93 protein-coding genes, 1 tRNA gene and 8 pseudogenes (2 of these 102 running past the window's edge) are annotated in these 115,343 nt (G+C 72.0%); 53 read left to right on the forward strand and 49 right to left on the reverse strand.

The window, feature by feature from the left end; genetic code table 11:
* Together opcA and pgl are read left to right on the forward strand one after the other, a co-directional pair.
* On the forward strand, positions 1–687 hold the 3' portion of the coding sequence (gene opcA, locus E6W39_RS13655) for a glucose-6-phosphate dehydrogenase assembly protein OpcA (protein WP_141633785.1). It extends 390 nt beyond the left edge of the window; 687 of the gene's 1,077 nt are visible here — the last part of the coding sequence; its start codon lies beyond the left edge, outside the window; it ends in the stop codon at positions 685–687.
* Positions 684–1,469 carry a 6-phosphogluconolactonase gene (gene pgl / locus E6W39_RS13660; protein WP_141633786.1) on the forward strand — a complete coding sequence of 262 codons (786 nt, stop codon included), beginning with the start codon at positions 684–686 and terminating at the stop codon, positions 1,467–1,469. Before opcA ends, pgl begins: the two co-directional genes overlap by 4 nt.
* A gap of 64 nt (positions 1,470–1,533) precedes the next feature.
* On the opposite strand, the gene E6W39_RS13665 is transcribed toward pgl, so the two are convergent.
* From E6W39_RS13665 to uvrA, 11 genes are all read right to left on the reverse strand, one after another.
* Positions 1,534–1,869, reverse strand: coding sequence for an RNA polymerase-binding protein RbpA (locus tag E6W39_RS13665; RefSeq protein ID WP_035841977.1), 336 nt, complete (start codon positions 1,867–1,869; stop codon positions 1,534–1,536).
* Between the two features lie 142 nt (positions 1,870–2,011).
* Positions 2,012–2,248, reverse strand: a complete 237-nt coding sequence (gene secG / locus E6W39_RS13670) for a preprotein translocase subunit SecG (RefSeq protein WP_101382628.1) — start codon at positions 2,246–2,248, stop codon at positions 2,012–2,014.
* Between the two features lie 105 nt (positions 2,249–2,353).
* The gene (gene tpiA, locus E6W39_RS41540) at positions 2,354–3,139 is read right to left on the reverse strand and encodes a triose-phosphate isomerase (protein WP_141633787.1); all 786 of its coding nucleotides are present in this window, start codon (positions 3,137–3,139) and stop codon (positions 2,354–2,356) included.
* 6 nt (positions 3,140–3,145) lie between these two features.
* Entirely contained in the window at positions 3,146–4,351 is a 1,206-nt protein-coding gene (locus tag E6W39_RS41545) for a phosphoglycerate kinase (protein WP_141633788.1), read from the reverse strand.
* A gap of 166 nt (positions 4,352–4,517) precedes the next feature.
* Positions 4,518–5,522 (reverse strand): type I glyceraldehyde-3-phosphate dehydrogenase, encoded by a 1,005-nt coding sequence (gap, locus tag E6W39_RS13685; RefSeq protein WP_141633789.1) that lies wholly within the window; start codon positions 5,520–5,522, stop codon positions 4,518–4,520.
* Positions 5,523–5,754: 232 nt separating this feature from the next.
* On the reverse strand, positions 5,755–6,735 hold the full coding sequence (whiA, locus tag E6W39_RS13690) for a DNA-binding protein WhiA (RefSeq protein WP_141633790.1): 981 nt from the start codon (positions 6,733–6,735) through the stop codon (positions 5,755–5,757).
* Positions 6,726–7,793: a gluconeogenesis factor YvcK family protein gene (locus tag E6W39_RS13695; protein ID WP_141633791.1), complete on the reverse strand. Its 1,068-nt coding sequence runs from the start codon at positions 7,791–7,793 to the stop codon at positions 6,726–6,728. The genes whiA and E6W39_RS13695 overlap by 10 nt, the downstream gene beginning before the upstream one ends.
* A gap of 44 nt (positions 7,794–7,837) precedes the next feature.
* A complete protein-coding gene (gene rapZ, locus E6W39_RS13700; RefSeq protein WP_228718139.1) occupies positions 7,838–8,752 on the reverse strand; it encodes an RNase adapter RapZ in 915 nt (304 codons plus the stop codon).
* Positions 8,749–10,776: an excinuclease ABC subunit UvrC gene (gene uvrC / locus E6W39_RS13705; protein ID WP_141633792.1), complete on the reverse strand. Its 2,028-nt coding sequence runs from the start codon at positions 10,774–10,776 to the stop codon at positions 8,749–8,751. The genes rapZ and uvrC overlap by 4 nt, the downstream gene beginning before the upstream one ends.
* Before the next feature lie 45 nt (positions 10,777–10,821).
* Complete coding sequence (locus tag E6W39_RS13710) at positions 10,822–11,265, reverse strand: Rieske (2Fe-2S) protein (RefSeq protein WP_141637723.1); 444 nt, start codon at positions 11,263–11,265, stop codon at positions 10,822–10,824.
* Between the two features lie 103 nt (positions 11,266–11,368).
* Entirely contained in the window at positions 11,369–14,275 is a 2,907-nt protein-coding gene (gene uvrA / locus E6W39_RS13715; protein ID WP_141633793.1) for an excinuclease ABC subunit UvrA, read from the reverse strand.
* A 247-nt stretch (positions 14,276–14,522) separates the two neighbouring features.
* Between uvrA and E6W39_RS13720 the strand changes: the two genes are divergently transcribed.
* Both E6W39_RS13720 and E6W39_RS13725 read left to right on the forward strand, forming a co-directional pair.
* Positions 14,523–15,278: a maleylpyruvate isomerase N-terminal domain-containing protein gene (locus E6W39_RS13720; protein ID WP_141633794.1), complete on the forward strand. Its 756-nt coding sequence runs from the start codon at positions 14,523–14,525 to the stop codon at positions 15,276–15,278.
* Between the two features lie 43 nt (positions 15,279–15,321).
* On the forward strand, positions 15,322–15,975 hold the full coding sequence (locus tag E6W39_RS13725) for an MBL fold metallo-hydrolase (protein ID WP_141633795.1): 654 nt from the start codon (positions 15,322–15,324) through the stop codon (positions 15,973–15,975).
* 6 nt (positions 15,976–15,981) lie between these two features.
* Here E6W39_RS13725 and E6W39_RS13730 read toward each other — a convergent pair whose 3' ends face one another.
* From E6W39_RS13730 to zapE, 4 genes and pseudogenes are all read right to left on the reverse strand, one after another.
* Positions 15,982–16,887: a TerC family protein gene (locus E6W39_RS13730; RefSeq protein ID WP_141633796.1), complete on the reverse strand. Its 906-nt coding sequence runs from the start codon at positions 16,885–16,887 to the stop codon at positions 15,982–15,984.
* Positions 16,888–17,091: 204 nt separating this feature from the next.
* On the reverse strand, positions 17,092–17,673 hold the full coding sequence (locus E6W39_RS13735) for a TerD family protein (RefSeq protein WP_141633797.1): 582 nt from the start codon (positions 17,671–17,673) through the stop codon (positions 17,092–17,094).
* Between the two features lie 70 nt (positions 17,674–17,743).
* Positions 17,744–19,836: pseudogene (uvrB, locus tag E6W39_RS13740) on the reverse strand (excinuclease ABC subunit UvrB).
* A 37-nt stretch (positions 19,837–19,873) separates the two neighbouring features.
* Positions 19,874–20,823, reverse strand: a pseudogene (gene zapE, locus E6W39_RS13745) (cell division protein ZapE).
* Positions 20,824–20,968: 145 nt separating this feature from the next.
* Between zapE and E6W39_RS13750 the strand changes: the two are divergent.
* The 7 genes from E6W39_RS13750 (at position 20,969) to E6W39_RS13780 (ending at position 26,677) form a co-directional block, all read left to right on the forward strand.
* Entirely contained in the window at positions 20,969–21,748 is a 780-nt protein-coding gene (locus E6W39_RS13750) for a pyrimidine reductase family protein (RefSeq protein ID WP_141633798.1), read from the forward strand.
* A gap of 122 nt (positions 21,749–21,870) precedes the next feature.
* Positions 21,871–22,329: an indole-3-glycerol phosphate synthase gene (locus E6W39_RS13755; RefSeq protein ID WP_141633799.1), complete on the forward strand. Its 459-nt coding sequence runs from the start codon at positions 21,871–21,873 to the stop codon at positions 22,327–22,329.
* Positions 22,330–22,443: 114 nt separating this feature from the next.
* A complete protein-coding gene (gene murC / locus E6W39_RS13760) occupies positions 22,444–23,832 on the forward strand; it encodes a UDP-N-acetylmuramate--L-alanine ligase (RefSeq protein ID WP_141633800.1) in 1,389 nt (462 codons plus the stop codon).
* On the forward strand, positions 23,829–24,233 hold the full coding sequence (msrB, locus tag E6W39_RS13765; RefSeq protein WP_141633801.1) for a peptide-methionine (R)-S-oxide reductase MsrB: 405 nt from the start codon (positions 23,829–23,831) through the stop codon (positions 24,231–24,233). The genes murC and msrB overlap by 4 nt, the downstream gene beginning before the upstream one ends.
* Positions 24,234–24,351: 118 nt before the next feature.
* A complete protein-coding gene (locus tag E6W39_RS13770) occupies positions 24,352–25,236 on the forward strand; it encodes a hypothetical protein (RefSeq protein ID WP_141633802.1) in 885 nt (294 codons plus the stop codon).
* An 86-nt stretch (positions 25,237–25,322) separates the two neighbouring features.
* Positions 25,323–25,826, forward strand: coding sequence for a SigE family RNA polymerase sigma factor (locus E6W39_RS13775; RefSeq protein WP_141633803.1), 504 nt, complete (start codon positions 25,323–25,325; stop codon positions 25,824–25,826).
* Between the two features lie 77 nt (positions 25,827–25,903).
* Positions 25,904–26,677, forward strand: coding sequence for a TIGR04222 domain-containing membrane protein (locus E6W39_RS13780; RefSeq protein WP_141633804.1), 774 nt, complete (start codon positions 25,904–25,906; stop codon positions 26,675–26,677).
* Between the two features lie 71 nt (positions 26,678–26,748).
* Here the strand turns inward: E6W39_RS13780 and hemQ are convergent, their stop codons facing one another.
* From hemQ to hemE, 3 genes and pseudogenes are all read right to left on the reverse strand, one after another.
* Positions 26,749–27,459, reverse strand: a complete 711-nt coding sequence (gene hemQ, locus E6W39_RS13785) for a hydrogen peroxide-dependent heme synthase (RefSeq protein ID WP_141633805.1) — start codon at positions 27,457–27,459, stop codon at positions 26,749–26,751.
* Positions 27,452–28,911: pseudogene (gene hemG, locus E6W39_RS13790) on the reverse strand (protoporphyrinogen oxidase). The gene hemQ and the pseudogene hemG overlap by 8 nt, the downstream one beginning before the upstream one ends.
* Positions 28,912–28,946: 35 nt before the next feature.
* On the reverse strand, positions 28,947–30,023 hold the full coding sequence (gene hemE, locus E6W39_RS13795; RefSeq protein WP_141633806.1) for a uroporphyrinogen decarboxylase: 1,077 nt from the start codon (positions 30,021–30,023) through the stop codon (positions 28,947–28,949).
* Positions 30,024–30,146: 123 nt separating this feature from the next.
* Here hemE and E6W39_RS13800 point away from each other — a divergent pair, with 123 nt between their 5' ends.
* The 6 genes and pseudogenes from E6W39_RS13800 to E6W39_RS13825 all read left to right on the forward strand — a co-directional run bounded on the left by E6W39_RS13800 (position 30,147) and on the right by E6W39_RS13825 (position 37,330).
* Positions 30,147–30,821 (forward strand): DUF3000 domain-containing protein, encoded by a 675-nt coding sequence (locus tag E6W39_RS13800; protein WP_141633807.1) that lies wholly within the window; start codon positions 30,147–30,149, stop codon positions 30,819–30,821.
* A gap of 303 nt (positions 30,822–31,124) precedes the next feature.
* Positions 31,125–31,841 carry a response regulator transcription factor gene (locus E6W39_RS13805; RefSeq protein ID WP_101382558.1) on the forward strand — a complete coding sequence of 239 codons (717 nt, stop codon included), beginning with the start codon at positions 31,125–31,127 and terminating at the stop codon, positions 31,839–31,841.
* A gap of 159 nt (positions 31,842–32,000) precedes the next feature.
* Positions 32,001–33,196: pseudogene (locus E6W39_RS13810) on the forward strand (ribonuclease D).
* Positions 33,197–33,365: 169 nt separating this feature from the next.
* On the forward strand, positions 33,366–34,583 hold the full coding sequence (locus E6W39_RS13815; RefSeq protein ID WP_141633808.1) for a thiolase family protein: 1,218 nt from the start codon (positions 33,366–33,368) through the stop codon (positions 34,581–34,583).
* A 2-nt stretch (positions 34,584–34,585) separates the two neighbouring features.
* Positions 34,586–36,715 carry a 3-hydroxyacyl-CoA dehydrogenase NAD-binding domain-containing protein gene (locus E6W39_RS13820; protein WP_141633809.1) on the forward strand — a complete coding sequence of 710 codons (2,130 nt, stop codon included), beginning with the start codon at positions 34,586–34,588 and terminating at the stop codon, positions 36,713–36,715.
* Between the two features lie 168 nt (positions 36,716–36,883).
* Positions 36,884–37,330, forward strand: a complete 447-nt coding sequence (locus tag E6W39_RS13825; RefSeq protein ID WP_101382554.1) for an SPW repeat protein — start codon at positions 36,884–36,886, stop codon at positions 37,328–37,330.
* Positions 37,331–37,419: 89 nt separating this feature from the next.
* Here E6W39_RS13825 and dxs read toward each other — a convergent pair whose 3' ends face one another.
* From dxs to E6W39_RS13850, 5 genes are all read right to left on the reverse strand, one after another.
* Positions 37,420–39,336, reverse strand: a complete 1,917-nt coding sequence (dxs, locus tag E6W39_RS13830) for a 1-deoxy-D-xylulose-5-phosphate synthase (RefSeq protein WP_141633810.1) — start codon at positions 39,334–39,336, stop codon at positions 37,420–37,422.
* Positions 39,337–39,527: 191 nt separating this feature from the next.
* A complete protein-coding gene (locus E6W39_RS13835) occupies positions 39,528–40,673 on the reverse strand; it encodes a sugar ABC transporter permease (protein WP_323809024.1) in 1,146 nt (381 codons plus the stop codon).
* Between the two features lie 129 nt (positions 40,674–40,802).
* Positions 40,803–41,627, reverse strand: a complete 825-nt coding sequence (locus E6W39_RS13840; protein ID WP_141633812.1) for an ATP-binding cassette domain-containing protein — start codon at positions 41,625–41,627, stop codon at positions 40,803–40,805.
* Positions 41,628–41,764: 137 nt separating this feature from the next.
* Positions 41,765–42,856 carry a sugar ABC transporter substrate-binding protein gene (locus E6W39_RS13845; protein ID WP_181799259.1) on the reverse strand — a complete coding sequence of 364 codons (1,092 nt, stop codon included), beginning with the start codon at positions 42,854–42,856 and terminating at the stop codon, positions 41,765–41,767.
* A gap of 201 nt (positions 42,857–43,057) precedes the next feature.
* The gene (locus E6W39_RS13850) at positions 43,058–44,254 is read right to left on the reverse strand and encodes an ROK family transcriptional regulator (protein ID WP_141637725.1); all 1,197 of its coding nucleotides are present in this window, start codon (positions 44,252–44,254) and stop codon (positions 43,058–43,060) included.
* Positions 44,255–44,552: 298 nt separating this feature from the next.
* Between E6W39_RS13850 and E6W39_RS42960 the strand changes: the two genes are divergently transcribed.
* Entirely contained in the window at positions 44,553–46,247 is a 1,695-nt protein-coding gene (locus E6W39_RS42960) for an outer membrane protein assembly factor BamB family protein (RefSeq protein ID WP_141633813.1), read from the forward strand.
* Between the two features lie 132 nt (positions 46,248–46,379).
* The gene (pepN, locus tag E6W39_RS13860; RefSeq protein ID WP_141633814.1) at positions 46,380–48,959 is read left to right on the forward strand and encodes an aminopeptidase N; all 2,580 of its coding nucleotides are present in this window, start codon (positions 46,380–46,382) and stop codon (positions 48,957–48,959) included.
* 121 nt (positions 48,960–49,080) lie between these two features.
* On the opposite strand, the gene E6W39_RS13865 is transcribed toward pepN, so the two are convergent.
* Complete coding sequence (locus E6W39_RS13865; RefSeq protein WP_323809025.1) at positions 49,081–50,145, reverse strand: sensor histidine kinase; 1,065 nt, start codon at positions 50,143–50,145, stop codon at positions 49,081–49,083.
* Positions 50,146–50,365: 220 nt separating this feature from the next.
* Here E6W39_RS13865 and E6W39_RS43505 point away from each other — a divergent pair, with 220 nt between their 5' ends.
* Positions 50,366–50,578 (forward strand): hypothetical protein, encoded by a 213-nt coding sequence (locus E6W39_RS43505; protein ID WP_323809026.1) that lies wholly within the window; start codon positions 50,366–50,368, stop codon positions 50,576–50,578.
* A gap of 71 nt (positions 50,579–50,649) precedes the next feature.
* Here the strand turns inward: E6W39_RS43505 and E6W39_RS13875 are convergent, their stop codons facing one another.
* The gene (locus E6W39_RS13875) at positions 50,650–51,336 is read right to left on the reverse strand and encodes a response regulator transcription factor (protein WP_323809028.1); all 687 of its coding nucleotides are present in this window, start codon (positions 51,334–51,336) and stop codon (positions 50,650–50,652) included.
* Between the two features lie 159 nt (positions 51,337–51,495).
* On the opposite strand from E6W39_RS13875, the gene E6W39_RS13880 reads away from it, so the two are divergent.
* From E6W39_RS13880 to E6W39_RS13890, 4 genes are all read left to right on the forward strand, one after another.
* On the forward strand, positions 51,496–52,740 hold the full coding sequence (locus tag E6W39_RS13880) for a ferric reductase-like transmembrane domain-containing protein (RefSeq protein ID WP_323809029.1): 1,245 nt from the start codon (positions 51,496–51,498) through the stop codon (positions 52,738–52,740).
* Between the two features lie 8 nt (positions 52,741–52,748).
* Positions 52,749–52,877, forward strand: a complete 129-nt coding sequence (locus E6W39_RS43510) for a hypothetical protein (protein ID WP_323809030.1) — start codon at positions 52,749–52,751, stop codon at positions 52,875–52,877.
* A gap of 36 nt (positions 52,878–52,913) precedes the next feature.
* The gene (locus E6W39_RS13885; RefSeq protein WP_141633816.1) at positions 52,914–53,393 is read left to right on the forward strand and encodes an FMN-binding protein; all 480 of its coding nucleotides are present in this window, start codon (positions 52,914–52,916) and stop codon (positions 53,391–53,393) included.
* Between the two features lie 79 nt (positions 53,394–53,472).
* Positions 53,473–54,222, forward strand: coding sequence for an FAD:protein FMN transferase (locus E6W39_RS13890; RefSeq protein ID WP_228718140.1), 750 nt, complete (start codon positions 53,473–53,475; stop codon positions 54,220–54,222).
* A gap of 32 nt (positions 54,223–54,254) precedes the next feature.
* Here the strand turns inward: E6W39_RS13890 and E6W39_RS13895 are convergent, their stop codons facing one another.
* From E6W39_RS13895 to E6W39_RS13905, 3 genes are read right to left on the reverse strand one after another with little or no spacing between them, the layout of a single operon-like run.
* Positions 54,255–55,262, reverse strand: coding sequence for a hypothetical protein (locus tag E6W39_RS13895; protein ID WP_228718141.1), 1,008 nt, complete (start codon positions 55,260–55,262; stop codon positions 54,255–54,257).
* Positions 55,263–55,277: 15 nt separating this feature from the next.
* Complete coding sequence (locus E6W39_RS13900) at positions 55,278–56,291, reverse strand: LGFP repeat-containing protein (RefSeq protein ID WP_141633817.1); 1,014 nt, start codon at positions 56,289–56,291, stop codon at positions 55,278–55,280.
* Between the two features lie 44 nt (positions 56,292–56,335).
* Complete coding sequence (locus tag E6W39_RS13905) at positions 56,336–57,574, reverse strand: DUF4185 domain-containing protein (RefSeq protein WP_141633818.1); 1,239 nt, start codon at positions 57,572–57,574, stop codon at positions 56,336–56,338.
* A gap of 287 nt (positions 57,575–57,861) precedes the next feature.
* On the opposite strand from E6W39_RS13905, the gene E6W39_RS41555 reads away from it, so the two are divergent.
* The gene (locus E6W39_RS41555) at positions 57,862–58,899 is read left to right on the forward strand and encodes a helix-turn-helix domain-containing protein (RefSeq protein ID WP_228718142.1); all 1,038 of its coding nucleotides are present in this window, start codon (positions 57,862–57,864) and stop codon (positions 58,897–58,899) included.
* A gap of 94 nt (positions 58,900–58,993) precedes the next feature.
* A pseudogene (locus E6W39_RS13915) lies at positions 58,994–59,721 on the forward strand (VIT1/CCC1 transporter family protein).
* Here the strand turns inward: E6W39_RS13915 and E6W39_RS13920 are convergent.
* The 3 genes and pseudogenes from E6W39_RS13920 to malQ all read right to left on the reverse strand — a co-directional run bounded on the left by E6W39_RS13920 (position 59,682) and on the right by malQ (position 62,639).
* A complete protein-coding gene (locus E6W39_RS13920) occupies positions 59,682–60,191 on the reverse strand; it encodes a GNAT family N-acetyltransferase (RefSeq protein WP_141633819.1) in 510 nt (169 codons plus the stop codon). The pseudogene E6W39_RS13915 and the gene E6W39_RS13920 sit on opposite strands and share 40 nt — an antisense overlap.
* Before the next feature lie 82 nt (positions 60,192–60,273).
* Positions 60,274–60,516 carry a hypothetical protein gene (locus tag E6W39_RS13925; RefSeq protein WP_141633820.1) on the reverse strand — a complete coding sequence of 81 codons (243 nt, stop codon included), beginning with the start codon at positions 60,514–60,516 and terminating at the stop codon, positions 60,274–60,276.
* A 21-nt stretch (positions 60,517–60,537) separates the two neighbouring features.
* Positions 60,538–62,639: pseudogene (gene malQ / locus E6W39_RS13930) on the reverse strand (4-alpha-glucanotransferase).
* A gap of 407 nt (positions 62,640–63,046) precedes the next feature.
* On the opposite strand from malQ, the gene E6W39_RS13935 reads away from it, so the two are divergent.
* Positions 63,047–63,550 carry a hypothetical protein gene (locus E6W39_RS13935; protein ID WP_141633821.1) on the forward strand — a complete coding sequence of 168 codons (504 nt, stop codon included), beginning with the start codon at positions 63,047–63,049 and terminating at the stop codon, positions 63,548–63,550.
* Entirely contained in the window at positions 63,529–67,188 is a 3,660-nt protein-coding gene (locus E6W39_RS13940) for a beta-N-acetylglucosaminidase domain-containing protein (RefSeq protein WP_141633822.1), read from the forward strand. The genes E6W39_RS13935 and E6W39_RS13940 overlap by 22 nt, the downstream gene beginning before the upstream one ends.
* Before the next feature lie 104 nt (positions 67,189–67,292).
* On the opposite strand, the gene E6W39_RS13945 is transcribed toward E6W39_RS13940, so the two are convergent.
* Positions 67,293–67,907, reverse strand: coding sequence for an HNH endonuclease (locus tag E6W39_RS13945; RefSeq protein ID WP_101382528.1), 615 nt, complete (start codon positions 67,905–67,907; stop codon positions 67,293–67,295).
* Positions 67,908–68,155: 248 nt separating this feature from the next.
* On the opposite strand from E6W39_RS13945, the gene E6W39_RS13950 reads away from it, so the two are divergent.
* From E6W39_RS13950 to E6W39_RS13970, 5 genes and pseudogenes are all read left to right on the forward strand, one after another.
* Entirely contained in the window at positions 68,156–69,196 is a 1,041-nt protein-coding gene (locus E6W39_RS13950) for a mechanosensitive ion channel family protein (protein WP_228718143.1), read from the forward strand.
* A gap of 145 nt (positions 69,197–69,341) precedes the next feature.
* Positions 69,342–70,535, forward strand: coding sequence for an ROK family transcriptional regulator (locus E6W39_RS13955; protein WP_228718144.1), 1,194 nt, complete (start codon positions 69,342–69,344; stop codon positions 70,533–70,535).
* A gap of 54 nt (positions 70,536–70,589) precedes the next feature.
* Positions 70,590–71,870: a 6-phospho-beta-glucosidase gene (locus tag E6W39_RS13960; protein ID WP_141637729.1), complete on the forward strand. Its 1,281-nt coding sequence runs from the start codon at positions 70,590–70,592 to the stop codon at positions 71,868–71,870.
* Between the two features lie 9 nt (positions 71,871–71,879).
* Positions 71,880–72,907: pseudogene (locus tag E6W39_RS13965) on the forward strand (N-acetylglucosamine kinase).
* Between the two features lie 219 nt (positions 72,908–73,126).
* Positions 73,127–73,522, forward strand: coding sequence for a nuclear transport factor 2 family protein (locus E6W39_RS13970; RefSeq protein WP_141633824.1), 396 nt, complete (start codon positions 73,127–73,129; stop codon positions 73,520–73,522).
* Positions 73,523–73,529: 7 nt separating this feature from the next.
* Here E6W39_RS13970 and E6W39_RS13975 read toward each other — a convergent pair whose 3' ends face one another.
* Positions 73,530–74,777 carry an MFS transporter gene (locus tag E6W39_RS13975; RefSeq protein WP_141633825.1) on the reverse strand — a complete coding sequence of 416 codons (1,248 nt, stop codon included), beginning with the start codon at positions 74,775–74,777 and terminating at the stop codon, positions 73,530–73,532.
* Positions 74,778–74,884: 107 nt separating this feature from the next.
* Here E6W39_RS13975 and E6W39_RS13980 point away from each other — a divergent pair, with 107 nt between their 5' ends.
* Together E6W39_RS13980 and E6W39_RS39340 are read left to right on the forward strand one after the other, a co-directional pair.
* Complete coding sequence (locus E6W39_RS13980; protein WP_141633826.1) at positions 74,885–75,403, forward strand: hypothetical protein; 519 nt, start codon at positions 74,885–74,887, stop codon at positions 75,401–75,403.
* Positions 75,404–75,522: 119 nt separating this feature from the next.
* A complete protein-coding gene (locus E6W39_RS39340) occupies positions 75,523–75,678 on the forward strand; it encodes a hypothetical protein (RefSeq protein ID WP_181799260.1) in 156 nt (51 codons plus the stop codon).
* Between the two features lies 1 nt (position 75,679).
* Here E6W39_RS39340 and E6W39_RS13985 read toward each other — a convergent pair whose 3' ends face one another.
* The gene (locus E6W39_RS13985) at positions 75,680–76,417 is read right to left on the reverse strand and encodes a DedA family protein (protein WP_141633827.1); all 738 of its coding nucleotides are present in this window, start codon (positions 76,415–76,417) and stop codon (positions 75,680–75,682) included.
* A gap of 183 nt (positions 76,418–76,600) precedes the next feature.
* On the opposite strand from E6W39_RS13985, the gene E6W39_RS13990 reads away from it, so the two are divergent.
* Positions 76,601–77,386, forward strand: a complete 786-nt coding sequence (locus E6W39_RS13990) for a ZIP family metal transporter (RefSeq protein ID WP_101382521.1) — start codon at positions 76,601–76,603, stop codon at positions 77,384–77,386.
* A gap of 40 nt (positions 77,387–77,426) precedes the next feature.
* On the opposite strand, the gene E6W39_RS13995 is transcribed toward E6W39_RS13990, so the two are convergent.
* The gene (locus tag E6W39_RS13995) at positions 77,427–78,008 is read right to left on the reverse strand and encodes a nucleosidase (RefSeq protein WP_181799261.1); all 582 of its coding nucleotides are present in this window, start codon (positions 78,006–78,008) and stop codon (positions 77,427–77,429) included.
* 46 nt (positions 78,009–78,054) lie between these two features.
* Positions 78,055–79,086, reverse strand: a complete 1,032-nt coding sequence (locus E6W39_RS14000) for a cytochrome c oxidase assembly protein (protein WP_181799262.1) — start codon at positions 79,084–79,086, stop codon at positions 78,055–78,057.
* Between the two features lie 227 nt (positions 79,087–79,313).
* On the opposite strand from E6W39_RS14000, the gene E6W39_RS14005 reads away from it, so the two are divergent.
* From E6W39_RS14005 to E6W39_RS14065, 13 genes and pseudogenes are all read left to right on the forward strand, one after another.
* A complete protein-coding gene (locus E6W39_RS14005; protein ID WP_228718145.1) occupies positions 79,314–80,642 on the forward strand; it encodes a hypothetical protein in 1,329 nt (442 codons plus the stop codon).
* 29 nt (positions 80,643–80,671) lie between these two features.
* Positions 80,672–81,586 carry a glutamate ABC transporter substrate-binding protein gene (locus tag E6W39_RS14010; RefSeq protein ID WP_181799263.1) on the forward strand — a complete coding sequence of 305 codons (915 nt, stop codon included), beginning with the start codon at positions 80,672–80,674 and terminating at the stop codon, positions 81,584–81,586.
* Positions 81,587–81,609: 23 nt separating this feature from the next.
* A complete protein-coding gene (locus E6W39_RS14015; protein WP_181799264.1) occupies positions 81,610–82,956 on the forward strand; it encodes a hypothetical protein in 1,347 nt (448 codons plus the stop codon).
* Between the two features lie 5 nt (positions 82,957–82,961).
* Positions 82,962–85,469, forward strand: coding sequence for a serine/threonine-protein kinase (locus E6W39_RS14020; RefSeq protein ID WP_141633831.1), 2,508 nt, complete (start codon positions 82,962–82,964; stop codon positions 85,467–85,469).
* 2 nt (positions 85,470–85,471) lie between these two features.
* Positions 85,472–86,602, forward strand: a complete 1,131-nt coding sequence (locus E6W39_RS14025; protein ID WP_141637732.1) for a PP2C family serine/threonine-protein phosphatase — start codon at positions 85,472–85,474, stop codon at positions 86,600–86,602.
* 82 nt (positions 86,603–86,684) lie between these two features.
* On the forward strand, positions 86,685–88,049 hold the full coding sequence (locus tag E6W39_RS14030) for a vWA domain-containing protein (RefSeq protein WP_141633832.1): 1,365 nt from the start codon (positions 86,685–86,687) through the stop codon (positions 88,047–88,049).
* A gap of 205 nt (positions 88,050–88,254) precedes the next feature.
* Positions 88,255–89,382 (forward strand): FHA domain-containing protein, encoded by a 1,128-nt coding sequence (locus tag E6W39_RS14035; protein ID WP_141633833.1) that lies wholly within the window; start codon positions 88,255–88,257, stop codon positions 89,380–89,382.
* A 103-nt stretch (positions 89,383–89,485) separates the two neighbouring features.
* Positions 89,486–89,886 (forward strand): annotated as a pseudogene (locus E6W39_RS14040) (globin).
* Between the two features lie 218 nt (positions 89,887–90,104).
* Entirely contained in the window at positions 90,105–93,458 is a 3,354-nt protein-coding gene (locus tag E6W39_RS14045) for an FtsX-like permease family protein (protein ID WP_141633834.1), read from the forward strand.
* Positions 93,455–95,350: a hypothetical protein gene (locus E6W39_RS14050; RefSeq protein ID WP_141633835.1), complete on the forward strand. Its 1,896-nt coding sequence runs from the start codon at positions 93,455–93,457 to the stop codon at positions 95,348–95,350. Before E6W39_RS14045 ends, E6W39_RS14050 begins: the two co-directional genes overlap by 4 nt.
* Positions 95,296–96,165: a hypothetical protein gene (locus tag E6W39_RS14055; RefSeq protein WP_141633836.1), complete on the forward strand. Its 870-nt coding sequence runs from the start codon at positions 95,296–95,298 to the stop codon at positions 96,163–96,165. The genes E6W39_RS14050 and E6W39_RS14055 overlap by 55 nt, the downstream gene beginning before the upstream one ends.
* Before the next feature lie 2 nt (positions 96,166–96,167).
* On the forward strand, positions 96,168–96,665 hold the full coding sequence (locus E6W39_RS14060) for an FtsX-like permease family protein (protein ID WP_181799265.1): 498 nt from the start codon (positions 96,168–96,170) through the stop codon (positions 96,663–96,665).
* 140 nt (positions 96,666–96,805) lie between these two features.
* Positions 96,806–97,744, forward strand: coding sequence for an ABC transporter ATP-binding protein (locus E6W39_RS14065; protein WP_141637733.1), 939 nt, complete (start codon positions 96,806–96,808; stop codon positions 97,742–97,744).
* Between the two features lie 87 nt (positions 97,745–97,831).
* Here the strand turns inward: E6W39_RS14065 and E6W39_RS14070 are convergent, their stop codons facing one another.
* From E6W39_RS14070 to ssb, 4 genes are all read right to left on the reverse strand, one after another.
* A complete protein-coding gene (locus E6W39_RS14070) occupies positions 97,832–98,584 on the reverse strand; it encodes a hypothetical protein (RefSeq protein ID WP_141633838.1) in 753 nt (250 codons plus the stop codon).
* A complete protein-coding gene (locus E6W39_RS14075; protein WP_141633839.1) occupies positions 98,581–99,099 on the reverse strand; it encodes an acyl-CoA thioesterase in 519 nt (172 codons plus the stop codon). The genes E6W39_RS14070 and E6W39_RS14075 overlap by 4 nt, the downstream gene beginning before the upstream one ends.
* A gap of 118 nt (positions 99,100–99,217) precedes the next feature.
* Positions 99,218–100,882: an energy-dependent translational throttle protein EttA gene (gene ettA, locus E6W39_RS14080; RefSeq protein ID WP_141633840.1), complete on the reverse strand. Its 1,665-nt coding sequence runs from the start codon at positions 100,880–100,882 to the stop codon at positions 99,218–99,220.
* A 797-nt stretch (positions 100,883–101,679) separates the two neighbouring features.
* Positions 101,680–102,624 (reverse strand): single-stranded DNA-binding protein, encoded by a 945-nt coding sequence (ssb, locus tag E6W39_RS40415; RefSeq protein WP_228718147.1) that lies wholly within the window; start codon positions 102,622–102,624, stop codon positions 101,680–101,682.
* A gap of 613 nt (positions 102,625–103,237) precedes the next feature.
* Here ssb and E6W39_RS14090 point away from each other — a divergent pair.
* Positions 103,238–103,310 (forward strand) — tRNA-Arg (locus tag E6W39_RS14090).
* Here E6W39_RS14090 and E6W39_RS41560 read toward each other — a convergent pair.
* From E6W39_RS41560 to E6W39_RS14110, 4 genes are all read right to left on the reverse strand, one after another.
* Positions 103,272–105,233, reverse strand: coding sequence for a recombinase family protein (locus E6W39_RS41560; protein WP_323809150.1), 1,962 nt, complete (start codon positions 105,231–105,233; stop codon positions 103,272–103,274). The two genes, E6W39_RS14090 and E6W39_RS41560, sit on opposite strands and share 39 nt — an antisense overlap.
* 312 nt (positions 105,234–105,545) lie before the next feature.
* On the reverse strand, positions 105,546–106,535 hold the full coding sequence (locus E6W39_RS14100; protein ID WP_141633841.1) for a TRM11 family SAM-dependent methyltransferase: 990 nt from the start codon (positions 106,533–106,535) through the stop codon (positions 105,546–105,548).
* Between the two features lie 76 nt (positions 106,536–106,611).
* Positions 106,612–107,343, reverse strand: a complete 732-nt coding sequence (locus E6W39_RS14105; RefSeq protein WP_141633842.1) for a class I SAM-dependent methyltransferase — start codon at positions 107,341–107,343, stop codon at positions 106,612–106,614.
* 486 nt (positions 107,344–107,829) lie between these two features.
* A complete protein-coding gene (locus E6W39_RS14110) occupies positions 107,830–108,549 on the reverse strand; it encodes a hypothetical protein (RefSeq protein WP_141633843.1) in 720 nt (239 codons plus the stop codon).
* Positions 108,550–108,913: 364 nt separating this feature from the next.
* On the opposite strand from E6W39_RS14110, the gene E6W39_RS14115 reads away from it, so the two are divergent.
* Complete coding sequence (locus tag E6W39_RS14115; protein WP_141633844.1) at positions 108,914–109,978, forward strand: hypothetical protein; 1,065 nt, start codon at positions 108,914–108,916, stop codon at positions 109,976–109,978.
* A 340-nt stretch (positions 109,979–110,318) separates the two neighbouring features.
* Positions 110,319–111,332, forward strand: coding sequence for a phosphotransferase (locus E6W39_RS14120; protein ID WP_141633845.1), 1,014 nt, complete (start codon positions 110,319–110,321; stop codon positions 111,330–111,332).
* Here the strand turns inward: E6W39_RS14120 and E6W39_RS14125 are convergent.
* The 5 genes from E6W39_RS14125 to E6W39_RS14145 are packed head-to-tail and all read right to left on the reverse strand — an operon-like array spanning position 111,322 to position 114,817.
* Positions 111,322–112,413 (reverse strand): zinc-binding dehydrogenase, encoded by a 1,092-nt coding sequence (locus E6W39_RS14125; RefSeq protein WP_141633846.1) that lies wholly within the window; start codon positions 112,411–112,413, stop codon positions 111,322–111,324. The genes E6W39_RS14120 and E6W39_RS14125 overlap by 11 nt on opposite strands.
* 45 nt (positions 112,414–112,458) lie before the next feature.
* Positions 112,459–112,731: a hypothetical protein gene (locus tag E6W39_RS14130; protein WP_141633847.1), complete on the reverse strand. Its 273-nt coding sequence runs from the start codon at positions 112,729–112,731 to the stop codon at positions 112,459–112,461.
* Positions 112,725–113,687, reverse strand: coding sequence for a DegT/DnrJ/EryC1/StrS family aminotransferase (locus E6W39_RS14135; protein WP_181799267.1), 963 nt, complete (start codon positions 113,685–113,687; stop codon positions 112,725–112,727). The genes E6W39_RS14130 and E6W39_RS14135 overlap by 7 nt, the downstream gene beginning before the upstream one ends.
* On the reverse strand, positions 113,680–114,081 hold the full coding sequence (locus E6W39_RS14140; RefSeq protein WP_181799268.1) for a cupin domain-containing protein: 402 nt from the start codon (positions 114,079–114,081) through the stop codon (positions 113,680–113,682). The genes E6W39_RS14135 and E6W39_RS14140 overlap by 8 nt, the downstream gene beginning before the upstream one ends.
* Positions 114,082–114,106: 25 nt before the next feature.
* Positions 114,107–114,817 carry a phosphotransferase family protein gene (locus E6W39_RS14145; protein WP_141633850.1) on the reverse strand — a complete coding sequence of 237 codons (711 nt, stop codon included), beginning with the start codon at positions 114,815–114,817 and terminating at the stop codon, positions 114,107–114,109.
* Between E6W39_RS14145 and E6W39_RS14150 the strand changes: the two genes are divergently transcribed.
* On the forward strand, positions 114,775–115,343 hold the 5' portion of the coding sequence (locus E6W39_RS14150; protein WP_141633851.1) for a ricin-type beta-trefoil lectin domain protein. It continues 430 nt past the right edge of the window; the window shows 569 of its 999 coding nt (coding positions 1–569); the start codon lies at positions 114,775–114,777; its stop codon lies beyond the right edge, outside the window. The two genes, E6W39_RS14145 and E6W39_RS14150, sit on opposite strands and share 43 nt — an antisense overlap.

Genomic DNA, 115,343 nt, shown 5'->3' on the forward strand with positions numbered 1-115,343 from the left:
GCGCCGCTGAACCCCGCGCAGGACCCGCTGGGTGCGCTCGCCCAGCGCCGGATCACCGACGCGGTCACCGCCGAGTCGCCGGTCGGCCAGCTGGCGGTGCGCGCCGACAGCTACACCCCGGGCGACACCGACCTCGCCTGGACCAGGATCACCGGCTGGCGCTCGATGCTGGCCGCCGCCCTGGACCAGAAGCCGGTCCGGATCTCCGGCGCGGTGGTCGAGGGCGAGTCCTACAACCCCAGCGTCGAGCTGCTCGGCCTCTGGCTGCACGACCGGCTGCGGGTGCCGGTGCAGCGGATCGTCACCGACGGTCCGGGCATCACCGCGGTGCGCCTGCGCACCAAGGACGGCGACATCGTGCTGGACCGGCCGGACGGGCTGATGGGCACCCTGTCCATCCCCGGCTCGCCCGACCGGATGGTGGCGCTGAAGCGGCGCGACACCGCCGAGCTGATCGCCGAGGAGCTGCGCCGACTGGACGAGGACGCCATCTACGCGGCGGCCGTGCGGACCAGCGTGGACAAGCTCGCCGACGAGGAGGCGGGGGTCGAGGCCGCCGTGGCCAAGCCGGTCGCCGAGGTGGTCGACCAGGCTGCCGAGGAGGCGGCCGCGGACATCGCCGAGGCCACCGAGCCGGCGAAGCCGGCGGCCAAGAAGTCCGCCGCCAAGAAGCGGACCGGCGCATGACCGGGGTGCCGCAGCTGGTGGTGCACCGCGACAAGGAGCTGATGGCCCAGGCGGCCGCCGCGCGACTGATCACCAGGATCGTCGACGCGCAGGCCGCCCGGGGCACCGCCTCCGTGGTGCTCACCGGCGGGCGCAACGGCAATGCGCTGCTGGCCGCGATCGCCGAGTCCCCCGCCCGGGACGCGGTGGACTGGTCGCGGCTGGACCTGTGGTGGGGCGACGAGCGCTTCGTGCCCGCCGCCGACCCGGAGCGCAACGCCGTGCAGGCCGGCGATGAACTGCTGGCCAAGGTCCCGCTGGACCCGGCGCGGGTGCACTTCATGCCCGCCTCGGACGGCGTGGCCGGCGCCGATGTGGAGGCCGCCGCCGAGCGGTACGCCGAGGAGCTGGCGGCCGCCGCCGGCCCCGAGGACCACGCCGGGGTGCCCGCCTTCGACGTGCTGCTGCTCGGCGTCGGCCCGGACACCCATGTCGCCTCGCTCTTCCCCGAGCACCCGGCCGTGCGGGAGACCGCGCGCACCGTGGTCGGGGTGCGCGGGGCGCCCAAGCCGCCGCCGACCCGGATCTCGCTCACCCTGCCGGCCATCCGGGCGGCCCGCGAGGTCTGGCTGCTGGCGGCCGGCGAGGACAAGGCGGACGCGGTGGCGATGGCGCTGACCAGCCCGGGCGAGCTGCAGGCCCCGGCCTCCGGGGCGTACGGCACGGTCCGCACGCTCTGGCTGCTGGACAGGGCGGCGGCCGCCAAGCTGCCGCCGGCGCTCTACCCTCCGGCCTCGGCCTGACAGCACAACAGGAGAGGGGCGGTGCGCACCAGCGCACCGCCCCTCGAACGTCTGTGACTACCGCTCAGATCTCGCCACGCAGCTTGGCCAGCGCCTCGGCCAGGATCGCCTCGCCGTCCGCGTCCGTGCGACGCTCCCGGACGTAGGCCAGGTGCGTCTTGTACGGCTCGTTGCGCGAGGGCGCCGGCGGGTTGTGCTCGTCCTGCCCGGCCGGGAACCCGCAGCGCGGGCAGTCCCAGGTGTCCGGGATGACGGCCTCGGCGGCGAAGCTGGGGCGCGTCTCGTGCTTGTTGGCGCACCAGAAGGAGATCCGGTTGCGGGGAGCGGACTCGCCGCGCTCCGCCTCACCCATCGGGCCGGCCCCGACCCTGCTGCCTCGAATGGCGTTGCCACTTGCCACGATCTGACTCCCTGCATGCCCTTGACTGCCTGGAGGCGCCCAGGCACTGCCGACCGACCGCCCGCTGCGGACGGTGACAAGTTGTCCTAGTGTACGGAGCGGATAAGGATCTGTCCGCACCGCCTTCGGAACTGAGTCCGGATCAGCTCTTGACCTTGATCAGCAGACCCAGTACGACGATGCAGGCGAACCAAGCAAGGCCGATGATGATCGTGATGCGGTCGAGGTTCCGCTCGGCCACCGCCGAACCGCCACCCGTCGAGAGCGCGCCGCCGCCGAACATGTCGGACAGGCCGCCGCCCTTCCCCTTGTGCAGCAGCACCAGGACGACCAGCAGCGCGCTGAAGACGATCAGGGCAATCGAGAACCCGAGAACCACGGCGGGACCAACTCTCTCGTTCAAGGCTCATTCGGCTGAGACCAACCAGGGCCGGACCCCATGGGAAAGGAGGTCCGGCCCAAAGACTACGTTGCTGCGAGGGCGTTAGCCTACCGCCTGCTCGCGGTAACGCACGATCTTGACGAACTCGCCCGTGTCCAGCGAGGCGCCGCCGATCAGACCGCCGTCGATGTCGGGCTTGGCCATCAGCCCGGCCACGTTGCCGGCCTTCATCGAGCCGCCGTACAGCACCCGGACCTTTTCGGCCAGTTCGGCGTCGTACAGCTCGGCCAGCCGGACCCGGATCGCGGCGCAGACCTCCTGCGCGTCCTCGGGGGTGGCCACCTCGCCGGTGCCGATCGCCCAGACCGGCTCGTAGGCCACCACGATGGTCTCGGCCTGCGCGGCCGGCACCTCCGCCAGGCCGCCGTCCAGCTGCGCCAGGGTGTACTCGACGTGGGTGCCGGCCTTGCGGATCTCCAGCGGCTCGCCGATGCAGAGGATCGGGGTGATCCCGTTGCGGTAGGCGGCCTTGACCTTGGCGTTGACCAGCTCGTCGGTCTCGCCGTGGTACTCCCGGCGCTCCGAGTGGCCGATCACCGCGTAGCTGCACTTCAGCTTGGCCAGCATCGGGCCGGAGACCTCGCCGGTGTAGGCCCCGCCGTCGTGCGCCGAGATGTCCTGCGAGCCGTACTTGATCTTCAGCTTGTCGCCGTCCACCAGAGTCTGCACCGAGCGCAGATCGGTGAACGGGGTCAGCACCGCGACCTCGACGGCGGCGTAGTCCTTGTCGGCCAGCGCGAAGGCCAGCTTCTGGGTGTGCTGGATGGCCTCGAGGTGGTTGAGGTTCATCTTCCAGTTGCCCGCCATCAGCGGGAGACGCTCAGTCATGTGCTCTCAGGCCTCCAGGGCGGCGATACCGGGGAGGGTCTTGCCCTCCAGGTACTCGAGGCTCGCGCCGCCGCCGGTCGAAATGTGTCCGAACTTGTTCTCGTCGAAGCCGAGGGTGCGCACGGCCGCCGCCGAGTCGCCGCCGCCGACCACGGTGAAGGCTTCAGAGTCCAGCAGGGCCTGGGCCACCGCGCGGGTGCCGTCGGCGAACTGCGGGTGCTCGAAGACGCCCATCGGGCCGTTCCAGAAGACCGTCCTGGCGTCGGCCAGCTTCTCGGCGAATAGCGCGGCGGTCTTCGGGCCGATGTCCAGGCCGAGCTTGCCGGCCGGGATCGCGTCGACGTCGACGACCTCGAAGTCCTCGACGGGGGCGCCGGTCTTGAGGTCCGGGAAGCCGCCGGCGACCGCGGTGTCCACCGGAATGATGAACTCCACCCCGCTGGCCTTCGCCCGCTCCAGGTACTCCAGCGCGACCGGGATCTGGTCCTCCTGCAGCAGCGAAGCACCCACCTCGTGGCCCAGGGCCTTGAGGAAGGTGAACATCATGCCGCCGCCGATCAGGATCCGGTCGGCCTTGCCCAGCAGGTTGTCGATCACACCGACCTTGTCGGAGACCTTGGAACCGCCGAGCACCACGGCGTACGGACGCTGCACGTCCTCGGTCAGCCGCTTGAGGACGCCCAGCTCCTTCTCGATCAGCAGGCCGGCCGCGTGCGGCAGCCGGGCCGGCAGGTCGTAGACCGAGGCGTGCTTGCGGTGCACCGCGCCGAAGCCGTCGCCCACGTAGAGCTCGGCCAGCTCGGCCAGCTGGTCGGCGAAGGCGCCGCGCTCGGCGTCGTCCTTGCTGGTCTCCCCCGCGTTGAAGCGCAGGTTCTCCAGCAGCGTGACCTCGCCGTCGCCGAGGGCGGCGACGGTGGCCTTCGCGCTGTCACCCACGGTGTCGGTCGCGAACGCGACCGGCTTGCCGAGGAGCTCGCCCAGGCGCACGGCCACCGGCGCCAGCGAGAACTGCGGGTCCGGCGCGCCCTTGGGGCGGCCGAGGTGGGAGGCGACGACCACCCGGGCGCCGCGCTCCAGCAGCGCGGTGATGGTCGGCGCGACGGCACGGATCCGGCCGTCGTCGGTGATCGTGGTGCCGTTCAGCGGCACATTGAGGTCGGCGCGGACGAACACCCGCTTGCCGGACACGTCGAGGTCGTCGATGGTCTTCACGGTCTTCGATCTCCTGGGGAAGGGGTGGCGCTGCACAGGCGGCGCAGCACCGAGCCGCACCGCCGGAGCGGGCGGAACAGCGGTGAGGGTGGGCAGGGACCGGGCCCGGAGGCGGCAGGTGCCGCCGTCCGGGCCCGGTCCGTTCACATCACATGCTCCCGCAGGGTCAGAGCTGCTCACCCACCAGGGTGGTCAGGTTGACCAGGCGGTTCGAGTAGCCCCACTCGTTGTCGTACCAGCCGAACACCTTGACCTGGTTGCCCTGAACCATGGTCAGCAGGGAGTCGAAGATGGTGGAGAACGGCGAGTTCACGATGTCGGAGGAGACGATCGGGTCCTCGGTGTACTGCAGGATGCCCTTGAGGCTGCCCTCGGAGGCCTTCTGGAAGGCCGCGTTGACCTCCTCGACGGTCACGTCCCGCTCCAGGGTGACCACCAGGTCGGTGATCGAACCGGTCGGCACCGGAACGCGCAGCGAGGTGCCGTCCAGCTTGCCCTTCAGCTCCGGCAGCACCAGCGCGGTGGCCTTGGCGGCACCGGTGGAGGTCGGAATGATGTTGAGGGCGGCGGCCCGGGCGCGGCGCAGGTCCTTGTGCGGGAAGTCCAGCGTGACCTGGTCGTTGGTGTAGGCGTGCACCGTGGTCATCAGACCCTTGACGATGCCGAAGCTCTCGTTCAGCACCTTGGCCAGCGGCGCCACGCAGTTGGTGGTGCAGGAGGCGTTGGAGATGACGTTGTGCTTGGCAGGGTCGTACTTGTCGTCGTTGACACCCATGACGATGGTGACGTCTTCGTCGGTCGCCGGGGCGGAGATGATGACCTTCTTGGCGCCGGCAGCGAGGTGCTTCTTCGCCGCCTCTGCCTTGGTGAAGATACCGGTCGACTCGATCACGATGTCCACGCCCAGCTCGCCCCAGGGGAGGTTCGCGGGGTCGCGCTCGGCCAGCACCTTGAAGGTGTGGCCGTCGACGGTGATGGAGTCGGCGGTGTGGGTGACCTCCCCATTGAGGGTACCCAGGATGGAGTCGTACTTGAGCAGGTGAGCCAGGGTCTTGGTGTCGGTCAGATCGTTGACACCGATGATCTCGATGTCCGCGCCCTGAGCCTTGACCGCGCGGAAGAAGTTGCGACCGATGCGGCCGAAACCGTTGATGCCTACCCGGATCGTCACTTACCGATCTCCTTTAGGTACGCCGGATTGACCCGACGGGGGGTTTGAAATGGGTTGTCCCCGACCACCCATGACCCTACCCCCCTGACGCCGCACAGGCACATCCCCTGTGGCCTACGCCATGTCGTGGCGTACTTGCGGCCAATCTTCGATGTGACGTAAAGGGCCCGGCGTGACGCACCGGGGTTTGCGGTGCGTCGCGCCGGGCCCATGGCCGCGCGGTCGGGCGGGCTCAGCTGAGCGCCATCTCCTCGGTGAGGCTCGCCTCCGTGCCGGGCAGGCCGAGCTCCATCGCCCGCTTGTCGGCCATCGCCAGCAGTCGGCGGATCCGACCGGCCACCGCGTCCTTGGTCAGCGGCGGGTCGGCGAGCGCGCCCAGCTCCTCCAGCGAGGCCTGCTTGTGCTGCATCCGCAGCTGGCCGGCCGCGGCCAGGTGCTCGGGCACCTCCTCGCCGAGGATCTCCAGGGCCCTGGACACCCGGGCGCCGGCCGCCACCGCGGCCCGGGCCGAGCGGCGCAGGTTGGCGTCGTCGAAGTTGGCCAGCCGGTTGGCGGTGGCCCGCACCTCGCGGCGCAGCCGGCGCTCCTCCCAGGCCAGCACCGACTCGTGGGCACCGAGCCGGGTGAGCAGCGCGCCGATCGCGTCGCCGTCCCGGATCACCACCCGGTCGGCGCCGCGCACCTCGCGGGCTTTGGCCGGAATGCCCAGCCGGCGGGCCGCGCCGACCAGGGCGAGCGCGGCCTCGGAGCCGGGGCAGGTGATCTCCAGCGAGGAGGACCGGCCCGGCTCGGTGAGCGAGCCGTGGGCCAGGAAGGCGCCGCGCCAGGCCGCCTCGGCGTCGCAGGTGGCGCCGGAGACCACCGCCGGGGGCAGCCCCCGGATCGGGCGGCCGCGCCCGTCCACCAGCCCGGTCTGCCGGGCCAGCAACTCACCGTCCTTGATCACCCGGACCACGTACCGGCTGCCGCGCCGCAGACCGCTGGGAGCCATCACCACCAGTTCGGAGGCGTGACCGAAGATCTCCAGCAGGTCCTTGCGCAGCCGTCGCGCCGCAATGCCGGTGTCCAGCTCCGCCTCGATCACGATCCGACCGCTCACAATGTGCAGTCCGCCCGCGAATCGCAGGATCGCCGACACCTCAGCCTTGCGACAGCAGGCCCGGGTGACGGGGAGCCGGCTGATTTCGTCCTTCACCGCTGCCGTCATCGCCATGGGCCGATCCTTCCATGTGTCCGGAAAATCCGGTCGTACGCGGCAGCCAGAAGCTCCGGGTCGTGTCGCGGGCTGCCGTCCTTGGCTGCCACCGTGTCCAGCACCAGGGCCGCGCCCATCCGCTCGGCCGCCCGGTGCAGGCCGGTCAGGTCGGCCACGCCGAAGGCGCCGCCGGTGACCGCGCGCTCGTCCACCAGGATCGCATCCACGTCGAGGTCCGGGGCGTGGTCGGCGATCACGTCCAGGTGGCGCTGCGGGGTGAAGCCCTCGGTCTCGCCGGGCTGCGGGGCCAGGTTGAGGCAGAGCAGCCGCCGGGCCTTGGTCTCCACCAGGGCCTTGGCCAGCTCGGGCACCAGCAGGTGCGGCAGCACGCTGGTGAACCAGGAGCCGGGCCCGAGCACCACCCAGTCCGCCTCCAGCACCGCGGCCACCGCCTCGGGCACCGCCGGCGGCTCCTTGGGCAGCAGCCGCACCGACTGCACGGTGCCCGGGGTGATCGCCACGCTGGCCTGGCCGCGCACGGCGGAGACCACGGCCGGGTGCGCCGGGTCGTGGCCGCGCACCTGGGCCTCGATGTCCAGCGGGACCGCCGACATCGGCAGCACCCGACCCTGCACGTTGAGCAGCCGGCCGACCCACTCCAGCGCCGCCACCGGGTCGCCGAGCTTCTCCCACAGCGCCACGATCAGCAGGTTGCCGACCGCGTGGCCGCCCAGCTCGCCGGTGCCGGTGAAGCGCTGCTGGATCACCTCGGACCAGGTGCGGCCCCAGTCGTCGTCGCCGCAGAGCGCCGCCAGGGCCTTGCGCAGGTCGCCGGGCGGCAGCACGCCCAGCTCGGTGCGGAGCCGGCCGCTGGAGCCGCCGTCGTCGGCGACGGTGACCACGGCGGTCAGGTCGGAGGTGAGGCGGCGCAGCGCGGAGAGCGACGCGGACAGGCCCTGTCCGCCGCCGAGGGCCGTGATCCGCGGCGCGGTGCCAGCTCGGGAGCCTCGTGACGGGGAGCCCCGCTCGGCGGCCTTGTGCTGGTGCTGCTGCCGCCCTGGCGAGTATCCCGTCACACCTACCCCACGATCCTGTCCTTCGGCGGGCTCTCGGCCCGCCGCTACTCCCGTCCCATGTCGCGGTGCACCAGTACCGTCTCCACGCCGTCCGCGATCAGACGCTTCGTCAATCGCTCCGACATCGCGACGCTGCGATGCTTGCCACCGGTGCAGCCTACGGCAAGCGTCATGTACCGCTTACCCTCGCGACGGTAACCCTCGGTGACAATCCGCAGGAGCTCGGCGTAGCCGTCGAGGAACTCCTTGGCACCGGGCTGCTGGAACACGTACTCGGCCACCTCGGTGTCGGTGCCGGTGCGGGGCCGCAGCTCGGGCACCCAGTGCGGGTTCGGCAGGAAGCGGCAGTCGACCACCAGGTCGGCGTCGACCGGCAGGCCGTACTTGAAGCCGAAACTCATCACGGTGCAGCGCAGTTCGGGCTCGTCGTGGTCGGCGAACTGGGCGTCCAGCTTGGCCCGCAGCTGGTGCACGTTGAGGTCGGTGGTGTCGATCACCAGGTCGGCCTCGCCGCGCAGTTCGCGCAGCAGGTCGCGCTCCTGCGCGATGCCGTCGACGATCCGGCCGTCGCCCTGCAGCGGGTGCGGCCGGCGCACGCTCTCGAAGCGGCGCACCAGCGCCTCGTCGCTCGACTCCAGGTAGACCACCCGCAGCCGGATCCCGCGCTTCTCCAGGTCCTCCAGGGAGGCCCGCAGATCGTCGAAGAACTGCCGGCCGCGGACGTCGATCACCACGCCGATCCGGGCCACCGCGCCCTGCGAGCGGGCGCCGAGGTCGACCATGGTGGGAATGAGCGCCGGCGGCAGGTTGTCGACCACGAACCAGCCGAGGTCCTCCAGGCACTTGGCCGCGGTGCTGCGGCCGGCTCCGGACATGCCGGAGATGATCACCAGCTCCGGTGCGGTCTCATCCGCGGCCCCCTGCGGCCGGGTGGTACCCCCGTCATCGGACACTGTCACTTCGGTTCCCCGCTCTCGGTACTCGCCAGGCTCTCGTCGGTCGTGCCCCCGGGCACGGCGTCCTCCATGATCTCGCCCGTGGCGGTGTTCACGGCGAATGCCGCGGGTGTCCGGGAGGACAACGCCGTGACAACAGTTTCGGCGGTCCGGCGCCCGATCCCCGGGACCTCGCAGATCTCCTCGACCGTGGCGGCGCGCAGCTTCTTCAGCGAGCCGAAGTGCTTGAGCAGCGCGGTGCGGCGGGTCTGGCCGAGGCCGGGCACCGCGTCCAGGCCGCCGGTGGTCAGCCGCTTGGTGCGCTTGGAGCGCTGGTAGGAGATGGCGAACCGGTGCGCCTCGTCGCGGACCCGCTGCAGCAGGTAGAGGCCCTCGCTGCTGCGCGGCAGCACCACCGGGTCGTCCTCGCCGGGCAGCCAGACCTCCTCCAGGCGCTTGGCCAGGCCGCACAACGCGACGTCGTCGATACCCAGTTCGTCAAGCGCGCGCTGGGCGGCTGCCACCTGGGGCTGACCGCCGTCGACCACCAGCAGCTGGGGCGGGTAGGCGAAGCGCTTGGGGCGGCCGTCGTCGGTGCGGGGGCCGTCGGTCTCGTCGGAGTCCTCGGGGACGGCCCATTCGCCGGTCTGCTCGCGCTCCTGGAGGTAGCGGCGGAACCGGCGGCTGATCACCTCGTGCATCGAGCGGACGTCGTCCTGGCCCTCGAAGCCCTTGATCTGGAAGCGGCGGTACTCGCCCTTGCGGGCCAGGCCGTCCTCGAAGACCACCATGGAGGCGACCACGTCCTCCCCCTGCAGGTGGGAGATGTCGAAGCACTCGATCCGCAGCGGGACGCTGTCCAACTCCAGTGCGTCGGCGATCTCCTGCAGGGCCCGGCTGCGGGTGGTCAGGTCGGAGGCCCGCTTGGTCTTGTGAAGTGCCAGCGCCTGCTGGGCGTTGCGCTCCACGGTGGCCATCAGGTCCTTCTTGTCGCCGCGTTGCGGCACCCGCAGGTCAACCTGGGCCCCCCGCAGGCCGCTCAGCCACTCCTGCGCCGGCCCGACCGGCTCGGGCAGTGCGGGCACCAGCACCTCGCGCGGCACCGACTCGCTGCCGCTGCCGTAGAGCTGCTGGAGCGCGTGCTCCACCAGCGCGGCGGTGTCCACGTCCTCGACCTTGTCGGTGACCCAGCCGCGCTGGCCGCGCACCCGGCCGCCGCGGACGTGGAAGATCTGCACGGCCGCCTCCAACTCGTCCTCGGCGAGGGCGAGCAGGTCGGCGTCGGTGCCGTCGGCCAGCACCACCGCGTTCTTCTCCATCGCGCGCTTGAGCGCCTCGATGTCGTCGCGCAGCCGGGCCGCCTTCTCGTACTCCAGCTCGGCGGCGGCCTCGCCCATCTGCTCTTCCAGCCGGCGCAGGTAGTTGCCGGTGCGCCCGGCCATGAAGTCGCAGAACTCCTCGGCCAGCTCCCGGTGCTCGGCCGCCGAGACCTTGCCGACGCAGGGCGCGGCGCACTTGCCGATGTAGCCGAGCAGGCAGGGGCGGCCGACCTGCTGGGCGCGCTTGAAGACGCCGTTGGAGCAGGTGCGGACCGGGAAGACCCGCAGCAGCAGGTCGACCGTCTCCCGGATCGCCCAGGCGTGCCCGTACGGACCGAAGTAGCGCACGCCCTTCTTGTGCGCCCCGCGCATCACCTGGACCCGGGGGAACTCCTCGTTGAGGGTGACCGCGAGCTCGGGGTAGCTCTTGTCATCGCGGTACTTGACGTTGAACCGGGGGTCGAACTCCTTGATCCAGGAGTACTCCAGCTGCAGCGCCTCGACCTCGGTGCCGACCACGGTCCACTCCACCGAGGCGGCGGTGGTGACCATGGTGGCGGTGCGCGGGTGCAGGTTGGCCAGGTCCTGGAAGTAGGAGGAGAGCCGCGGGCGCAGGCTCTTGGCCTTGCCGACGTAGATCACCCGGCCGTGCTCGTCCCGGAACCGGTAGACCCCTGGGGAGGTCGGGATCGCGCCGGGTGCCGGGCGGTAGGTGGACGGGTCAGCCATGCGGTTCGGTCCCCCTCATACGTGTCGACAGTCGAAACCCTAGCTCTAGCTGGGAGTGACCGTGAGCTGCCCGTTGTCCACGGTCACCGGGTAGCCGGGCAGCGGCTTGGGCGCCGGGCCGTCGGTCACCGAGCCGTCCGCGATGGCGAAGCGGCTGCCGTGGCACGGGCACTGGATGGTGCCGCTCGCCACCTGGTCGACGACGCAGCCGGCGTGGGTGCAGCGGGCGCTGAACGCCTTGTACTGGCCCGCGGTCGGCTGGGTCACCACGATCCGCTGCTCCCGGAACACCTTGCCGCCGCCGACCGGCACCGCCGAGGCCGGGCCGAGCTGGACCGGGGCGGCGGACTTCTGGCCGGAGGAGGCCGAGTTGTCGGCCGAGCTCGCCGAGCTGGAGCAGCCGGCCACCGCGAGCGCGGAGCCCCCGGCCAGGACCGCGGCCCCGCAGCAGAGCAGGGTGCGGCGGGAGGTGACGGGCGAATCGGGCATGTCGGACACGTGGTGCTCCTGAAGGGGAGGGCCGGGGGAACGGCCGCAGTCTAGCTCCGCTCCCCCAGCCCTCCCGGGCTGCTTGCTACTTCTTGACCGCGGCCTACTTCTTGACCGCGGCACGCTTGCGGGCCGAGCGCGGTGCCGGAACCGGCGCCTCGTCGGTGACCCGGTCGCCCAGGATGTCGCGGAGGAACTTGCCGGTGTGGCTGTCCGTCACCTGGGCGACCTCCTCCGGGGTGCCCTCGGCGACCACGGTGCCGCCGCCGCTGCCGCCCTCGGGGCCCATGTCCACGATCCAGTCGGCGGTCTTGATCACATCGAGGTTGTGCTCGATGACGATCACCGTGTTGCCCTTCTCGACCAGACCGGTGAGCACCTTGATCAGCTTGCTGATGTCCTCGAAGTGCAGGCCGGTGGTCGGCTCGTCCAGCACGTAGACGGTGCGACCGGTGGAGCGCTTCTGCAGCTCGGAGGCGAGCTTGACGCGCTGCGCCTCACCGCCGGAGAGGGTCGGCGCGCTCTGGCCGAGCCGGACGTAGCCCAGGCCGACGTCGGTCAGCGTCCTGAGGTGGCGGGCGATCGCCGGGACCGCCTCGAAGAAGTGCAGCGCCTCCTCGATCGGCATGTCCAGCACCTCGGCGATGGACTTGCCCTTGTAGTGCACCTCCAGGGTCTCCCGGTTGTACCGGGCGCCGTGGCAGACCTCGCAGGGCACGTAGACGTCCGGCAGGAAGTTCATCTCGATCTTGATGGTGCCGTCGCCGGAGCAGTTCTCGCAGCGGCCGCCCTTGACGTTGAACGAGAAGCGGCCCTGCAGGTAGCCGCGCACCTTGGCTTCGGTGGTCTCCGCGAAGAGCTTGCGGACGTGGTCGAAGACGCCGGTGTAGGTGGCCGGGTTGGACCGCGGGGTGCGGCCGATCGGCGACTGGTCGACGTGCACCACCTTGTCCACCAGGTCGGTGCCGGTGACCCGGGTGTGCCGGCCCGGCACGGTGCGGGCGCCGTTGAGCTCGCGGGCCAGGTGGGTGTAGAGGATGTCGTTGACCAGGGTGGACTTGCCCGATCCGGACACCCCGGTGATCGCGGTGAAGGTGCCGAGCGGGAAGCCGACCGAGATGTCCTTCAGGTTGTTCTCGCGGGCGCCGTGCACCGTGATCTGGCGCTTCTTGTCCCGCGGGCGGCGGACCTGCGGCAGCGGGATCGAGCGCTTGCCGGAGAGGTACTGACCGGTCAGCGACTCCTGGTTGTCCAGCAGCTCCTTCAGCGCGCCGGAGTGCACCACCTTGCCGCCGTGCTCACCCGCGCCCGGGCCGATGTCGACCACCCAGTCGGCGGTCTTGATGGTGTCCTCGTCGTGCTCGACCACGATCAGGGTGTTGCCGATGTCGCGCAGCCGCACCAGGGTCTCGATCAGCCGGTGGTTGTCCCGCTGGTGCAGGCCGATCGACGGCTCGTCCAGCACGTAGAGCACGCCGACCAGGCCGGAGCCGATCTGGGTGGCCAGCCGGATCCGCTGCGCCTCGCCACCGGAGAGGGTGCCGGCCGCGCGGTTGAGCGAGAGGTAGTCCAGGCCGACGTCGACCAGGAACCGCAGCCGCTCGTTGACCTCCTTCAGCACCCGCTCGGCGATCTTCTTGTCACGGGCCGTCAGCTTCATCGCGCCGAGGAACTCGGCGCAGTCGCTGATCGACATCGCCGAGACCTCGGCGATCGACTTGCCCTGCACGGTGACCGCGAGCACCACCGGCTTGAGCCGGGTGCCCTCGCAGGTGGGGCAGGGCACCTCGCGCATGTAGCCCTCGAAGCGCTCCCGGCTGCTGTCGGTCTCGGCCTCGCTGTGCCGGCGCTGGACGAACGGGATCGCGCCCTCGAAGCCGGTGACGTAGGAACGCTCGCGCCCGTAGCGGTTGTTGTAGCGGACCTCGACCTTGGCCTTGTGCCCGTAGAGCAGCGCCTTCTTGGCGCGGGCCGGCAGCCCGGCCCAGGGGATGTCGGTGCGGAAGCCCAACTCGGCGGCCAGCGCGCCGATCAGGCGGCCGAAGTACTCCCGCATGTGGCCGCCGGACCAGGGATGGATGGCGCCCTCGTCCAGCGACTTCTCCTCGTCCGGCACCACCAGCTCCGGATCCACCTCCATCCGGCTGCCCAGGCCCGTGCACTCCGGGCAGGCGCCGAACGGCGAGTTGAAGGAGAACGAGCGCGGCTCCAACTCCTCGAAGGAGACGTCGTCGTACGGGCAGTAGAGGTGCTCGGAGTACATCTTCTCGCGCTCCGGGTCCTCGGCGTCGAGGTCCACGAAGTCGAGCACCACCATGCCGCCGGAGAGCTTGAGCGCCGTCTCGACCGAGTCGGTCAGCCGGCGCTTGGCGCTGTCCTTGACGGTGAGGCGGTCGATCACCACCTCGATGGTGTGCTTCTCCTGCTTCTTGAGCTTGGGCGGCTCGACGAGCTGGACGGTCTCGCCGTCCACCCGGGCCCGGGCGTAGCCCTTGGACTGCAGGTCGGCGAAGAGGTCGACGAACTCGCCCTTGCGCTCCCGGACCACCGGGCTGAGCACCTGGAACCGGGTGCCCTCGGCGAGCTTCAGCACCTGGTCCACGATCGCCTGCGGGGACTGCTTGGCGATCGGGCGGCCGCAGTGCGGGCAGTGCGGCTTGCCGACCCGGGCGAAGAGCAGGCGCAGGTAGTCGTACACCTCGGTGATGGTGCCGACGGTGGAGCGCGGGTTGCGGTTGGTGGACTTCTGATCGATCGAGACGGCCGGGGAGAGGCCCTCGATGAAGTCGACGTCGGGCTTGTCCATCTGGCCCAGGAACTGCCGGGCGTAGGAGGACAGCGACTCGACGTAGCGGCGCTGGCCCTCGGCGAAGATCGTGTCGAACGCCAGCGAGGACTTGCCCGAACCGGAGAGACCGGTGAAAACGATCAGCGAGTCCCGGGGCAGGTCGAGCGAGACGTTCTTCAGGTTGTGCTCGCGAGCACCGCGGACGATGAGGCGGTCGGCCACTGGTTCTGGCGCCTTTCTCCGGGTCGGGCAGAACATCGGTCTTATTCAGTGTCGCCGACCAGCATATAGCTCAGGCGTTCGAATACCGGCGCTGTCCAGCCGGGTCCACCCGAATGAGTGAAGCGGATCGCACTGACAATCGAGTCCTGCTCCGGAAAGCCGCTGCTCACCGCCCCGGGCGGCGATAGCCTCGCCGTGCAGAACAACGACCGGACCCCTGTCAAGGCAACGCGGAGGCTCCCACCCCATGACCCAGCAACTCGCCCCGGCCGATCTCGCCGCCGCCACCCTGCGCGACGTCGCCGAGAGCACCGAACGGCTGCTGCGCACCGTCGTCGAGCTGACCCCGGAGGCGGTCGCCGAGCCGTCCGGGCTGCCCGGCTGGACCCGCGGCCATGTGCTGGCCCACATCGCCCGCAACGCCGACTCCCTGGTCAACCTGCTGGAGACCGCCCGCACCGGCGTGGAGATCCCGCAGTACGCCAGCGAGAGCGCCCGCGAGGAGGCCATCCAGCAGGGCGCGCCGCGGCCGCCGGCCGAGCAGCTGGCCGATCTGGAGGCCAGCGCCGAGCGGCTGGCCCAGGCGGCCGCCGCGCTCTCCCCGGAGCACTGGGCGGTGCAGCTGAAGCACCGGCTCGGCTACGTCTTCCCGGCCTACGAGGTGCCCGCCAAGCGCCTCGGCGAGCTGGAGTACCACCACGTCGACCTGCTGGCCGACTACACCCCGGCGCACTGGCCGGCCGGGTTCGCCGTCGACCAGTTCGACTTGCTGGCCCAGAAGTTCTCCGTCCCCGGGCTGCCCGCCGTCGCGCTGATCTGCGACGACATCGAACACCGCGCGGTGATCGGCGACGGGCCGGTCACGCTGACGGCCGAGGGCCCGGTCCGCGCCCTGGCCGCCTGGCTCTCCGGCCGCTCCGACGGCGACGGGCTGCAGGTCCGCGAGGACGGCGGCCCGCTGATCGACCACACGGCGCTGCCCGCACTCCCGCCGATGGGCTGACGCACCATCATGGTGCCTGTCCCTTCACAGTGAGGAGCAACCCTTGAGCTACCACGGAGCCGTGACGGTCGGCGGTCGGCCGGATGTCCGGGAACTCGCCCACCTGATGATCACCAAGGTCGCGGTCGGCCCGTACGACAACAACGCCTATCTGCTGCGCTGCCGGGCCACCGACGAGCAGCTGCTCATCGACGCGGCGGCCGACGCGCCGACCCTGCTGGAGACCGTCGGCGACCGGCTGGCCACGGTCGTCACCACGCACCGCCACCAGGACCACTGGAACGCGCTGGCCGAGGTGGTCGCCGCCACCCGGGCCCGGACCGCGGCCGGCCGGTTCGACGCCGAGGGCATCCCGGTCCACACCGACCTGCTGCTGGCGGACGGCGACACCCTCGAGGTCGGCCGGTGCCGGCTGACCGTGCGCCACTTGGTCGGCCACACGCCCGGCGCGATCGTGCTGATCTACGACGACCCGGAGGGGCACCCGCACGTCTTCACCGGCGACTGCCTCTTCCCGGGCGGGGTCGGCAACACCTGGAACGACCCGGAGGCCTTCGACAGCCTCTACCGGGACGTCACCACCAAGCTGTTCGACGTGCTGCCGGACGAGTCCTGGGTGTACCCGGGGCACGGCAAGGACACCACCCTGGGCGCCGAGCGCCCGCACCTGGCCGAGTGGCGCGAGCGCGGCTGGTGATCCGCCTCAGCCGGTCGCCCGGGAGCGCCGGGAGACCCAGAGGCTGCTCGCCGTGGTCGCCACCAGCACCGCGGCGATGAAGCCCAGCGAGAGCGGGATGCCGATCTGCGGAACGTGCACCCCGCTCTCGTGCAGCGCGTGCAGCACCAGCTTGACGCCGACGAAGCCGAGGATCAGCGCCAGGCCGTAGCCGAGGTGGACCAGCCGGCCCAGCATGCCGCCGAGCAGGAAGTAGAGCTGGCGCAGGCCCATCAGCGCGAAGGCGTTGGCGGTCAGCACGATGTAGGCGCTCTGGGTCAGGCCGAAGATCGCCGGGATCGAGTCCAGCGCGAACAGCAGGTCGGTGGTGCCGATCGCGAGCATCACCACGGCCGACTTGGAGACCGACGGGAACCGCTTGCGGATCGCGACCAGCATCCGGTTCTCGTGGAACTCCTCGTCCTCCGGGCGGCCGGCCCGCGCCTCGGCGAACAGCTTCCAGGCGGTCCACAGCAGGAACGCGCCGAACAGGTAGAAGACCCAGGAGAAGGCGGCGATCAGGGCGGCGCCGAGGGCGATGAAGATCGCCCGCAGCACCAGGGCGATGATCACGCCGACGCTCAGCACCCGGGACTGCTCCCGGGCCGGCACCGCGAACTTCTTCATGATCAGCAGGAAGACGAAGAGGTTGTCGACGCTCAGCGACTTCTCGGTCAGGTAGCCGGCGAAGAACTCCCCGGCCGGCTTGGCCCCGCTGTGCCACCACAGGAACAGGCCGAAGAGCGCCGCCAGCGCGATCCAGACCCCGGTCCAGATCCCGGCCTCCTTCATGGAGACCACGTGCGGTCGGCGGGCGTTGATGATGAAGTCGGCGGCGATCAGAACCACCAGGACGGCCACGGTACTGGCCCACAAGGCGACGGATACGTCCACGAGAGCTGCTCCTCCGGCAATGACGAGTCTGCCGGAGGTCTCCTCCGCCCGCGCGCGCCACGCGGACCGGTGCACCCGGGCGGACCGGTCGACGGCCGCCGTGCTGACGGGAACACCGCAGGGAGTACTCCCCTCCGATTGCCAAGGAGAGTACCAGGAAAGACCAAGAGAAGGTAAAGAGGAGCGGTCAGAGGCCGTGCCGGCTCACAGGAACGGCTCGATGGCCGGCAGCAGGTCCTGGAAGGTGCGGGCCTTGGCCGGGGCGCCGATCGCCTGCATGCCCCAGCCGCCGTTCGGCTCCCGGAACACCTTCGCCATGATCTGGCCGGTGTGCACACCGCCGCCGGTCAGCTCGTAGCGGGCCAGCTCCTGGCCGTTCGCCTCGTCGACCAGTCGGCAGTGCGCGTTCTGCACCTCGGCGAAGGTCTGCCCGGTGTACGAGCTGACGGTGAACACCACCTGGGTGATCTGGGCCGGGATCCGGGTCAGATCCACCACGATCGACTCGTCGTCGCCCCCCGAACCGACCCCGCCGACCAGGTTGTCACCGGTGTGCCGGACCGAGCCGTCCTTGCTCACCAGCTGCTGGAAGAAGACCACGTCCTTCGGGGTGTGCTCGGCGTAGAGCAGCGCCGAGGCATCCAGGTCGATCTGCCTGGTGCGGCTGCCGAACAGCCCCCGCTTGGGCGCCGCCCGCCAGCCCAGGCCCATCCGGACCAGGCTGAGCGTCTCACCGCTCGACTTCCGCAAACTCACTTGCTGACCCTTGGTCAGACTCACCGACACAGTGCGGCCCCCCTCTTCCTTCTCATGCTCCTTTCACCCTAAGCCCGGGCGCCGGGCACCCACCAGGCCGTCAGGCGATGCCCGCCTCCCGCATCTGCCGCAGCTCCTTCTTCAGCTCCTTGACCTCGTCACGCAGCCGGGCGGCCACCTCGAACTGCAGCGAGGCGGCGGCGCCGTGCATCCGCTCCGTCATGTCCTGGATCAGCTGGGCCAGTTCGGCGGCGGGCAGGCTGCTCGGCTCCTTGCGGTCGGCGCCCAGCGCGGGCACCGGGGCCTTCTTCGCCTTGCCGGCGTCCCGGTAGCCGGTGGCCATCAGCTCCTCGGTGTCGATCTCCTCCCGGGCCAGCGTGTCCAGGATGTCGCCGATCTTCTTGCGCAGCGGCTGCGGGTCGATGCCGTGCTTCAGGTTGTAGGCCTGCTGGACCTCGCGGCGGCGGTTGGTCTCCTCGATCGCCTTCTCCATCGAGGGGGTGATCCGGTCGGCGTACATGTGGACCTGGCCGGAGACGTTACGGGCGGCGCGGCCGATGGTCTGGATCAGCGAGGTGCCGGAGCGCAGGAAGCCCTCCTTGTCCGCGTCCAGGATCGCCACCAGGGACACCTCGGGCAGGTCCAGGCCCTCGCGGAGCAGGTTGATGCCGACCAGCACGTCGTACTTGCCGGCCCGCAGCTCGCGCAGCAGCTCCACCCGGCGCAGCGTGTCGATGTCGCTGTGCAGGTAGCGCACCCGGATGTCGAGGCCGAGCAGGTAGTCGGTGAGGTCCTCGGACATCTTCTTGGTGAGCGTGGTGACCAGCACCCGCTCGTCCTTCTCCACCCGGGCCCGGATCTCGTGCACCAGGTCGTCGATCTGGCCCTCGGTCGGCTTGACGATCACCTCGGGGTCGATCAGGCCGGTCGGGCGGATGATCTGCTCCACCTGGCCGTCGCCCCGGGACAGCTCGTACGGGCCGGGGTGGCCGACAGGTAGACGGTCTGGCCGATCCGCTCCAGGAACTCCTCCCACTTCAGCGGGCGGTTGTCCAGCGCGGAGGGCAGCCGGAAGCCGTGGTCCACCAGGGTGCGCTTGCGGGAGGCGTCGCCCTCGTACATCGCGCCGATCTGCGGGACCGTCACATGGGACTCGTCGATCACCAGGAGGAAGTCCTCCGGGAAGTAGTCGAGCAGGGTGTTCGGCGGGGAGCCGGGCTCGCGGCCGTCGAAGTGCATCGAGTAGTTCTCCACGCCGGAGCAGGTGCCGATCTGACGGAGCATCTCGATGTCGTACGTGGTGCGCATCCGCAGCCGCTGGGCCTCCAGCAGCTTGCCCTGCTTCTCCAGCAGGGCGAGCCGCTCGACCAGCTCGGCCTCGATGCCGTTGATCGCCCGCTCCATCCGCTCCGGGCCGGCCACGTAGTGGGAGGCGGGGAAGACGTAGACGGAGTCGTCCTGGCTGATGATCTCGCCGGTGAGCGGGTGCAGCGTGTAGAGCGCCTCGATCTCGTCGCCGAACATCTCGATCCGGACCGCGAGCTCCTCGTAGACCGGGAAGATCTCGATGGTGTCGCCGCGCACCCGGAAGGTGCCCCGGGTGAAGGCCAGGTCGTTGCGGGTGTACTGGATGTCGACGAAGCGGCGCAGCAGCGCGTCCCGGTCGACCTCGTCGCCGACCTTGAGCGAGACCATCCGGTCCACGTACTCCTGCGGGGTACCGAGGCCGTAGATGCACGAGACCGAGGCGACCACCACCACGTCCCGCCGGGTGAGCAGCGAGTTGGTGGCGGAATGCCGCAGCCGCTCGACCTCCTCGTTGATCGAGGAGTCCTTCTCGATGTAGGTGTCGGTCTGCGGGACGTACGCCTCGGGCTGGTAGTAGTCGTAGTACGAGACGAAGTACTCGACCGCGTTGTTGGGGAGCAGCTCGCGGAACTCGTTGGCCAGCTGGGCGGCCAGCGTCTTGTTCGGCGCCATCACCAGGGTGGGCCGCTGGAGCTTCTCGATCATCCACGCCGTGGTGGCCGACTTGCCGGTGCCGGTCGCGCCGAGCAGGACGACGTCCTTCTCACCCGCGCGGATCCGGCGCTCCAACTCGGCGATGGCCGCCGGCTGGTCGCCGTTGGGCTGGTAGGGGCTGACGACCTCGAAGGGCGCCGTGGTCCGCTCAATGCTCGTGATGGGTCGCACGTTCCCACCGTACGACCCACCACTGACAGGACGGGAGCTACTTCGCGGAGTCGCGGGCCAGGGCGACGAGGCGGGAGATGGCGCGGAGGTACTTCTTGCGGTAGCCGCCCTTCAGCATCTCCTCGGAGAAGACCTGGTCGAAAGGGATGCCGGAGGCGGTGATCGGGAGCTCGCGGTCGTACATGCGGTCGGCCAGGACGACCAGGCGCAGGGCGGTGGACTGATCGTCGACCGGGCAGACGCCGCGCAGGAAGACGGCGTGCACGTCGTCGAGCAGGGCGCCGTAGCGGCTGGGGTGGACGGCGGAGAGGTGGGCCAGCAGCGCCGGGAAGTCGTCCAGCGAGGCGCCCGGCACGGTGGCGGCCCGCTCGGTGACCTCGGCGTCCGTGTAGGGCGCCGGGGCGGCGGGCAGGCCGCGGTGGCGGTAGTCCTGGCCGTCGATCCGCACGGTGGTGAAGTGCGCCGAGAGCCCCTGGATCTCGCGCATGAAGTCGGTGGCCGCGAACCGGCCCTCACCGAGCTTCTCGGGCAGCGTGTTGGAGGTGGCGGCCAGCTTGACGCCGGCCTCGACCAGCCGGGAGAGCAGCGTGGAGACCAGCACGGTGTCGCCCGGGTCGTCGAGCTCGAACTCGTCGATGCAGAGCAGCTTGTGGTCCGAGAGGGTCCGCACCGCCTGCTGGAAGCCGAGCGCGCCGACCAGGTTGGTCAGCTCCACGAAGGTGCCGAAGGCCTTCGGGCCGGGCGCGGCGTGCCAGAGCGAGGCCAGCAGGTGGGTCTTGCCGACGCCGTAGCCGCCGTCCAGGTAGACGCCGGCCGGGCCGGTGGGGCGGCGGCCTTGCGGAACCAGCCGCGCTTGGGGGCGGTGGCGGCGTTCAGCCCGGCGGCGAACCCCTCGAGCACCCGGACCGCCTCGAACTGGCTGGGCTGCGCCGGGTCGGGCAGGTAGGAGCCGAAGCTCACGCCCGCGAACCGCGGCGGCGGGACCATCTCGGCGACCAGCCGCTCGGCCGCCACCGAGGGCCTGCGCTCGGCGAGCGCGGCCGGGCCGGCGGTGGTGGTGGTGGCTATGGCATCTGGGTGGGAGGCTGCGGGCACGGTTCCCAAGGGTACTGGCCGTGGAAGACTCGCTGTCATGCGCCAGCTGATCTCTCCGTCACAGTCCCCCGCCCTCGCCGCCGCCCTGGAGGAGGGCGCCCTGACGGCGCTCGCCGAGGTCTACGCGTACCCCGAGCAGGTGAAACGGGGCACGCCCTGGCTGCGGGCCAACATGGTCTCCTCGCTGGACGGCGCGGCCAATCTGGCGGGGCTCTCCGAGGGGCTCTCCAGCGAAGCCGACAAGCGCATCTTCGGAGTGCTGCGGGCACTGTCGGACGTCGTGGTGGTCGGCGCCGAGACGGTGCGGGCCGAGGGCTACCGGCCGGCCCGGGCCCGGGCCGAGTTCCAGGCGGCCCGGACGGCGGCGGGGCAGGGGCCCGCGCCGGCGATCGCGATCGTCAGCCGCTCGCTGCGGCTCGACCTGACCGCCCCGCTGTTCACCGACCCGCTGGTGCCGACCGTGGTGATCACCACCGAGGACGCCCCGGCGGCGGCCCGGGCGGCGGTCGCCGAGGTGGCCGAGCTGGTCACCGCCGGGCGGGGCGAGGTGGACCTGCCCGCCGCGCTCGCCGCGCTGACCGCGCGCGGCTGGACCCGGCAGCTGACCGAGGGCGGCCCGCGGCTGCTGGCGCAGCTGGCGGCGGCCGGTCTGCTGGACGAGCTGTGCCTCTCGCTGGCGCCGCTGCTGGCCGCCGGCGACTCGCCGCGGATCACGCATGGTGCCGCCATGGCGGAGGCGGAGCGGATGCGGTTGGTGTCGCTGATCGAGCAGAAAGGTTTCCTCTTTGCTCGTTACTGCCGCACTGCCGTCAGCTGACGGGCCCTGTGATCACTCCCACGTGGCGCCAGTGCAGTGTGTGCCGCGTGATGAAAGCTTCCTCCGGGCAGTATGAGAGGGGACACCGGACCCCGGGGGCCTGCAACACGGAAGGGATTCTTGTGTTCAAGACCGTACTGATGATCGAAAAGGCGCTCTCCGACGCCGACGTGGAGCTGGTCACCACGCTGCACGGCGAGGAGAGGGTCTCCTTCGTCGTCCTGATGCAGCCCCGAGGCAAGACCGACGAGCTGCTGCGCGCCCTGGACGACGTGGCCCTCGGGCATCTCGACAGGGCGGTGCACGAGCACGACGAGCACGGCGCCGCCGATGTGGTGGTCGAGTCGCTGGAGCACAGCCTGCGCCACCTGCGCGCGGTCGGCGCCGAGGCGGTCGGCCAGGTGGTCGAGGACCACCCGCTGGACGTGCTGCGCGCGGTGGTCGAGCAGACCGGGGCCGACGAGGTGCTGGTGCTCACCGCGCCGCACTTCGTGGAGGAGTTCTTCCACCGCGACTGGGCCTCCCAGGCCCGCCACAAGGTCGGCGTGCCGGTGCTGAAGCTGTTCGCCAGCGAGGCCTGACCGGAGCCGAGCGGCGTTCGCGGTGGTGCAGAATCGTCCTTGCGGGCAGGCCCCCGGTTTCCGGCCGGGGCCCCCTCACGAGGACGATTCGCCACTTCAGTACGGAGCACTCCCTTGAACGACGCCGCCCACGACCTGCACGCCCCGCACTTCATCGGCATCGGCGGCGCCGGCATGTCCGGTCTGGCGAAGATCCTCACGGCTCGCGGGGCCAAGGTCTCCGGCAGTGACGCCAAGGAGTCCGAGACGGTGCTCGCGCTGCGCGCCCTCGGTGCCGCGGTGGCCGTGGGCCACGCCGCCGAGAACGTGCCGGACGGCGCCAGCAGCATCGTGGTCTCCAGCGCGATCCGCCAGGACAACCCGGAGCTGGCCGCCGCCCGCGAGCGCGGCATCCCGGTGGTGCACCGCTCCGACGCGCTGGCCGCCCTGATGGGCGGCCGCCGGGCCCTGGCGGTGGCCGGCACCCACGGCAAGACCACCACCACCAGCATGCTCGCCGTCGCCCTCGACACCCTCGGCCTCGACCCGTCCTACGCGATCGGCGGCGACCTGGACGCGCCCGGCTCCAACGCCCACCACGGCACCGGCGAGATCTTCGTGGCCGAGGCGGACGAGAGCGACCGCAGCTTCCACAAGTACGCGCCCGAGGTGGCGATCATCCTCAACGTGGAGCTGGACCACCACGCCAACTACGCCTCGATGGACGAGATCTACGAGTCCTTCGAGACCTTCGTCGGCCGGATCCAGCCCGGCGGCACCCTGGTGGTCTCCGCCGACCACCCCGGCGCCCGGGAGCTGACCTCCCGCGTGGTCGGCCGCGAGGGGCTGAGCGTGGTGACCGTCGGCGCGGCCGAGGACGCCACCGTGCGGGTGCTGTCGATCGTGCCGCACGGCATGACCAGCCAGGTCACCGTGGAGCTGGAGGGCGCCGAGCTGACCTTCGCCGTCTCGGTCCCCGGCAAGCACTACGCGCACAACGCGGTGGCCGCGCTGGCCGCCGGCATCGCGCTCGGGGTGCCGGCCGAGGAGCTGGCCGAGGCGCTCGGCTCCTACACCGGTGTGCGCCGCCGGCTGCAGCTCAAGGGCGAGGCCGCCGGGGTGCAGGTGATCGACTCCTACGCCCACCACCCCACCGAGATGTCCGCCGACCTGGAGGCGATCCGGGACGCGGCCGCCGGCCGGGTGCTGGTGCTCTTCCAGCCGCACCTGTTCAGCCGCACCCAGCAGCTGGCCGAGGAGATGGGCCAGGCGCTGGCGCTGGCCGACGCCTCGGTGGTGCTCGACATCTACCCGGCCCGGGAGGACCCGATCCCGGGTGTCACCAGCGAGCTGATCATCGACGCCGCCCGCCGGGCCGGCGCCGGCGTGACCGCCGAGCACGAGTTCGGCGCCGCCGCCGCCCGGCTCGCCGGGATGGCAAAGGCGGGCGATCTGGTTCTCACCATGGGAGCCGGGGACGTCACCAACCTCGGCCCGGCGATCCTTGAGGAGCTTGGGCGATGACCTACGAGATCGAGAAGACCGACGCCGAGTGGCGCGAGCAGCTCGACCCGGCGGAGTTCCAGGTGCTGCGCCGTGGCGGCACCGAGCCGGCGTTCCGCGGCGAGTACACCGACACCAAGACCGTCGGGGTGTACGCCTGCCGGGCCTGCGGAGCCGAACTGTTCAGCTCCGAGGCCAAGTTCGAGAGCCACTGCGGCTGGCCGTCCTACTTCGCGCCGCTGGCCGAGGACCGGGTGGAGTACATCGAGGACACCTCGCACGGCATGCGCCGGGTCGAGGTGCGCTGCGCCCGCTGCGGCAGCCACCTGGGCCACGTCTTCGAGGGCGAGGGCTACGCCACCCCGACCGACCAGCGCTACTGCATCAACAGCATCTCGCTGACGCTCCGGCCGCAGGAGTAAAACTCTTCCGAGTGCTGCGACCTGATCGGGTGTCCGACCCGTCCTGATGGTCAGAGCCCCGCCGCGAGCGGGTCCGCATGGCCGGCGTGCGGTTCACACCATCAGAAGGACATCCGAGATGAACGACGAGTTCAGCAGTGCGCTGAGCGAGGAACTCTCCGGGCTCAGCGAACCGCCGATCGGCGACCTGGTCGGGCAGGCCGCCCGCCGGGGCCGCCGGATCCGGCGGTTCCGGGCCGCCGGTGCGACGGTGGCCGTCGCCGCCGTCGCCACCGTTGCCGCGCTGCTCACCGGGTCGCTGGGCGGCCCCGGGCACTCCGACGCGCAGCAGGTCGGCGTGGCGGCGGCGCCGAGCAGCGGTGCTCCGAGCAGCGCCAGGCCGAGCGCCTCCACCACTCCGAGCAATTCCGCACCCCCGACCGCGGCCCCGAGTGCTTCGAGTCCAACGTCGCCCCCGAGCAGCAGCGCGTCGGCGAGCGGCAGCGGCGGCTCGCTGGTCCAGACCACCACGGCCAGTCTGCTGGCGGCCGTCGTGAAGGCCCTGCCTGCCGGGATGACGACGGACCACTACCAGGCCGACCCGCCCCAACCCCCGGTCACCCTCGACCCCAGCGTCTTCCTCTACCTGCACTCGGGCGGCGAGACCGGCCGGATCGGGGTCAGCCCCTTCAAGGCCGACACGGTGCCGGCCTGTCAGGTGCCCGACGGGGAGCACGACGTCACCATCAGGTGCTACACCGACCCGGCCGGTGACCAGGTCCAGGTGCTGACCAACACGGGCAACTGCATCCAGCACAACACGGTCATCGTGTACCGGCGCGACGGCATCGGTGTCGGGATCGACCTGTCCAGCTGCTTCAAGAACAGCCCGGACGGGAGTGCGGCGCTGGTGCTGTCCCAGGACCAGGCCATCGCCCTGGCGACCAACCCCTTGATCGACGTCAAGATGCCCGAGTCCTTCGTGCAGACCGCCAACGCCACGTACCCGAACCTCCCGCAGTAATCCGCACCACCGCCGCGGCCCCCACTCCCGGGGCCGCGGCCTCCGGCATTTCCACTCCACACCAACCGACCCCGGGGGAACCGACGGTGCGCAACGAATCCGACTTCACCGCCTTCGCCGAGGCGAACGTGACCCGACTGCGGCAGATCGCCTATCTGATGTGCCGGGACTGGCACTTGGCGCAGGACCTCACCCAGACCACGCTCACCAAGATGTACGTCCGCTGGAACAAGATCGGCCGCGACCCGAACGCCGACCCGTTCCGGTACGCCCGCAAGGTGCTGCTCACCGCCCTGCTCGACCACCGGCGCCTGCGCAGCAGCACCGAGCTGACCATGGACCAGCTCCCGGAGCAGTCGCACGGCGCCGCCGACCCGTCGGCCACCCGGCTGACCCTGCTGGACGCACTGGCCCGGCTCCCCCGCCGGGACCGGGCGATCGTGCTGCTGCGCTACTGGGAGGACCAGAGCGTGGTGGACACCGCGGAGATCCTCGGGGTGAGCGTCTCGGTGGTGAAGAGCCAGAGCGCCCGGGCGATCGCGGTGCTCCGCAGCCACCTGGGACAGGACGGCCGACTGCTGCTCAGCTAGCGGCCGTTGATCACGATTCGGTATCGCACACCGGCTGACCCTGCCGAATGTCGGGCCGGAGGTCTAGAACAAGGCCCATGTGGTTGCTCTTCCTGGTGCCGGCCTGCGTCGTCGCGGTGGTCTCCTGCCTCCGCCTGGTCCGGGCAGCGGCCACCGCCGACGCCATGACGGACCAGGTCCGCGAGGAGCCGCAGACCGCCTCGATCGGGCTCTACGAGACCGCGTACCTGGCCGGCGGACCGAGCCGGGTCGTGGAGCTCGCCCTGGTGCTGATGAGCGGCCGCGGCCGGCTGCACCTGGCGCACACCGGCTGGACCACGGTGGTCGACCCGGTCGGGCGCAACCGGCTGGAGCGGGCGCTGATCGACGCGATCGGCCCGGAGGGCCAGTGCCGCACCGGCGAGTTGCGGCAGAGCCTGGCGGGCCATCCGGCGGTGGCCGAGATCGGGGTGCGGCTGTCGCTGACCGGGCTGGCCACCCCGGCCGGGGTGCGGGAGAGCACGCTGCTGGCGGTCCGCCAGGTGCGTCAGGCGCTGCTGCTGGCGGTTCTGCTGCTGGCCGCTGCGATGACGTTCAGCTGGCCCGGGCAGCAGAACAGCGCGGCCACCTTCGCCTGGTTCTCGCTGCCGCTGATCCTCACCACCGGCACCCTGCTGATGGCCCGGGTGGACGTGCACCCGTACACCCGGTGGGCGGCGCCGGCCGGGCAGCGGCTGCTGCAGGAGCTGCGGCTGCCCCGGCAGCCCCGGGGCACCGAGCAGGACCCGGAGCGCCTGCTGCTGACCGCGGTGGCGATGGGCGGGGCCGGCGCGGTGCCGGACGCCCGGCTGCGGATGGCGCTGCGCGGCTGACGGGCCCGACGGGCCTCCCCCAGCCTTCGGCCGGGGGGACCCCCATGCCGCCCAGCACCCGGGCGCGGCGGTCAGACCAGGCCGTTCAGCAGCTCGCCGATCGGCTTGCGACGACCGGTGTAGAACGGCACCTCCTCGCGCACGTGCAGCCGGGCCCGGGACGGGCGCAGGTCGCGCATCAGGTCGACGATCCGGTGCAGCTCGTCGGCCTCGAAGGCGAGCAGCCACTCGTAGTCGCCCAGCGCGAAGGCCGGCACCGTGTTGGCCCGCACGTCCGGGTAGCCGCGGGCCATCATGCCGTGCTCGGCCAGCATCGCCCGGCGCTCGTCGTCGGGGAGCAGGTACCACTCGTAGGAGCGGACGAACGGGTAGACGCAGACGTACTCGCGGGGCCGCTCGTCGGCCAGGAAGGCCGGGATGTGCGACTTGTTGAACTCGGCGGGGCGGTGCAGCGCCATGTTGGACCAGACCGGCTCCAGCAGCCGGCCGAGGCCGGTGCGGCGGAACCGGTTGTAGGCCTCCTGCAGGTTGTCGGAGCTCTCCGAGTGCCACCAGATCATCAGGTCGGCGTCGGCCCGCAGGCCGGACACGTCGTAGCTGCCGCGGATGGTGACGTCCTTGGCGGCCAGCTGCTCGAAGAGCTCCTCGACCTCGGTGGCGAGCGCGGTGCGGTCCTCGGGGAGCGCGTCCTTCAGCCGGAAGACCGACCACATGGTGTAGCGGATGACCTGGTTCAGGTCGCGGGCCTTCAGCTTCGGCTGCTGCTCGGTGGTCTCAGTCATGTCCTCTATCGTCCCTTCGGTTCCCGCTGCCCCAGGGCAGGGAAGTCAGTACGTCGTCGGCGGCCCGCCGGGCGCTGCCGACGCAGGCCGGGATGCCCACGCCGTCGAAGGCCGCCCCGGCCAGCGCCAGGCCGCCGAGCCGCTGCGCCCCGGCGCGGATCCGGGCGACCCGCTGCTGGTGGCCGACGGGGTACTGCGGCAGGCCGGCCGGCCAGCGGGTGACCTCGGTGGCGTACGGCACGGCGGTCAGGCCGACCGCCTCCCGCAGGTCGTCGAGGGAGCGCCGGACCAGCTCGTCGTCGTCCAGCCCGAGGGCGGCCTCCTCGCGGTAGCGGCCGAGCGAGGTGCGCAGCAGGAAGGCCTGCGGGGCGGACTCGGCCAGCCAGCCCCACTTCTGGCTGGAGAAGGTGGCGGCCTTGATCTGGCGGCCGTCCACCGGCGGCACCAGGAAGCCGCTGCCGGGCGGCGGTTCGGGCAGGTCGGCGCGGTGGAAGGCCATGGTGACCAGCGCCATGCCGGCGTACTCGACGGCGGCCAGCTCGGCTGCGGCGGCCGGGGCCTCACGGGCCAGCAGCCGGGCGGCGACCGGGGCCGGCACGGCGAGCACCACCGCGTCGCAGGCCTCGCCGTCCACCGACCAGCCGTCGGGGGTGCGGCGCAGCTCGGTCACCGGGGCGTTCAGCCGCAGCTCGACACCGGCCCGCACGCAGGCCTCGGCGACCGCGAGCGGCAGGGTGCCGATCCCGCCGGGCAGGCCTGCGAAGACCGGGCCGCCGGCAGAATGGGGGCCCCCCGGCCGGAGGCTGGGGGACGGTCCAGCAGCTTGTGCACGCCCTCGATCAGCGAGCCGCCGCCCTGGGCGACGGCGAGCAGTTGGGGCACTGCGGCGCGCAGCGAGATCTCCTCGGCGCGGCCCGCGTAGACCCCGCCGAGCAGCGGCTCGACGAGCCGGTCGACCACCTCCTGGCCGAGCCGCTCGGCCACATAGGCGCCGATCGCCACGTCGTCGCCCACCTCGGCGGGCTTCTCGTCGCGCACCCGGTCCAGACCGGCCCCGCTGAGCACCCCGGAGGCGGCCAGCGCGGCCAGATCGCCCGGCACGCCCATCAGTTGACCGCCCGGCAGCGGACGCAGCGCGCCCCGGGTCCAGACCGCGGCCTTGGCGGTGCTGGGGGCCACCAGCCGGTCGCCGAGGCCGACTTCGCGGGCCAGCCCGACCGCCTCCGGACGGCGGGCCAGCATCGACTCGGCGCCGAGGTCGACCCGCACCCCGCCGACCTCGCCGCTGCGCAGCTTGCCGCCCAGCCGGTCGCCCGCCTCGCGCAGCACGACCCGGGCCCGCGGTGGTCCGCCGGCCGCGCCGCCCAGGTAGGCGGCGGCGGCCAGGCCGGCAATCCCGCCGCCGATCACGACGGCCTTGGGCAGTGGTTCAGCCATGAGCGGTTCAGCCATGCTTCGCAGTCTCGCAGAGCTTACGAAGTGCGCCGTCAGCGGGCGCTGGCCTCGTGCACGAAGGCGACCAGGCGGCTGAGCGCGTCCGGGTCCATGCTCGGCAGCACGCCGTGGCCCAGGTTGAAGATGTGGCCGCTGGTGCTCAGCGAGGAGGCCGCGTGCAGCACCTCGCGGGCCTTGGTCTCCACCACCTTGGTGGGGCCGAAGAGCACCGCCGGGTCGAGGTTGCCCTGCAGCGCCTTGTCGGCGCCGACCCGGCTGGAGGCCACGTCCAGCGGCACCCGCCAGTCCACCCCGACCACGTCGGCGCCGGCCTTGCCCATCAGGCCGAGCAGCTCGCCGGTGCCGACACCGAAGTGGATCCGCGGCACGCCGTACTCGGCGACCGACTCGAAGACCTTGGTGCTGGCCGGCATGACGGAGCGCCGGTAGTCGTCGGGCGCCAGCGAGCCGACCCAGGAGTCGAAGAGCTGCACGGCGGAGGCGCCGGCCTCGATCTGCACCTTGAGGAAGGCGGAGGTGATCACCGCGAGCCGGTCCACCAGCTCGGCCCAGAGCTCCGGCTCGCCGTACATCATGGCCTTGGTCCGCTCGTGGTTCTTCGACGGACCGCCCTCGATGAGGTAGCTGGCCAGGGTGAACGGGGCGCCCGCGAAGCCGATCAGCGGGGTGCTGCCGAGCTCGTCGACCAGCAGGCCGACCGCCTCGGTGACGTAGGGGACGTCGTCCGGCTCCAGCGGGCGCAGCCGCTGCAGGTCTGCCCTGGTGCGGATCGGGTCGGCGATCACCGGGCCGATGCCGGCCTTGATGTCGACGTCGATGCCGATCGCCTTGAGCGGCACCACGATGTCGCTGAAGAAGATCGCCGCGTCCACCTTGTGCCGGCGGACCGGCTGCAGGGTGATCTCCTTGACCAGCTCGGGACGCATGCAGGAGTCCAGCATCGGGATACCCTCGCGCACCTTGTGGTACTCGGGCAGCGAGCGGCCGGCCTGCCGCATGAACCAGACCGGGGTGTGCGGCACCGGCTCGTGCCGGCAGGCGCGCAGGAAGGCGGAGTCGTACGCGGCGCTGCGGTGCGCGGCGGGCTGGGCTGCGGTCGTCTCACTCACCCCCTCATCCTCCCACGCGCCATGGACGCCACCGGCCCCGGACGGCCGCAGGAAGATCCTTTTCCACGCCGGCGCTGCGTGCCGGTCCTGGGGAACTGCCGCGCAGGGCCTAGTCTTCAGCTCATGGCATCGGTCGGTGGGAACCCCGCGCAGCACGGCGGAACGAACAAGGAGTCGGCTTCCTCTCCCGCGGCGGAGCCGCCGGCCGACGTCTTCCGCAGTGTTGTCGAGACGCTCACGGCCCTGCCGGTGCGTCCCGAGGTCCAGTTGTCGGCGGCGCCGGCGCCGCGTCGGCTGGCCCCGTTCAGCTGGGCGGTTACCGCCACGGTCGAGGTGGACGGCGAGGAGCTGGCCGACGGGCGGTTCGTGCTGCTGTACGACCCGGCGGGCCAGGAGGCCTGGCACGGCGAGTTCCGGGTGGTCACCATGACCCGGGCCGAGCTGGAGCCGGAGATCGCCGGTGATCCGATGCTGGGCGAGGTCGGCTGGTCCTGGCTGATGGACGCGTTGCAGGCGCACGGCGCCGGGTACGCGGAGCCGGGCGGCACGGTGACCCATGCCGCCTCGCAGTTCTTCGGCGCGCTGTCGGACCGCCCGGACAGCACCGAGATCGAGCTGCGGGCCTCCTGGACGCCGGCCGACGGCCGGTTCGAGCGGCATCTGACGGCCTGGGCGGACCTGCTGTGCGTCTGCGCCGGGCTGCCGCCGACGGTGCCCGCGCCGCTGCCGCAGACCGACACCGCATCACTCGGCGGAGTGGTCCCGATGCCCGCGCGGCGCCGCCCCCGATCACACTGAAGGCTGACGGCCATTCAGGGCCGCCCCAACCCGGGTACCCCCTGCTCACGGGCATGACGGGCCGTCAATCAATCGCCCCGGCCTGACCGTTTCGTGCCGCTTCTGAGCGGTTCTGACCGTTTTCTGGGCATGTCGCATCAATCATCCGCACGATTCGTCCGTATTGTGACTCACTAGATCGTGATCATTCGCTAAAGCCGGGCACGGATGATGCCGAAGCAGTCTGTGACCCTTTAAACACGCGGAACACTCCGACTCCTTCGCCCATCGGGGTTCCGTCCGCCACTCCCCTCAGGAGGCACGGTGTCGGTCCTGCTAGAGCACCCCGCAAACGTGGTCGCCTACCGCCCGACCAAGCCCACCGCGATGGTGGTGATCGCCGACCCCCGGGTCCGCAGCACCGTCACGCGTCATCTGTGGGCACTCGGGGTGCGCGACGTCATCGAGGTTTCGTCGATCGCGGAGGCCCGGCCGCGGGTCTCCACGCCCCGGGACATCTGCGTGGCGGATGTCCACCTGCCCGACGGTTCGGGCCTGACCATCCTCGCGGAGACCCGGGCCGCGGGCTGGCCCAACGGCCTGGCGCTGTCCGCCGCCGACGACATCGGCGCGGTGCGCAGCGCACTGGCCGGGGGCGTCAAGGGCTATGTGGTCACCGGCACCCGTACCAATGTCGCGATGCCGGGCCGCCCCGGGCTGCCGCTGGGCGCGGCCGGTCTGGCGGGGCGGATGCGCCGGCCCGGCATCCCCGGCGCCCCCGGCCACCTGGGCGCGCCCGGTGGTCCCGGTGCCCCGGGGGCGCCCGGTGCGGCGCCGGCCGCCTACCGCGAGCTGTCCGGCCGCGAGGTGGAGGTGCTGCGGCTGGTTGCGGAGGGCCAGTCCAACAAGGCGATCGGTGTCGCGATGGGCCTGTCGGCGCTGACGGTGAAGAGCCACCTGGCCCGGATCGCGCGCAAGCTGGGCACCGGGGACCGGGCCGGCATGGTCGCGGTCGCGCTGCGCACCGGCATCATCCACTGAGCGTCCGCTCGCGGTCCGGAGGAACGTTTCCTCCGGACCGCCATCGGCATTCGAGCAGGTCCGCGCCTGACGATCAGGGTCCCCCAGCGGGGGGCGTCGTACTCTTGGTGGGTGACCGACGCCGCTGAAGCCATCGCCGTAGAGACCGCCCCGGTGCCGCTGCTCGAACCCCGGGAGGGACTGCCACCGGTGGTCGCCGACCAGGCGGGGCTGGCCGAGGTGCTCGCGGCCTTCGCGGCGGGCACCGGTCCGGTCGCGGTCGACGCCGAGCGGGCCTCCGGCTACCGCTACGGCCAGCGTGCCTATCTGATCCAGTTGCGCCGGGCCGGCGCCGGCACCGCGCTGATCGACCCGATCGCCTGCCCCGATCTGAGCGGGCTCGGCGAGGCGCTGGCCGACACCGAGTGGGTGGTGCACGCCGCCACCCAGGACCTGCCCTGCCTGGCCGAGGTCGGCATGCGCCCGTCGCGGCTGTTCGACACCGAGCTGGCCGGCCGGATCGCGGGCTTCCCCCGGGTCGGGCTCGGCCCGATGACCGAGAACGTGCTCGGCTACCGGCTGGCCAAGGAGCACTCCGCGGTGGACTGGTCCACCCGCCCGCTGCCCGAACCCTGGCTGAAGTACGCCGCGCTGGACGTCGAGGTGCTGGTCGACCTGCGCGACGCCCTGGAGGCCGAGCTGACCGGGCAGGGCAAGCTCGACTGGGCGCTGGAGGAGTTCGCGGCGATCGTGGCCGCGCCCCGGCCTGCCCCCGGGTGGACCCCTGGCGCCGCACCTCAGGCCTGCACAAGATCCGCCGCCGCCGGCAGCTGGCCGCGGTGCGCGAGCTGTGGCAGACCCGCGACCGGCTGGCCCAGGAGCGCGACGTCTCCCCCGGCCGGGTGCTCTCGGACGCGGCGATCGTGGCCGCCGCGCTGGCCATGCCGGCCAACCTCGGCGCCCTGCAGGCGGTGGCCGGCTTCGGTCCCCGGGTGCACCGGCGCCAGCTGGAGCAGTGGCTGGCCGCGCTGGACCGGTCCCGGGCGGTCCCGGAGACCGAGCTGCCGCCGGCCGCCGCCCCGCACGAGGGTCCGCCGCCGCCGCGCGCCTGGGCCGAGAAGGACCCGGTGGCCGCCGCCCGGCTGTCCGGCGCCCGGGCCGCGGTGTCCGAGCTGGCCGAGAAGCTGAAGCTGCCGGCCGAGAACCTGATCACTCCGGAGCTGGTGCGCCGGGTCTCCTGGGAGCCGCCGGCCGAGCCGACCGCCCCGGCCGTGGGCGGTGCGCTGCGGGCGCTCGGGGCGCGCGGCTGGCAGGTCGAGCTGGTGGCCCCGGTGGTGGCCCAGGCCTTCGTCAAGGCCGCCGAGAGCCAGGCCTGACCCTGCGCCGGGCCGGCCCGGCGGACGTGGCGGGGGACACAGCCGACTCGGGTGACCCGGCCCTGGGCAAGTTGGTTACCGACCAGTAGCATGGCCGGTGAAGCAGCGCTGCTCGTTTTGCGAGCGCATCTCTGCGCACCATGCCATGTCCCCTGGGAGGAGAGCCCCCGTGCCTCGTACCTCGCGGGACGTCGTCTTCGTCGACGGCGTCCGCACCCCGTTCGGCAAGGCCGGCCCGAAGGGCATCTACCACGAGACCCGCGCCGACGACCTGGTCGTCAAGTGCATCCGGGAGCTCGTGCGCCGCAACCCGGACCTGCCCGTCGAGCGCATCGACGAGGTCGCCGTCGCGGCGACCACGCAGATCGGCGACCAGGGTCTGACCATCGGCCGCACCGCCGCGCTGCTGGCGGGCCTGCCCAAGTCGGTGCCCGGCTACGCCATCGACCGGATGTGCGCCGGCGCCATGACCGCGGTCACCAGCATCGCGGGCGGCATTGCCTTCGGTGCCTACGACATCGCCGTGGCCGGCGGCGTCGAGCACATGGGCCGGCACCCGATGGGCGAGGGCGTGGACCCGAACCCGCGCTTCGTCTCCGAGAAGCTGGTCGACGAGTCCGCCCTGTTCATGGGCATGACCGCCGAGAACCTGCACGACCGCTTCCCGCACATCACCAAGGAGCGCTGCGACGCCTACGCGGTGCGCTCCCAGGAGAAGGCCGCCAAGGCGTACGCCAACGGCGACATCCAGCCCGACCTGGTGCCGATCGCGATCCGCAACACCAACCCCGAGGTCGGCGAGACCGGCTGGGGCCTGGCCACGGTCGACGAGCCGCTGCGCCCGGGCACCACGATGGAGTCGCTGGCGGGCCTGAAGACCCCGTTCCGCCCGCACGGCAACATCACCGCCGGCAACGCGGCCGGCCTGAACGACGGCGCCACCGCCTCGCTGCTGGCCGCCGAGGACGTCGCCCGCGAGCTCGGCCTGCCGGTCAAGATGCGCCTGGTCTCCTACGCCTTCGCCGGCGTGGAGCCCGAGGTGATGGGCATCGGCCCGGTGCCGGCCACCGAGAAGGCGCTGGCCAAGGCCGGTCTGACCATCGAGGACATCGGCGCGTTCGAGATCAACGAGGCCTTCGCCGTGCAGGTGCTGGCCATGCTCGACCACTTCGGCATCGCCGACGACGACGAGCGGGTCAACCCCTTCGGTGGCGCGATCGCCTTCGGCCACCCGCTGGCCTCCTCCGGCGTCCGCCTGATGAACCAGCTGGCCCGCCGCTTCGAGCAGCGCCCGGACGTCCGCTACGGCATCACCTCCATGTGCATCGGTTTCGGCATGGGCGGGACCGTCATCTGGGAGAACCCGCACTTCGAGGGTGGTAAGTGACCATGACGAGCACCACTGAGCTGCTGACCCGCGGCGCCGAGCTGTTCCCCGGCGAGGTCGTCACCACCGCGCACGTGCGTCACCTGGACCTGCCGCTGCAGGCCGGCAAGCTGGCCGTGATCACCCTGGACAACGGCTTCGACCACACCAAGCCGACCACCTTCGGCCCGGGCTCGCTGCTGAAGCTCTCCGCGGCGCTGGACCAGGTCGAGGCGGAGGCCGCCGAGGGCAAGATCGTCGCCGTCGCGATCACCGGCAAGCCGTTCATCTTCGCGGTCGGCGCCGACCTCAAGGGCGTCGAGCTGCTCAAGGAGCACGGCGACGCGCTGGCCATCGGCAAGGGCGGCCACGAGGTCTTCAAGCGGATCGCCGCGCTGCCGGTGCCGAGCTTCGCGTTCTACAACGGTGCCGCGATGGGCGGCGGTGTCGAGGTGGGCCTGCACTGCACCTACCGCACCGTCAGCTCCGGTGTGCCGGCCTTCTCGCTGCCCGAGGTCTTCCTCGGTCTGGTCCCCGGCTGGGGCGGCTGCACCATCCTGCCGAACCTGGTCGGCCCGGCCAACGCGGTCAAGGTCATCATCGAGAACTCGATGGCCCAGAACAAGCAGCTCAAGGGCAAGGAGGTGTTCGAGCTCGGCATCGCGGACGCGATCTTCGAGCCGGCCGACTTCCTGGAGCAGTCGATCCTGTGGGCCGCCAAGGTCCTCAAGGGCGAGGTCGTCGTCGAGCGCCCGGAGATCGACCGGGGCGAGAACTGGGACCAGTGCATCGCCTGGGGCCGGGCCGTCGCCGACGGCAAGGTGCACGGCGCCGCGCCGGCCGCCTACCGCGCGCTGGACATCATGGCCGCGGCCAAGGACGGCGACCTGCAGAAGGGCTTCGACGCCGAGGACCAGGCGCTGGCCGACCTGATCATGGGTGGCGAGCTGCGGGCCGGCATCTACTCGTTCAACCTGGTGCAGCGCCGGGCCAAGAAGCCGTTCGGCGCCCCGGACAAGTCGCTGGCCCGCCCGGTCTCCAAGGTCGGCGTGGTCGGTGCCGGTCTGATGGCCTCCCAGCTGGCGCTGCTCTTCGCCCGCCGCCTCGAGGTGCCGGTGGTCCTCACCGACATCGACCAGGCGCGGATCGACAAGGGCGTCGGCTACGTCCACGGCGAGATCGACAAGCTGCTGGCCAAGGGCCGGGTCAACCAGGACAAGGCCAACAAGCTCAAGGGCCTGGTCAGCGGCCACCTGGACAAGGCGACCGCCTTCGGCGACGCGGACTTCGTGATCGAGGCCGTGTTCGAGGAGATGGGCGTCAAGCAGAACGTCTTCGCCGAGCTGGAGGCCGTGGTCTCGCCGACCGCGATCCTGGCCACCAACACCTCCTCGCTGTCGGTCACCGAGATGGCCTCCAAGCTGCAGCACCCGGAGCGCGTGGTCGGCTTCCACTTCTTCAACCCGGTCGCGATCCTGCCGCTGCTGGAGATCGTCCGGGCCGAGAAGACCGACGACGCCTCGCTGGCCACCGCCTTCGCCGTCGCCAAGAAGCTGAAGAAGACGGCCGTGCTCACCAAGGACGCCCCGGCGTTCGTGGTGAACCGGATCCTGACCCGTTTCATGGGCGAGATCCAGAACATCATCGACGAGGGCACCTCGTTCGAGACCGTCGAGAAGGCCGTGCAGCCGCTCGGCCTGCCGATGTCCCCGATCGCGCTGCTCGAGCTGGTCGGCCCGGCCATCGCGCTGCACGTCTCGGAGACCCTGCACGGTGCCTTCCCGGAGCGCTTCACCGTCTCCGAGAACCTCGCCAAGGTGGTCAAGGCCGGCAAGCGCGGCTTCTACATCTGGCAGGACGGCCGGCAGGTGCTCGACCCCGAGGTGCTGGAGCTGCTCTCCTTCGGCGACAGCGCGCTCACCGAGGAGCAGGTCCGCGAGCGGGCGCTGAACGCGGTCGCCCAGGAGATCGGCCTGATGCTGGACGAGGGCGTGGTCGGTGAGGCGCAGGACATCGACCTGTGCATGATCACCGGCGCCGGCTGGCCCTTCCACCTGGGCGGGATCACCCCGTACCTGGACCGCGAGGGCGTCTCCGAGCGGGTGAACGGCAAGCGCTTCCTGGCCCCGGGCCTGGCCAGCGTGCCGGCCTGAGCCTGACCCGGCTCCGCTAGCGACAGCGGGCGCCTTCCTCCGAACCGGGGGAAGGCGCCCGTTCGCGTCTGCGCTCAGGCCGTCCCGGTATACACCCAAACCGGACAAAGAGCATAATGCCGTTAGGCCAAGCGGTTCAGACTTGCACACTCGAAGGAGGCGAGTCGTATGGCCGACGTCTCACATCGAACCGGTGATATGCGCACCCATCCGGACATCGCGGAGATGCGCGACCGGTACGCACGCATGATGGACGGGCCGTCCGGAGTCGCCGTGGACGGCCTGGTCGTCCTCGCCGGCCTCTACCTGGCGATCTCGCCCTACGTGGTGCACTTCAGTGCCGCCAGCCACGAGCTGGTGGTCACCAACCTGATCCTCGGCATCGGCATCGCCGCTCTCGGGCTCTGCCTCACCCTCGCCCCGGCCCGGATGTTCGGGCTCACCTGGGCGATGTTCGCGACCGGCGTGTTCCTGATCATCTCCCCGTGGGTGGTGACCGTCGGCCACACCGCGACCCGGGGCATCATCTGGAACCAGGTGGTGATCGGGGCCGTCACCTGTCTGCTCGCCCTCACCGCGGGCGGAGTGATGGGCAGCCGGCGCCGCCGAGCCTGATCCCCGTCCAACCCGAAAGGACCTGCCCGGCCGCGAACGGCCGGGCAGGTCCTTCGGTGTGAGGCGGCGTCAGCCGGCGTGAGACGGTGTCAGGCCTCGACGGTCTGGGAGACGTCCAGCCGGGCGACCAGCGCCGTCACCTGACGGGCGATGTCGGGGCCGGTCAGGCCGATCTCGGCGAGGATCTCCTCGCGCTTGGCGTGGTCCAGGAACTCCTGCGGGATGCCGAAGTCGCGCAGCGGCAGGTCCACCTCGGCGTCGCGCAGCGCCTGGGCGACGGTGGCGCCGACCCCGCCGGCCCGCCCGTTGTCCTCGACCGTCACCACCACGCGGTGCTCGGCGGCCAGGCCGGGCAGCGCCGGGTCCACCGGCTTGACCCAGCGCGGGTCGACCACCGTGGCGGTGATCCCCTGGGCGTCCAGCAGCGCGGCGGCCTCCAGGCAGATCGAGGCCAGCGCGCCGACCGAGACGATCAGCACATCGGCCCGCTTCTCACCCTCGACCGGCGACTCGGTCGAGCCGTGCAGCACGTCCATGCCGCCGATCCGGCCGAGCGAGGCCACCGCCGGGCCGACCGCGCCCTTGGAGAAGCGCACCACCGTCGGCGCGTCCTTGACCTCGACGGCCTCGCGCAGCTGCGCCCGCAGCTGCTCGGCGTCACGCGGGGCGGCCAGCCGCAGACCGGGCACCACCTGCAGGATCGACATGTCCCACATGCCGTTGTGCGAGGCGCCGTCGGTGCCGGTGATGCCGGCCCGGTCGAGCACGAAGGTGACGCCCAGCTTGTGCAGGGCGACGTCCATCAGCACCTGGTCGAAGGCCCGGTTGAGGAAGGTCGCATAGACCGCGACCACCGGGTGCAGCCCGGCGGTGGCCAGACCGGCGGCCGAGACCGCGGCGTGCTGCTCGGCGATGCCGACGTCGAAGGTGCGCTTCGGGAAGGCCTTGGCGAACGGCGCCAGGCCCACCGGGTGCAGCATCGCGGCGGTGATCGCCACGATGTCCTTGCGCTCCCGGCCGAGCTCCACCATCTCCTCGCCGAAGACCGAGGTCCAGTCCTTGCCCGAGGTCTTCACCGGCAGGCCGGTGTCCGGGTGGATCACGCCGACCGCGTGGAAGCGGTCCTCCTCGTTGTTGAGCGCCGCGTGGTAGCCGCGACCCTTCTCGGTGATGACGTGCACGATCACCGGGCCGCCGAAGCCGCGGGCCTTGCGCAGCGCCGACTCCAGCGCGCCGATGTCGTGGCCGTCGATCGGGCCGAGGTACTTCAGGCCGAGGTCCTCGAACATGCCCTGCGGGGCGATGAAGTCCTTCAGGCCCTTCTTGGCGCCGTGCAGCGCGCCGGCCAGCCCCTCGCCGATCACCGGAGTGCGCTGCAGCGCCTCCTTGCCCCAGCTGAGGAAGCGCTCGTAGCCCTGGGTGGCGCGCAGCGTGGTGAGGTGGTTGGCCAGGCCGCCGATGGTCGGCGAGTAGGAGCGCTCGTTGTCGTTGACCACGATGACCAGCGGGCGGTCCTGGGCCTCGGCGATGTTGTTGAGCGCTTCCCAGGCCATGCCGCCGGTGAGCGCACCGTCGCCGGTGACCGCGACCACCGGGCAGTCCTTGTGGCCGAGCAGCTGGTTGGCCTTGGCGATGCCGTCGGCGTAGCCCAGCACGGTGGAGGCGTGCGAGTTCTCGATCACGTCGTGCTCGGACTCGACCCGGGACGGGTAGCCGGACAGGCCGCCCTTCATCTTCAGCCGGCTGAAGTCCTGACGGCCCGTCAGCAGCTTGTGGACGTAACTCTGGTGGCCGGTGTCGAAGAGGATCCGCTCGCGCGGCGAGTCGAAGACCCGGTGCAGCGCGATGGTGAGCTCCACCACTCCGAGGTTGGGGCCCAGGTGCCCGCCGGTCTTGGAGACCTCCTCGATCAGGAAGGTGCGGATCTCCTCGGCGAGGGCAGCCAGCTGCCCCGGGGTGAGCCGGTCGAGATCGCGCGGCCCCCGAATGCGGGTCAGCAAGGACACCCGTTCCTCCTTCTGTCGGTGTGGGTGCGAGCGGGCTCTCGGCCCGCTCGACTGGTCGAGTCTAATGTCCGCCGGTGCGGCGCCTCGCGCCGGGAGCATGTCTGCGGGGCGTGCAAAAGCCCGGAACGCGCCCCCGCACGCCAGCGCTGATCGGCTGGCGTGCGGCAGGCGCGTCCCGGGCGCGCGGCAGGTCAGCCGCGCCCGGAGGTCTTCTGGGTGCGGCGCGAGACCGAGTCCAGGACCACCGCGGCCAGCAGCACCGCGCCGGTGATCATGTACTGGATCGACTGGCTGGTGTTCTGCATGTCCAGGCCGACCATGATGGCCTCGATCACCAGCGTGCCCAGCAGCGCCGACCAGGCGTTGCCGCGACCGCCGAACAGGCTGGTGCCGCCGATGACGGCCGCCGCGATGGCGTCCATCAGGACGTTGCCGCCGCCCAGCAGCTTGTCGGCGGAGCCCTGCTGCGAGGCGAGGAACAGACCGCCGACCGCGGCCAGACCGGCCGAGATCATGTAGACCGTGATCCGCACCCGGGACACGCTGATGCCGGCCCGGCGGGCCGCCTCGATGCCGCCGCCGACCGCGAACACCTGGCGGCCGTAGCGGGTGCGGCGCAGCACGAAGTCCGAGCCGATCACCACGGCGAGCAGGACCACCAGCGCCAGCGGCAGGCCGCGGTCCTGGTTGAACATGTAGGCCACCCCGAAGGCGAGCACGGCCAGCGCGGCGGCGCGCACCGCGATCTCGGTGACCGAGCGGGCCGGCAGCCCGGCCTGGCGGCGGTTCTTCGCCCCCAGCAGCGCGGCGATCAGGTAGCCGGCCACACCGACCGCGGCCACGCCGTAGGCGACGGCCACATCGTTGAAGAAGTAGTTGTCCAGCTTGGCGATCACGCCGTCCGGAATGTTGTTGAGGGTGCCCTTCGAGCCCATCACCTCGCCCTGCAGACCGTTCCAGGCGAGGAAGCCGGCCAGCGTGACCACGAAGGCCGGCACGCCCAGCTTGGCGAAGAAGAAGCCGTGCAGCGCGCCGATGACCAGCGCGCAGCCGACGGCGAGCAGCATGGCCAGCCACTCGTTGAGGCCGTGCTGGACGGCGGCCACCGCGGCGATCGCCGCCGAGGCGCCGGCCAGCGAGCCGAGCGACAGGTCGATCTCGCCGAGCAGCAGCACGAAGACGATGCCGACGGCTATCAGACCGGGACCGGCGAGGTAGAGGGCGATGTTGGAGAGGTTTCCGGCGGTGAGGAACCTGCTGTTCAGCGACTGGAAGATGATCGCGATCAGGATCAGCCCGAGCACCACCGGCAGCGAGCCGAGGTCACCGCTGCGCACCTTGCGCTGGAACTCGCCGAGGTAGCCGCTCAGGCCCTGCTCGCGGACCAGCAGCCGGGGGTCGACGGCCGGCGCGGCGGGGAGGACTGCGTGGTCATCTGGGTTGCCTTCTGGGGGTGGCGGGGTTGCTCACTTGGCGGCCTCCGACTCGGTCGCGTGCGCACTGTGCTGGTCGGTCGCGTGCGCGACGCGGGCCTGACGGCGGGTCACCGCGTTGTCGGTGGCGCCGGTGATGGCCGAGATGATGGTTTCGTGGCTGGTGTCCGCGATCTTGAAGACACCGTTGTTGCGGCCCAGCCGCAGCACCGCGACCTGGTCGGCGACGGCGCGCACGTCGGCCATGTTGTGGCTGATCAGGATCACCCCGAGGCCGCGGTCCCGGAGCCGCTCGACCAGGTCGAGCACCTGGGCGGTCTGCTCCACGCCGAGCGCGGCGGTGGGCTCGTCCAGGATGACGATCTTGGGGTCGCCGATCAGCGCGCGGGCGATGGCGACCACCTGGCGCTGGCCGCCGGAGAGCGCCGCGACCGGGATCCGCACGCTGGGGATCCGGATGGAGAGCGTGTCGAGCAGCTCCTTGGCCTTCTTCTCCATGGCCACCTCGTCCAGCCGGCCGCCGCGCAGCAGCTCGCGGCCGAGGAAGAGGTTGGCGACCACGTCGAGGTTGTCGCAGAGCGCGAGGTCCTGGTAGACGGTCGCGACGCCGAGTGCGGTGGCGTCCTGAGGGCGGGCCAGGGTGACCTTGCGGCCCTCCCACTCGATGCTGCCCTCGTCGATCGTGTACACCCCCGCGATCGTCTTGACCAGGGTGGACTTGCCGGCGCCGTTGTCGCCGACCAGGGCGACCACCTGTCCGGCGTGTACTTCGAGGTCGACGCCGGTGAGGACCTGCACGGCGCCGAACCGCTTGGAGACGTTGTGCAGGGCGAGGACGGGTGTGTCGGACTGAACCATTCGTGGCTCCTTCGGGGTCGTCAAAAGGGGCGCACGTGGCTCTGCTGGGAGGCCGGGTACGCCGGAGTGGCGCGCGGGGCGCCGGCCGGACCACTGCTCGGGCTCCGGCCGGCTCCCGCCGGGTGAAGGGGCTTCGGTTACTGGAGGTGGGCGTCCTGGCAGGCCTGCGCGTACTGCGCGGTGCAGATGTCCGAGACCTTGTAGAGGCCGTCGGCGATCACGGTGTCCTTGATGTTGTCCTTGGTCACCACGACCGGGGTGAGCAGCAGGGAGGGGACGTTGGTGCCGTCGCTGGCGGTGGTGGCGGTGGCGACGCTGGTGACGTCCACGTTGTGCAGCAGGTTGACCGCGATGGTGGCGGCGCCCTCGGCCTCCGGCTTGTAGGCCTTGTAGATGGTGTAGGCCTGGTCACCGGTGAGGATGCGCTGGATGGCGTCGGAGGCCGCGTCCTGGCCGCCGACCGGCACGCTGATGCCCTGGGCCTTGAGCGCGGTGATGATGGCGGCGGCCATGCCGTCGTTGGCGGAGTAGACGGCCTGGAAGCCGGTCTTGCCCAGCGAGGTGATCGCGGCGCCCATCTTCTGGCTGGCCACGGTGGGCTTCCACTCGCCGGACTGCTCGTAGACGATCTTGCCCACGGCGCCGTCCAGCACCTTGTGGGCGCCCGCCTTGAACTGACCGGCGTTCGGGTCGTTGTCGTCGCCGTTGATCATGACGACGTTGGCGGACTTGGCGTTGGCACCCAGCGCCTTCACCAGCGCCTGGCCCTGGAGCTCGCCGACCTTCTCGTTGTCGAAGGAGATGTAGGCGGAGACCGGGCCGGCGGCGAGCCGGTCGTAGGCGATGACCTTGACGCCCTTCTTCTGCGCGTCGGTGACCCAGGAGGCGGTGCCCGTGGCGTTCACCGGGTCGAGCATGATCACCTTGACGCCCTGCGAGACCAGGGTGTCGAACTGCTGCTTCTGGGTCGTGGCATCGCCGTTGGCGTTGTTGTACTTGACCGTGCAGTCAGCGCACAGCGACTTGACCTTGGCCTCGATGAGCGGCTTGTCGAACGACTCGTAGCGGACCGACGAGGAGTTCTCGGGGAGGAGCAGCCCGATGGTCTTGTTGTCTCCCGAGCTCGCGGAGTTGGAGCTGCTGCCACCGGCCTTGCCACAGGCGGCCATGGTGAGAGCCATCGAAACCGCGGCGGTACCGATGACGACGCGACGCATCATTGCGTTCATGTTGGGGGAGCCTCCCTGACGGAGCCGCAACGTTGCGGCGAGGTGGGAAGGAGTCAACCCCCCACCTTGCCGCGTCGTCAACATATGAACCCAGTCCTCCAGGGATCCAAATGTTTTCGTTACCTTCCTGAAGGCTAAGCCGAGACCAAACTGCCCGACCCTGTCCCGTTTTCGTCCCCCTTGCGAGGGACTGGCAACGCGTCAGGCACGCGCCGCCGCGGCCGGCGAGGCATGCCCGATTGCCCCGGTTTCGCCCATCTCGCTCATCACCAGGGCGAGGGCGCCGAGCACCTCCGCACGACCGCCCAAGGTACCGGGGACGATCGAGAGCTGACGCGCCGCCGAGGGGATCGCATAGCGCGCCACCGAGTCCCTGATCGGAGAAAGTACCAGCTCACCGGCCTCGGCGAGGTCACCGCCGAGGATCACCCGACGGGGATTCAGCAGATTGCACAGGGTCGCCACACCGGTGCCGATCTGCCGCCCGGCGTCCGCGATCACCCGCCGGCAGCCCAGGTCGCCCTGCTGCGCCAGCCGGACCACCTCGGACAACGTCAACTCGCGCTGGTGACTAGCGTTCAAAAGGTTGAGCAGATAGCGGGATCCGACGAAGGTCTCCAGGCAGCCGCGGTTGCCGCAGCGGCAGACCGGCCCGGACTCGTCCAGCGTGATGTGGCCGATCTCGCCGGCGGTGCCGCCCGGCCCCCGGTAGATCTGCCCGTTGATGACCAGGCCGGAGCCCACCCCGCTGGCCACCTTGATGTAGGCCAGGTCGGCCAGCCCGCGCCCGGCCCCCCAGACCAGCTCGCCCAGCGCACCCAGGTTGGCGTCGTTGTCGACGTGCACCGGCATGCCGAGGCGCTGGGACAGCTCCCGGCCCGGCGCGATCCCGGTCCACCCCGGCAGGATCGCGGTGGAGCCGAGCGCCCCGGTCTCCACGTCGATCGGCCCGGGCACCCCGAGGCCCACCCCGATCACCTTGTCCGGCCGGAACCCGGCCTGCTCCAGCAGCCGCTCCACCAGCGCCTCGGCCCGGGCGAAGCCCTGCTCGGCGGAGACGTCCACGTTCATCGGCTCGCTCTCCTCGGCGAGCACCCGGTGCGCCAGGTTGCCGACCGCCACCCGCAGGTGGGAGTGGCCGAAGTCGACGCCGACCACGATCCCGGCGTCCCCGCTCAGCGAGACGCTGCGGGCCCGCCGCCCGCCCGAGGAGGTGTCGGCCACCACCACCGTGCCGCTCTCCTTGAGCTCGCGCACGATGTTGGAGACCGTCGCCGCGGAGAGTCCGGTGGTGCGGGCGATCTCTGCCTGGGTCAGCGAGCCGGCCATCCGGACCGCGCGCAGCACGCGCTCGAGGTTGGCGCGGTGCAGCGAGGACTGCGAACCCGGCGTGTCCATGGACATGAATTACCCTCCTCAGGGCCCGGGAACCCGACCGTTCCCGCCCCACGCCGCGCCGTTGCGGCGGAGCTCGCGTTGACCAGAAGTTCACCTTCAACTTGTGAACTCTATGCCGAGAGCGGTGGTGCGCGCGCTCCCGCCCGGCCCGGCCGCCCCGAGCACAGGCTCGGGCCCTTCGGCAGCCGCCGAATGGTCCACCTCTACGATGTCCCTTATTCCCACCCGCCTCCTCAGCCTCCAGCGCCGCATCGGCCTGGACCAGGCGGACCACTCACGATCGATGACGGGGACTCATATGGCAGGCGATCAGCCGGACCAGAAGACCCAGCTTGACGGAGCGTCGGTGCCGGCGCCGGGCCAGCCGGCCGGCCCCAGCGCCGCGGACGTCAGCTACCAGCCGACCGAGCTGGCCTTCCCAGCGCAGCCGCCTGCCGGTGCCGCACCCGCGGCACCCGCCACACCGCCCCCGCCCGCCGGCGCCCCGGCCGGCCCGTACGACCCGCAGGCCGGCGGCTACGGCTACCCGCAGGCCGCCCAGCCCTACCCGACCCCGGCGCCGGCGCCGCAGGCCGGCTACCCCGGCTACGCCCAGCCCCAGCCCGGCTTCCAGCAGGCCGCCACTCCGCCCCCCGGCTACGCCTACCCCGGCGCACCGGGCGCCCCCACCCCCACCAAGCAGCGCAACCCGGTGATGGTGTTCGGCGGGATCGCCGGCAGCGTGCTGGCGGTCGGCATCGTGATCGGGCTGATCGTGCTGTTCAGCGGCCCCAGCCCCAAGCACAACACCACCGGCGCCCCGCTCGGCACCACCAGCGGCCCCAGCGGCGCTTCGGTCCCCTCCGGCCAGCTGGCCGACCTGTGGACCGCGCCCAAGCCCGACGGCAGCGACAACCGGATGATCGGCTTCTGGGTCACCGACAAGACGGTGGTCCGCGGTGACGCCAGCGCGCTGACCGCCTACAACCTCAGCGACGGCAAGGTCGCCTGGACGCTGCCCGCGCCCAGCGGCACCAAGGCGTTCTGCAGCATGTCCAAGGACATCAACAAGGCCGGCCTCGGCGCCGTCAGCTTCAACCTGGGCGACGACGACTGCGCGGCGATCGGCGCCGTCGACGCCACCAGCGGCACCCTGAAGTTCAAGGCCGGCAGCCCGCTGCCGGACCAGAAGAGCTTCGACACCGCGGTCACCATCACCGACAACGCCATCGGCGCGGCCAGCAGCGGCGTGCTGGGCGGCTTCAGCCTGACCGACGGCCACCAGCTGTGGAAGTACTCCGGCCGTGGCCAGTACTGCAACGGGACCGCGGACGCGGCCGGCGGTCTGATCGTGCTCAGCGACTACTGCGCGGACGGCTCGCCCAAGCAGCTGCTCCAGGTGCTGAACGCGGACACCGGCAAGGTCAACACCACCGTCCCGCTGCCCAACGAGAACGACCGGCTGTCCCAGATCGTCCAGACCAAGGGCATGCTGGTGGTGCAGATCAGCGCCGACTCCGACGGCGACTACCTGTTCGCCATCGACTCCAACGGCAACCAGCTGCCCAAGATCCCGCTGAAGGTGACCGGCGAGGACAAGATGCGGCCGTCCGCGGCCTCGTCGGCGGTGGCGCACAACCTCGTGCTCGGCAACACCTTCTACATCGAGGTCGACAAGAACAGCAAGACCGCGATCCGGGCCATCGACCTGACCACCGGCAAGACCAAGTGGACCTCGGACGGCGGCGCCCAGCAGGGCCTGCGCCTGGTCGACAAGGGATCGGTCGACTCGCCCGCCGTGATCGCCATGAACGGCTACGACCAGGGCGCCCAGGTCGGTTCGCTGGCCGCCGCCGACGGCTCGTTCAAGTCCAGCGCGACCTTCGCCCAGAAGGACACCCTCACCATGACCTTCCAGGACTCCGATGTCCTGCAGGCCGATGACGGCCGGGTGCTGGTCCTCGACGGGCTGCCGATCGAGCACAGCGCCATCATGTACGGCTCCAAGAGCTGACCGTTCCTCATCCGGTGGGTGCACGCTGCTGCGTGCACCCACCGTCGTTTCCGCAGGCGGTGGCACGACTGCTGGCGGAACGGGCGGGCGTGGGAGGATGCGCCCAACAAGCCTGACGAAGGAGTCCTGCGAGTGCCTGGCACCAACTTGACCCGTGAGGAGGCCCGCACCCGGGCCGCGCTCCTGCACGTGGACGCGTACGACATCGAGCTCGACCTGAGTTCGGCCCGCGACCTGGAGACCTTCCGCTCCACCACCACCGTCCGGTTCACCGCCACCGAGCCCGGCGCCGCCACCTTCATCGACCTGGTCGCGCCGACCGTGCACGAGATCGTGCTGAACGGCCGCCAGGTGGACGTCTCGGCCTTCGCCGACAGCCGGATCGCGCTGACCGACCTGGCCGCCGAGAACGAACTGCGGGTGGTCGCCGACTGCGCCTACACCAACACCGGTGAGGGCCTGCACCGGTTCACCGACCCGGTGGACGGCGAGACCTACCTCTACAGCCAGTTCGAAGTGCCGGACGCCCGCCGGGTGTTCGCCTCCTTCGAGCAGCCGAACCTGAAGGCCGCCTTCACCTTCACCGTGCACGCGCCGCGCGGCTGGGTGGTGGTCTCCAACTCGCCCACTCCGGAGCCCGTCGGCGACGGCGAGTCGCAGACCTGGTCGTTCGCCCCCACCGGGCGGATCTCCTCCTACATCACCGCGATCATCGCCGGCCCGTACACCGGTGTCTTCGACTCCTACACGGACGGGGACCAGGTGGTGCCGCTCGGCATCTACTGCCGCCCGTCGCTCAAGGAGTACCTGGACGCCGAGGCGGTCTTCGACGTCACCCGGCAGGGATTCCGGTACTTCCAGGAGAAGTTCGACGTCCCGTACCCGTTCGAGAAGTACGACCAGCTCTTCGTCCCGGAGTTCAACGCCGGTGCGATGGAGAACGCCGGTGCCGTCACCTTCCGCGACCAGTACGTGTTCCGCTCCAAGGTGACCGACGCCTCCTACGAGATGCGGGCCACCACCATCCTGCACGAGCTGGCCCACATGTGGTTCGGCAACCTGGTCACCATGGAGTGGTGGAACGACCTCTGGCTCAACGAGTCCTTCGCCACCTACGCGGAGATCGTCTCCCTGGTCGAGCCGGCCGGCACCAAGTGGCCGAACGGCTGGACCACCTTCGCCAACCAGATGAAGACCTGGGCCTACCGGCAGGACCAACTGCCGTCCACCCACCCGATCATGGCCGAGATCAACGACCTCGAAGACGTCATGGTCAACTTCGACGGCATCACCTACGCCAAGGGCGCTTCGGTGCTCAAGCAGCTGGTGGCGTACGTCGGCCAGGACGCCTTCTTCAAGGGCGTGCAGGCCTACTTCAAGCGGCACGCCTGGGGCAACACCACGCTCGCCGACCTGCTCGGCGCGCTGGAGGAGACCAGCGGACGCGACCTCAAGGCCTGGTCCACCGCCTGGCTGGAGACCGCCGGGATCAACGTGCTGCGCCCCGAGATCGAGGTCGACGCCGACGGCGTGATCACCTCCTTCGCGGTCCGCCAGGAGGCCCCCGCGCTGCCCGAGGGCGCCCGCGGCTCGGCCGCCCTGCGCCCGCACCGGATCGCCATCGGCAGCTACGAGTTGACCGACGGCGCACTGGTGCGCACCGACCGGATCGAGCTCGACGTGGACGGCGAGCTGACCTCGGTGCCGGAGCTGGTCGGCCGCCCGCGCCCCGCCGTGGTGCTGCTCAACGACGACGACCTGAGCTACGCCAAGCTGCGCCTGGACCCGGTCTCGCTGACCGCCGTCACCGCGCACCTGGGCGACTTCACCGAGTCGCTGCCGCGCGCGCTGGTCTGGTCCGCCGCCTGGGACATGACCCGGGACGGCGAACTGGCCACCCGCGACTACCTGGAGCTCGCGGTGGCCGGCCTCCCCAAGGAGACCGACATCGGCGTGGTGCAGTCGGTGCACCGCCAGGTCAAGCTGGCCCTGGAGGTCTACGCCGACCCGGCCTGGCGGGAGAGCGGACTGGCCCGCTGGGCGGCCGTCGCCGAGGAGCGGCTGCGGGCCGCCGAGGCGGGCAGCGACCACCAGCTCGCCTGGGCCAAGGCGCTCGCCGCGGTGGCCCGTTCGCCGGAGCAGCTGGACCTGCTGGCCGGACTGCTGGACGGCACCGCGGAGTTGGCGGGCCTGGCGGTCGACACCGACCTGCGCTGGGACCTGCTCACCCGCCTGGTCGCCACCGGCCGGGCCGGTGACGCCGCGATCGACGCCGAGCTGGCCCGCGACAACACCGCGGCCGGCCAGGAGAAGGCCGCCACCTGCCGGGCCGCCCGGCCCACCGCCGAGGCCAAGGCGGAGGCCTGGGCGTCGGTGGTCGACTCGGACACCCTGACCAACTACGTGCAGGACGCGGTGATCAGCGGCTTCAACGTGGCCGACCAGCGCGAGCTGCTGACCCCGTACGTGGCCAAGTACTTCGAGTCGCTGGCGTCGGTCTGGGAGACCCGCAGCCACGAGATCGCCCAGCAGATCATCATCGGCCTGTACCCGACCCTGCAGATCAGCCAGGCCACCCTGGACGCCACCGACGCCTGGCTCGCCGGCGCCGACCCGGCCCCGGCGCTGGCCCGCCTGGTCGTCGAGTCCCGCTCGGGCGTCGAGCGGGCGCTGAAGGCCCAGGCCGCCGACGCGGCGGCGGCGAACCGCTGACACCCCCGGGGCCCCGGGTACCTCAAGTGCCCGGGGCCTCGGCGCACCCGGGCAGGGTCAGCTCGAAGACCGCACCCGGGCCCGTCGTCGAACCGCTGACACCCCCGGGGCCCCGGGTACCTCAAGTGCCCGGGGCCCCGGCGCACCCGGGCAGGGTCAGCTCGAAGACCGCACCCGGGCCCGTCGTCGGCGCCAGCGCGAGCTCGCCGCCGTGGGCACGGGCGATGGCGCGGGCGATGGCGAGGCCGAGGCCGGTGCCGCCGGTGCTGCGGGCGCGGGAGTGGTCGGCGCGGGCGAAGCGTTCGAAGAGCTGGGGGCGCAAGGTCTCGGGGATGCCGGGACCGTCGTCGCCGACGGTGAGTTGACGGTCCGCCAGGCACAGGGTGACGGTGCTGCCGGGCGGGGTGTGGCGGTGGGCGTTGCTCAGCAGGTTGGCCACCACCTGGCGCAGGCGGTCCTCGTCGCCGTCGGTCAGCACCGGCTCGGCGGGCAGCTCCAGGCGCCAGTTGTGCTCGGGGGCGGCGGCGCGGGCGTCCGCGATGCAGTCCAGGGCCAGGCGGGTCAGGTCGACCTCGGCACGGGCCAGCGGGCGCCCGGCGTCGAGGCGGGCCAGCAGCAGCAGGTCGTCGACGATGGTGCCCATCCGGCGGGACTCCGCCTCGATCCGCTCCAGCGCGTGCCGCACCGGCGGCGCGATCTCGGGGTGGCGCAGCGCCAGTTCGGCGTGGCCGCGCACGGTGGCGACGGGGGTGCGCAGCTCGTGGCCGGCGTCGGCGGCGAAGGCGCGCAGCCGGTCCTCGACGGTGTGCCGCTGGGCGAGGGCGTCCTCGACGTGGCCCAGCATCCGGTTGAGGGCCAGGCCCACCCGGCCGGTCTCGGTGCGCGGGTCGGCCGCCTCGTCGGGCACCCGCTCCTCGATCTCCACCTCGCCGCGGGCCAGCGGCAGCGCGCTGACCCGGGTGGCGGTGGCGGCGATCCGGTCCAGCGGGCGCAGCGCGAGCCGCAGCCAACCCGTCCCGGCGAGCCCGGCCACCAGCACCGCCGAGCCGAAGACGACCACCTCGACCATCATCACCTGGTGCATGGTGTCCTCGACCGGCCGCATCGGCAGGCCGGTGACCAGCACATCGCCGTCCTGCCCGGCGACCGCCCGGACCCGGTACTCCCCCGGTCCGCTCAGCTGCACCGTGCGGGCCGGGCCGCCGACCGGGAGGTCGGCCAGCGCTCGCCGGTCGGCGGTGTCGAGCGTGACGGTGTCGTCGGTGTCGGCGGGGTGGTGCCGGCGGCCACCGCGGTGTCGTCGGCGTCGCCGTCCACCACCCGGCGGCGGTCACGGTGCCGTTCAGCAGCCGGGCGCCGAGGGTGCCGGGGGCCTGCGCCCGGGTGTCGCTGCGCCCGGTGCCGGCGTGCTCCAGGCTGGCGGCGTAGCGGCCGCCGGTGTCGGCGAGCTGCTGGTCCAGGCGGTCCAGCAGGCCGGTGTGCAGGGCGCTGGTGACCGCCACCCCGACCCCGGCGAAGATCAGCAGCAGCAGCGCCAGCAGGCCGGTGATCAGCCGGGCCCGCAGCGATCGGCCGCGCAGCGTCAGCGGGAGCCGCTTCAGCAAGAGCCGCCTCAGTGAGAGCCGTTTCAGCGGGAGGAGCTTCAGCGAGAGGAGCTTCAGCGAGAGCCGCCTCAGTGAGAACGCCCGCCTCACGCGGCCGCTTTGAGCAGGTAGCCGGCGCCGCGGACGGTGTGGATCATCGGGGCCCGCCCGGCGTCGATCTTCTTGCGCAGGTAGCTGATGTAGAGCTCCACCACATGGGCCTGGCCGCCGAAGTCGTAGGACCAGACGGCGTCCAGCAGCTGCGCCTTGCTCAGCACCTGGCGCGGGTGCCGCATCAGATGGGCGAGCAGCGCGAACTCGGTGGGGCTCAGGTCGATCGGCTGCCCGCCCCTGCTCACCTCGCGGGCGGACTCCACCAGCACCAGGTCGCCCAGCACCAGGGCGTCGGACGGCGTAGCGGCGGCCGGCTCGGCCCGGCGCAGCAGGCTGCGCAACCGGACCACCACCTCGGCCAGGCTGAACGGCTTGGTCACGTAGTCGTCGCCGCCGGCAGCGATGCCGGCGATCCGGTCCTCCACAGCGTCCCGGGCGGTCAGGAACAGCACCCGGGTCTCGGGGCGCTCGGCGTGGATCTGCTCCAGCACGGCCAGCCCGTCCAGGTCGGGCAGCATCATGTCGAGCACCACGGCGTCCGGCGCCCAGCTCCGGGCCGCCGACACAGCCTCCGCGCCGGTGGCCGCGCCGACGGCCTGCCAGCCCTCGTAGCGCAGCGCCCCGCAGAGCACCTCGACAAGATCGGGTTCGTCGTCGACGACCAGGATGCGGCGGGTCATGACAGCCATTCTGCCCGGCCGGGATGAGAAAGCGCTGAGATCCCCTGGCCCCCTGAACCGCTCTGAGCTGGGAAAACGCACCCGGACGAGACCGGACTCATAGGGAACTGAGAGGTGCGGATGGCAGGCTGGCGGTTCGGTGAGCAAGGAGGACGGATCGTGAGCACAGCCACGCAGCACCGGGGCCGCCGGGCGGCGCCCACCCCGGTGCGGCCGCCCGAGCTGGCCAAGGCCGCGCTGCCGACCCTGGTGCCGCTCCTGATCGCCGCCGGTGCGCTCGCCGTGCTGGCGCTGTGGTGGCGGGACACCTCCGCGGTGCGCGGCGCCGACGAGTGGCTGACCGGCGCCTCCCGGATCGCCGGGCTGCTGGCCGGCTACGGCGCACCGGTGCTGCTCCTGCTGATGGCCCGGATCCCGCTGCTGGAGCGCGAGGTGGGCGCCGACCGGCTGGCCCGCTGGCACGCGATCGGCGGCCGGTACGTGGTGAGCCTGGTCCTGGTGCACCTGGTGACCGTGATCTGGGGCTACGCCCTCACCGCGCACCGCGGCGTGGTGAGCGAGACCGGGCAGCTGGTCTTCCACTACCCCGACATGCTCAAGGCGACCCTGGGCACCCTGCTGATGCTGGGCACCGGCGTGGTCTCGGCCCGGGCGGCCCGCCGCCGGCTCAGCTACGAGACCTGGTACTACCTGCACCTGGCCACCTACCTGGCGATCGCGCTGGCCTTCGCCCACCAGCTGGCCAACGGCGCGGACCTGATCGAGGGCCCCGGGCTGCTCGCCTGGTGGGCGCTCTACCTGGGCTCCTTCGCGATCCTGGGCTGGTTCCGGCTGCTGCTGCCGTTCCTGCGGGACCGGCGGCACCGGCTGCGGGTCGCCGAGGTGCGGCCGGAGGCGGACGGGGTGGTCTCGGTCTTCCTGACCGGCCGCAGGCTGGAGGCGCTGCGCTGCGAACCGGGGCAGTTCTTCCGGCTGCAGTTCATGGCCCCGGGGCTGCGCTGGGCGGCCAACCCGTACTCGCTGTCCGCGCCGCCGCACCCGCGCTTCCTGCGGTTCACCGTGAAGGACCTGGGCGGGCACAGCGCGGCCGTGGCCGGGCTCCAGCCCGGGGTGCGGGTGCGCGCCGAGGGCCCGTACGGGGCGTTCACCGCGCGCCGCCGGGTGGCGCCCGGGCGGCGGGTGCTGCTGATCGCGGCCGGTGTCGGGATCACGCCGATCCGGACGCTCTTCGAGACGCTGCCGGCCGATCCGGGCCAGCTGACCCTGCTGTACCGGGCGCGCCGGGCCGAGGACGTGCTCTTCCGGGACGAGCTGGAACGGGTGGCCGCACGCCGCCGGGCCCGACTCGAACTGCTGCTCGGCGACCGGCGCCGGGTGGGCGACCCCTCACCGCCGACTCGCTGACCCGCCTGGTGCCGGGGCTGCGGGGGCACGAGGTGTTCCTCTGCGGCCCGCCCGAGATGATGGCCACCACCGTGCGCGAACTGCGGGCGGCGGGGGTGCCGCAGCACCTGATCCACCACGAGTCCTTTGAATTCTGACCGTCCGAATCGTCTGAACGGAAGGGGCGTCGGCCGATGCGCCGAATGATCGTCACCAGCGCGGCCACGGCGGCCGGGATCGTGCTGCTGCTCTCGCTCAAGCCGCACGGCAGCGCCTCGGCGCAGGCGCTGCCGGTGATCTCCTCGGACACCGGGTCGCCCTCAGCCCCGGCCTCGTCGGCCCCGAGCGGGAGTGGAACGTCGGCCGGGTCGACGTCCGGATCCGGCGGAACCGCCACCCGCACCATCACCGGCAGCGCGGTCGATACCCGGTACGGCCCGGTCCAGGTGCGGGTCACCCTCGCCGGCAGCAAGCTCACCAAGGTGGACGTACTGCAGTACCCGTCGGAGAGCAACCGCGACGAGGAGATCAACAGCTTCGCGCTCCCCCAGCTCAACCAGGAGGCGATCGCGGCCGGCAACGCCAACATCGACTCGGTCTCCGGCGCCACCTACACCAGCGACGGCTACACCCGCTCGCTGCAGAGCGCCCTCGACCAGGCGGGTCTCCACTGATGCGGCGCCGCGCCGAGCGGGTGATGGGTGTGCACATCCCTCTCGCAGTCCCGCGTACCGACGGTCAGGACGTGCACTGATGCTGCGCCATGCCAAGGAGGTGATGGGTACGGTCGTCTCGTTCGCGGTCGCGAACGCCGACGACCTCGCGCTGCTGGCCGCGCCGATCGCCGAACTGCACCGGCTGGACCGGCTGTTCTCCACCTACCGCCCGGACAGCGACATCAGCCGGCTGGACCGCGGCGAGCTGACGGTGGACCAGTGCGACCCGCTGGTGGCCGAGGTGCTGGCGCACTGCCGGGAGGTCGCCGCAGAGAGCAACGGCTGGTTCACCTACCGACCGGGCGGGAGGCTGGACCCGTCCGGCTGGGTCAAGGGCTGGGCCGTGGAACGCGCTTCAACCCTCCTCACCTCGGCCGGCTTCCCCGACCACACGGTGACCGGCGGCGGCGACGTCCAAGCCCGTGGCCACTCAACCCCCGGCCGACCCTGGCGAGTCGGCGTCGCCGACCCCCAACACTCCGACCAGCTGGTCGCGATACTCAGCGCCGACCACGACTTCGCCGTCGCCACCTCCGGCACCACCGAACGCGGGGCCCACATCCTCGACCCCCACACCGGCCGCCCCGCCTCGGGCCTGCTCTCCCTCACCGTGATCGGCCCCACTCTGGCCCGCACCGACGCCTACGCCACCGCCGGCTTCGCCATGGGCCCGCGCCGCGCCCTCCCCTGGCTCACCTCGCTGCCGGGCTACGAGGCCCTCGCCGTCCTCCCCAACGGCACCCGCCTCGGCACCCCGGGCCTGGCCCGCTACCTCGCCCCGGCGTAGCCCGACACGTCGCCGCGCCGGTGCGAGAAGCCCTAGTTGGTGGTGATCCAGGTGCCCTGGGTGGGGTTCCAGTGGATGGTGGCGTTCTGGAAGTGCTGGGCCTTGCCGCCGTTCTCGTCGACTTCGTCGGTGGTGGGGTAGCCGAGGGCGGCTTCGCGTCCGTTGGCGGCGAAGGCGTCATAGATGGCGTCATGGACTTCGTGGGTGCCGGTGGCCGCCGACCAGAGGAACAGCCCGTGTTCGAAGAACTGGTACCGCCCGCGTGTCCCGTTGGGTGCCTGGGCGGCGTCAGCCTCGTCCGTGGTGGGGAAGCCCCAGTGGCGTTCGGCGTCGGTCGCCCAGAAGGTCCTGAGGATGTCGCCGTAGACCGGGTGGGCCTCGTCGGGATGCCACAGGATGATCCCGTTCTGGAACTGCTGGAACCGCCCACCCAACGAGGAGTCGCGTTCCCCGGTGATCGGTGACCCGAGCACGCTGCCGGCCCCGCCCATCGCCGCGTACTTCGCGCCGATCGTCCCGTACGGGATCAGGTCGTCGAGCTGGTTGTACCGGCGGGGCGAGAAACCGCGCAGTCCGTTGGTCCAGGTGTCCTCCTCGGCCACGTAGCCGTAGTCGATCTCCTCGCGGACCACCGGCTCGGTGTGTGCGCCGTCCGCCCAGCGGACGAACAGCGCCACGTGGTCGGTGCCGCCGGAGTCGCGCAGCAGGGCGTCGCCGGGCTGCAGGTCGCCGGCGGCGATGTCGGTGGTGACGTTCCACAGGTCCCAAGTGGTCAGCCCGGAGCTGAGGTTCCAGGCCATCGAGACGAAACCCGAGCAGTCCGGGCGGTAGCAGCCGTACTGGTTCGAGTAGCAGCCGGTGTTGCTGTACGGCACCTGGGAGTCGATCCAGGACTGCGAGCGGTCCAGCACCTCGCCCCGGCCGATCGAGCCGTCGGGGGTGGAGGCACTGGCGGGCCCGGCCAGGCCGAGGCCGGCCGCGACGGCGGCCATCAGCAGTGCCGCCACGCGCCGAGCCGGGCGGCTGATGAGCGGTGACATCGTTCTTTCTCCCCGTCAGTTGGTGGTGATCCAGGTGCCCTGGGTGGGGTTCCAGTGGATGGTGGCGTTCTGGAAGTGCTGGGCCTTGCCGCCGTTGTCGTCGACTTCGTCGGTGGTGGGGTAGCCGAGGGCGGCTTCGCGTCCGTTGGCGGCGAAGGCGTCATAGATGGCGTCATGGACCTCGTGGGTACCGGTGGCCGCCGACCAGAGGAACAGCCCGTGTTCGAAGAACTGGTACCGCCCGCGCGTCCCGTTGGGTGCCTGGGCAGCGTCAGCCTCGTCCGTGGTGGGGAAGCCCCAGTGGCGTTCGGCGTCGGTCGCCCAGAAGGTCCTGAGGATGTCGCCGTAGACCGGGTGGGCCTCGTCGGGATGCCACAGGATGATCCCGTTCTGGAACTGCTGGAACCGCCCGCCCAACGAGGAGTCCTCCTCGGCGCGCACCGGCGGGCCGAGCACGCTGTTCGCGCCGCCCATCGCCGCGTACTTGTCGCCGATCGTCCCGTACGGCTGGAACGCCTCGTCGCGCTGGGCCCGGGCTATGGACTCCGCCTGGTCGTAGCAGTCGGGGCAGGCCGAACGCTGGACGGCCTGGGCGAGTTGGCCGGCCGTGCTGTCCGGGATGGTCGGCTCCATCTGCAGCGCGACCTGGAAGAACTTGCTCGCGGCGTAGTCCACGTCGAGCAGTTGGTCGGGCGTGCCCCAGCCCTGGGAGGGGCGCTGTTGGAACACTCCGAGCGAGTCCCGGTCGCCGCAGGCCAGGTCGTTCATGTGGGACTCGACCCAGCCGGTCTCGAAGCCGGCCAGCATCACCTTGTCGTCCGCGTTCATCCGCTGGCCGACCTCGTAGACCTTGCGGGTCACGGCGATGTCGCGGTCCGGCGGGATGTAGCAGCCCGCGTCGGCCGCGGAGCGCAGGTTCAGCGGGCCCGGGATGGGCGGCTGCGCGGTCTGCGCGTGGGCCGGGGCGGCCAGGGTGGCCAGCACGGCGGCGGACAGCAGGGTGGCGAGCCGTGCGGTGGTGCGGCGCATGCGCCGTCTCCTTCGGGAAGATGCGGAGGGCAACTGGCGAACCGTCACGGGTTGATGCCGTCGTACTGGAGCACCCGGTACGGCGACTGGCCCTGCGTCCCGTTCCACTGCGAGACGACCAGCGTCAGCGAGTTGGCGCCCGCGCTGCCCGGGTGGATGTAGCCGCCGTAGAGGTAGGGGAGCTGCGGCTTGCCCCAGTGGCTCGGCGGGAAGGAGCTGTTGCCCGCGATCTGCACCTTGGGCGCGGTCCAGACGGCGTCCGGGCGGGGTGCGGTCCGGGTGCAGATCGAGTAGTCGGCCACGTCGAAGTAGCTCATGCAGTACGTGCCGTTGATCCGCTTGACCGAGAACTCGCCGATGTTGTTGCCGGAGAGGATGACCGACGGCCCGACGTCCTGGGTCCACTGCCAGGAGCCGTTGAGGTAGGCCCAGTTCTGCTGGGCGCCGAAGTTGCCGGCCCGGAAGTCGTCGGGCTGGATCCGGAAGAGCTGGATCGCGCCGCCGTCGGCAGTGTTGTGGTGGGTGCCGTTCCAGCGCTTGGAGAAGATGTAGAGCCAGCCGTCCGGGTCGATGCCGGCGAAGGACCACATGCCGTACATGGACTGGTTGGTGCCCTGGCGGTCGCCGGGCCAGTGGTAGGCGTAGTCCTGCCAGGTCACGCCGTAGTCGTCGGAGTAGGCCACCCCGGACATCAGCGAGCCGTCGTACCCGGCGGGCGGGCCCCAGGTGAATACCGAGGTGTACTGGATGTAGGTGCGGCCGCCGAACTCGATGCAGTCGTTGGGGATCCGGCTGAACTCCCAGCCGTAGCCGTTGTCCGTCTGGTGGTTGTAGTTGAACAACTGGTTGGCCTGGCCTCCGGTGGGCATCGCCCAGCTGAAGGAGATCGGCGAGCCGCCGGTGTTGTCGAAGGTCGCCTGGGCGAGCATCACCGGCGAGCCGAGGTACGTGCCCTGCTGGGCCGCATTGGCCCAGGAATCGCCGAAGACGTAGCCCCAGCTGTTGTCGTGCTCGCGGTAGTACGGGATGCCGAGGTCCCCGGAGCCCAGACCCTGCGCGCTCGCGGAGTCGCCGGGGGTGTCGCAGAGCGGGGTGCCGGTCTGGAGCATCGGCGTGACGGCGTTCGGAGTGGCGGCGCCCCTGACGGCGCTCCTGCCCGCAGCCGCGGCGGCGGAGCCGGCGGTGGCGACGACCAGGCCCGCGCCCAGGGTCAGGCCGGCGCCGGCCCGGAGGACCGCACGGCGGGTGGGCTCGGGGCGGTCGGCCTGGGAAGGATTGGACATCGAGGGAGCCTCCTGAGGGTGGTGGTGCGTCCGGCCGGTGGGACCAGCTGACGGTGTGTGAACTACCGCACAGGGCGGATCCGGTGGATCGCACGGTCGCGGCACCCCGGAACGGGTTGGATGCTTGTCATGACACATGCGGAGCGGGGGTGCCGGGCCTCATCAAACCGGGCCCGGGGCACCCCGTCACGGGCCGCTGAGCTGCTCGGACAAACGCCGGACAAAGCCCGGACAAGGGTTGGTGAGGGCTGGGTGCGGTGCCCCGTACCAACCGGGAGGAGAAGCAGGTGGGACGGCAGGAACAGCCACTCGACGCCGACGGCGGCCCGCTGGCGCTCTTCGCGCTCGAGCTGAGGGAGCTGCGCCGCCAGGCCGGCAGCCCGCCGTACCGTCGGCTCGCTGCCAGCACCAACTACTCCGCCTCCACGCTCGCCGAGGCGGCGGCCGGGCGGCGGCTGCCGAGCGACGCGGTGCTGGCCGCGTTCGTGACGGCGTGTGGTGGGGACCCGGTGGGGTGGGAGCGGCGGCGGGTGGAGACGCACCGGTTGATCACGGAACCGCCGGCGGCTAAGGAGGAAGGTGGGGGTGCGTCAGCTGAGCCACCGGCCGATCAGGTCCCTGGGCCTCGCGATCGGGAGGGTGGGGGTGCGTCAGCTGAGCCGCCGGCCGATCAGGTCCCTGGGCCTCGCGATCCCGGCGGTCCTGGCAGCCGAGCGGCGATCCTGCCCCGCGTGCTCGGCTCGCTGGCCGCCGCGGTGCTCGTGCTGGTCTTCCAGGCCTGCGTCCCCGGGGACTCCGCCGCACCGGGCGTGGTGGTGGCCACCGTCGATCGGGGGCCGCTACGGGGTCCGGAACGGTGGCTGCGTCCAGGGACCGACATCCCCGCGCAGTACCGGGACCTGATCGTGGAGGCGGGCACCGGCTGTCCCGAGCCCGAGGTCACGCCGACCCTGATCGCGGCGATCCTCAAGGCCGAGAGCGGCTTCGACCCGAACCTGAGCGACCCGGCCAAGGACGAGTACGGGATCGCCCGCTGGACCCCCCGGGTGCTGCGCAACTACCTGCCGGCCGACCGTCAGGGCACCGTGCCGAACCCGCCGTTCACCGCCGAGGACTCGATCCTCGCGGTGGGGCGGATGCTCTGTGCCATCGCCCCGGAGCTACGCGGGATCCAGGGTGACCCGGAGCTCAACCTGGCCGCTGCGTACGAGACGGCCACCTGGGTGGTGCGCAACCACGACACGGCGAGACTGGCGACGATCCAGACGTACCTGGACCGGGTGGGCGAGAACCTGCAGCGGTACCGGCCGCTGAGTAGCGGGTAGCGGGTAGCGGGTGGCGGGTAGCGGGTGGTGCTACGACGACACGCCGTGGCGCCGATCGCCGCCGAACTCCGGCCCGGCGTGCCGACACTGAAGCGTGGACGACACGCCGAAGCCCCTCACGCCCCACGCCCACGAGCCGCACGGCGAGGGCCTGAGCGTCCGGCTGAACTGGCTGCGGGCCGGGGTGCTGGGCGCCAACGACGGCATCGTGTCGACGGCGGGGCTGGTGGTCGGGGTGGCCGGCGCCACCAGCTCGTCGACCGCGCTGCTCGCCGCGGGCCTGGCCGGGCTGCTGGCCGGGTCGCTCTCGATGGCCTCCGGCGAGTACGTCTCGGTGAGCGCCCAGCGCGACTCGGAGCGGGCCGCCCTGGCCGTGGAGGAGCGGGAGCTGGCCGAGCAGCCCGATGCCGAACTGGCGGAGCTGACCGGCCTGTTGGCCCAGCGCGGGCTGACCGAGGAGGTGGCCCGCGAGGTCGCCGAGCAGCTCACCGCCCGGGACGCGCTGACCGCTCATGCCCAGGTGGAGCTGGGCATCGACCCGGGGCAGATGTCCAACCCCTGGCACGCCGCCTGGGCCAGCTGCCTGGCGTTCACGGTGGGCGCGCTGCTGCCGCTGCTGGCGATCGTGCTGCCGCCGGTCTCGCTGCGGGTGCCGGTGACGGTGGTGGCGGTGCTCTGCGCGCTGGTGGTCACCGGCTGGGTGGGCGCCCGGCTGGGCGACTCGCCGGTGCGGCCGTCGGTGCTGCGCAATGTGGTGGGCGGCGGGCTGGCGATGGGGTCACCTATGCGGCGGGCTCGCTGATCGGGGCGTCGGGGGTCTGAGGAACCGTCACGGTGAAGACCGGGAGGGTGCGACCCGGGATCGAGCCCGACGGCGTCTCGCCGGTGCGCACCGCGCCATGGGCCGCGTAGAAGTCGGCTGCGCAGGGGTCCGCGTCGATGGTCAACCGGGTGAAGCCGGCGGTCCGGGCGAGCTCCAGCAGGCCGCGGTAGAGCCGCCCGCCGAGGCCCTGGCCGATCGCGGCCGGCTCGACGAAGAGCATCGCCAGCTCGCCCACCGGTGCGTCGCCGGCCAGCAGGCCGAAGCCGAGCGCTGTGCCGTCCTGCTCGGCGACCAGGGTGCGGCCGGGCACCAGTTGTTCCGGTCTCAGGGTCAGCTCGTCGCGGCAGACGGCCATGAAGGCCTCGTCATATCCCCAGTGCGCCTTGGAGCGGAGCACGAGCGCGGTCAGTGCCTCGGCCTCCGCCGGTTGGGCGGGGCGGAGCAACGGGGTCTCGGCGGCGTTGTCCATCCGGCCACCGTCGCACACGACTCAGCGCCCCCGCCCGCGAATTTCTCGCGAGCGGGGGCGCTTCAGAGCAGGTGAGCCGGACTCAGCGGGTGGTCTTGCCCTTGCTGCTGTTCCGGGTGCCCAGCATGACCAGCCCGGTGATCACCACGAAGGAGAGGACCGGGATGCCGACGTAGAGGCCGAGGGTCTGCGCGATGGACAGGCCCGGGCCCGGGTCGTCGCCGTCGTCCCTGGTCAGGGCGGAGGCCGGCAACGACAGCAGCAGCATCATCAGCGTGGCCGTTGCGGTGACCGCACCAGCGCGCAAAGCGTTCCTCTTGTCCACGTTTCCCAAGGTACCGGCCCCTTATCGGGCGGCGCGCGGCGGGGTCGGCCTTCCGGGTCCGGGTCGGTCGGCGGCCAGGCGGGGGGTCAGCCGGTCGGCGGTGGCGCGCGGGCCCGGCTCGGCGGCCAGCCGTTCCAGGGTGACCGGGACGCCCGTGCCGTCGGCCACCGGCAGCCGCCAGTTCGGGTACTGGTCCCAGGTGCCGGGCAGGTTCTGCGGGCGCGGGTCGCCGACCATGTCCGGCAGCCAGACCCCGACCAGCTCGGCGGGGGTGGCCAGCAGGAAGTCGTAGAGCGCGGCCTGGTCCAGCTCGGCGCCGTCGGCCAGCATGCCGATCCGGACCAGCTCGGTGCGCCAGTTGGCCAGTTCGGCGGCCGCATTCTCCTGCTCCTCGGCCAACGGGCGGGCCAGCAGGCCCAGTTGGTGACGGAGCACGACATGCTCGCCGGACAGCCGGGCGGCGGTGCTGGGCAGGTCGTGGGTGGTGAGGGTGGCCAGGCAGCCGGCCCGCCAGCGCTTGGGGTCCAGCGGCGCGCCCTTGGGGCCGAGCTCGCCGGCCCAGTCCCGCTCGAACCAGAGCACCGAGGTACCGAGCACCCCGCGGGCGGCCAGCTCCTCCCGCACCCCGGGCTCCACGGTGCCCAGGTCCTCGCCGATCACCGCGGTGCCGGCCCGGTGCGCCTCCAGGGCGAGCACCCCGAGCATCGCCTCGGCGTCGTAGCGGACGTAGGTGCCCTCGGTGGGCGGCCGGCCGACCGGCACCCACCAGAGCCGGAACAGGCCCATCACATGGTCGATCCGGATCGCCCCGGCGTGCCGGGCGGCGGCCCGCAGCAGTTCGGCCAGCGGCGCGTAGCCGGCTGCGGCGAGCGCGTCCGGGCGCCAGGGCGGCAGGCCCCAGTCCTGGCCGTGCGCGTTGAAGGCGTCCGGCGGGGCGCCGACCGAGATGCCGCTCGCCAGGTAGTCCTGCAGCGCCCAGGCGTCGGCCCCACCGGGGTGGACGCCGATCGCCAGGTCGTGGATCAGCCCGATCGCCATCCCGGCGTCGCGGGCGCTCTGCTGGGCGCGGCCGAGTTGCTCGTCCAGCAGCCAGGTCAGCCAGCGGTGGAACTCCACCCGGTCGGCGAGTTCGGCTTGGGCGGCGGCGACCTGCGGGGTCCCCGGGTGACGCAGGCCGGCCGGCCAGTGCTGCCAGTCGCCGCCGTGCTTCTCGGCGAGCGCGCACCAGGTGGCGTACCGCTCCAGCCAATCGCCCTCGCGGCGGACGAACGACTGGTAGGCGGCCTCCCGGCCGGGGCCGCGCGGGACGGTGTGCAGCAGCTCCAGGGCCTCGCGCTTGACCGCCCAGACCGCGTCCCGGTCGATCAGCCCGTCGTGGTCGAGCACCTCGGTGCGCAACCGCCCGGCCCGCTCGGCCAGTTCGTCCAGCCGGACCCGGTCGGCGGCCACGGTGCGGGCGTACTCGGGCACCGCCTCGATCCGCAGGTGGACGGGGTCGGCGAAGCGGCGGCTGGACGGGCGGTAGGGCGAGGGGTCGGAGGGCAGGGTGGGCAGCGCCGCGTGCAGCGGGTTGATCTGCAGGAAGTCGGCGCCCAGCGCCGCGCCCGACCACTGGGCGAGCTCGGTCAGGTCACCCAAGTCGCCCATGCCCAGGAGCGTTCGGAGAGCACCGAGTAGAGCTGGGCGAGGAAGCCCCAGCCGCGCCCGGGCAGCGGTTCGAGCCGCTGCGGAGCCACGATCAGGGTGGCGGTCTCGGAGCGGTCGGGCAGCCCCATCCGCAGGGTGTGCCGGCCCAGCGGCAGGTCGGCGGGCAGCCAGTGGGACCGGCCCGGCGGCACCTCCCACTGGCCGCCGTCCTCCAGCTCGATGGTCAGCCGGGCGGCGGCGGGCACGTCCAGCGCGCTGCGTCGGCCGACCCGCACCACCAGGGTGGGCGGCAGCAGCCGGGCGGCCTGGGCGGCGCGGCGCTCGGCGAGGGCCTCTTCGACCGCCTCCGGGGTGGCCGCGTCCACGCCGAGCGCACCCAGCACGGCGATCAGGGTCGCCGAGGGCACCGGAATGTGCCTGCCGTCGCCCGGGTCGTAGCTGGCGTCCACGCCGTGGTGGTGGGCAAGTGCGACCAGCCGGGCGCTCGGGGCGTCCGGTGCCGCCGGGTCGGCGCCGGCCGCGCCCGATGATTCGTCAGGGTTCTCGTCGGAACGGTCGAGGTATGCGGCCAACGCGGTCTCCTACCGGGACTCGATGGGCGGTCAGGATCCACTCCTACCCGGGGCGTCCGGCCGCCATCCGCAGCGGCGCGCCGACCGCGTGCACAATGCCCGCTTGCGCACATGCCTGCGGCACGTGCACACCGCTCGGACATTTTCGGATGAAACGGTCATCACAGCAGGTCACGTTGACACTGACGCGTCGAAACTGGTGGGCTTTGGCCGCGTAGTCCGAGCAGGACGGCGGGGGGCCGCCGGCAGGACGCGCATGCTCGTCGACCACCCCCGATACGGCCGACTGCCCCGGCCGCAAGGAGGCCCCCGTGCAGTCCCGTGTGTCGGCCGCCGCCGGTAGGCGGCTGCGGCAGCAGCTCGAAGCCAGCCCAGCGCTGCGAGAGGTCCTGCACCATCCCGCCGTCGAAGTCACCCGCCGGGCCACCGCCCGCACCGCCCGCCTGGTCGCGCCGCGCACCGCGGACCGGCTGATCGCCGACCTCAAGGGCACCGAGCCGCTGCTGACCGGGATCCAAGCCGAGAGGGCGCCGAACGGACCCACCGTCAGCGGGACCGGCGCCACCGGGACCCTGCCGCACCGCCGGGCCGGGCTGCGGGTGGCCGCCACGCTCTCCGCCGCCGCGGTGATCGGCTCACTGGTCGCCACCGTGCCGACCGCCGCGCTGGCCGCGCCCGCCACCGCGCAGAGCGCCGCCCAGCTGCCCGGCACCCGTACCCCGCTGGGCAGCCTGACCGACCCCCAGGTCTACCCCGCCCGCAGCAGCTGCACCAGGCCGGCCAGCCGGTCACGGTGCCCGCCGAGGTGTCGCTGATGGTCGGCGCCGACCTGGACCCGGGCGCGCTCGCCACCGTCCGCCAGGTGCTGCTCAGCGCGGGCGCCGCCAGCATCGTCACCCCCGAGCAGGCGACTCCCGCGCCCGGCTCGCTGCTGGTCTACGTCTCCTCCCCCAAGCCGGGCGACCAGACCGACCCGGCCGCCGCCAAGGCGCTGCAGGCCCTGGGCGCCGCCGACCCGGCCGGGCTGCCGGACGGCGGCTACACGCTGGCGGCCGGTCAACTCCCGGTGGCCGGCGGCAGCTACGGCGCGGTGGTGCTGGCCGGTGTGGACGGCAGCGGCGCCTTCTACGCCGCGCAGACCCTGCGCCAGCTGCTCACCCAGGTGCCGGCCGGGCTGGGGCAGGGCGTCGGCTCGCACGGAGTGGGCGGCTACGGCTTCCCGGGGCTGACGGTGCGCGACTGGCCGAGCGGCGCGCCGGTGCGCGGCACCGCGGAGTCCTTCTACGGCACCCCGTGGAGCAGCGAGCAGCGGCTGGCGATGCTGGACTTCCTGGGCCGGACCAAGCAGAACTTCTTCCTCTACGCGCCCGGTGACGACCCGTACCGCCAGGACCAGTGGCGCACCCCCTACCCGGCCGACCAGCTGGCCGACCTGCGGGCCCTGGCCGAGCGGGCCGCCGCCAACCACGTCACCCTCGGCTACGCCGTGGCTCCCAGCCAGAACTTCTGCTACAGCTCCGCCGCGGACGTCGACGCGCTGCTCGCCAAGCTCGACGGGCTGCGCCGACTCGGCTTCGGCGCCTTCCAGTTGCAGTTCGACAACGTGAGCTTCAACGACTGGCACTGCGGCGACGACCGGGACGCCTTCGGGTCCGGCCCGGCCGGCCATGCCAAGGCGCAGGCCAAGCTGGCCGCCGCCGTGCAGACCCGGCTGATCGCCGCCCACCCGGAGCTGGCCGCGCTCACGGTGCTGCCCACCGAGTTCCACCAGCAGGGCGCCACCCCGTACCGCAAGGCGCTGGCCGCCGCGCTGCCGCAGGCCGTCCAGGTGGCCTGGAGCGGCGTCGGGCTGATACCGGGCAGCATCACGGCGGCCCAGACCACCGACACCAGCGCGGTGTTCAACCATCCGCTGGTCACCATGGACAACTACCCGGTCAACGACTCCACTCCGGACCGGCTCTACCTGGGCCCGTACGCCGGCCGCGCCCCGGAGGTGGCGAGCCGCTCGGCGATGCTGCTGACCGCCGGAATGCGCCAGGCCGCCGCCTCCCAGCTGCCGCTGGCCACCGCCGCCGACTACGCCTGGAACCCCACCGGCTACCAGGCCCAGGCCTCCTGGCAGTACGCGCTGCGCGAGCTGGCCGCCGAGGCCGCGCCGGCCGGGGCCAACGACGCGGGCCCGGCGCTGGCGGCGCTCACCGCGCTGGCCGGCAACAGCACCTCCTCGCCGCTGTCCAGCACCGAGTCGGGCTATCTGACCCCGCTGATCAGCGCCTTCTGGACGGCCCTGCAGCCCACCGGCGGCAGCATCGACCTGGGCAAGCTGCAGCAGGCCGCCGACCCGCTGCGGGCCGCGTTCGCCACCATGGCCGGCGCCCCCGACATGCTGCGCGGCACCGACAGCGGCGCCGCCGCGGGCATCGGCGGCTCCACCCTGGTGGCCGAGACCAGCCCCTGGCTGAGCCGGCTGAGCGACTACGGGCGGGCCGGCGAGGCCGCGCTGGACATGCTGCTGGCCCAGCACAAGGGCGACGGCGCGACCGCCTGGAACTCCCGGGTGACGCTGCGCCAGCTGCGCGACCGGCTGGCCGCGGCCGGGCCGGTGACGATCGGCGCCGGGGTGCTGGACCCGTTCCTGGAGCGGGCGACGAGGGCCGCCGACAGCTGGTCCGGGGTGTCGGCCGGGGCCGTCGCCCCGACCAGCACCATGGGCAGCGCCAACGGCCACGGCCCCGCGCTGATGACCGACGCCGACGCGGGCAGCTTCTACTGGAGCGCCGCCCCGCCGCAGCCGGGCGACTCGGTCGGCGTGGACCTGGGCGACGGCCGCCCGGTCGGCACCGTGACCGTCACCATGGGCGGCTCGGACGGCACTGCCACGCCCGGCAGCGACGCCGCCGCGGCCGCCGACGACTACCTGCGGGACGGGGTGCTGGAGTACTCCACCGGCGACGGCGGCTGGCAGCAGCTGGCGGTGGCGCACCAGCAGAAGACCGTCACCGCCACGCTGCCGGCCGGCGCCGTGGTCCGGGCGATCCGGCTGCGCGCCACCAAGGCCCAGCAGAACGCGGTGGCGGTGCGGGACTTCAGCGTGACCGCGCCGGACGCCCCCGCGATGACGGTCTCCGGCGGCCCGGCCGCCGCGCCCGGCTCCTCGGCCGCCTCGATGCTGGACGGCGACCCGGACACCGCCTACCGGGCGGCCGCCCCACCGACCAGCGCGGACGCCCCGCTCACCGTGGAGCTGGGATCGGTGCGCCCGCTGGACCGGCTGACCGTGCTGACCGACCCGACGGTGCACGCCACCGCGACCGTGGCGGTGCGGCACGCGGACGGCAGCTGGGTCGACGTGGGCACCCTGCACCCGGGCTACAACGAGCTGCCGGTGGGCGGCCAGCCGACCGGCGCGGTGCGGCTGACCTGGCAGCCGGGCGGCGACGCGCCGGTGGTCAACCAGATCGTGCCCTGGTACGCGGACACTCCGGTGGCCCGGCTGTCGCTGGCCGACCCGGAGCTGGACGTGATCGCCGGCGCCCCCACCCCCGCCGGTACCCAGGCGGTGGTGGACGCGCTGCGCCCGGACGGCGCCAGCGGCGAGATCCGGGCCTCGGCGCCCGGCGGGGTGTCGGGCATCACCGTGACGCCGGCGCCGGCGGCCGGCCAGACCGGTGCGGCGGTGAGCGCGCCGCGCGGCGGGCGCGGCAGCACGCCGGTGCAGGTCAGCGCGGCGGCCGGGACCCCGTCGGGGACGTACCAGGTGCCGGTGGACTTCACCTCCGGTCAGGTGACGCTGCACCAGACCCTCCAGGTGCACGTGGTGCCGCCGACCAGCGGACCGGACCTGGCGCCCACCGCGACCGCGAGCTCCTCGGGCGACGAGACGCCCAAGTTCCCGGCCTCGGCGGTGAACGACGGCGACCCGGCCACCCGCTGGTCCTCCCCCGCGGTGGACAACGCCTGGGTGCAGCTCCAACTGCCGCAGCCCACCCACCTGGGCGAGGCAGTGCTGCACTGGCAGGACGCGTTCGCCGCCGCATACCAGCTGCAGACCTCCAGCGACGGGGTGAACTGGACCACGGTGGCCACCGTGGCGAACGGCAAGGGCGGCACCGAGACGGTGCGGTTCGACGCGCCGGGCGCGGTCTACTTGCGGATGCAGGGCGTCAGCCGGGCCACCAAGTACGGCTACTCGCTCTACGGGATCGAGCTGTACGCGGTCACCGACCCGACGGCGGCGCCCACCCCGCCGGTGCCGCCGGTCGGGGTGCCGACGCCCGTGCCGACCCCGGGCGGGGTGCCGTCCCCGTCCCAGTCGCCGTCGCCGAGCGGGTCGGCCTCGCCCGGCCCCGCGACGCCGTCGCCCACGCCGACCGCGCAGCCGACCGCCGGCCCGAACCCCGGCCCGTCGCCTGCGCCGGGCCCGACCGCCGGGGCCGCTGCGGGGCACTGACCGGGTCGGCCCCGGGGCACTGGAACGCGGCGGGCCGGTGGCGCTCCCTCCTGGAGGGGCGCCACCGGCCCATGAGGCTACCGGGGTACTGCGGCCCTAGCTGGTCAGGCGATGACGCTCTCCGGCTCACCGCGGTGGACAGGACGCGACCGGCCCAGCGGAACCGGTGCTCCCGCGTGGTCGGTATGGACATGGTGTTCGAAGTCACGGAACTGGTCCGTGCCGCCGTACGGCTCCAGGTAGGGCCGCCAGCGCGGATCCTTGATCCCGGTTCCGATGATGCGCCAGGCCAGCCCGCTGGGCGGGGCAGGAGGTCGCTTCATCCGCCACCCGAGCTCGGTCAGGTGGCGGTCGGCCTTCATGTGGTTGCAGCGGCGGCAGGCCGCCACCACGTTGTCCCAGCGGTGCTGTCCGCCGCGACTGCGCGGGATCACGTGGTCGACGCTGGTCGCGGCGGCCCCGCAGTAGACGCAGCGCCCGTGGTCACGGGCGAACAGTGCGCGGCGGGTGAGCGGTACTGGCCCGCGGAACGGCACCCGGACGAACCGGGTCAGCCGCACCACGGAGGGCGCCGTAACGGCGCTGGTGGCGCTGTGCAGAGTGACACCCGAGTCTTCCAGGCTGACCGCCTTGTGATTGAGGACCAGGATGAGGGCGCGGCGCGTCGACACGACACCTAGCGGCTCGTACGACGCGTTGAGGACCAGGACATGCGGCACGGATGCCTCCTTGGACGCCTGCGGCGCGTGGCTCGCGCCGGGACGAGCGGATGACCGCGCATCGCTGCGCGATCACCCCCAGTGTCGCCTTACGACTTTGTACGGCGCCACCACTACCGGGTAACAGGCGGACGCGGGTTCCGCGCTCGCCCGTGCTACCTGTCTCTATGCCCAAGCCGGCCATTCGGTGCACCGACACGCGCTCGCTAGGCTGTGCGCCGAGTTTCCCGCAGCACAGGAGGGGCCCCGTGACCGACGTCACTAGCAGCACCAGGGAGGCGGCCGGTTGGCTGGACGCCAACTGGGAGTCGTGGATCGACGGAACACTGCGCATCGTGGTCATCGTGCTGCTCGGGCTGGTGCTGCGGGCAGTGGTGCGCAAGCTGATCGACCAGCTGATCCACCGGATGACCCGGGAGGCCGAGCACAGCGACACCGACACCAGCAGCCGGCTGGGCGGGCTGCTGGTGAACCCGGAGCGGCGCAGCCAGCGGGCCGCGGCGATCGGTTCGGTGCTGCGCAGCGTCGCCTCGTTCTCGATCATGGGCACCGCCTCGCTGATGGTGCTCTCCGAGGTCGGGGTGGACCTGGCGCCGCTGCTGGCCAGCGCCGGGGTGGCGGGCGTGGCGCTGGGCTTCGGCGCCCGCAACCTGGTCACCGACTTCCTCTCCGGGGTCTTCATGATCATGGAGGACCAGTACGGCGTCGGGGACGAGATCGACATGGGGGTGGCCACCGGCACCGTGCTGGAGGTCGGCCTGCGGGTGACCAAGCTGCGCGGCGGCAGCGGCGAGATCTGGTACATCCGCAACGGCGAGGTGAAGCGGATCGCCAACATGAGCCAGGGCTGGTCGACCGCGACGGTGGACGTGCAGGTCGGGTACAAGGAGGACCTGGACAAGGTCGAGGCGCTGATCCTGACCGCGGCCGAGGCGTTCGCCAAGGAGTCGCCCTGGGACGAACTGCTCTGGGAGCCCGTGGAGGTGCTGGGCGTGGAGTCGGTGTCCGCCGACACCGTGGTGCTGCGGGTGCAGGCGAAGACCATGCCGAGCAAGGCGCAGTTGGTCACCCGCGCGCTGCGCGGCCGGCTGAAGGCGGTCTTCGACGGGGCCGGGATCAAGCTCAAGGAGGAGGCCGCCGCGCCCGCGGCCGCCGCGTCGCCGGCGACCACCGCCGACGCGCAGCCGCCGTCCGCACTCGCCGATCCGTCCTCGGCCCGCTCCCTGGGCGCCCGTCCGATCCCGCCGCCGTCCCCGGAGGAGCAGCAGGCCTTCGGCAAGCTGCCCTGACCCCCTCGGAGCCCTGACCCCCTCGGTACCTCGGAGCCCTGGCCGCACCCGGCCAGGGCTCCGTCGTATCCATTGACACCCATTGGATTGTTAGTAAAGTTTCCAATTGTCGCCAAGGGCCCGCCGACGGAGGAGGATCGAGCACGTGAACGACACCTCCGCCCCACCCGCACCACGCCCCGGTACGCCGAGCCGGCTGCGGGCCATCAACGACCGGGCCGCCCTGGACCTGCTGCTGGCCCACGGCCCGCTCTCCCGGACCCGGATCGGCAGCCTGACCGGGCTCTCCAAGCCCACCGCCTCCCAGCTGCTGGCCCGCCTGGAGGCCGCCGGGCTGGTCGTCCCGGTGGGCACCACGGTCGGCGGGCCCGGCCCCAACGCCCAGCTCTACCAGGTGAACCCGGCGGCCGGTTACGTCGCGGGCCTGGACGTGACGCCCGGCCAGACCCGGTTCGCGGTGGCCGACATCACCGGGCGGACCATCGCCGAACACCTGCTGCCCACCCCCGGCCGGCAGGCGGCCGGCACCGTCGAGCGGATCGCCGACGGCCTGGCCGCCACCCTGGAGAAGGCCGGCCTGTCCCCCGGCAGCCTGACCGGGATCGCCATCGGCACCCCCGGCGCCCTGGATCCCCAGTCCCAGAAGCTGCGCTACGCCGCCCACCTGCCCGGCTGGCACTCCGGCGGGCTGCTCGACCGGCTCACCGAGGCGCTGGGCGCACCGGTGGCGATCGAGAACGACGTCAACCTGGCCGCCGTCGCCGAGCAGGCGCTCGGCTCGGCCCAGGGCTGCTCGGACTTCGTGCTGCTGTGGGCCGAGGAGGGGATCGGCGCGGCGATCGTGCTCGGCGGCCGGCTGCACCGCGGCCACACCGGCGGCGCCGGCGAGGTCGGCTACATGCCGGTGCCGGGCGCCCCGGTGATCCGCAACGTCCGCCGTGAGAACTCCGGCGGCTTCCAGGAACTCGCCGGCGCCACCGGGGTGTTGGCGCTGGCCCGGCAGCACGGCCTGAGCGCCCGCAGCGCCGGGGCGGCGATCGGCAAGGCACTGGCCACCCCGGGCGCGGGCGACGCGTTCCTCACCGTGCTGGCCGAGCGGCTGGCCACCGGGCTGGCCGCGATCGTGGCCGTGATCGACCCCGAGCTGGTGGTGCTCTCCGGCGGCATCCCCACCGCCGGCGGTGCCCGGCTGCGCGACCTCGTCCAGGAGCAGCTCACCGGCCTGGCGGTGCCCCGGCCGCGGCTGCTCAGCAGCACCGTGCCGGGCTCCCCGGTGCTGCACGGCGCACTGCAACGCGCCCTCGGCGCGGCCCGGGAGCAGGTCTTCACCACCGACTGACCCACCACCCACCCATCCACATCGACAATCGACAGGGGTCGAGTGCTGATGTCCCTGAAACTCGCCATCGTCGGCGGCGGCTCCACCTACACGCCCGAACTCATCGACGGCTTCGCCCGGTTGCGCGACAGCCTGCCGATCGGCGAACTGGTGCTGATCGACCCGGTCGCCGACCGGCTGGAGCTGATCGGCGCACTGGCCCGGCGGATCTTCGCCAAGCAGGGGCATCCGGCCACCGTGCGGACCAGCACCGCCCTGGACGCCGGGGTGGCCGGCGCCGACGCGGTGCTGCTGCAGCTGCGGGTGGGCGGACAGGCGGCCCGCGGGCAGGACGAGACCTGGCCGCTGGAGTGCGGCTGCGTGGGCCAGGAGACCACCGGGGCCGGCGGGTTGGCCAAGGCGCTGCGCACCGTGCCGGTGGTGCTGGAGATCGCCGAGCGGGTGCGCCGGGCCAACCAGGCCGCCTGGATCGTCGACTTCACCAATCCGGTGGGCATCGTCACCCGGGCCCTGCAGACCGCCGGGCACCGCGCTGTCGGGCTGTGCAACGTGGCGATCGGGTTCCAGCGCAAGTTCGCCGCCCACCTGCAGGTGGCGCCGGAGCTGATCCGGCTGGACCACGTGGGCCTCAACCACCTCACCTGGGAACGCGGCGTCACCCTGCTGGACGCGCCCGGCGCGACCACCGGGCGCGAGGTGCTGCCCGAGCTGCTGACCGGCTTCGGCACCGAGATCGCCGACGACCTGCACCTGCCGCTGCCGCTGATCCGGCGCCTCGGCGTGGTCCCCTCCTACTACCTGCGCTACTACTACCAGCACGACGCAGTGGTCGCCGAGCTGCGCGAGCAGGGCTCCCGGGCCGCCCAAGTGGCCGAGATCGAGCGGGAGTTGCTGCGGCTCTACGCCGACCCCGCGCTGGACACCAAGCCGGAGCTGCTGAGCCGGCGCGGCGGCGCCTTCTACTCGGAGGCGGCGGTGCAGCTGATCGCGGCGCTGCTCGGCACCGGGGGCGGCGCGGACATCCAGGTGGTCAACACCCGCAATGACGGGGTACTGCCGTTCCTGCCCGACGACGCGGTGATCGAAGTACCGGCCGCCGTCGACGCCACCGGGGTGCGGCCGCTCCCGCAGCGGCCGGTGGAGCCACTGTTCGCCGGGCTGATCGCGGCCGTCACCGCCTATGAGCAACTCGCCCTGGAAGCAGCCCTCAAGGGCGGCCGGGACCGGGTCTTCGACGCTCTGCTGTGCCATCCACTGGTCGGTCAGATCGAGCTCGCCGAGCAGCTGACCGATGCCCTGATCGCGCACAACAAGCCCTACCTGAGCTGGATCTGACGGAGCGTCATGACTGAGCCTTTGGCCGGCGTGCTCGCCGTGGACGCCGGCAACAGCAAGACCGACGTCGCCCTGGTCGCCGCCGACGGCACCGTGCTCGGCACCGCCCGAGGCGGCGGCTTCAACCCGCAGGCGCACGGGCCACGGGCTGCCGTCGCCGCGCTGGCCCCGCTGGTCGCCGCCTGCGCGGCGGCGGCCGGCCTGAGCGCCGGCGGCCTGAGCGCCGGCGTTGGCCAGGCAGGCCCGCTGGTCAGCCATCTGCAGGCCTGCCTGGCCAACGCCGACCTGCCGGCCGAGGAGCGGGCGCTGGCCGCCGCCCTCACCGAACAGGGCTGGGGCGCCGAGGTCTCGGTCGCCAACGACACCTTCGGGCTGCTCCGCGCGGGCACCGACACACCGCGCGGGGTGGCGGTGGTCTGCGGCGCCGGGATCAACTGCGTGGGGCTGCTGCCGGACGGCCGCACCGCCCGGTTCCCGGCACTCGGGCAACTCACCGGCGACTGGGGCGGCGGGGGCGGGCTGGCCGCCGAGGCGATGTGGCACGCCACCCGGGCCGAGGACGGCCGCGGCCCGGCCACCGCGCTGGCGCCGGCCATCGCGGCCCACTTCGGGCTCACCACGGCGACGGCGTTCGCCGAGGCGCTGCACCTGGGCGAGTTCCCCCGGGTGCGGCTGCACGAGGTGGTGCCGCTGCTCTTCGACTGCGCGCAGGGCGGCGACGCGGCGGCGCTGGCGCTGATCGACCGCCAGGCGGCGGAGATCGCGGCGCTCGCCCGGGTGGCGCTGACCCGGCTGAACCTGCTGGCCGCGCCCACCCCGCTGGTGCTCGGCGGCGGAGTGCTGGCGGCGGGCCAGCCGCTGCTGCTCGACAACCTGCGCGCCCGCCTGCGCACCGCCGCCCCCTGGCCCGCCCCCGCATCGTCACCGCGCCCCCGGTCCTCGGCGCCGCCCTGCTCGGCCTCGACCGCCTGGGCAGCCCTCCCAGCGCCCACCAACGCCTCCGCGCCGCCTACCAACGCCCGGCGATAGCGGCATAGGAACCCTCAGGAGACGCCGCACCGCTCTCCCACCACGCACCGACCACCAGCGGAGACGCCCCAGGAACCACCCGGGAGACCCCACACCGGCGACCACCCACCGCTCCCCCACCACGCACCGACGCCTGCGTGGCGGCACTTGGGGGAAATGGCTGCACGGCGTGGGTGGCGCCGGAATACTGGGGCGGTTGTGATGGTGACGCCCCGAGAGGTGCCCTGATGGCCGACGGCCCGTTGGAGATCTTCGAGCAGTTCCGCACCGGTCTGCTGGCGGGTGCGTTCGCGCCGGCCGAGGAGTTGTGGGCCGAAGACGCGGTGGTCGAGTTCCCCTACGCACCCGAGGGGCGGCCGCAGCAGTTCACCGGGCGGGCCGAGTTCCTGGCGTTCGCCGCCACCGCCCAGGCCGAACGGCCGGTGTGCTTCGAGGACTTCCAGGTGCTGGCGCTGCGCGACGCGGCCGACCCCGGGGTGCTGATCGCCGAGTACCGGCTGACCGGTCCGGCCACCGCCGGCGGGCGCCGCGGCACGGCCGTCTTCGTCCTGCTGCTGCGGGTGCGGGACGGGCGGATCGTGCACTGGCGCGAATACCAGGACCTGATCGCGCCGCGGGTCTGATCTCGGCTCAGGCCGTGGCGAGTTCGGGTGCCGGCTGGTCATCCCGCACCGTCAGGGTGCGCACCGCCCGGACGGCCAGTGCGGCGGCCGTGGCCAGCACGATCAGGGCGGCGGCGGCCGTCAGGGCGCGGCCGGTGCCGATCCTGGCCGCCACCGGCCCGGCGGCCATCTCGCCCAGTGGCAGCGCCAGGAAGGAGCCCAGCGCGTCGAAGGAGTAGACCCGGGCGAGGCGGTCCTGAGGGATGTTCTGCTGCAGCGAGAGGTCCCAGGCCACGCAGAAGAACTCGACTGCGAAGCCGGTCACGAACATCGCCGCGGCGACCGGCACGGCATCCGCGCGCGCCGCCAGTGCCAGCACCGGCAGCACGGTGGCGAACACCGCGGCCACCCCGACCAGCAGCGCCCGCCGGTTCGCCAGCCGGGCCACCACGAGGCCCGCGACGACCGCGCCCGCCATCTGCGTGGCCAGTACCAGCCCCCAGACGCCGCGGCCGAAGGTGGCGTCGGCGATCCCCGGCCCGAGCACCGTGATCGAGCCGGACTCCGCCGCGTTCACCACCATGAACTGCAGCACCACCACCCAGACCCACCGACGGGCGGTGAACTCCCGCCAGCCTTCGCGCAGTTCGGCCAGCGGGCGGGTCTTCTCGGCAGCCGGGCCGGCCGGCGCGGCCGACGGCAGCCGGATGCCCAGGTAGCCGCCCGCCGCGGCCAGCATCACCACCGCGTCCACGGCCAGCGCCCAGCCCGGGCCGACCCCGGCCGCCAGCAGACCGCCCAGTGAACTGCCCGCAATGGTCCCGATGTTGAGGCCGATCCGGTTGACCGCATTGGCCGGCCGCAGTTCCTCGGCGGGCACCGTCTGGGGCAGCAGGGCGGAACTGGCCGGCATCGACAGCGCCGCCAGCACCCCGTTGACCAGGCTCAGCCCGATCAGCAGCGGCAGCGAGGCGAAGTGCAGCAGCACCGCCAGCGCCACCAGCCCCTGGCTCAGCGCCGACGCCAGCGCGGTGCCCTGCAGGATCACCCCGCGCCGCACCCGGTCGGCCAGCACCCCGCCGAACAGCAGCGCCGCCACATTGGCCAGCGACCGGGCGCCGACCACCAGGCCCAGATCGGTCAGGGACCCGGTCAGGTCCAGCACCGCGAAGGCGAGCGCCACCGGGGCCATGCTGTTGGCCAGGGTGGCGCAACTGCGCCCCGCGACCAGCCAGCGGAACGGTCGGTGGCGCAGCGGCGCGAAGGTGGCGGACATCCGCCCACCCTCGCCCGGCCGTCAATGGCACGTCAAAGGATTAACGGACCGCAGACGGCCGCCCGATCGGGCAGGCGTACCGATTCCGCGGACGAAACGGGGACCTGATGGCGAGCAGCGAGCGCAGACGCAAGCAGCGGACGGGGAAGACACCGGCCCGGCCGCGCAGTTGGGAGGTCAGGACAGCCCCCAGGCGGCGCTGGGCGCCCTGGCAGTGCCGGGCCCTCGCGGTGGTGCTGTCGGTGGCGGCCGTGGGCGGGCTGCTCGGCGCGGTGCTGCTGGTGCCGGCGCTGCCGTCCGCCGTCAGCACCGCCCGGCAGTTCCTCGCCGCGCCGGTCTGCACCGCCCGGAACGCGCCGGACTGCCGCTGGCGGCAGAGCGAGCTGGTCCAGCGGGCGCACATCAGCAACGGCAGGAACCAGCAGACCACGGTGGACCTGCTCGACCCGGGTACGGGTGACGAGCAGCGCGTGGTGCCGACCGGGGTCGACCCGCTCGGGAACCGGCTGACCGGGGGCGACCGGGTCGAGCTGATCAGCTGGCACGGGCGGCCGACCGCGCTCCGCGCGCAGGAACGGCAGCAGGACGCGAGCAGCCGGCCGACCGACGGCCAGGCCTTGACCTGAACGGCGCTCTGGGGCTCGCCCTGCTCCTGCCGGCCACGGCGCTGACGGTCCGCCGGCTGTGGCTGCTGGGTGAGCCGCAGCGGTCCCCGGCCCCCGAGACGGTCCTGTTCTGCGGCGCGATGGCGGCCGTGATCGGCATCGGCTTGCTGCAGTGGGATCCGGACATCTGCCTGGGCGCCGGCGTCGACGCCGTGATCCTGGTCCTGGTCGGTCTGGCGCTGCGGCTGCACTGGATCCGCCGGCAGCGCCGAGCGGCGGTCGCGGCCCGACGGTAGGTCAGCGCCGCTCGCCGCCCTGCCCCTCGCCCCGGTCGCCGCCCTGCCCCTCGCCCGGCTCCTCACCCCGCTCGCCGCCCTGCCCCTCGCCCCGGTCGCCGTCCGCGCCCTGCTCCTCCGACCGCAGCGCCTCCCGCTCCCGCCGGCGCTTGCGCCAGGCCCACACCGCCAGCGCCACCACCACCAGGGCCGCGATCAGCACCGCCAGCGCCGTGCCGACCAGGTGCTCCACCCGGGCGTAGGCCGAGCCGGCCACGTACCCGAGCAGCACGAAGCCGACGCCCCAGATCGTGCCGCCGGCCGCGTTGAAGAGCAGGAACTTGCGGTAGGGCAGCCGGGAGACCCCGGACAGGAACGGCACCAGCGCGCGGAACAGCGCGACGAACCGGCCGAAGAAGACCGCCGCCGGGCCCTTGGTGCGGATGAAGGCGCGGGCCTTCTCCAGCCGGGCCTCGTGCTTGACGGCCGGCCGGGTGCGCAGCAGCGCCGGACCCCAGCGGCGGCCGAGCTCGTAGCCCGTGGAGTCGCCGAGGATCGCGGCGGTCACCACCACCGCCATCAGCACCGGCAGGCTCACCCCGCGGTGCGCGGCGGCGATGGTGCCGCCGAGCACGGCGGCGGTCTCGCCGGGCAGCACGAAGCCGACGAACAGCGCGTCCTCGGCGAAGACCAGCGCGCCCACCACCGCGTACACCACGGGCCCGGAGAGGCCCGCGATCCAGCCAGTGACCGATCCCACCGGCAGGCTCCTTCCGTCTTCCGTCTTCCGTCTTCCGTCTTCCGTCGTCCGTCGTCCGTCGTCCGTTCACGCCACCGTCTACGTCACTGTAGACGAACGATTTCCGAGAACCTCACGACATTCCCGGGCTGCTGCCCTAGCCTCGGCCGTCGTCACTGCCACCGACCCTCTCGGAGAGCCCGGATGTCCAGCGGTCAGATCGCCCTGCTCGGAGCCGTCGCCGGCGTCACCATCTATCTCGGCCTGCCGATCGGCCGACTGCGCCGCCCGGCGCCCCGGCTGCGGGCGGGGCTGAACGCGCTGGCGATCGGGATCCTGCTGTTCCTGGTCTGGGACGTGCTCACGCACGCCTGGGATCCGACCGACAAGGCGCTCGGCGACAAGCACTGGGGCACGGCGGTCGCCGGGATCCTGGTGCTGGCCGCCGGTCTGGCCGTGGGCCTGTGCGGGCTGGTCTACTACGACCGGTGGAACGCCCGGCGGCTGGCCGCCGCGAGCGAGCGCGGTGAGCGCAGCGCGGCCGACCTGGCGATGATGATCGCGATCGGCATCGGCCTGCACAACTTCGCCGAGGGCCTGGCCATCGGCAATTCGGCCGCCACCGGGCAGATCTCGCTGGCCGTGCTGCTGATCATCGGCTTCGGGCTGCACAACGCCACCGAGGGGTTCGGCATCGTGGCCCCGCTGGCCGCCGAGGGGACCAGGCCGTCCTGGGGCAGCCTGGCGCTGCTCGGCCTGATCGGCGGCGGCCCGACCTTCGCCGGCACCCTGGTCGGCCAGCACCTGGTCAACGACTACCTGAGCATCGCGTTCCTCGGCCTGGCCGCCGGGTCGATCCTCTACGTGGTGATCGAGCTGCTCGCGGTGGCCCGCCGGGCGGCACTCAAGGAGCTGACCACCTGGATGATCCTGGTCGGGCTGCTGGCGGGCTTCATCACCGACGCGGTGGTCACCGCCGGCGGCGCATGACCGGCGGCGGTCAGGCCGTGGCGCGGTCCTCGGCCGACCGTCAGGCCGTGCCGCGGTCCTCGGCCAGCCAGGCGGCCAGCACCTTGGCGCAGTCGTCCACGCTCTCCCGCCAGGCCTTGGCCGCGCCCTCGCCGGCCTCGTCGCTGACGTGCTTGACGAGCCGGATCGGCACCCCGGCCAGCTGCGCGGCGGCGGCCAGCGCATAGCCCTCCATGTCGACCAGGTGGGCCCGGGCGGCCAGTTGCTCGCGGGCCACCGGGTCGGAGACGAAGAGGTCACCGGTGGCCAGCGTCGGGCCGTCGGCGGCCAGGGTGATCGGGTCGCCGTAGCTGTGGCCGGTCAGCAGGGCCAGCACCCGGTCGTCCAGGTCGTGCTGGAGCACCGTGCCGATCACATGGGTGCGACCGGCCAGGCCCGGGCGCAGCGCGCCGGCGGTGCCCAGGTTGATCACCTCGCTCGGGCGCGGGCCGGTGGCGAGCACGGTGGCCAGGGCCAGGGCCGCGTTGACCTTCCCTATGCCGGTGAGCAGCACCGGCAGCTCGCCGTCCAGGTAGGCGGCCTCCTCGGCCACGGCCAGGACCAGCAGGGGGCGGTCGGGGGTGACGGTTCCGGTCAGCTGCATGGCGGCCATGGTAATCCGGAGCCCCCCACTCCAGGAGACGGAGCAGTCAGGAGCCGGACCCGAACCGGTGCTTGAGGTTGGGATCGTCCAGCCACCAGGGGCGCATGCCGTCCTCGGGCTCCGCCTCCTCCTCCGGTGCGCCCCCGGGTGCGACCACCCGGGCGGCCCGCTCGGCGGCCTGCCGCTCGTACTCGGCGTCCAGCGCGGCGTCCACCGCGGCGTTCTCCTCCCGCCCCTGGACGATCATGCGGCGGATCAGCGCGCAGATGAACGGCAGGCCGACCAGGTCGCCGAGCACCCAGAGGCCGTTACCGCCCCAGGTCTGGTCCTGGGCCAGGCTCGGGCCCCAGGGGCGGGCCAACGCGGTGTAGTAGTGCTCGGCCACGATGTGCCCGCCGTAGATCAGCACGATGCCCAGGGCGGCGTCGAAGATCACCTCGGCGAAGGTGATGAAGAGGCCCACCAGGTGCGGGTACTCGTGGCCGACCGGGTCGAGCTGCAGCCTGGGCCAGAAGTAGGCCAGGCCGAGCAGCACCAGCGCGACGTGCGTCCCGATGTTCCAGGCGCCACTGCTCAGCGACTTCTCGTACCAGGGGGTGAAGTAGAGCAGCCACGGCGGCGCCATCAGCAGTGCGGTGGAGACCGCCGGGAACATCAGCACCTTGGACGGGCCGCTGCGCAGCACCCGCAGGATCTTCTGCCGGCGGGCCGGCGGCGAGGTCTCGACCAGCAGCGAGACCGGCGCGCCCATCGCCAGCAGCAGCGGCACCAGCATCAGCAGCAGCACCACCTGCACCGCGCGGTCGGTGAACAGGATCCGCTCGTAGACGCCCATGCCCGAGCAGGTGCACCAGATCCACAGCAGCAGCCCGCCGAGGAAGGCGAGGGTGCGGGTGGGCTGCCAGCGGGTGCCGACCCGGGCCAGCTTGACCACCCCGAGCAGGTAGCCGCCGCCGAGCAGCACCGAGAGCGCCAGCACCACAGGTTCGGCGGTCCACGAGGTGGCCAGGTCGGACCACTGCCAGGGCGGCGGTCCGTGGTAGCCGGTCGCGGCCAGGACGGTCTGTGCGGTCTGCATCACTTCGGCTCCATGCTTCGCCCCTTTTGGGCGGGTCTCGGCTGCCATCATGGCCGATCCCGAGACGATCACCGCGCCCGGGGCGCCCCCGGGGGTGCCGCGTCGCAGGCGGAACCGCATAAGGTACGGCTCGCGTCTTGGACCAGCCGGGCCCGTCTTGGCACAGCCCGGTGGCAGACTGCTGCCAGCAGCCGGTCCCGGTCGGGCTCTTGGGGGAGGTAGGAGCGGTGGCAACACCAGTACTACAGACGGCGGCGGTACCGCCGCCGCGCGGTCCGGCCCGTGTGCGCCGCCGGGACCGCTGGCGTGCCGCGGCGCGCACCGCACCCGGGCGGCTGCGGCTGGCCGCCCTCGGACTGAGCGTGCTGGTCCTGGGCCTCGGCGCGCTGACGGGCTGGCAGGTGACCGACCGGACCGGTGCGGCCGACCAGGTGGTGACGCACAGTCAGCCGCTGAGTCAGAACGCGGCCGAGATCTACCGTTCGCTGGCCGACGCCGATACCACCGCGGCGGCCGGCTTCCTGCTGGCCGGCAACGAGCCGGCCGCACTGCGCCAGCGCTACCAGAACGACCTGTCCACCGCGACCCAGCTGCTCACCCAGGCCGCCGCGCAGTCCACCGGCTCGGCCAAGGCGCAGTCCCTGGTCAGCCAGCTCAACCAGCAACTGCCGGTCTACGCGGGCCTGGTGGAGACCGCCCGGGCCGACGACCGGCAGGGCCTGCCGCTCGGCGCGGCCTATCTGCGGTACGCCTCCACCAGCATGCAGCAGCAGCTGCTGCCGCAGGCCCAGGCGCTCTCCCAGCTGGAACTCGCCCGCCTGGACAGCGACTACGGCGACGCCCGGGCCACCCCGTGGGCGGCCTACGGACTCGGGGTCGTGGTGCTGGCGGCGCTGGTCTGGGTGCAGCTGCGGCTGTTCCGGCGCACCAACCGGGTGTTCAACCCCGGCCTGCTGGGCACCACCGGCGCGGTGCTGGTGCTGCTGGCCTGGCTGGGGGCGGCGGTGCTGGCCGGCGACTCGTCGCTCCAGCAGAGCATCGACCGCGGCGCGGCCCCGCTGAAGGCGCTCAACGTGGCCCGGATAGACACCCTGAAGGCCCGCACCGCGGAGAACCTCAACCTGGTGGCCCGTGGCTCCACCACCACGTACGCGCAGCAGTGGACCGATGACGAGACGAGCGACGCCAGCGCGCTCTCCCAGGCCCTCAAGCTGGCCCCGGCGGGCGCGGCGGGTCACATCACCGATGCCCAGGGCTCGTTCAAGGCCTGGAACGACCAGCACAACGCGGCCGGCGCCAAGAACGACGGCGGCGACTACCAGGGCGCCCTGGACGACACCGTGGGCAGCGGTGCCAACAGCGCCGCAAAGTCGTTCGACTCGACCGACCAGAGCCTGGCCGCTGCCGTGAAGGTCGAGCAGGCCGACTTCCTGAGCGCGGCCCGCGACGGCCGCGACGCAACGGGCACGGTGGCCGCGGCCGCGGGCCTGCTCGCACTGTTGGGCACGGCGGGCGCGCTGACGGGTATCGGGCGCCGGCTGGCGGAGTACCGATGAGCGGAGCACCGATGAGGGGACGTCGCCGGATGCGCACCAGGACCGCACTGCTGGCCGCCGTACTGGCGGCCACCCCGCTCACGCTCACCAGTGCGGCGGCGTCCCCCAGGAGCGCCACCCAGACGGCCACCGTCCAGGCGGCGGCCGATCAGAGCTGCGACCCGACCAAGAGCATCCGCCCCAGCAGCAACGAGAGCGGGCCGGCGGTGACCGCCATCAAGGCCCGCGGCGTGCTGGTCGCGGGCGTCGACCAGGACAGCTACGACTGGGGCTTCCGCAACCCGGTCACCGGTCAACTGCAGGGCTTCGACATCGATCTGATCCATGCGGTCGCCAAGGCGCTGCTCGGCGATCCCGACAAGGTCCAGTTCAAGATGGTGCCGACCGCGAAGCGTATGGATGCCATCAAGAGCGGCTCGGTCGACCTGATCGCGCGTACCATGACGATCACCTGTGACAGGCTCAACGACCTGGCCTTCTCCACCGAGTACTTCCAGGCCGGGCAGCAGGTGGTGGTGCCGAAGGCGGCCCACGCCAAGACGATCGACGATGCGGTGAGGGGAAAGCGGGTGTGCGTGGCGGACTCCTCCACCGCGCAGGACTACCTGACCAAGCATCCGCTCGGCCAGTCCGGCGAGGTCGTCGTGGAGAACCAGCTGGACTGCCTGGTCCGGATGCAACTCGGCCAGGCCGACGCCACCATGACGGACAATGCGCTCGCCGTCGGCCAGGCCGCCCAGGACCCGACCATGCAGGTGATCGGCCCGTCGCTGACCAACGAGCCGTACGGCATCGCGATGGCCAGGACCGCGCCCGACCTGGTGGCCCGGGTCAACCAGATCCTGGAGGACTACCGTCGTAGCGGCTGGCAGGACAGCTACGACCACTGGCTGAAGCCGGGGCTCGGCCCGATGAGCCCGCCGGCCGCCAACTACCTGCCGTAGCAAGGAAGATCAGGAGGAAGGGCGTGGCGTTGACAGGATCCGGCCCGGTGCTGAGCCGGGAGGAGGTGGACCGCGAGCTGACTCGGCTGACCGCCGAGCGCGAGGCGGTGGAGGCCGCTCTGCTCGCGCTCCAGGACCACCCGGGCCGCCGGCTGCTGGAGGGCGCCACGCTGACCGGCCGCACCGAGGAGCGCTGGCAGGTCGCCGCCCAGGGCTTCACCCTGCTGTGGACCTACTTCGACCGGTACAGCGAGGCGCTGGCCGCAGCCCGGGCGGTGCGCTCCCGGCGCAGCCGGCCCGGCTCCCCGGAGCTGGCCGAGCTGAGCGAACTGCTGCGCGGCCGGGCGGTCACCGTCTCCGGCGGCCAACTGCCCGACGCCGCACACCAGCTGGCCGGGCCGGCCCGGCTGGTCGAGCAGATCAGCCTGACCGAGCTGATGGACCGGATGAACGCCTGCTACGCCACCGTGCTGGAGGTGGTCAACGCCGCCGACGCGGTCTGGTCGGCGCTGCCGGCCCGGATCGACCTGCTGCTGGCCGAGCTGCGCCGGGTGGCCAGCCTGGCCGGCTCGGTCGGGGTCCGGCCCGGCAGCCATCCGCTGGGCGACGACCTGTCCGTCCTGGAGCAGGAGTTGACCGGGCTTCGGGCCGAGGTGCTGGCCGACCCGCTGGCGCTGTGGCGCCCGGCCCGGGTGCCGGCCCAGCGCGGCCGGGAGAGCACCACCAGCGTGGTCGCCGCGCAGCAGGCGGCGGCCGGCGCCGTCGACGTGGCCCGGTTCGACCAGGCCGGCCGGACCCTGGACTCGATACGGGTCGAACTGGAGCAGCTGCTTCGGCTGCGAGACGAAGCGGACGAGCGGCTGCACCAGGTCGCCGATCTGCTGCGCCGCGCGGACGCCACGCTGGGCGAGGCCCGGCAGGCCCGCGGCGAGGTGCTGGCCAAGATCGCCGCCACCGAGGTGCCGGCCGTGCCGGGGCCGCTGGCCGCGCTGCGCGATGGCGTGCACCAGGCGGCGGAGCTGCGGCAGAACGGGCTCTGGCATCGGCTGGCGCCGCTGCTGGACGCCTTGGAGGAACAGGCGGCCCAGGAGTTGCAGCGGGCCCGGCAGTCCCTCACCGAGGTGACCGCCCCGCTCGCGGTCCGGGCCGAACTGCGCGGCCGGCTGGACGCCTACAAGGCGATGGCCGCGCGCCTCGGGGTGGCGGAGGACCCCGAGGTGATCGAGCGCTACGAGAAGGCTCGCTGGCTGCTGTGGAGCGCGCCGTGCGACCTGCGCGCGGCCGCCGCGGCGGTGACCAGGTTCCAGCAGGCGTTGCGTCCGGCGGCCGCGCCGCAGGACGCGCGGCGGTACGACGGACAGGGGGAATGAGAGCCATGGGCGAAGCGTGTGTCCGGCCGGGGTGCTCCGGCGGAGTGATCGACGCGGACGGGTACTGCACCGAGTGCGGTCTGGCGCCGCTGGGGGTGTCCGGCACCACCGGGACGGCCACCGCGACGGGGGTCGGCGCCAAGTGCGCGCAGCCCGCCTGCGCCGGCACCATCGACGCCGACGGCTTCTGCGACGAGTGCGGCATCGCGGCCGGCCCGGCGCGGACGGCGGCCTCGGCAGCGGTGCCCGCCTCCCGGGTCGCGCCCGACTCCGGCTCCAGCTCGGCCCGTTCGGTGCCGTCCAGCCGCACCGGCTCGTCCCGCTCGATGTCCGGCCGGTCCCGTTCGCACCGCTCCACCCGGACCGGCACCCGCGGCTCGGTCTCGGTGCGCAGCTCCAAGGGCAGCCGCAGCACCGGCAGCCGCAGCCGGCTGGGCGCCGGCCTGGTCACCGTGCCGCCGGTGCCGAAGAGCGACCCGGCGCAGGCGGTGCTGGTCGACCCCGAGGTGCCGGAGCGCAAGCGGTTCTGCAGCAAGTGCGAGGCGCCGGTGGGCCGGGAGAAGAACGGCCGCCCGGGCCGCCCCGACGGCTTCTGCACCCAGTGCGGGCAGGCCTACTCGTTCACCCCGAAGCTGCAGCGCGGCGACCTGGTCGGCGGCCAGTACGAGGTGATGGGCTGCCTGGCGCACGGCGGCCTGGGCTGGATCTACCTCGCGGTGGACCGCCGGGTCAGCGACCGCTGGGTGGTGCTCAAGGGCCTGCTGGACACCGGCGACGAGGACGCGCTGGCGGTGGCGATCGCCGAGCGGCGGTTCCTCGCCGAGGTGGACCACCCCAACATCGTCCGGATCATCAACTTCGTCGAGCACCCGGATCTGCGGACCGGCAGCACCGACGGCTACATCGTGATGGAGTACGTCGGCGGCAAGTCCCTCAAGGACATCGCCAACGACCGCCGCACTCCGGACGGCCGGCGCGACCCGCTGCCAGTGGCGCAGGCCATCGCCTACGCCCTGGAGGCGCTGCCCGCGCTCGGCTACCTGCACAGCCGGGGCCTGGTCTACTGCGACTTCAAGATCGACAACGTGATCCAGAGCGAGGACACACTCAAGATCATCGACATGGGCGCGGTCCGCCGCTTCGACGACGACGGCCCGATCTACGGCACGGTCGGCTACCAGGCGCCGGAGATAGCGACCGACGGCCCCTCCCCCGCCTCCGACCTGTACACCGTGGCCCGCACCCTGGCGGTGCTGACCTTCGACTTCCAGGGCTACAGCACCACCTACCGGGAGGAGCTGCCCGGCCCCGAAGAGGTGCCGGTCTTCGCCCAGTACGAGTCGTTCTACCGGCTGCTGGTACGGGCCACCGACCCGGACCCGTCGCGCCGGTTCGCCTCCGCCGAGGAGATGGCCGACCAGCTGACCGGCGTACTGCGGGAGATCCTGGCCCTGTCGGACGGTCAGCCCCGGCCCGCCCTGTCCACCCTGTTCGGACCCGAACTGCGGGTCGTGGACACCGAATTGATCGCCGACGGACCGGCCCCCGCACCCGGGGTGCCGCGGCTGGTGGTGCCCGACGTGGCCGCCGCCGCGCTGGCCCTGCCGGTGCCGCGGGTCGACCCGGGCGACGCCAACGCCGGGTTCCTGGCCGCGCTGATGGCGACCCGGCCCGACGACGTGCTGGGTGCGCTGAGCACCGCCACCTCGGACTCGGTGGAGCTGCGGCTGCGCCGCCTGCGCGCACTCATCGAGCTCGGCCGGCACGTCGACGCCGAGCAGTCGCTGGCCCAGCTGCGCTCCGACCACGGCGACGACTGGCGGGTGGTCTGGTACCGCGGGCTGTCCCAGCTGGCCCTGGCCGGCGCGGCCTCCTCCCAGGCGCAGACCCGGCCGCTGGTCGAGGCCGCCGCCGAGGCCTTCGACGCGGTCTACGACGCCTTCCCCGGCGAGGCCGCGCCCAAGCTGGCGCTCGGCATCTGCGCCGAACTGCTGGGCAACCACGAGGACGCCGCCGAGTTCTACCGGCTGGTGTGGACCACCGACCACGGCTATGTGAGCGCCGCCTTCGGACTCGCCCGGGTCTGCCTGGCCGGCGGCGACCGGGCCGGCGCGGTCGCCGCCCTGGAGTCGATCCCGGAGGTCTCCACCCACTACACCGCCGCCCGGATCGCCGCGATCCGGGCCCGGGTGCGGGCCCGGACCCCGCAGGAGCCGATCGGCGACGACCTGGCAGCGGGCAACGCCCAACTCGCCCTGCTCGGGCTGGACGACCGGCGGCGCGAGCAGCTCTCGGTGGAGGTGCTGGAGAGCACGCTGGGCTGGGCGCTGGCCGGCGCCCCCGGCCACTCGCCGGTCGCCACCGCGCTCGGCACCCTGCCGACCAAGGAACGCGAACTGCGGTTCGCGCTGGAGAAGTCCTACCGATCACTGGCCCGGCTCGCCGAGCGGGCCGAGGACCGGATCGAACTGGTGGAGCGGGCCAACCGGTCCCGACCGCGGACGTGGGTGTGACGATGACCGAGTGCCCGGGCTGCGGCGAACCGCTCGACCCCGCGGACGTGTTCTGCGAGAACTGCGGGATGGGCCTGGCCGCCGCGCCGCCCGCACCCGCCGCCTCGATCGCCGGGGCCGACTTCGCGCTGCCGCCGGCGGCCGGGCCGGTCTGCGCGCACTGCGGCGCCGGGCAGGTGGGCGCCGACGGCTTCTGCGAGGCCTGCGGGATGGCCCAGCCGAGCCCGCGCGACCATGTGGAGCGCTCGCTGGCCGGCGGCGCCGGGGTCAGCGACCGCGGGCTGCGCCACCACCGCAACGAGGACTCCTTCACGCTGGCCGCCACCTCGCTGCCGGACGGCCGGCCCGCCGTGGTCGCGGTGGTCTGCGACGGGGTCTCGTCCGCCTCCCGGCCCGACGAGGCGTCACAGACCGCGGCCGACGCGGCCGGTGAGGCGCTGCTGACCGCGCTGGAGCACGGCGAGGCGGCCGAGCCGGCGATGCGCGGCGCGATCGCCAGCGCCGCCGCCGCGGTGGCCGCGCTGGCGGGCGACGGCACCGCCCCGGAGCCCGGACACAACTCCCCCGCCTGCACGGTGGTCAGCGCGGTGGCCGCCGCCGGGGTGGTCACCGTGGGCTGGGTGGGCGACAGCCGGGCGTACTGGATCCCGGACGACCGCTCCGACGCCGAGCCGTACCGGCTGACCGAGGACGACTCCTGGGCGACCGGCATGATCGCGGCCGGCCTGATGAGCGAGGCCGAGGCCTACGCGGACGCCCGGGCGCACGCCATCACCGGCTGGCTGGGCGCGGACGCCGAGGAGGTCGTGCCGCACACCGTCGCCTTCACCCCGCATGTGCCCGGCGTGCTGCTGATCTGCACCGACGGCCTGTGGAACTACGCCGAGGCCGCCACCAGCCTGGCCGACCTGGTTCGCGCCGACGCCCGCACCGACCCGCTGCGGGCCGCCCAGGCCCTGGTGGCCTTCGCCGTCGCCGCCGGCGGGCACGACAACATCACCGTCGCGGTGCTGCCGGTGGTGCCGGATCCGGCGTCCGGCTGGGTGGACACCCTGCTCGACCTGCCGGTGATCAAGCCGACCGTTCCGCCGATGCCCAGCTTCCCGCCGGCCGTTTCCACCGAGCAGAGCTGACGCCCACTCACCCGTTGTCCGGCTGACGTCTTCTCACGACGCACCAGCCACCCATCGACTCTTGCCAAGAGGGGTACGGCCAATGGCCAGTCTGACCAAGTCGAACCTGCCCAGGTTCGCCACCGAGATCTTCCAGAACGAGTACCTCGCCGAGGGCGCCCGCGAGGTCAACGCCATCGTCACCGTCACCGCCACCGGCGGCGGCACCACAGGCGGGCGGCCGCTGGGCCTGGGCGCGGACGCCGCACCCGGCGCCGCCCAGGACGCCGCGGTGGTCCTGATGGTCGACTGCTCGGGCTCGATGGACTACCCGCCGACCAAGATGCGCAACGCCCGGGACGCCACCGCCGTGGCCATCGACACCATCCGCGACGGGGTCGCCTTCGCGGTGGTGGCCGGCACCCACGAGGCCCGCGAGGTCTACCCGGCCAACGGCTCGCTGGCCGTCGCCTCGCCGGCCACCCGGGAGGCCGCCAAGCAGTCGCTGCGCAAGCTGACCGCGGGCGGCGGCACCGCCATCGGCACCTGGCTCACGCTGGCCGACAGGCTCTTCCTGACCCGCCACGACATCGCCATCCGGCACGGCATCCTGCTCACCGACGGCCGCAACGAGCACGAGAAGCCGGCGGACCTGCAGAAGACCCTGGACCGGGTGAGCGGCCACTTCACCGCCGACTGCCGCGGCGTCGGCACCGACTGGGAGGTCGCCGAGCTGCGCAAGATCGCCTCCGCGCTGCTCGGCACCGCCGACATCGTGGCCGAACCGGCCGACCTGGCCGAGGACTTCCGCTCGATGATGACCGCCGCGATGGGCAAGCAGGTCGCCGACGTGGCACTGCGGGTCTGGACCCCGGCCAACGCCCAGGTGAAGTTCGTCAAGCAGGTGGCGCCCGACCTGGAGGACCTCACCGGGCGGCGGGCCGAGGCCGGGCCGCGGGCCGGCGACTACCCGACCGGCTCCTGGGGCGACGAGAGCCGCGACTACCACGTCTGCGTCGAGGTGCCGTCCGCCGCGGTCGGCAACGAGATGCTGGCCGCCCGGATCTCCCTGGTGCTGCCCGGCGCCGACGGCTCCACCGAGGTGCTGGCCCAAGGCCTGGTCCGCGCGGTGTGGACGGACGACCTGGCCTCCTCCACCCGGATCAGCCCGCAGGTGGCCCACTACACCGGGCAGGCCGAGCTCGCCTCGTCGATCCAGGAGGGCCTGGAGGCGCAGCGGGCGGGCGACATGGACACCGCCACCGCCAAGCTCGGCGCGGCGGTCCGGCTGGCCCACCAGACCGGCAACGAGGGCACCTTCAAGCTGCTGCAGAAGGTGGTCGACGTGGTCGACCCCAAGGAGGGCACTGTCAGGTTCCGCAAGGACGTCAGCGAGGCCGACTCGATGACCCTGGAGACCCGCTCGACCAAGACCGTCCGGGTGGCGGCCAAGAAGCGCGAGGGCTGAGCGGCCGCCGGCGAGGCGGAACGGCTCGGGTGCGTCGCCGCCGGTGCGCAGTCACCGGACGGACCGCCGCGCAGTGGGAGGCCGCCCTCGTGGTGTTCCACTGACCCGCCGCCGTTCACCACGGCCTGGCAGATCGGTATCGTGAGAGGCTGTCGTGAAACTGGTTCCGTCGGGGGCCGGGACCTGCCGAGATGTGGGGGACTTGATGCCGATCTGCCCTAGTGGCCACGAGTCGCAGTCGGAGGACTACTGCGACTACTGCGGCCTCGCGATGCGCCCGGCCGCCATGGTCGGGGCACCAGGGCCGTTCGGCGCTCCGGTGCCCCCGCCGCCGGCCATGCCGCCGCAGGCGCCGCCGATGCCGGGCGGTTTCCCGGGGGTCTCCGAGAGCGTCGGCTGCCCGATCTGCCGTACCCCGAAGACCGGCCGGTACTGCGAGGAGTGCGGCTACGACTTCGAGCTGTCCACCTCGCCGGGGATGCCGGTGGTGGGCGCGCCGCAGGGCTACGGCTATCCGCCGCCGGGGCCCGCGCAGCCCGGGCCCGCGCACCAGCAGCAGCCGGGGTACGGCTACCCGCCGCCCGGCTCCGGCTACCCGTCGCAGCCCGACCCGGTCTTCCCACCGCCGCAGCCCGACCCGGTCTTCCCGCCGGCGGACCCGTTCGGGTCGGCGCCGTCCACCCGCTCGCCGTACCAGCAGCCGGGGCAGCCGGGCGCACAGCCGCCCGGGCATCCTGGGCACCCCGGGATGCCGCAGCCCGGACAGCCCGGCATGCCCGGGCAGCCCGGAGTGCCCCCGCAGCCGTCCCGGCCGATGCCGCCGCAGCAGCCGGGCATGCCGCCGCAGCCCAGCGTCGAGCAGTACGGCACCTCGTTCCACCTGGCACCGCCCTCCCAGCAGATGCCGCAGGCCGAGCCGGTCAGATCCCAGTGGGTGGCCGTGATCACCGCGGACCGCGAGTACTTCACGGACATGATGGCCCGCAGCGGCCCGGAGGCCTCCGGGCTGTTCTTCCCGCCGTACTGCCCGGAGCGCCGGATCCCGATCACCGGTCGCGGCCAGCTGCGGATCGGCCGGCGCAGCCAGCACCGCGGCACCGTGCCGGAGATCGACCTGTCGGTGCCGCCGGAGGACCCGGGCGCCTCGCACCAGCACGCGCTGCTGGCCGAGCAGCCGGACGGCAGCTGGGTGCTGGTCGACCAGGACTCCACCAACGGCACCACGATGAACGGCGGTGCCGAGCCGATCGCCCCGCACACCGCCGTCGCGCTCAACGACGGTGACCGGATCCACATCGGCGCCTGGACCACCATCACCCTGCACCGCTCCTGAGCTTGTCAGGAGCCGGTGCTTCCGCGGCCGCAGTGGTGGCGACCGGAGTCGTAGGACCGACGTCTCGGTTCCGGCTCCGGCCACGGTCTGCGACCATGGTCGGGTGACTGAGATCGGGCGCGGCGAGACTCGCGAGGAGACGTTCTACGAGGCGGTCGGCGGCGAGGCCGCCTTCCGCCGGCTGGTGCACCGCTTCTACCAGGGGTGGCCGGGGACGAACTGCTGCGCCCGATGTACCCCGAGGAGGACCTCGGCCCGGCCGAGGAGCGGCTGGCGCTCTTCCTGATGCAGTACTGGGGCGGTCCGCGCACCTACAGCGAGGAGCGCGGGCACCCGCGGCTGCGGATGCGGCACATGCCGTTCAAGGTCGACCAGGCCGCGCACGACGCCTGGCTGCGGCACATGCGGGATGCGCTGGACGAGCTGGAGCTGGCCCCGGACGCCGACCGGCAGCTCTGGGAGTACCTGGCCTACGCCGCCGCCTCGATGGTCAACTCCGCCTGACCTGCGGGTAATTGACTGGCCTTGACATGTTCGGTGCTCGTTTGCTTTCGCTCCGGACACGTTTTGCACCGAACCCTTCCACCTGAGTTCGCAGTCTGACAACATCGCCCGGTATTCGGTGCCAGGGCTCCGCAGACCGCTATTCGGCAGCCCGCCCTTCGCTGCCCTGCGCCCGAATTTCACCACTGTCGGGGGACTTCGGGGGAGGGACAGCGTCCATGGGCGGTTTCGTCCTGCGCAGGCTGCGCAGCAGACTCGCACTGGCCGGCGCGGCGATGCTGACCGTCCTGCTCACCGCGACCACGCTGGCCGCACTGAACGCCTTCGAGGCCGGGGTCGGCGACGCCGGCCTGCACCGCGCGCTCACCGTCCAGGACCGCAACCGGGCCACCGTCGACGTGACCGCCGACGGCAGCGCCGACCAGCGCGGCAAGACCGAGCAGCAGGTCCGGCAACTGGCCGGCGACCTGTTCAGCCCGCTGCCCACCGCCGTGCAGCGGCTGGCCCGCAGCCACCCGTTCGCCCTGCCCTCGCCCGTCCCCGTCCCCCGCAACCCCGACGGCAGCCCCGCCGACCCCGACCTGACGTTCCTGGCCTCGCTCGACCCGGCCAGGGTCACCGTGACCGCCGGCCGGCTGCCGAAGGACACCGCCCCGGGCGCGCCGATCGAGGTGGCGGTGCCCGACGTCGTGGTCGCCCGGCTCGGACTGCACACCGACGCCCTGCCGGCGCCGCTGCACCTGGTCGACCGGTACGACGGCTCGTCCCACGACGTGCTGATCACCGGTACCTACCACCCCACCGACACCACCGACCGCTACTGGCAACTGGACGAGCTGGGCGGCCACGGACTGTCGGTCAGCGGCTTCACCACCTACGGCCCGCTGCTGGTCCCGGACAGTGCCTTCACCGGCTCCGCGCTCACCCAGCAGAGCGCCAACTGGCAGATCACCGCCGACTTCAGCAGCGCCAGGGCCGCCGCCCTGGACGCGCTGCGCACCCGGGTGCCGCAGGTCGTGGGCGCCTTCCAGAACAGCACCGGGTACACCGCCACCACCCGACTACCGGCCGCCCTCGGCGACTTGCACAACGATCTGCTGGTGGCCCGGTCCACCCTGGTGATCGGCGGACTGCAACTCGTGGTGCTGGCGGTCGCCGCGCTGCTCCTGGTCACCCGGCTGCTGAGCGAGCGCCAGGCCACCGAGAACGCGCTGCTGACCGCGCGCGGCGCCGCCCGTCGCCGGATCGCCGGGATCACCGCGCTGGAGGCCGGGCTGCTGGCACTGCCCGGCGGGCTGCTCGGGCCGCTGCTGCTGCCGCCGGTGCTCGGGCTGATCGGGCGGTTCGGACCACTGGCCCGCACCGGCGTCCGGCTCGGCAACGGGCTGGCCCCGAGCTCCTGGCTGGTGACCATGGCCACCGCCGTCGGCGCGGTGCTCATCGTGCTGGTGCCGAACGTGCTGCGGGCCGGCGGGGCCGTGCTGCAACGCCGTTCCGGCCGGCGGCAGGCGGCGGCGTCGGGCCTGCTGCGGTCCGGCGCCGACGTGGCGCTGCTGGTCCTGGCCGGGCTCGCCTACCTGCAGCTCGACCACTACAGCTCCGGCGTGGCGGGCGGCGGCGCGCTCTCCACCGACGCCAGCGGGCAGCTCGGCCTGGACCCGGTGCTGGTGGTCGCCCCCACCCTGGCGCTCTGCGCCGGCACCATGCTCACGCTGCGGCTGCTGCCGCTGGCCGCCAGGCTCGGCGAACGCTGGGCCGTCCGCGGCCGCGGGCTGCCGGCCGCACTCTCCGGCTGGCAGTTCGCCCGCCGGCCGCGCCGCAACGCCGGGCCGGTGCTGCTGATGGTGCTCGCCGTCTCGATGGGCATGCTGGCGCTCGGCCAGGCCGCCACGCTGAGCGCCTCGCAGCGCGACCAGGCCGACTTCAGCTCGGTCGGCGGCCTGCGGATCAGCGGGCTGGGCCTCACCTCGCTCGGCCAAGCCGGACTGCTCTCCGGCCTGCCCGGCGGCGACCGGGTGATCCCGGTCTCCCGGCAGGCGCTGCCGCTGAACGGCGGCCAGACCGGCCAACTGCTGGCCATCGACACCCGGCAGGCGAGCAACTCGGTGCGGCTGCGCGACGACCTGACCGGCGGACGCACCCCCGCCCAGCTCTACGGGCCGCTCGCCGACCAGGTCCCGAGCACCTCCGACGGCCTGGCACTGCCCGGCAAGCCGCTGCGGGTGTCCGTGGACCTCAGCATGACCACCGCGGTCACCCCCGAGGCGGTCAGTCTCCTGCCGGGCGCCCCGCTCAACCCCCCGGTGGCCCCGACCCTGCAGCTGGTGATGCACGACCGCTTCGGCCTGGTCTTCACCGTGCCGCTGGGCACCAACCTGCCGCTGAACGGCGACGCCACGGTCACCGCCGACCTGGGCGCGGTCTTCGCCCACCCCGCCGGGGCCCCCGCCTATCCGCTCACCCTGATCGGCGTCCAGGCCGAGTACTACGCGTCACTCGAGGGCCAGGTCAATCAGCAGTTGACGATCCACCAGATCACCGCCGCGCCGGGCGACGGCACGCCTGGCCAGCCGGTCGGCCACCCCGACCACCTCGGCTGGCAGTTGGACGACCACCGGTCCAAGGACCACCCGGCAGACCTCGCCCAGATCGCCACCGTGAACCCGCAGGACCTGCTCGCCATGACCTTCAGCACCGGCCAGGGCACCGAGAGCCAGGACGCCACGGTGACGCTGCCGAACCCGACCGGCGCCAACCTGCCCGCGACCATCCCGGCGCTCGCCACCAAGGACTTCCTGGCCGCCGCGGGCGCCAAACCCGGTGACGAGATCCCGATGCAGATCGGCGTCGACCAGCTGCGGTTCAAGATCATCGGAGTGGTGCCCGCCCTGCCCACCACCGGCAGCCCCTCCGGCGGGCCCAGCAGCGCGCTCCTCGCCGACCTGCACACCATCGACCGCGTCATCGCCACCCAGAGCGACAACCCGCTCAGCCCGACCGAGTGGTGGCTGCCCAGCCGAGGGCCGGGCGACCCGCAGCCCGCCGCCATGGCCGCCGCCCTTCGCTCCAGCGCGGCATCGGGCCAACTCCAGCTGGACGGCGACCTGGTGACGGGCATGCGGGCCGATCCGCTGACCGCCGCCCCGCAGACCGGACTGCTCGCGCTCACCATCGCCGCCGCCGCGCTCGCCGCGATCGGCTTCACCGCCGCGGCCATCGGCGCCGCCGCCGAACGGGCCGTCGAGTTCGCGGTGCTGCGAGCCCTCGGCAGCCCGCACCGGCAACTGGCCCGCACCGCCGCCGCCGAACAGGGGATCCTGATCGGACTCGGGCTCGGACTCGGCGCCCTGCTCGGCACGGTGCTGGTCCACCTGGTGGTGCCGCTCACCGTCCTCACCCCCACCGCTGGGCGGCCGGTACCGGCGGCGATGGTGGCCCTGCCGATCGGGCAGGTGCTGGTGCTGCTGGCGGCCGTCGCCGCGCTGCCGGTGCTGCTCACCGTCCACCGGGTGCTGCGGCCGGCCCGCGCCGCCGAGACCACCACCCGCCTGCGCCACTCGGAGGAGATGTGAGCCGCGACAAGGCCAGCTCGACGTGGAGCGCTCGGCGGGCCGGACGGCGAGCCGGGCAGCCGGACGGACAGCCTGACGGACGGCGGGCCGGACGGCGGACCGGGCAGCCGGACGGACAGCCTGACGGACGGCGGTCCGGACGGCGGGCCGGGCGGAACCCGGCGCCCTGGGTCCGCACCCGGCTGCGCACCAGCCGAGCCGCCGCCGTGCTGCTCGCCGTGCTGGTCCTGGGCACCGGATTCCTGGCCGCAGCACTCCCCCGGACCCTGGACCGCGACGCCGACCAGGCGGTGGCCCGGCTGCTCGCCGACCAGCCGGGGGCCGGCCTGTCCGCCAGGGTCATGGACAACGACTCCGGGCTCTCCACGGGCGACCCCCGGGGGCTGTTCAACCTCACCACCGTCAACGACGTGGCATCGGCCATCCAGAAGCAACTGGTCGCGCCGCTGGCACCGACGCCGGGGAGCGCCTCCTACGGCGCCCACTCGCTCAAGGGGCGCCCCCTGCTCGACCCCGGACTGCCCCGGCCGGGCATACCCGACCCCACCCTCAACCTGTTCACCATCGTCGGAGAGCTCAACCACGTGACGGTGGTCCAAGGCCGGGCACCGCAGGCGGTGACCTACATGAACGCACTGAAGAGCGGCACGCTCTACGAGGTCATGCTCTCCAAGGCGACCGCCGACCGGCTCGGCGTCAAGGTGGGCGCGTTCCTCACGACGCCGGGCAAGGACCAAGTCCATGTGGTCGGCATCTTCCAACCCAAGGACCCCAAGGACCCGTTCTGGGACGCCTCGCCGTGCGTCCTCACCGCCTGCCTGAACTACGACCAGGAGCGGCCACCCGAGCCGTACTGGAACACCAGCGGCCTCATCAACGAAGCGATGATGAGCACACTGCCGGACTACGCCTCCTCCGAGCTGTTCTGGCAGATCCCCGTCGACCCCAAGCACATGCACGCCTCCCAGATCCCCGCCGCGCAGCAACTGGTGAGCTCGATCCTCAACGGGCAGCGCGCCGCCGGCCTGCGCGACCAGACCGCCATCTCGGATCTGCAGCTCGACTCCCCACTCCCGGACGTGTTCGCCCAGGCGCAGCGGGACCAGGCGGCGGCCGCCCCGATCTATGCGATCGGGCCGGTCGGCGCGGGGGCAGTGGCACTGGTGCTGCTGGCGCTGGCGGCCGGACTCGCGGTGGACCGCAGGCAGGCAGAACTCCTGCTGCTGCGAGCCCGCGGCGGCTCGCTGCGGGACATCGGCGGGCGGCTGCTCGCCGAGACCGCCGTGCTGGTGGTGCCCGCCGCCGTGCTCGGCACCGCGCTCGCCCTGGTGCTGCTGCCGACGCCGCGCTGGGGAGCGGCGGTGCTGCTCGGCGCGGCGACCGCCCTGGCCTCGCTGCTGCCGTTCCCGATCCGCGCCGTGCTGATGCTGCGCGCCAACGGACCGCGCGGCGGCCGCAACCAGCGGACCGAACGGGCCGCCGGGCGACGCCCGTTCGCCCTCGTCCGGGCGCTCGGCGACCCGCGGCGGCTGATCGCGGAGCTCGGCGCACTGGTACTGGCCGTCGGCGCGGTGGTCGCGGTGCGACGGCGCGGGGTGGCGCCGCCCGGCAGCTCGCTGGACCTGCTGCTGAGCTCGGCGCCGCTACTGCTCGCGCTGGCCGGTGCGGTGCTGCTGGCCCGGATCTTCCCGCTGCTGCTGTCACCGGCCGTGCTGCTGGCCCGGAGGGGTAGGGGGGCGCTCGGGTTCCTCGGGCTGGCCCGCGCCACCCGGGCTGGCGGGGTCGGCAGCGGGCAGGGCGCCGGCGGTGACCGGGGGGCCGGGGGCGGGCGCCGAGTGTGCTGCCGCTGCTCGCGCTGGTGCTCGCGGTCACCACGGCCGGGTTCGGCGTGACGGTACTCGACTCCGCGAACCAGCAACGGCAGGTGGCGGCCCGGCAGATGATCGGCGCGGACGCCCGGGTGACCGGAAACGACGAGATCACGCTGCCGCCCGATTTCCTGGCTGCGGTGGCCAAACTGCCCGGGGTGCGCAGCGGCACCGCCATGGTGCTCGACCGGGACGCCACGCTCAACGGCTTCGTCTCCGGCGGCATGCTGCTGATCGTCGACCCCGCCGAGTACGCGGCTCTGGCCCGCAGCGTGGGATACGGCCAGATCGACCCGACGCTGCTCGAACAACCCACCGCCGCACCCGATGCGCCGGTGCCCGCGATCATCACCGACCAGAACGCGAGCCGGATCGGCACGGGCGACGAGGCCGTCTCACTGCCCGGCGCCTACGGCGAGCTGCGCTACCACGTGGTCGGCACCACCCACGGGTCTCCGGCACTGCCGGACGGCGGGCCGCGCCCGGTCCTGATCGTCTCCAGAGCCGCCGTCGCCCGCCAACTGCCCAGCGCCAAGTACCTGGTGGACAACCCCAACGCCTGGTTCGGCACCGGCAACGGCATCAGCAGCGCGAAGCTACGGGCGCTGCTGGGACGCGAGCTGGCGGCCGACGAGCGCGGGGGCGCGGGGGCAGGGGTGCCGGCGGGGCGGCGGCGAGCCCGGGGGCGGGCGGCAGCGCGCCGAGCGGGGCGACGAGCCCGGGCGCGGCGGCGAGTGCAGGGGTGGCCAGTGCAGGGGCGGCGGCGAGTGCAGGGGCGGCCAGTGGGACGCCAACCAGTGGAGCCTCGACCAGCAGCAGCACCACCGCCGGCACGCTGAGCGTGGACAACTTCTTCTCGGTCGCCACCCGTGACGACATCTCCGCCGGAATCAGCGGGCACCCACTGCAGCACTCCGCCGAACAGCTCTTCTGGGCCGCGGTCGTCACCGCTGCCGGATACAGCCTGCTCTCGCTGCTGCTGACCCTGCTGCGGGCCGCCCCGGAGCGGGCTGCGCTGCTGGCCCGGTTGCGGGCCATGGGCCTGCGGCCGCGCCAGGGCGTGGTGCTGATCCTCTGCGAGGCGCTTCCGCAGGCACTGGCCGCTGCGGCGGCCGGCGCGGGCATCGCCTGCCTGAGCGCACCGCTGCTCGGCTCGACGGTCAACCTGTCGGCGATGGTCGGCACCACGGTACCGGGCGGACTGCGGGTCGACGCGGGGGCGGTGTTCTGGCTGGCGGCCGCCCTGGCCGGGCTCTGCACCCTGGTGGTCCTGGTGGAGACGGCACTGACCGGACGGCGGCAGATCAATACCGAGTTGAGAGCGGGTGACCAGCGGTGAGCAGTCCGGACAACAGCACTGCCGAGCAGCGGACTCCGGGCAGCGGAGCGGCAGCCAACGGAGCGGCAGCCAACGGGGCGGCGACCGGCGAGGAGGCGGCGACCCGCGGCAGCACCGGCGAGGAGGTCAGCCTCGCCGAGCTGCGCCGGCGGGCCGAGGCCGCCCGCAACCAGGTGGCATACGGCCATGACTCGGTCATCGTCTGCGACCAGGTGGTGCGGATCTTCACGGCCGACCGGGTCGAGGTGCAGGCCCTCCAGGGACTCGACCTGCTGGTCCGCAAGGGCGACCTGATCGCCCTGGTCGGGGCCTCGGGCAGCGGCAAGTCCACGCTGCTGAACATCCTGGCCGGCCTGGACGCCCCGACCGCGGGCGCGGCCACCGTCGCCGGCTGCGATCTGCTGACCATGACCGCCAAGGAGCGGCTGCGCTACCGCCGTGAGCTGGTGGGATTCGTCTGGCAGCAGACCGCGCGCAACCTGATGCCGTTCCTGACGGCAGCTCAGAACGTGGCGCTGCCGATGCAGCTCAACGGTGAGCGCTGGTCCGCCGGCCGGGCCAAGCGGCGCGCCGACCGGGCTGGCGAGCTGCTGGACGCGCTCGGCATCGCCCACCTCGCCGACCGGCGTCCGGCCCAGCTCTCCGGTGGCGAGCAGCAGCGGGTGGCGATCGCGGTGGCGATGGCCAACAACCCGTCCGTGGTCCTGGCCGACGAACCGACCGGCGAGCTCGACTCGGAGACCGCCGCGTCGATCTTCGAGGCGTTCCGCACCGTCAACCGGGAGCTCGGCGCCACCGTGGTGATCGTGACCCACGACCCCATGGTCGCCGGCGAGGTGCGGCGCACCGTGGCGATCCGGGACGGGCGCACCAGCTCCGAAGTACTGCGCGAGACCCTCACCGACGAGCACGGCCAGAAGTCCACCAGCGAGCGCGAGTACGTGATGCTCGACCGCACCGGCCGGGTCCAGCTCCCCCGCGAGTTCCTCGCCGCCCTGGGCATGGAGCACCGCGTCGCCGTGGACCTCGCCAGCGACCACATCGCCGTCCGCCCGGACGAGCGGGAAGGCGATGCCTAGCCACACCCCGAGCGCCCACCCCCAGCCGCTCACCCGAGCGGCCGGGGACGACACGCCGCAACACCCCGGACGCCCGCGCCCAGCCGCTCACCCGAGCGGCGTCAACCCCAAACCCGCACCCGGGCCGGCGGTACGCAGCGCGACCGTGCCATGCGGCGCCGTCAAACGCAGCCAGCCCTTCGCCCGGTGAGCAGTGAGCGCGGCACCGGGGTGCAGGAAGCCGATCCGGTAGGCGGCGTGGGCCACTCGCAGCGGCAGCTCGGGAAGGGCGGCCAGGGGGCGCGACCAGATGTCGTCGGCGATCTGGTCCAGCACCGCGCGACTGCGGTGGTGCTCCGGCACCTCGGCCGTGCGCTCCTTGAACTCCCGCACTGATTCCATCAGTTGAGGCATCACCAGATCCACCTCGGTGCTGCCCAGCAGCTGCCAGCCGGTGCGCGGCGGCAGCATCCCGGCCCAGGCCGGGCCGGTCACCGGCGGCGGGACCACCAGGGCGCCGCGCTCCTCGTCAACCGCTTCCAGCAGCTGGCCGGCCGACACCGTCGCATCGGCGGCCGGGGCTGGGCCGGTGAGCCGGGCGGTCCGCAGCGCCAGCACGCCGGTGCCACCGAGCGGCAGCCGACCGTAGACGGCGAGCACACCGCCGTCCTCAACTGCTCCCCCGGGTGCTCCCGGCTGCTCCGACTCCGCCGACTGCGCTGACTCGGCCGGCCGCGGCCCGGGTACGGCCAGCAGTCGCACGGCCGCTGCCCGGTCGAACCGGAGCAGCCGGGTGAGGAACGCGCCGAGGTCCGCCGCCTCCCGCGGGTCGGCGAAGGCCAGGGCTGCGGTGCCGATCACGCCGCGACCTTCTCTCCCTTGGCCGCGGCGTCCGCGCCGCCCTCCGTGCCCTGGCCGCTTTCGGTGCCCTGGCCGTTTCCGGTGCCCTCGCTGCCGTCCTCCAGGAACCGGCTGAGGAACTTCCGCTCCACCGGGCTGATCCGGCGCGGCCGCGCGGCCTTCAGGTCATACGGAACGACCACGCTGGACGCGCGGATGTAGACGGTCTCGGTCCCGTCGTCAGCCACGTCCTTGATCTCGTAGGCGACGGTCACCGAGGCGCCGCCGATCCTGGTCACCCAGGTCTCGATGGTCACCGGCGAGGGCCGGTGCACCAGCGGCCGCTTGTAGTCGATCTCGTGCCGCGCCACCACGGATCCGCCCGCGAACTCGCCCGCGCCGGCCTCGGCGGCCTGGCGGAACATGAAGTCGATCCGGGCCTCCTCCAGGTAGCGCAGGAAGACCACGTTGTTGACGTGTCCGAAGGCGTCCATGTCGGACCACCGCAACGGGCAGGCGTAGATGTGGCGTGCCACGAGTGTCGTTCTCCTCTGTGCCTTCGTGTGCCTCCGCACGCGTCGGCCCGGCGGGCTCCCCGAAGCGGGGCACCTCACCGGGCCGACGGACGGTTCGTCTGACCGAACGACCGGACGATCAGCCGCGGGTCAGCTTCTTGTAGGTCGCCCGGTGCGGACGGGCCGCGTCGGCACCCAGCCGGTCGATCTTGTTCTTCTCGTAGGACTCGAAGTTGCCCTCGAACCAGAACCACTTGCTCTCACCCTCGTACGCGAGGATGTGGGTGGCCACTCGGTCCAGGAACCAGCGGTCGTGCGAGATGACCACGGCGCAGCCCGGGAACTCGAGCAGCGCGTTCTCCAGCGAGGAGAGGGTCTCGACGTCGAGGTCGTTGGTCGGCTCGTCGAGCAGCAGCAGGTTGCCGCCCTGCTTGAGGGTAAGCGCGAGGTTCAGACGGTTGCGCTCACCACCGGAGAGCACGCCGGCCGGCTTCTGCTGGTCCGGGCCCTTGAAGCCGAAGGCCGAGACGTAGGCGCGGGACGGCATCTCGACCTGGCCGACGTTGATCCAGTCGAGGCCGTCGGAGACGACCTCCCACAGGGTCTTCTTCGGGTCGATGTTGGCGCGACCCTGGTCGACGTAGCTGATCTTGACCGTCTCGCCGACCTTGACGTTGCCGGAGTCCGGCGTCTCCAGGCCCTGCAGCATCTTGAAGAGCGTGGTCTTGCCGGCGCCGTTGGGGCCGATCACGCCGACGATGCCGTTCCGGGGCAGGGTGAAGGAGAGGTCCTCGATCAGGACCTTCTCGCCGAAGGCCTTGTTGAGCTTGTCCACCTCGACCACGATGCTGCCCAGGCGCGGGCCCGGCGGGATCTGGATCTCCTCGAAGTCCAGCTTCCGCATCTTGTCGGCCTCGGCCGCCATCTCCTCGTACCGGGCGAGGCGGGCCTTCGACTTGGCCTGGCGGCCCTTGGCGTTGGAGCGGACCCACTCCAGCTCTTCCTTGAGCCGCTTGGCGCGCTTGGCGTCCTTCTGACCCTCGACCTTGAGACGGGCCTGCTTGGTCTCGAGGTAGGTGGAGTAGTTGCCCTCGTACGGGTAGGCACGGCCGCGGTCGAGCTCGAGGATCCACTGCGCGACGTGGTCCAGGAAGTACCGGTCGTGGGTGACCGCGACGACGGTGCCGGCGTACTTGGCCAGGTGCTGCTCCAGCCAGTTCACCGACTCGGCGTCGAGGTGGTTGGTGGGCTCGTCGAGCAGCAGCAGGTCGGGCGCCTCGAGCAGCAGCTTGCAGAGCGCGACCCGGCGGCGCTCACCACCGGAGAGGCTGGTGACCGGCCAGTCGCCGGGCGGGCAGCCCAGCGCGTCCATGGCCTGCTCCAGCTGGGCCTCGAGGTCCCAGGCGTTGGCGTGGTCCAGCTCCTCCTGCAGCTTGCCCATCTCGTCGAGCAGCGCGTCGGAGTAGTCGGTCGCCATCAGCTCTGCGATCTCGTTGAACCGGTCGAGCTTGCCCTTGATCTCCTTGACGCCGTCCTGGACGTTCTCCAGGACCGTCTTGGACTCGTCGAGCGGCGGCTCCTGCAGCAGCATGCCGACGGTGTAGCCGGGCGACAGGTATGCCTCGCCGTTGGAGGGCTGCTCCAGGCCCGCCATCATCTTCAGCACCGTGGACTTACCGGCGCCGTTGGGACCGACGACACCGATCTTCGCCCCGGGGAGGAAGTTGAGCGTCACGTCGTCAAGGATGACCTTGTCGCCGTGTGCCTTGCGCACCTTGCGCATGGTGTAGATGAATTCCGCCACGTGAGATCGCTCCGGCGTCGTCGAGGAGTAGGGGGAAGGCTTTCGGGATACAGCGTTCAGCGTTCCATTGTGCCGCACTGGGCCCCGCATCCCGAACCCCTGCCCGGCAGCGGGCCCGGGCTCCGCGCTCAGGGATCAGCCGTCACAGCTGGCTCACCTGTCACTCGAGACAGCCACCCGGGATGTCCGTCGCCTGAGGTCAGGTCGAGGATGTGCCCCAGGTCGGCCTTGCACCTCAGGCTGCGGTGCGACCATAGCGGCCGCGGCGGCGCATCGCCTGGAGGGCAACCCGCTGCCGGCCCGCCCCCACTGCCAGACCCAGACGTGAGCATGACAGCTGCTTTGCGGGCAATACCCGCTGTTGCATCTGAAACGGGAAACCCCCTCCCGGCAGAGCCGCACTCTGGACGGCTCACCCCACCGTGCCACTCTCCCCGCGCGCCGACACATCACGCTGAACCAGCGGCAACCTATTGACCGCAACCAGCGACCAACTGCAGGATCCACCGAAACCGCTTCCGTTTCGGAATTGTTATCAAGGAACAGGTGTAGCCGGACTCTTGACGGGGTGGCAGATACCTCGTCACTTTATCGACTTCTGCCGGTCCCATTGCTTCGCAGGGTTCCGGCGGCCGGAGAGATGGAGTGTCGACAAAAGCTCAAAAGATGCTCAAGTTCCCGCTCGCCGCGCGGACTCGCCCACCATCGGCAAGCCCGCGCGATGGCATCAGTTCGGCCCCGGCCGACCGTCGGCAACATTCACCGTGCCGCCTGACAGATCGTTCATCATTCATCTTTCACACCGGCAGGGCCTCCCCATCAGCCCCCGGGACTCCACCTACTCCGGCGAGAACGCCGGCCCGACCTCCCCGGCCGCTCCGAGCAGGCCGCCCGCCATGCGTGACCAGCGCCGCCGCTCCAGCCGTTTCGGCCTCAAGCGCCCTGCTCTCCTCCGGTGCCGTGTCAGACACGGCACCCACCACCTCCCCAACTCGCCGCCTGGTGGCCTGAGCCACGTGAGCCAGCTGCGCCTCTCCTGCCGCCGGACCATCGGCCAGCCCCGGCAGCGCCTCCGCCTCCAACTGCTGCTGCCCCGCGCTCGCCACCACACGCTCCAGCATGGGAGCCGATCGCCGCCGGGAGCGCACCACCGGCGAGCCGGTCGGCTCGACCGCCACCTCGCCCACCGGCAACTGCCCCGCCCGCGAAGCCCCCTGGCCGATCACTCCCGCCCAGCCAACCGGCTCGCCGGCCACCCCCTCACCCACGGCCCCGGCCAGCGACGCCTGCCCGCCCACGGCTCGCCGCTCACGCGCCGCCTGCGCGATCCACTCGGGCACCGCCTCGCCGGCCGACTGGACCCCGGCCTGCTCGGAACGCCCTCGAACCGACGAGCGGAAGGCCGAGGTGCCCCGGCCCAGATCGTGCCCGATCGCCCGAGCGTCGATCTCGACCACCGACCGCCGCTTGCCCTCGTCCTCCCATTCACGCACCCGCAGCCGCCCGCTCACCAGCACCGGATCGCCCTTCTCCAGCGAGCTGACGACATTCGACGCGAGCCCACGCCAGGCCAGCACCGTGACCCAGAGGGTGTCCCCGTCCACCCACTCGGCGCGCGCCCGGTCGTAGCGCCGCTCGGTCGAGGCCAAACGGAAGTTCGCCATCGGGATGCCACCCGCCGTCTGCCCGTACTGCACCATCGAGGCGACATTTCCAATCATCGTGACCATGGTCTCGTTCACCGCAGGTCCTCACATTTCTCGCGTTTCTCGGCGCCCCGGATAATTCCCGGCCACACACGATGCTGGCGCATGCCGAGCGCACCGGCCGGAGGGAATTGAAACCTGTGGAAAACCCCACCTTGTGGACAACTTTGCTGAGCCATAGCAGTATGATTTTCTCAATCGCAGCAAGCCCTGCTATGCGTTCATGACAAGCACATGCCGGAGTGTCGGACACCTGGTCGGCGCGCCCCTGAACGAGTGGCCTACACCAGCTCTGTCCACGTCATCCGACTTGACGAACCGATTTCCGACAGACTCCGCCGATACTCATCGGTCACGTTCCCGGCACACCCCGCTACCGGTGCGGCTAGTCCATAACGGCTGAGGAGACATCGCCATAACGACTGCACAACGTCCGGCGGCAACACCGCCCCCAACGCTGCACTCGTCGTACCTACCTGCGATTATCAGACCGCTATCGCAAGGCCGACACACCCACCCCACACGTGGAAAGCCGAGCAAGGCAGCGGACGCCCTTATCCTGTCCCGGCGGGGCAAGGGCTTCATCACCCCCACCCGCACCCAAGGCAATAGGCAGGAACCCCAACAGGTCCCGCGCCAACGCCCACCCGCCCCCGTAGCTCAGCGGATAGAGCAGGTGCCTTCTAAGCACTTGGCCGCAGGTTCGAGTCCTGCCGGGGGCGCTCGCAAGATGGCTGGTCAGCCGGGGCACTGTGAGAACAGGGCTCCGGCTGGTCGGCCTCAGCTGCCAGCTTCCCATCGGGATCAGCCAAGCACATAGAGGACACCTGCTCCACCAGGTGGGCGACCTCGCCCGCTAGCCTGGCCGGGATCGTCGCCTGCAGGGTCACCTCGCGACACCGCCGGTCGTAGCGCACCACCAGGCGGAAGGCGTCGTACAGCTCACGCTGAAGGTCCTCGGGGACATCCGGCAGGCGCGTGCGTAGCAATGGGATGTACCTCAGCACGTCAAGGTCCTGCGCCGTATCGTCGCCGGCCCGCTCAGCTACGACTTCGGCCGGCTGGGCCCGGAGCTTCTGGCCTGCGGCGTCCAGCTCCTTGAAGCTGTTCCGCACCCCGGCGCGGAAGCGGGCGGCCAGCTCCAGGTCGCCATCGAAGTCGCAATCGGACAACTGGCTGAAAAGAGCCTGCTGGCGCCGGTCGTTGTCGGCGATCGCCTGGCGCAGGACCTCTTCCTTGCCTTGGTTGGGGGCCACGGCGTGAGCCTCCGGCGGGCGGAGCTCAGCAGCGAGTAGCTTGTGCCGATCTGGTCCGAAGATCCGTTCCGCGAAGAAGGTGTGGACCAGATCGGTCAGGGCCTTCCCGCTGATCCAGACTGCGGTCGGATGCGGTTCGTGGCCCGGGCCCTCGACCTCCTCCCGGGTCTTCGGTTGGCAGCAGTAGTACTCACGCCCCTTGCTGAACTTCCCGAACATCCGGCGCCCGCAGATCTCGCACCGGACGTAGGAGCGCAGCAGGTAGCTGCGCTGGGTGGCCGGGTGGCTGTGGAGGGTGCCGTGGTCCCGTGTCGGTCGCCCGTTGCCCGGAACGGGCAGGGCTGCATCGAACATCTCACGGCTGACCAGCGGTTCGTGAGTGGGCTGCGGAGACCAGATCCACTCGCTCGGCGGGTTGTTCTTGTTGCCCTTCTTACGGGCCCGGCGGTTCCACACCTGGTATCCCGTGTACTTCGGGTTCTCCAGGATTCCGCGTACCGCCGAGCCGGTCCATCGCCCGACCGCCGTGTCCGTCCGGATGGGGGCCGGCGGCGGGTAGACGGCATGGTCGCGGTCGAGCCGGTTGGCGATGGCTCGGTGGCTGAGGCCGTGGACCACCCGGAGGCGGAAGATCTCGGTCACGACCGCTCCACACTGCGGGTCCGGCACGAGGCGGTGCTTGGTCCGCCCCTCGGCTCGGCGAGCCGGGACCGGGTGCGGGACCTTGTCAGCGAGGTAGCCGTACGGCGGCTTGCCGATGTTCCACCCCTGGCGGGTGTGTTCGCAGAAGCCGTCCCAGGACAGCTCCAGCATCTGCAGGACATACCACTCGGAGACGGCCTGCTTGACCCGGCGGGTGAGCGTGGGCGTCGCCTTCTTCGCCTTCCCCGGCATCGTGATCGGCTCGTCTGCCGCGCAAAGGGCGATGCCGTTGCGTTCCAGCTCATACTCGATCTTCGTGCCGAAGTAGGTGCGGCGGGCAACGCGCTCGATCGACTCGCAGATGACGGCGGCGAACCTTCGTTTGGGGCTTTCGGCCTCGGTGAGAAGATCGGCGATCCCCCCGTCGCGCGGGATGTTGATGTTGAACCGCTCATGTGCCTTGCCCCTACCGCGAGCTGCAAGGTCCTTGCGGCCGGACTCAACGTCGTAGAAGTGGGCGACGATCACCCAACCAGCCGGCATCGCAGCTCGGGCATTGCGCAGTTGCCGGGGCAGGGAGAGGGTCGGGTCCTGCGCGTCTTCATCCGAGGTACGACCGAGCCAGGCGACTGGCACCACCACCGGGGCCTGTTCAATGGGAGGAACGATCTCCTGGGGCTGGGCCGACCAGGGACGGTGCGGCGGGGTGTGGACACGGGGCCAACCCGAGTAGTCAGCGTCGGTCATGGTTACTCCATCACGTGTTGTCCGACGGTTTCTGTCAGGTCGGCCCCGGACTGTCGTTCACACCCCTGGATGGGCAGCCAACCAGGCGAGGATCTTGAGGATGACTTCCGCCTGGTGGGCTCGGAGGGCCTCGTCCTCTTCCGACAGCAGGTTGAGGCGACGCTCCGAGCTCCTGAGGTGATGTACCTGCCCCCGCCACTCCTTCCGTTGTGATGTGACGTCAGTTACGGATCCGGCCTGGGTCGATGGACGCTTGGTTGGTACCCCCTGGTCAAGTACCTGATCGGGGGATCCGGTGGTGTGCCGACGCATTCACCACGTACCGCCGCTTGTGGCCGAGTCACCCTCTGCCTGTCGGCCTCCGAGGCCTTTCGCGGCGGCCGGCTTGGTGAACACGAGGACGTCCTGGTGAACGATGAGGTGCATCGGTACTCCGGCCGCGCGGGCAGTCCTGACGTTCTGCAGCTGGAAGAAAGAGGGGCGCGCCACCAGTTCGCCGTCGCGCACACCGGCGAGGAGAGCGACGCAGCGCTCGACCGGGGTGAGACCAACCGCCTGACCGGCGGCGATGACAGCGGCGGGGAGATCGACGAGCTCGCCTTGGTGCCGCCAGGGTCGGGCGGTCACCGCAACGTGAGCACCAGGCGCAAGGAGCGGCAAACAGCTGGTGAGGATTGCCGTGAAGGCGTCGAGGAGGTCGTCGGTCGGGGCGTGGGCGAGGTTGGCCGGATTGCTGCCGTAGCTGGTGTCGAACTTGCCGATGCCGCTTCGGCCGGTCTCGCGGGTGGCGCGGACTTGACCGTGGACGGAGGCACCGTAGGGCGGGGAGGTGAGCAGCAGTTGGACTCGCCCGCGGTGACTGGCGTCGACCAGCGAGTGGGTGTGGCGGGCGTCTCCGGTCTTCACCCGAGCGTTACCAGTCGCGCCTTGGGCGCGGGCGAAGGCGAGGTTGGCGCGGGCGACTGCGGTCCAGCGGCTTTCGAGCTCGACGCCGACGGCGTTACGGCCGAGGTGGACTGCTTCGACCAAGGTCGTACCGATGCCACACATCGGGTCCAAGACGAGCTCGCCGGGGGCGGTGTAGGTGGCGATCGCGTGGGCGGCGATCGCCGGGAGCATCTTGGCCGGGTGGGCGGCGGAGGCCGGGGTGTAGCGCTCGCGGCGCTGGTTGCGGGCGTCCTTCTGGGCGGTGACCCACACCGAGGTCGGCAGCGTGGCAAGGGTCGCCGGGGCGGGCACGGCACCGAGCGACCATGGAGCAGCCAGCCGGGCGGCGGGGACGGGCTGGGGGTGGGCGGTCATAGCGGGCTCCTCACGCGATGAGCTGGGGGCGGCTGGGGCCTTCACGGCTTGGTGAAGGCGAACACGTCTTTGTGGATCACGTGGTGGCGGCCGGGCCACGGCCGGGTGTGGTGGCAGGCGCAGTCCTGGCGGGCCGCAGAGGTGCCGGGGTGGCGGGGTTGAGGTGGCCGTCAGTGGCGGTGGCTTCGGCTGCGACGATGTGCTGGAGGTAGACCAGTCCGCTGGCCCGGGCGTGGGCGATCAGGTAGGCGGTGGTGTCCTGGCCGGTGCTCTGACGAGCCGTCATCACCAGCACACCGTCGGGCTTGAGTGCCTGGGCGCAGGCATCGGTGAGGGCGGCGAGTTCGGCGTGGGTGGTGAAGGCGTGCGGGGCGGCGATTGCGAGTTGGGCGCTGCCGTGGTGGTGGTCGGGGGTGGTCGAGTGTGAGCCGGCGTGGCCTCGGCGCAGCAGGGCGAGGGAGGCGACCTGCGCGGCCTGGTGCTGGAGGTTGGCGTAGGCGAGGTCGGCGTCGTGGCGGGTGCGGGCGTAGCCGAGCGCCTTGCGGCCGGTGGTGACGGCGGCGATCAGGCAGGAGGCGTTGCCTGCGTCGGGGACGTAGACGAGGTCGCCGGGAGCGGTGAACGCTTCGACGATCTGCCGGGCCAGGCCCAGGGGGATCCGGTTGGCGCAGGCCGCGCCGACGGGGGTCTCGCAGACCGGGCAGCAGCCGGCCAGCGGTTCGGTCAGCCAGACCGACAGGGGGACGCCGGTGGGGTTGGTGCGGGGGCGCTTGGGGGTGTACGGGGTGGGGCGGGTGGGCTGGTTCATGCGGGTTCGGCCCGACGGCCGCCGCGTGACGCTGACACCTATAGAAACCGGACTTTGGGCCGTTTCTAACGGGCCATCAACTCAGCTTGCGATAATTCATACCGCTGACGACCGGCGGGACAGGCCCCGGGCGCCGGCTAATGGGGGCCAACTCCCCGACCACAACCTTGCTACCGCGCCCCTGTTGCTCCGATCCATCGGTGAGCGCCCAGTGGCCTCGCCGCCGCACGGGGCCCGGGTCTGCAGAAGACCACAGTCGACCTATATGCGGCGATCCGCCGGGACACATGCGTTGGCCTGTCGACCCGTGTCCTCCAGCGAGAGGACTGTGTCGGCTTTCTGACGGTGAGGCAGGTCGCTGAGGCTATGTCGCCTGAGCCCGCCGGCCGGTGGCGCGTGCGTCCGCTGGACCACCGGTCGGAGGCCTGGAGGACTACACCTCGACCGTTCTTCAGCGACTGGCCGGAGCGTAACTCCGAGCTGTCGTCAGAGGCCGGCTTCGACGAGGATTCGTTCCATCCGGGCTTGCGACAGCACGGGGTTGGCCGCAGCTGCCTCGGCGACCTGGGGCACCGGGTCCGCCAGCAGCTGCTCCAGTAGGTCCGCGCTGACGTTGGGGTGTCTGGCCGCGCCCGCGCGCAAAAACGACTCCGCGGCCTCCTTGAACCGCCGCAGCTCCGTAGCGGGCAGCCCAGGATCCTTCAGCGCAAGGAAACGCACCGCCGGGTTCGGATCGTCCGCGAAGTCGCGCAGCTCTTGGCGCGGGAAGTTGGGGTGGTCCACCAGCGGGGGGCGGACATGGGAGCGCTCGCCGTGGGCGCGGAGCAGCCGAAGCAGGACCTGTGGTGGTGTGTCGGGTCGGTGGGCGGCTGCGCGGCGGACGGACACGTCCGGGTCGTTGTCCAGCCTCTGCCAGGCCTCCTCTGGCAGGTCCCGGCTGGCGGCAAGGATCCGCCGGAACACCGCGTGCGGGCAGTCGAGGTAGGTCAGCCGTTCGGCGAGGGATGCGTCTCGCAGCCAGTTCGGCTTGTAGGGCGACCAGCGGAGAGCGACGGCGGCGTCGTCACTGCCGGCAGCATCCTCGGCTTCCACCAGCGCGAGCAGCCGGTCCCGGGTCTCCGGGGTGGCATGGCGGCTGTAGGCCACCGCAACGCGCACGGACGGGTCCGCACTCTCCTGCAGGCGGGCCACCATATCGGCGGTCAAGTGCGGGTTGCCTGCAACCGCGTGCAACTAACGGCTCCGTCCGGGCGAAATACGGCGAACGTCAGAGCAAGGGCATCGTCATCAAGCGACCGCCAGACGCCGCCACTACCACCGACGCATCGTCGGTCACGATGCAAATCAACCTGATGTACCGTCAGCTCGCCAGGCTGAGAAAGGGGCCTCTGACTAGCGATGACGGTGAACTGCCTTTGGAGCACTCCCCCTTCGAGTCCTCCAAGCCCGCTACCAGGACAGCTCCACCTCGCGGTCTGGAGCATCATCCACTCGAAACGAAGCCGTACCTGGTGACCCACTATCAGTTATCTTTGGCGTGCTCACGGTTGGCTGGTCGGAGGGGGCGAACGTGGGTCGGTACGACCAGGCGCGTACGGCGGGCGCCGCCCTGCTGCTCGTTCTGCTGCTCGGCGGCTGTGGCGGCGACAACACCGGCAACAGCCCGCCTCCCGACACCAGCCAGGTCGACTACGTCGCCAACCTGCGCGCCGACCAACATGCCCTGGACCGTGGGCAGTTGCTCTACACCAACCTCGGCTCGGTGGACGTCGGCACGGACCACACCTTCGAGATCACCGTGACCGACCTCGGCAAGGGACCGCAGCTCGCGCACCCCGATCCCGTTCCGCAGGGCTGGGTGGCCCCGCCCCAGGACGTACCGACAGGCGGCGACGTAGGCATCCGCCTCACCTGCGACGGTGTCAGCTGCGCGTCCTACGATGACATGCGCAAACCGGTAGTCGTCCCGGGCCGGGCCGTCACCTGGAGCTTCGGCCTGCACCTCGGTTCCCCGGGCCAGGCGCATATCCACATCGACGCCGTGGTGTATCGCACCAGCAGCGACCAGGTGCTATCGAGCGCCGCGCCGATCGACGTCGAGGTCTCCGTGCGGCGCACCTGGGCCTACACGCTCGGCCAGGCGGTGCACTGGATCTTCACCAGCGCCACCGGTCTCGGACTGTTCTCCGGCGGCGCCGTCCTCACCGCCATCGGCGGCTGGCTCCGCCGGGTCAGAGCGGCCCGCCGCCGGCCCGACGTGGACCGGGTTCTGGCCGCGATACCGGCCGCGGATGCCCGTGACCGGGCACTGTTCGGACTGCTGCGCCTGACGAACCGCCCGATCCGCGAGGTGGTGGCGATCCGTCGCTCGGACGTGTTCATGCATGGCTCGGCCATGGCGGTCACCTTCCCGACGCTCTCCGAATCGATCTACCAGCACCGTGTCACGGGCCGCCGCCTGCGCCAGGCCGTGCGCCATCTGGCCACGTCCTGCTCCGGCGAGCGGATCTTCGGCGACGGCCCGGACACCGCGACCCCCGAGGTCACCGACCGCTGGCGCCGGCACTGCGCTCGCGTGAACCTGGACCTGCCACTCACGGCACTCCACTCCTACCCGGCGCCCGATGGGCACTGACCACGCCTGCCAGAGCGACGCGTCCGGATGCTCGGTGCATCCAGACGCCAGTGCCAGTGCCAGTGCCTGGCAAGCTCTGCCGTATCTGATGGCCCAAGGGAGGGTGCGGCCACGCTGTCCGGCACCAGTCGCCGGAGGCGTCGCGGGGTTGGTTGAACCAGGGCACAACTGATTGCCACACCACGGTGCTGGATCGCCACTGAACCAGGGCTCCGATAGCCACTGCGGCGAGTGATGCGCCAGTTGCTGGCAGCTTGGTGCGGTGAACCCCGTACGGGGGTCAATGTCCGATACGCTCGGTGGGGTGAGTGGCCAACGGTTCGCCTCGGCGACAGGGAGCATGAGCGGCCCGGACTGTCTCGACTACCTGTCTTCGCAGTTCCACATCGGCAGTGTCCGCGAGGTCGTGCACTTGCCCGACGGGCTGATGAACGACAACTGGCGCATCGAGGCCGACGCCGGGATCTTCGCACTCAAGAAGATCAGAGATGTTCCCTTCGACCTGGCCCGGCGCAACCTCCGGACACTGTCAGCTCTGGCCAAAACCGGCGTCCCGGCGCCGTCGCCGAGGCAGACAGCGGACGCGGACCCGGTCGTCGAAGTGGGCCGGGACGGATTCTCCCTCGTCTCCTGGGTCGAAGGTCGGCACCGCCCGGGCACCGACCTGCCCCTGAGCGAGGTCACCGCGCTGGGGGCGCTGCTGGGTCACCTGCACGAGGTCCTCAACCGCACCTTGACCGGCCTCCCGCCGGTCATCGACGTCCCCGCCGCGTCCGTTACGGCTCCTGAGGCCACCCTCGCTCAGATTGAGCGCTTTCTCGCGCAGCTCGCCACCTTGGGCGAGCCGACCTCCTTCGACGAAGAGGCGGCCCGATTTCTGGTCGAACGCAGGCTGTTGCTGGAGAAGTTCGCCGACGAGAGGCCAGTGTCGGCGGCTCCGGCTGGACCCTTCGGCTGGACGCACGGCGACTTCCAGTACCGGAATGTCCTATGGCAGGACAGCGAGATCGTCGCCGTCCTGGACTGGGACCGCATTCGCGTCCGCCCGTTCGGCGAGGAGGCCGTCCGCACCGCCACGGTGCAGTTCGGCGGTGCGGACGGCGTCCTCGACTCGGAGCGTGTTGCGGCGTTCATGGACGGCTACCGGTCGGTGATCGCGATCAGCCCGGCGGAGCTGGAGGATGCGGTCAGCCGGTTGTGGTGGAAGCGGATGACGGACCCATGGGTGCTGGTCTTCCACTACGACCGCAGCGACCACTCATGCGACGACCTCTTCGCCCCTCAGGAGCGGATGCTGTCGTGGTGGACCGAACGCCGCGAGGAGGTTGTGGCCGCGTTCATTGCTAAAGCGTGAACCGGATCATCTGCCGGATACCCTCGCGCGCCGTCGCGGCTCGTAGGGCCTCGTTGATCTCCTGGAGCGGGCGGCGATGGGTGGCGATATCGTCGGCCGCCAGCATGCCAGTACGGGCGAGGTCGGCGTACCGGGGGATGTCGGCGCGGCTGCGCACGGAGCCCATGACGCTGCCTCCCAGGGAGCGTCCGTGCCGAAGGAGGCTACCCGGCACCGGCACCGCGGCTCCGGCTGGGAGCATGCCGAGCACGGTGGCCTGTCCGCCGGGCGCGAGCACCGCGAACGCCTGGCCCGCGGTTTCGATCAGGCCGACCGCCTCGATGGAACGGTTCACACCGCCTGGGGCGACGGCCCGGATCTCCTCCACCGGGTCCTTGAAGCCGGCGTTGATCGTGACGGTGGCGCCAACCTTGGCTGCGGCGGCCAGCCGGTGGTCTTCCAGGTCGACGGCGATGATCTGTGTCGCACCGGCGATGCGTGCGCCCTGGACGGCGCCGAGACCGACGCCACCGCAGCCGAAGACGGCAATGCTGTCCCCTGGCTTGGGTTGGGCCACGTTGAAGACCGAAGCCAGGCCGGTGGTCAGGCAGCATCCCAGGAGGGCGCCGGCGTCATGCGAGATGTCCGGCGGCAGCGGAATGAGGGCGTTGGCGTCGGTGAGCATCAGCTCGGCGAATGCGGACACGCCGAGGTACTGACGGATCGGCTGGCCGGCCAGGGTCAGGCGGTGGCGTTGACGCTCCTTGCCAGAGGTGTCGGTGCAGTAGACCATCGCGCCGGACAGGCAGGCTGCGCAACGGCCGCAGAAGATCTGATCGCAGACGATCACCCGATCCCCAGCAGAGAAGCTGGTGACGCCGGGGCCGACCGCTTCGATGACTCCACTGGCCTCGTGACCCAGGACAGTGGGGACTGGGTACGGGAAGCGGCCGACTGCGAAGTGCAGGTCGGTCGCGCAGATCCCGGCGCTGACGGTGCGGACCAGAACTTCGCCCGCAGCAGGCTCGGCAAGCTCGATCTCCTCGATCGTCAGAGGCTCACCCGGGGCCATGAGGACGGCGGCGCGGCAGCGGTAGGACATGGTCAATGTCTCCTTCGGCTTCGGCTATGTGATGCTGACGGATACTCAGGAGTCAGACAGAGCGCACTGCACGGCCATGACCGTGGCGCTGGCGACCTGCTCCATGTAGTCAGGGGCCGGGACGTGGGGAATCTTGAGGACGAGCATTTGCCGTCGAGCCCGGTAGTAGTTCGCCAGCATCTGCCGCGTGGGCGGGGTGTAGGCGGTGTGGGCCAGGTGCGGCCAGTAGCGGGCTGCGAGATCGGGGTGCTGCAGGAGAGGGGCGTTGACCCAGTCCTCGTACAACGGCCTGATCGGCACCCTGGCTTGCGTCAGCATGTCCCGCAGCCGCTGAGGGTCATGGACGCGCTGGGTGAGGATGAGCGGGGTGCCGTACCACCCCGCACCGAGGTCTCATCGAGCGTGGGGACGGTGATGGGTGCATCGAAGCTGGCCAGGACTTCGCACAGGGTGGCGAAGTTAGCCTCGGCGGCCTTCATCCGCCCAGGCAGGCCGCGTAGTTGCTCGGTGGCGATGACGGCGGACAGCACGGGCATCCGGAATTTGTAGGCGGCCCCGCTCGCGGCCATGGGGCGAAGGCTCGCCAGGGTGAGTTCCCGGTCCAGGCGCCGGGGGTGGTGGCCGAGAGTGAGAGCGCGCTCGTAGACCTGGCGGTCAGAGGTGGTCATCACCCCGCCCTCACCGCCGGAGACGGACTTGGACTCCTGGAGGCTGAAGCACCCGGCCGCTCCCCAGGAGCCGACCGGTCGTCCTCGGTAGACGGCGCCGTGGGCGTGGGAGCAGTCCTCCACGATGGGCAGCTTGGTCACGTCGGCGAGGTCGTCCATCCGTGCGGGGATGCCCCAGGCATGGGTGGCGAGCACGGCTGAGTAGGTACCGGGCAGATGGGCGAGGCTGTCAGCGGACAGGTTGGGGCTGGTCTGCTCGATATCGCAGAAGACGGGGTAGGAGCCGGCCTGGAGGACCGCGGTGATCGCGGAGACCCACGTCATCGGGGAGACCACGACGCCGGCGTGCGGACCAGCACCGACCCCGTGCAGCGCGGCATGCAGAGACGCGGTACCGGAGTTGAAGGACAGCGCGTGCTGGGCGCCGGTCAGGGCGGTGAACGCGTCTTCGATGGCGGCGATCCTGGGACCACGGTCGATGTCCGACAGGTGACCGTCTTCTAGGGCCGCGCAAACGGCCTCCTTCTCGGCCGTGCCGTACTTGGCGGTGCGCGGGAACGGGATGGCAACGACCTGTCGACCGGCGGTGCTGGAGCGGTCAGCCACAGTGACCTGCTTCGGTGTTCGGGTGAGCGGGGACGAGGTGCTTGGCGGCGTCGCTGGGGGTGCGGTGCAGGTGGGCACCGGCCGAGCCGTTCGGCCTGTCGAAGGAGAGCCAGAAGACGCGCAGTTCATCGCTGACGTTGAGGATGTCGTGCTCCAGGCCAGGGGCGGTGTAGACGATGTCGCCGGGGCCGACCTGGTGCTCGGTGCCGCCGACCAAGACAGTGCCTCGGCCGGCGGCGACCATCCACAGCTCGGGGAAGTCGTGGTAGTGCCGGTCGAAACGGGCGGTGCCATCGGCTCGGATGACGAACTGGCCGGAGGAAAACACCGAACTGCCGTCGGGCAAGTCGGCGGTGGTGATCCGCTGGCGGTCAGCAGCGTGGAACACGGTCACGGGGAACGGTCCTTCCGATCGAGTGTCAGAGGTTTGAGGTGATGCGCGGCAGAAGGGAGAGGTCACCGCTGGACATGTCGTCCAGTTCCGCGGCGATCTGCGCGGTCCGCAGCTCGACCAGCGCGGTGTCGTTGCACAAGGCGTGGTAGTTCAGGAGGGAGACGGCAATTCGCAGGCGGCACAGCGCCAGCGGCATGAGGGCCTTCACCGGCTTGTCATCCTCGAAGTAGCCCGCGAACAAGGCTGCCGACATCTCCAGCGGTTCCTGAAGGGAGAATCCGGCGAGGTCGGCGACCGGGGCACCACCGCGTACGCTCTCCAGGTCGATGACGCCGGTGATCTCCTGCCCCTCGCTGAACACGTGCCGGGCCACGAGGTCGCCGTGCAGCAGCCGCGCCGGTGTGCGCGACATGAGCCTGGCGCCCAGGTGCAGCGTTCGGTAGGCACGCCCGAGCAGTGCGACGGTGTCGCTGGGCAGCGTCGGTGGAGGCTCGATGGTCGTGGCGGCCCGCAGCCAGTCGCGACAACTGGCGTACTGGCCCCCGCCGTTCGCAGGGTCGATGCGCCCGAAACCCGTGACGGCGACGTCGTGAATCCGGCGCAGGGTGACGCCGGCGCGCACGGCTGCCGCAGCGTCGGTACTCCCGGTGCTGGCGTAGTCGAGAGGGCGGCCAGGGCAGCGGGTCTCCACGGTTGACCTTCGACAGCAACGGCATTCCGACCGCCACGCTGACACCGCCCACCAACACCCCTCTGGTCTCCGCCGTGGTCGGCAGCAACAACAGCACGCTGTGCGCCGATGACGGCGGCGGCATCAGCGACGGCGCGACCGTCCGCCTGTGGCAGTGCAACAGCACTCCCGCCCAGGCCGTCACATACGGAGCCGACAACACCCTTCACTTCGTGGGCAAGTGCCTGGACGTCACCAAGGCCGGCACTGCGGCGGGCACCAAAGTCCAGCTGTGGACGTGCAACGGCAGCCCCGCCCAGCAGTGGGTCCCCGGCACCAGCGCCGGATCGTTGCAGAACCCGAACTCCGGCATGTGCCTGGATGACCCCCAGGGCAGCACCGACGGCACCGCCCAACTGCAGATCTGGGCCTGCAACAGCACCAGCTCTCAGAACTGGGCGTCCGGCACTGCCCTGCCCACTCCGCAGACCATCCTCAACATCGGCCTCAACAGCACCACCTTTCCAAGCGTGATCACGCCCGGTGACGTGAACGGCGACGGCAACCCCGACCTCTACGCCGTCAACAACCT

The sequence above is a fragment of the Kitasatospora acidiphila genome, assembly GCF_006636205.1.
Lineage (GTDB): Bacteria > Actinomycetota > Actinomycetes > Streptomycetales > Streptomycetaceae > Kitasatospora > Kitasatospora acidiphila.

Excerpts from the sequence above, each read along its gene's own strand:
- E6W39_RS13825 (WP_101382554.1), top strand. The coding sequence starts at position 36,884 with ATGGCCGACGTCTCACATCGAACCGGTGATATGCGCACCCATCCGGAC.
- E6W39_RS13850 (WP_141637725.1), bottom strand. The coding sequence starts at position 44,254 with ATGGACACGCCGGGTTCGCAGTCCTCGCTGCACCGCGCCAACCTCGAG.
- E6W39_RS13905 (WP_141633818.1), bottom strand. The coding sequence starts at position 57,574 with ATGTCCAATCCTTCCCAGGCCGACCGCCCCGAGCCCACCCGCCGTGCG.
- E6W39_RS13875 (WP_323809028.1), bottom strand. The coding sequence starts at position 51,336 with ATGACCCGCCGCATCCTGGTCGTCGACGACGAACCCGATCTTGTCGAG.
- E6W39_RS14125 (WP_141633846.1), bottom strand. The coding sequence starts at position 112,413 with ATGTCCTACCGCTGCCGCGCCGCCGTCCTCATGGCCCCGGGTGAGCCT.
- E6W39_RS13720 (WP_141633794.1), top strand. The coding sequence starts at position 14,523 with ATGACCCAGCAACTCGCCCCGGCCGATCTCGCCGCCGCCACCCTGCGC.
- E6W39_RS13710 (WP_141637723.1), bottom strand. The coding sequence starts at position 11,265 with ATGCCCGATTCGCCCGTCACCTCCCGCCGCACCCTGCTCTGCTGCGGG.
- E6W39_RS13845 (WP_181799259.1), bottom strand. The coding sequence starts at position 42,856 with ATGAACGCAATGATGCGTCGCGTCGTCATCGGTACCGCCGCGGTTTCG.
- E6W39_RS13800 (WP_141633807.1), top strand. The coding sequence starts at position 30,147 with ATGGCATCGGTCGGTGGGAACCCCGCGCAGCACGGCGGAACGAACAAG.
- msrB (WP_141633801.1), top strand. The coding sequence starts at position 23,829 with ATGACCTACGAGATCGAGAAGACCGACGCCGAGTGGCGCGAGCAGCTC.
- E6W39_RS14035 (WP_141633833.1), top strand. The coding sequence starts at position 88,255 with ATGCCGATCTGCCCTAGTGGCCACGAGTCGCAGTCGGAGGACTACTGC.
- E6W39_RS13995 (WP_181799261.1), bottom strand. The coding sequence starts at position 78,008 with ATGCAGCTGACCGGAACCGTCACCCCCGACCGCCCCCTGCTGGTCCTG.
- E6W39_RS13970 (WP_141633824.1), top strand. The coding sequence starts at position 73,127 with ATGGCCGACGGCCCGTTGGAGATCTTCGAGCAGTTCCGCACCGGTCTG.
- E6W39_RS13820 (WP_141633809.1), top strand. The coding sequence starts at position 34,586 with ATGACGAGCACCACTGAGCTGCTGACCCGCGGCGCCGAGCTGTTCCCC.
- E6W39_RS13780 (WP_141633804.1), top strand. The coding sequence starts at position 25,904 with ATGTGGTTGCTCTTCCTGGTGCCGGCCTGCGTCGTCGCGGTGGTCTCC.
- E6W39_RS14030 (WP_141633832.1), top strand. The coding sequence starts at position 86,685 with ATGGCCAGTCTGACCAAGTCGAACCTGCCCAGGTTCGCCACCGAGATC.
- whiA (WP_141633790.1), bottom strand. The coding sequence starts at position 6,735 with ATGGCGATGACGGCAGCGGTGAAGGACGAAATCAGCCGGCTCCCCGTC.
- E6W39_RS14130 (WP_141633847.1), bottom strand. The coding sequence starts at position 112,731 with ATGCTGACGCAAGCCAGGGTGCCGATCAGGCCGTTGTACGAGGACTGG.
- E6W39_RS13885 (WP_141633816.1), top strand. The coding sequence starts at position 52,914 with ATGCGCCGAATGATCGTCACCAGCGCGGCCACGGCGGCCGGGATCGTG.
- E6W39_RS13980 (WP_141633826.1), top strand. The coding sequence starts at position 74,885 with ATGGCGAGCAGCGAGCGCAGACGCAAGCAGCGGACGGGGAAGACACCG.
- E6W39_RS14010 (WP_181799263.1), top strand. The coding sequence starts at position 80,672 with ATGCGCACCAGGACCGCACTGCTGGCCGCCGTACTGGCGGCCACCCCG.
- E6W39_RS13920 (WP_141633819.1), bottom strand. The coding sequence starts at position 60,191 with ATGGACAACGCCGCCGAGACCCCGTTGCTCCGCCCCGCCCAACCGGCG.
- E6W39_RS13900 (WP_141633817.1), bottom strand. The coding sequence starts at position 56,291 with ATGCGCCGCACCACCGCACGGCTCGCCACCCTGCTGTCCGCCGCCGTG.
- E6W39_RS13770 (WP_141633802.1), top strand. The coding sequence starts at position 24,352 with ATGAACGACGAGTTCAGCAGTGCGCTGAGCGAGGAACTCTCCGGGCTC.
- E6W39_RS13840 (WP_141633812.1), bottom strand. The coding sequence starts at position 41,627 with ATGGTTCAGTCCGACACACCCGTCCTCGCCCTGCACAACGTCTCCAAG.
- E6W39_RS42960 (WP_141633813.1), top strand. The coding sequence starts at position 44,553 with ATGGCAGGCGATCAGCCGGACCAGAAGACCCAGCTTGACGGAGCGTCG.
- uvrC (WP_141633792.1), bottom strand. The coding sequence starts at position 10,776 with ATGGCTGACCCGTCCACCTACCGCCCGGCACCCGGCGCGATCCCGACC.
- E6W39_RS13895 (WP_228718141.1), bottom strand. The coding sequence starts at position 55,262 with ATGTCACCGCTCATCAGCCGCCCGGCTCGGCGCGTGGCGGCACTGCTG.
- E6W39_RS41560 (WP_323809150.1), bottom strand. The coding sequence starts at position 105,233 with ATGACCGACGCTGACTACTCGGGTTGGCCCCGTGTCCACACCCCGCCG.
- E6W39_RS39340 (WP_181799260.1), top strand. The coding sequence starts at position 75,523 with ATGGCGGCCGTGATCGGCATCGGCTTGCTGCAGTGGGATCCGGACATC.
- E6W39_RS13890 (WP_228718140.1), top strand. The coding sequence starts at position 53,473 with ATGCTGCGCCATGCCAAGGAGGTGATGGGTACGGTCGTCTCGTTCGCG.
- E6W39_RS14105 (WP_141633842.1), bottom strand. The coding sequence starts at position 107,343 with ATGAACCAGCCCACCCGCCCCACCCCGTACACCCCCAAGCGCCCCCGC.
- E6W39_RS13975 (WP_141633825.1), bottom strand. The coding sequence starts at position 74,777 with ATGTCCGCCACCTTCGCGCCGCTGCGCCACCGACCGTTCCGCTGGCTG.
- E6W39_RS14020 (WP_141633831.1), top strand. The coding sequence starts at position 82,962 with ATGGGCGAAGCGTGTGTCCGGCCGGGGTGCTCCGGCGGAGTGATCGAC.
- E6W39_RS14000 (WP_181799262.1), bottom strand. The coding sequence starts at position 79,086 with ATGCAGACCGCACAGACCGTCCTGGCCGCGACCGGCTACCACGGACCG.
- E6W39_RS14120 (WP_141633845.1), top strand. The coding sequence starts at position 110,319 with ATGAGCGGCCCGGACTGTCTCGACTACCTGTCTTCGCAGTTCCACATC.
- hemQ (WP_141633805.1), bottom strand. The coding sequence starts at position 27,459 with ATGACTGAGACCACCGAGCAGCAGCCGAAGCTGAAGGCCCGCGACCTG.
- E6W39_RS14100 (WP_141633841.1), bottom strand. The coding sequence starts at position 106,535 with ATGACCGCCCACCCCCAGCCCGTCCCCGCCGCCCGGCTGGCTGCTCCA.
- E6W39_RS14045 (WP_141633834.1), top strand. The coding sequence starts at position 90,105 with ATGGGCGGTTTCGTCCTGCGCAGGCTGCGCAGCAGACTCGCACTGGCC.
- E6W39_RS14025 (WP_141637732.1), top strand. The coding sequence starts at position 85,472 with ATGACCGAGTGCCCGGGCTGCGGCGAACCGCTCGACCCCGCGGACGTG.
- pgl (WP_141633786.1), top strand. The coding sequence starts at position 684 with ATGACCGGGGTGCCGCAGCTGGTGGTGCACCGCGACAAGGAGCTGATG.
- E6W39_RS13750 (WP_141633798.1), top strand. The coding sequence starts at position 20,969 with ATGCGCCAGCTGATCTCTCCGTCACAGTCCCCCGCCCTCGCCGCCGCC.
- tpiA (WP_141633787.1), bottom strand. The coding sequence starts at position 3,139 with ATGACTGAGCGTCTCCCGCTGATGGCGGGCAACTGGAAGATGAACCTC.
- E6W39_RS13990 (WP_101382521.1), top strand. The coding sequence starts at position 76,601 with ATGTCCAGCGGTCAGATCGCCCTGCTCGGAGCCGTCGCCGGCGTCACC.